This is a genomic window from Halomonas sp. AOP27-A1-41, assembly GCF_052378605.1.
GTDB classification, from domain to species: domain Bacteria; phylum Pseudomonadota; class Gammaproteobacteria; order Pseudomonadales; family Halomonadaceae; genus Vreelandella; species Vreelandella citrativorans.
In genome coordinates this window covers 1-115343 of record NZ_JBQSXT010000005.1, presented here as the reverse complement: position 1 = coordinate 115343, position 115343 = coordinate 1, and the positions used below count along the sequence as shown (strand labels likewise).

Genomic DNA, 115343 nt, shown 5'->3' with positions numbered 1-115343 from the left:
AACGCTGCATCGCGGGCTTCTCGATGCGCTGCTTCCTGCTCGGCCCAGGCAATAAAATGCTCACACTGGGTGGTAAAGAACGTCTCAAGCTCGTCTGCACGCACTTTTTGGCTAAGCAGTGTCTCTTTTTCAGTGGCGATATCCAGATACACCAGCGTGAGCGTGACCTCCTCCAACTCGCGCGCTTTGCATAACAGGGCGCCATAAATTTTCACCTGCGCCCAATGCAGCGCGCGCTGGTTGTCGGCCATGCGCTCAAGGCTACCGCGGTAGGTCTTGACCTCCTCCAAACGGTTTTCGGCAGGATCGTACCCGTCAGCGCGTCCGGTGACGGCCAGGCTTTTGTAGGTACCGGAAAGCGGCATTTCAGCAATATAGTCATCGCCTCGGCGGCTGGCCACCAGGCGATGCCCGGCCATGCCTTCCTGGGCGCTGGGCGATGGGGTAAAGCGGTGGTCCAGATCGCCCTCACGGGCGGTAAAATCACACAGTGCGCGAACGGCTATCCGATACTCCGTGGCGCTACTCATAACGTACCTGGCGAGCCAGCCAACCACTGCACGTAACACACCGCAACCGGAATACGATGCTGATGAAAAAACGCCAGCCAGCGGCGCTGATTATCCTGAAGCCGGTCACCAGGGCCTTTCACTTCGATAAGCCGATAGCGAGGCTCATCTGGCGGCGCGTTTGGCAGAAACTGGATCAAGTCAGGCAGCCCTGCCCGATTAGCTTTAATGTCTTGTAAAAGCCGTTCAAAACAGGCTTTCAAGTGGGCGGCGGGCAGGCACTCAAGCGCCAGCGCTAAAAGCGTTTCATCCAGCAATGGCCAGTGCACAAAGGGGGATGCCAGGCCGTGTTTTTGCTGCCAGGTTGTGTGAATCGTCTGGTGGTAGCTGCCATCCTCTAGCTGTGCCAGGCATTCATCAAATAAACCACGCCGCCGAGCGACGAAATCTTCACGATAAAGATCCGCAGGCCCGCTATGAAACGGATGAAAAAACGCCCCTGGCAGAGGAGCAAAGATAGCGGGCCAGCAGAGCAGGCCAAACAAGCCGGTGATTAGCATGTTTTCCGCATAGTACACCGGCGCTTCAGGTGTGCCGACGTGCTGCCCAACGGCGCGCTCTACCGGCTGAGGGCCGGGAAGCGTTAACTCCCAGCGCGTGTAGGCGGGCTCATGCACCGGCGGCTGCGCCTCCATTTTCAACTTTTTACGCAGCCGAGGCAGCAACCGTGCGAGTGCCTGAGCTTCGGTTTCATTGGGCGTAAGTCGCTGGGCATCCATTGCCAGCTCAAATGCCTCCTGATACCTACCCAACCGCTCCAATACGCGCAGCTGGCGAACGCGGGCTTCGCTGCTATCCGCTTGTGCATAAAGTAAAATGGCCTGCTCGGTTTGGCCACTGCGCTCCGCTTCGCGGCCCATCTGCAACACCACGCGGGCATGCCGAGTCGCTAACCAGGCGTTAGCGGGTTTGGGCGGTAGCTCATGCTGTAGATGTTCAAGTGGCTCGCCCTCTTCAAGGCGCTGCCTAAGCCTATGCAAGTCGAAGTAAGCATTCACTTCTTCGCGTTTCTGGAAGGCACGCGAGGCGGCGGTGAACGGTACCTTTTCAAACCGCTGAAGCCCCAGCTCCGTTAGCACGAACTCGGCCCAGTCCTGGCGAAGGTTGCCAAAGAACATCAGCCGTAACCGGTCGCACACGTCCATTACGTTAAGACGCACGATGCTGTCCGACGCTTTTGGCCACCACTCAGTTAACGGTTTTATCTCAGTGAGCTGGAGCGTTAGCGTGGCCTGGAGTACCGCTTTGCCAGCAGACGCGGGAAGCCCCGCATCGCGTATAGGCGTTGCCAAGGCTGAGCGCAGCTCGGCCAAGCGCAGTTGATGAAACAGCTCATTCACACTCAGCGCCGGGGCAGTATCCACCCAACCAAGCGAGGCCAAAGGTGCGAGGGCATCTGCCGTGTCGCCTATTTCCGGGTAGTTGAGTTTGTAAAGCCGGAACAGCTCGCCCTTGCGCATTACCATACGGGTAAGCAACGCCTGGGAAGAGCGCGGCAGCGTATCAAAGCGGCTTATAAAGGTGAGTTCGTCGGTATCTAGAAGGTCAGCGTGGCGCTCACCCACCCACCCCAGCACGAAGCGAAAGTTCGTCAGGTAGTAGAAGGGGTCATCGAGCGAAGCAGTAACGGAAGTGGCAGAAGCACTGTTCATGCATCCATTGTATCAGCGCGATTTGCCCCGCGTCATGGGCTATTTCAGCCCACGCGGTGCTGCATTAATACCTCAAGTGCGTCATCCACTTCGTCATGGGAAGCGCTGGAAGACACGGGGGATTGGCGGGTGGTGCGAGGCTTCGCACTATCACCTACCAGTACGTACCATTCGGCTTCGGTGAGGTAGTGCTGACACCAACGACCCAGGCCGTCGGCGACTACGTCACGGCTCTGCTCGCCACCGCGAAAGCCGTGGGCCAAGTAAAGCAGGTCCTGCCGGGCGGTGCGCGCACGGGCATTGCCGCCATGCACCTTGGAAAGCGGGCAGCGCCGGTCGTAGGCCGCGTTGGTTAACGCATTAAGCCAACGCTCCAATTCATGTCCCTGAATACCGCCGTAAACTGCCACGCCTGCGCTCCCTGCCCGTTAGTGGGGGCGTTAGCCTGCCCTAATAAAGGCCAGCTGTCATCTATCTCGCGAGTTTATCTGCTCAAACCCTTGTAGCACATTGACGACGTTGACACCTATTTCTTCAACCGCATAGCCTCCCTCCATTAAAAAGGTAGTGGGTAGACCGGCTTCTGCCAAACGCTTGCCCAAGGCAATAAAGTCATCGCGCTTGAAAGTGAACGCGCTAATAGGGTCGCCTTCGAAGATATCCACGCCAAGCGATACGATCAACAGCTCACACTCATGGGTTTTGATGGCAATAAGCGCCTGCTCCAGCGTTTGCATCCAGGTGGCTACGCTGGTGCCAGGCGCCATCGGGTAGTTGAGGTTGAAGCCCTGCCCTTCGCCCGTACCGGTTTCATCGGCGTAGCCTAGATAGTAGGGAAAGGTCACATCAGGGTCGCCATGTAGCGAAGCAAATAGAACGTCGTTACGCGCATAGAAAATCTGTTGGGTGCCGTTGCCATGGTGGAAGTCGACATCCAGCACCGCCACGCGACGTCGGCCTGCATCCAGCGCGTGCTGGGCAGCTATCGCGGCATTGTTAAAAAAGCAGTAGCCACCAAACTGATCAAATGCAGCGTGGTGCCCCGGCGGACGGCACAACCCAAAACTGGGCTCTCCCGTGGCCAAGGTATGTTCCACAGCACCCAACGCGGCGTCCTTACTCGCCATGGCCGCTTCAAAGGTGCCTTCACAAATAGAGGTTTCCGCCGCAAGTGCATAGTAGCCAAGCTGACCACTCACCGAGTGCGGAATTTTATCCTGGCGCAGGGTGCGCGCTGGCCAGATATTGGGGATCGCCTCACCGCTATGCCCGGCTGCTTGCCATGCCTGCCAGCAGGTTTTAAGGAAGCTGACGTAACTGGCATCGTGAACCGCACATACCGGCTCCAGGCCATAGGCGTCAGGAGCGCGCACTTCGAAACCGGCCTGGCGCAGTTGTTCGAGCACCAGGTCAACACGCTCGGGGCACTCAAAGGGGCTGACAAGTGCCCCGTCATGAAGCTCCGTTCGCGCCTGGCGCAAACGACTATCCTCAGAGAAAAACGTCAGCATGTTGGCTCCTGAATAACCGGGAAAGGCGGGCAGGCTCGTATAAAAACGAGCGCTTTAGCTTTACGTTAGCTTAATCCACTTCTATCGAAAGCGGCCAGCGCGTTGCCCAATGACGTTTTTGAACAGAGGTTTGCTGTTTCAACTGATACTCCGCCCGGCTGGCGGCGGCCCTATCTTCAAACGGCTGGGCGCCCAGCAGAGCAACCGGTGGGTTAGCACGAGTATAACGCGCCCCTTTGCCCGCACAGTGGGCGCGATAGCGTTTGGCGATATTGTTGGTGATGCCCACATAAGTCCCGCGTCGGCACTCTAATAAGTAAACATACCAAGGGGTTGAGGGTAACGACATCCCGGCTCCTTAGGGGGATAAATGGGCAATAAAGGCTTGCAGGGCTTCCACTGGCATCGGCTTGGCCTGTAGATAGCCCTGGAAAATATCACACTGATAGCCCAGCAGGCGCTGATACTGCTCTTCAGTCTCCACTCCTTCAGCCACGACCTTGAGCCCCAAATGGTGAGCCATGGAAATAATCCCCTGCACAATCGCCGCGTCATCGTAGCTATTGGTGAGTTCATTAATAAAGCTGCGGTCGATTTTCACCGTGCTAATAGGCAGGTCCTTAAGATAACTAAGGCTTGAATAACCCGTACCAAAATCATCAATCGACACGCCAATGTGCATACTGCGCAGGGCATGCAGCGTATCGATCGCGCCTTCGGCGTTATCCGTCAAAATACCTTCGGTCAGTTCCAGACTCAGCTGTTCCGCCGGCAGGCCGGTGGTTAGTAGAGTTTGGCGCAGCGTGGCGAGAAAATTGGAGCGCTGAAACTGAAGCGGTGAAAGGTTAACCGCCACACGTATTTTACCCAGCCCTTGTTGCGTCAGTGACTGCATATCCTGGCAAGCACGTTGGAGCACCCACTCGCTGATCGGAATAATTTGCCCGGTGGTTTCTGCCAGCGGAATAAACCGTGCGGGAGAGATAAAGCCTTTTTCCGGATGCTCCCAACGCAATAGCGCTTCCACACCAACAAGCTTTCCTTCCCGATTCATTAACGGCTGGTAATGCAGCGCGAACTCTCCGCGCTCAATGGCTTCCTGGAGATCATTACGCAGCACCATGCGCTCGCTCACCGTATCGGTAAACGCGTGGGCAAACCACTCGTAGGCATTACGCCCTTGCTGCTTGGCCTTGTACATCGCCATATCGGCTTGTTGGATCAGCGTTTGTGGCTGCAGTGTATCTGGCTGGCTCATCGCGATACCGATACTCGCGGTCAGGTAAAGCTCTTGGGATTCAATACGGTAAGGGCGCGCCAACATAGGCAGCAACCGCTCCACCAAATCAACAACGTCAGACTCGTCGTTGATCGCCGTTTGCAGAATAACGAACTCATCCCCGCCCATACGGGCAACCGTATCCTCAGGCCTGACCGCATTGATAAGCCTACGGGCGACTTCAACCAACACCTGATCACCCACTGCATGCCCCAAATTGTCGTTAATGGGCTTGAAATCATCCAGATCCACAAACAGCACGGCCAAGCGCTTTTTATCCTTACCCAGCCTGGAAAACTGCTTTAACAGCATTTCCTCAAAGAATGTACGGTTAGGCAGGCGGGTCAGGTCATCATGTGAAGCATTGTGAGCCAAACGCGCCTCGTACGCTTTATGCTCGGAAATATCTTGCTGCACGCCGACAAAGTGCGTTACCTGATCGTCCTGGTCGCGTACCGGCGCTATATACAGATCATTCCAGAATAGCGTGCCATCTTTGCGGTAATTGCAGATAGTGACGTTGACGTCTTTCTGCTCATTAATACAAGCACGAATGCGTTGGATAACCGCCGGGTCACTGCCAGGCCCCTGAAGCAGGCGACAGTTTTTACCGATGATTTCCTCCTGGCGATATCCCGTTATTAACGTAAACGCTTTATTGGCATAAACAATGGGCAAATCAGGCTGTCCAGCATCGGCGATCACAATGCCGTTAACGCTGGCTTCCACACTGCGCTCCAGGATACGCAAGCGAGACTCCTGTTGACGAGCAGCCGTCACCTCCTGAGCAATGGCATGCACCCCTTGCACGGTGTTATGCACCACCATCGGCAGGTGAATAATATCCAATTGATGCAAACGACCCGCGCGGTCTTTCAGATTGAGTTCATATCGGTCAATCCCCCCTTGCAGGGCCGTTTCGATATAGGCCTCTACGCGCGTCACATCCTGTTCAGCAATAAAAAAGGTGAACGGCTTGCCGAGCATTTCCTCAACGGAGTAACCGGTCAGCGACGCGCAGGTGGCATTGGCCGTTACAAAGCAGCCCGCCTCATCCAGGGTAAATACCGCATCAGGATGATGGGTAAACAATGAGCGATAGCGCTGTTCGCTCTCCTCCAATGAGCTCCGCACCTGAAAACGCTCAACAGCCAGCGCCATCAAGCCCGCCGCTTTTTCAATTCGCACCGTATCGGCACTGCCTGGGGTGCTGGGCTTTGGGTAGTAAACCGCAATAGTGCCTACCAGTTGGCCCTCGCCACCGTAGACAGGGCTCGACCAACAGGAGGCAAGCCCGGCCTGTTTGGAAACGCCATGATAGCCCCGCCAGCGCTCATCCTCGGCAATATTAGCGCATATCACCGTTGCCCCCTGGTAGGCGGCACTACCACAAGCGCCATTATTCGCGCTGATCAAAATGCGTTGTATCGCGCTGCGGTAGGCGGCGGGCAGCCGGTCTCCCGCGATGAATTCCAGGTGAGTACCTGTATCGTTAGCCAACATGACAGAACAGAGTGCCGAAGGTAACTCGCGCTCCAACATAAGACACAGACTTTCCAGCGTTTCCTTTAGGGGCCGCTCTTGGGCAATCATGTGCTGAATCGCCTGCTGGTCTTCCAGTGACTGACGCGTCTGAACAAGCTCGCGGGCACGAGCAACACTGACGCTCACAACGCCAAGACTAAAAGCCAACAAACCACTAAGCAGCAAGCTACCTAACGCAACCGCAAACGACAGCAGGTTCAATTGATGCCAGTTGTGCTGGTTACCTGGGTAGGCATAAAGCACCAGGTTAATGCCGCCGGGCAAGCCGATATAGCGTGACGCCAGCGCAAGCTCTGGCGTTTCCATACGGTCGGCAGCAAAACCAGCGGGGTGTAGCTTCATCAGCGGCATGTCATCACGATTCACTCTCACCTGGAAAGGGCCCACCTCTAGGCGTAACTCGTTTTCCAACATGGTGGCCAAGTTAAAACTGGCGAACAGGTAACGATTGTTAGCGGGAACCGGGATAACAAATATCGCTTCGTGGGGTCGGCTGGTATCCGTCATCAACATCCTTGGGCGACCGAGCGGAATTTGCATCCAGGCGCGTGTTTGCTCTTCCGCCAACTGCTGACGTAGCCATCGTTCCATTTCAGCCGTCCGCCCCACTCCCCACTCCCAGGTCAACTGCTGCTGATCAACTATCGCAATGGCGCTAATACTGGGGATGTCCCGCAGATAGTGTTGTGCGTCACTGTCCAGCAGGTTCACATCCCAGTCTGTGCCCATGGCGTTCAGCCGCTCCGCCATTCGTTGCATTAATCGCAAGCGGTCTTGTGTTGCCCGCTCGATATTGAGTTGAACGTTATCCAATAGATAGGCGGCTTGCTGTTGCAGCGACGTTTGTTGATAGGCGTTTAACAATAGCCAGATAAAACAACTGATCGTAACGCCCCATAGCGAGGCGACGACGGTCACCTGGCCTGGATTTAGACGTTGCGGTTTACCCCGTAAGCCTGCTGCCAGCATGGCGGTACCTAAAAAGCAGGTAATGACCAATGCACCCATGGGCGACGATGAGAACAGAGGAGATGCACCGCTTAGCGTAAGCCATAGTTTTCCAACCACAAAAAGGGCAAGCCCCCACAGGCTTAGCCCACCGGCTATCCATAACCAGCGCCGCCATGCGCTAGAAAGCCCCACCCAAAAACACACCCCAATCATTAAAAAAAAGCCTGCCGACAAGCTGGTGATACGCGGCCCATTGCTGAGCCATGAGTCGCCTCGACCGCCTTCCAGGCTATTATGTACCAAGGTGTAAGTGACGACCAAAAACAGAGATAAGACACTGATAACTCTTGTTTTCCTCCACCCCTGGAGCGTCGCCAGTAGCGCAATACCGACCAGCAGAGTGACCAGTGCTCCATCCGGCACTAGCGTTGCAAAAAATGGCCGTGTCGGCACACTGAGACCGACCACTACCCCAACGACTCCCATGCAAACGAGGGTTGCCGATATCATCAGTAGCAGGGTTTCCAACGCCAATTGGCGCGTATTTATCCGCATGGTTCTACGCCCCATCAGGCCTTGGCATTGATATCTTTCACCGTCCCAAGTGTACCCGTTCTGTGAGTGATACCAGCTCATTAAATTGCTCATCCAAATAGTCGCGATAAGTGCTCAGCGACCGATAATCAATTAATGAGCCATACTCATGTGTAATCCGATGACGTAATGGCTCGCTGGCAAGCGCGTAAGCTAACGCATCGTTCAAAACGGCAAGCTCTTCCGGCGATGCTCCCGCAGGTGCAAAGTCTGCATGGGAAAACGAAGCGAGTCCCGCCAGGTACGAAAGATCAATCGTTTGATGACTGCCGAGCAACGTATAACCATCGGGCGAGGCATTTTTGACATACTGAGCGCCCCGCATGGCTTCACGACCGGGCATATTAACCACAAGCACAGGCTGGTCTAGATAAATTTGTGCCGTGTCAAAAATATCCCGAAACAGCACATCGGTCGCCCCTCCTAAACCAAAGGGAATGACAACGGTAATTTCTCTATCCGGGTACCGATTTTCAGCAAACGCGAACGTCGTTCCCCACAATAACAACCCACTGACAAACCCTAATGTGATGCAATAACGAGCGAGTCCCCTGCCACTATATGCCATGACATCAACCCCTCGTTTTTATTAGTTAACGCATAGCTACTCTTTGCAACATAGCTTTAATTTTCGGCCGCTACCACAAAAGCAGGGATCGTTACGCCGCGGCTTGAGACGCACGACCTCAGGCGTCCCATCCACGTACCACCACCGGCTCTGCTCAAACACGAAACGCGAGTTTTCTTCAAGCATGTGCCAGCGGCCACGCTCTTTGAAATAAGCGCGAAAATGAACATAACCTTTATCAGCATCAGGGGGCGTCTCTTCGGATGCTGCTTTAACAATGGTGAGAGCTTTCCACTCGGTGTTAAGGTCCGGTGATAGCGCTTCAGGGCGAGTGCTCACGTACCAAGTGGCAAGCACGTAGTCGCACAGATTCAGCGCAAAGGCACTGTAGCGAGAGCGCATTAACGCTTCCGGGGTAGGGGCTAGCGCACCATCGTGGTAACGGCCACAGCATACGTCAGTCGACAATCCTGTACCGCAAGGGCAACTTTTTTCAATTAGAGACATCATAGAAAGGCTCATATATCACGGTCACTTAAGCCTAACCGATAATCCTTAAAACCGTCCTACACATGACCTATGTTTTAGTTCGATTTTGGCCCCATGTTAAGCGTATAGTGGCTGAGCAAGATTTTTTTTTGACTTACGGAGTACGAAACACGACCCCAATATTCTTTCCAAATGCAGCGGAGGTTCTCATGAAGGTTTATAAACCCGAATGGCAGTGCACGTTTAGCGTAAACGAAGGCGCAGAAGAATCAGCCAACTGGAAAGAGCGAGTCGCCTGGCGACTGCGGGCGATAGCCGACCGTTTGGACGGTGTTGGTCGGACGCTGAAGGTTAATTGTCATGTTTCTCCTCAGGTCAGCCAAGAGGAAGTGGATACCTGCTTGGGCAAAGGGTTTGAAGTGACCCAACAGCTGTTAACCCAGTTGGCGCATCAGCAAGCGTGTGAAGATGTGATGCGCAATGCCAAAGCCGAGCTTTTCGAACAGAACCACCAGCATCATTAACGTGGAGGAAGCTCCCACCCGTTGAGCGGGTGGGTTGAAATGCGTCCATTCACATCGTTTTCAAACACGTTCTCAGATACCTTTCCCCACGACGTTTTCAAGTGCTTGTCTAATCAGCGCGATAGGGTTGGTGTAGCGCGTCTCCCAAACGGTCCATAAACGCCAGGCACGCTTCAAGTTCGCTTTTCTCAATATATTCATCCGGCTGATGCGCTTGAGCGATACTGCCCGGACCCAGAATAATCGTTTGTAACCCTTGGCCTTGAAATTGCCCCGCCTCGGTGGCGTAGGCTACTGCGTGGTTGCAGCACTCATTTGGCAGGTGGTCTTTAGCCAAGCGCAGTACGGCGTGGTTATCTCGGTCGGCAAGGCCTGGCACCGTTACATTCAGCAGTTCGGTCGTAATTTGGACGTCCTTGCCACGCGCCCTTAGCTCGGCACTTAACGCGTCGGCATACGCTTCAAAACGCGCAAACACCTCATCAAACGTCTCGGTGGGCAGGTGGCGTATTTCCCACTCAAACTGGCACTCACGCGCCATGATATTGATCGCCGTACCGCCCTTGATCTTGCCCACGTGGAGGCTGGTGTGGGGTACGTTAAAGGCGTCGTCTACCTTGCCCTCCTCCACCAACGCCGCCATGGTGTCTTCGATGAAGGAGACCAATCGCGCTGCCACATGAATGGCCGAAGTGCCCTGGTTCACCTGACTGCTGTGCGCTTCGCGCCCTACGACGGTGGTGCGCAGATTAGTGGCGCCCTTCTGGGCCACGACGGGCTGCATGCTGGTCGGCTCACCGACAATGACGTGCGCGGTGGTTGAGTAGTGCTCGTAGAACCGTTTGATCAGCGCAGGCGCACCGACACAGCCAACCTCCTCGTCATAGGAAAAACCAAAATAGATCGGCTGCTGCAAAGGCGTTTTCACCCACGAGGGCACCATGGCAAGAGCGCAGGCAATGAAGCCTTTCATATCACAGGTGCCACGGCCGTAAAGCTTACCGTCCTGGCCGTCATGCAGGGCGAAAGGATCTGTCGACCAGGGCTGGCCTTCCACCGGCACCACATCGGTATGGCCGGAGAGCATCACTCCACCCGGCGCATCAGGGCCTATACGGGCAATCAAGTTCGCCTTGGTGCCGCAGGGGCTCATCACCCGTTCGGAGGCGACGCCGTACTCTTCAAGATAACCTTCGACAAACTCGATCAGCGCCAGGTTAGAGCCACGGGAGGTAGTATCGAAAGAGACCAGTTTGGTTAATAGCGCTATTGCGTCACTCATACGACTCTCATAGTTATGCACATTGTCTCAACCCTACCATCGCCCTCGCAGAGCGCCTACTACCAATGCCCTTGGATAAAACCCAAAGCTTTTATAAGACCCTGGTCCAGTTAGCATTCATCAAAATGTCATCTACACTCATTATTGTTCAGTGCACCCACAAATCTTAAAAAACGCATTGTGCCACCTGGCTCGCGCCAGGCCCAAAAGGAGCTCACATGTCTCGTTTTATGTTACGCGCGTTATCTACCGGCATCACCGCGGCTACGCTGAGTGTGTCCGCCCACGCCGCTACCGAGATCACCTGGTGGCACTCCATGGGCGGCGAGCTGGGCGAGCGCTTGAGCGCGCTTGCCGAAGACTTCAATGCCACCCAAGATGAGTACCGTGTTACGCCCTCCTACCGGGGTGAATACGAACAAACCATGGTTAACACCATTGCCGCTTTCCGCGCAGGCGAGCAGCCCCACATCGTACAAATTTACGAAGTAGGCACCGGCACCATGATGGCCGCCCAGGGCGCTATCTATCCGGTGTTTGAGCTGATGGAAGAGCACGGCAACACCTTTGACCCAGCTGATTATCTGCCTGTGGTAACCGGTTACTACACCGACACCAACGGCAACATGCTCTCCATGCCGTTCAACTCGTCCACACCGATTCTTTACTACAATAAAGCCATTTTTGAAGCGGCTGGCCTCGACCCTGAATCACCGCCTACTACGTGGGCTGAGATGGGCGAGATGGGTCAGCAAATCGTCGATGAAGGCGCAGCCTCTTGCGGTTTCACCATGGCCTACGCGGCCAACTGGGTCGGCCTTGAGAACTTCTCAGCGCTGCACAATCAGTCCATCGGCACCCAGGAAAACGGCTTCGGCGGTCTGGACACCGAGTTTGCCTTTAACGGCGACGTACAGGCGCGCTTTTGGGATCAGTTGAAAGAGTGGTCGGATAGCGGCGTCTACAGCTACGCAGGCCCAGCAAACGGCCCGGACGCGGCACCTTCGTTCTATTCCAGCGACTGCGCGATGTACATGAACTCGTCAGCATCACGCGCCGATGTGTTGGCTAACTCCGACTTCGACGTAGGCTTTGGCATGCTGCCCTACTACGACGACGTAGACGGTGCACCGCAAAACTCAATCATCGGCGGCGCAACTCTGTGGGTGCTTTCCGGCCATGAAGACGACGAGTACACCGGCGTTGCTGAATTCCTTGAGTACCTCTCCTTGCCTGAAATTCAGGCCGAGTGGCACCAGGGCACCGGCTACCTACCGATTACCACCGCCGCTTATGAGCTGAGCCAAGAGCAGGGTTACTACGACGAAAACCCAGGCGCGGATATCGCCATCGAGCAGATCAACTTAAACGAGCCGACAGAGAACTCCAAAGGCCTGCGCTTTGGCAACTACCCCCAAGTGCGCATGGTTCTGGACGAAGAGTTCCAGGCCGTACTAGCCGGCGACAAGAGCGGCCAGCAAGCGCTGGATGATGCGGCAAGCCGCGGCAATCAGATCCTGCGCGACTTTGAGGCAGCCAATAACTAAGCGCTTCGCGTTACTTGTCAACAAACCCCGGCTTTTATAGCCGGGGTTTGTTATAGGAGCCATCCCATACGCCCAAGTCACCGGGGCCTATGGGATGGCTTACTTCCTGGCAGCTGAGCACAGCGGCCAGCCGCACCAACGCCCGTACGACAGGATGTGTCATGCAGACCAAACGTTCCACCTATCAAAACCGGTGGCTCCCTTTCTTACTGTTAGCGCCGCAGTTGGCGATTACGCTGGTGTTTTTTATCTGGCCGGCAAGCCAGGCGGTTAAGTCGAGCTTCGAGCGCACCGATGCGTTCGGCTTTAAAACAACGTTTGTCGGTCTGGAGAACTATGCACGCGTTCTGGCCGACCCCAGCTACCTGAACGCGCTGGGGCGCACCGCGATTTTTTCCATCTCGGTGACGGTGCTTTCCATGAGCCTTGCGCTCTTGCTGGCCGTTTGTGTCAACCGTGTGCTGAAGAGCGCCAAGTTCTATACCACGCTTCTGGTATGGCCTTACGCTGTTGCTCCGGTAGTAGCGGGTGTGCTGTGGTGGTTCCTGTTTAACCCTACCATCGGTCTTCTGCCGCATCTGCTCGACTGGTTCGGTATCAGCTGGAATCACCGCGTTTCGGGCTCTCAAGCCATGATTTTGATCACCATTGCCGCCGCTTGGAAGCAGATCTCCTATAACTTCCTGTTTTTCCTGGCAGGGCTGCAATCTGTGCCGCAGTCACTCATGGAGGCGGCGGCCATTGATGGTGCGGGGCCCTTCAAGCGCTTTTGGAGCATCGTGCTCCCGCTGCTATCGCCCACCACTTTCTTCCTGCTGATCATCAACATCAACTACGTGATGTTCGACACCTTCGGGGTGATCGATGCCACCACCGCTGGCGGGCCTGGCCAAGCCACCATGACATTGGTCTACAAGGTCTACACCGATGGCGTAGCGGGGCTGAATATAGGCTCCTCATCCGCCCAGTCGGTCATGCTGATGGGCATCGTGATTATCTTGACGTTTATCCAGTTCCGATACGTGGAACGCCGGGTCAACTACTAGTGCGTTAAGGAAGTAAACATGGTTGAAAACAGACCCTTTCTAAATATTCTGACCCACCTGGTGCTTATCGCAGGCGTATTGGTGGTGGCGTTCCCGGTATACGTGGCCTTTATCGCCTCGACCCACGAATCCAGCGCCTTCGTGCGTGGGGTGCTGCCGCTGCTTCCCGGCGACAACATGTTTGCATCCTACCGGCAGATGCTCAGTTCCGGTTGGCAGGTAGGCGGCACGCCGCCGGTCTGGCTGATGCTGGGTAACTCGCTGATCATGGCGCTAACCATTGCGATCGGTAAGATCGCTATTTCGATTCTCTCCGCCTTTGCGATTGTCTATTTCCGCTTTCCGTTTCGCATGCTGGCGTTCTGGATCATTTTTATCACGCTGATGCTGCCGGTCGAAGTTCGCATCATCCCCACCTACGCCGTTGTGGCAGATCTCGGCATGCTGAACTCCTATGCGGGCTTAACCCTGCCACTGATTGCCTCCGCTACCGCGACCTTCCTGTTCCGCCAGTTCTTCATGACCGTACCGGAAGAGCTGATGGAGGCCAGCCGAGTGGATGGCGCCGGGCCGATGAAGTTCTTCAAGGACATACTGCTGCCGGTATCGATCACCAATATCGCCGCTCTCTTTGTGATCATGTTTATTTACGGCTGGGTGCAGTACCTGTGGCCACTGCTGGTCACCACCGACGAAGACTTCTACACCATCGTGCTGGGCATCAAGCGCCTGATGGCCTCGTCCGACCGCGTACCCGCCTGGAACCTCATTATGGCGACCGTCACGCTTGCCATGCTGCCGCCGGTATTAGTGGTGCTGTTTATGCAAAAACTGTTCGTGAAAGGCCTGACCGAGACGGAGAAATAAGATGGCCAGTATTACCCTGGAAGGGCTTAGAAAAACCTACGCAGGCGACGTCCATGCCGTTAAAGGCATTGACCTGGCGATTGAAGACGGTGAGTTCGTGGTGCTGGTAGGCCCTTCAGGCTGCGGTAAATCCACGCTGTTACGCATGGTGGCCGGGCTTGAAACGATTACCGACGGCACGCTCAAAATTGGTGATCAGGTAGTCAACAGTCTCGAACCCGCCGAGCGCGATATCGCCATGGTATTCCAAAACTACGCGCTCTATCCGCACATGACGGTGTACAACAACCTCGCTTACGGGTTGAAAAACCGCGGCTTTAAAAAACCCGAGATCGAAGAGCGGGTACGTAAAGCGGCCAAAATGCTTGAAATCGAAGAGTATCTGGAGCGCAAGCCGCGCAAGCTCTCCGGCGGTCAGCGCCAGCGCGTGGCCATGGGCCGGGCATTGGTGCGCGAGCCCGCGGCCTTCTTGTTCGACGAACCGCTCTCCAACCTGGATGCCAAGCTGCGTGTGCAGATGCGTGTGGAGATCAAGCAGCTTCAGCGGCGCCTGAAGACTACCAGCCTCTACGTCACCCACGACCAGTTAGAAGCGATGACGCTGGGCGATCGCTTAGTGGTGCTTAGCGCTGGCAAAATCGAGCAGGTAGGCACGCCCATGGAGATCTACGCGCGCCCTGCGTCGATGTTTGTAGCAGGCTTTATTGGCTCGCCTGCGATGAACATGGTGCCGCTTGAGTACCTGCAAACGCGCGGCACCCATGACCTGCTAAACGATCTTCCCGCCGAGACCGACACAGTCGGCATTCGCCCGGACGATATGCGCCTTTCGCCACCCGATACACCGCACCTCGTGGTCGACTCCACGCTTGAGCTGTTTGAAGCCGCCGGTGCCGAAAGCCACCTTTATGTACGACTCGCCGACAGCGACCAGCCCACTGTGATTCGGGTGAGTGGCCAGCCGCCGGTCAACGAAGGCGAAACACTACGTTTCTATGTCACCCGCAAAGCGCTGCACCCGTTTAATAGCGTGACAGGTCTGCGCACGGGGGACTAACTCGATTTCTTACGCAAAAAGTTGGCAAGCAAACGGTCAATAAAAAACAGACAGTAAAAAAATAATCAGTCAAAAAAGGCGCCATGGGCTAGGTTTGAGAAAGCATCATTGACGCTTACCTACTGCGGCGCCCTTTACATAGGGGCAAATGGGTCTTCTACCATGCGTGCTCCCCCCTCATTACTCGACACCCTTTATCGTACTCATGCCAGACGTGTTCAGGCGACCCTGATTCGTCTGCTGGGCGATTTCGAGCTTGCTGAGGAAGCCATGCAAGATGCCTTTGTCGCCGCGGCTCAACAGTGGCCTGCCAAAGGCTCCCCCGATAACCCTCAGGCGTGGCTGATTCGCACCGGCTATTACTGCGGAATCGATCAAATTCGTCGACGCAGTACAGCACGCCGCCGGGCACATTTGCTATTACCGATGGAAGAAACCTGGGAATTCGACGATGTCGCTATCGCAGATGACTCACTGCGGCTGCTGTTTACCTGCTGCCACCCAAGCTTGAGCATAGAAGCACGCCTTGCGCTAACACTGCGTGAGATGTGTGGGCTAACCACTGAGCAAGTCGCCCGTGCCCTTCTGATGAAACCTTCCACCGTGGCACAGCGCATCGTACGGGCAAAACGCAAGATTCGCGATGCGCATATTCCCTATGCGGTACCTGCGCCGGAGGCATTGCCCGAGCGTTTGCCGGACGTACTCCAGATTATTTACCTGGTTTTCAATGAAGGTTATTCAAGCAGTAGCGGCACGGCGGTGGTCGATATCAGCCTGACCCGCGAGGCGCTACGTCTTGGCGAGGAACTGGCAGCGTTGCTACCCCAGGGTGAAGTGTTTGGGCTACTGGCACTCATGCTGCTTACTAACGCCCGCCGGGATGCCCGCCAGGATAAACAAGGCGGCCTGGTCACACTGGAAGCGCAAAACAGGCGCTTATGGCACCAGAAGGAAATTCACACAGGTATTGAGTGGCTCGAACAGGCACTCGCCCTTACCCCTGTTGGTTTTTATACCCTCCAAGCCTCAATTGCCGCTGTACACGCCCAAGCCCATGACCCTGGGCAAACCGACTGGGCACGGGTTGTCCGGCTGTATGACGCTTTATGCCGCCATTACCCATCGCCTGTCCTGACCTTGAATCGCGCGGTGGCCGTTGCCATGCATGATTCTCCAGCAACCGGATTGAGCCTGCTTGATGAGCTATCTCACCATCCTCAACTCTCTCGCTACTATTTATTGTATGCGGCACAGGCGGATTTGCTACGTCGACAGGGCAACAATGACGCCGCGCGCGATGCCTACCAAAAGGCGCTGACACTAACCACTCAGGGACCAGAAAAACGCTTTTTGCTCGACAGATTGACCGAGCTTTAAGCATCGCTATAAAAACATCGTTATAAAAAAATAATCTACAGGCCTGTCGATTTGCGAACACGCCAGACGTCTAGAGAGTATCCACCACAATAAAAGAGACTCTCAATGAAATTCATGCTGATACGGCGTGCCGATGCGGCCACCGAAAATGGCGTTATGCCATCTCAGGAAATGCTTGCCGCCATGGCTGATTACAACGAGCGCATGATGCAGGCAGGCGTACTCGTAAGCGGCAACGGCTTACATCCAACAAGCGATGGCTGCCTGATCCAGTTCAATAACGGCACTCCCACTATCCTCCCCGGCCCTCTGGCTCCTGCCAGTGAGCGTATCGCTGGTTATAGCGTGCTGGAGACACCTTCACTTGACGTCGCTTTGGAGTGGGCACAACAGTGGCCAACGCTGGATGCCGACGGCAACGTACTCCTTGAGCTAAGGCGCTACTTTACACTTGAGGAGTTTGAGCCCGGCGCAGGCTTGGATAAGCATCACGACCATGCTCGCGTACCGGATGCCATGAATGTGTATGTCGCCTTTCCTGGCACCTGCCGGGAAGCCATGCAGTTCTATGCCGACGTGCTCGGCGGCCACATAGAGTGCTTGCTGACTTACGTAGAAACCCCAGCGGCGGAACATGCGCCTCCCTCACTGCATGACCGCATCATCCACGCCTCGCTGAACCTACGCGGTCGTCGCTTGATGGGCGCCGACATGGCGCCTGAACAGTACATGCCACCACAAGGCGTGCAGATTCAGCTGGAGTATCAGGAGATCGAGCAAGCCTCCCTAACCTTTGCACGACTTTCCGAAGGCGGAGAGGTGATCATGCCTTTTGAACCAACATTCTGGTCTGCAGGGTTTGGCATGGCCACTGACCGCTTTGGCGTGCAGTGGATGATCAATGTGTCGGCGGATAGTTGCCTTTCTACTGAAGGAGAAACGCCATGAAATATGCGGCCTTAGTGTATTACCAGGAACAACTTATTAGTGCCATGAGCGACCAGGCGTGGCATGACCTTAATCAGGAGTGCATCGCGGGGGTAGAGCGACTGAGCGCTCAAGGAAGTTACCTGGCCGGTGAAGCGCTGCAGCCAATAGACACTGCTACCACGGTGCGTGTACGCAATGGCGAGACAGTGATTACCGACGGTCCGTTTGCGGAAACCAAAGAACAGCTTGCCGGTTTTTACCTGCTCGAAGCGCGTGATTTAAACGAGGCGCTACAGCTAGCCAGCCGCATTCCACCCGCGAGACTCGGCAGCATTGAAGTACGCCCCATTCGAGAACTCCCGCCCAAAGCCCAGACTGGAGAAGCATCATGAGCACCACCACTCAACGCTATATTGATGGTTTCGTCGCGGCCGTGCCCACGGCTAATAAAGAAATATTCATCGAGCACGCCCGTGTTGCTGCCGAAGTTTTCAAAGAGCATGGCGCGCTGCGGGTAGTCGAGTGCTGGGGCGAGGATGTCCCCGAAGGGGAAATCACCTCTTACTCCATGGCTGTTCAGCGCAAGGATAATGAAACCATTATCTTCTCGTGGATCGAATGGCCATCCCGCGCCGTGCATGATGAGGCGATGCCCAAGGTCATGAAGGACCCACGCTTACAGCCGGATATCAATCCAATGCCGTTTGATGGCAAGCGGGCGATATTCGGTAGTTTTGCCACGCTTATCGATGAGTGACCAAGCTTCTGCCTGGCTTTCATGACTCTGAATAAGGACCGCCTCTACGTAACGTCCAGGCGGCCCGTCATCCGCGTTTAATGCTGGCGAGCCTGGTCCGTGATGCGCCCTTCAACCTGATAATCCACGTCACCTAACGAAACTATATGGTCACGCAACATTTCCCAGTCGGTATTGCCGACAATGGTGCTGCGCTCATCCTCATAGGCGGCTTCTAACGCGGTATGGCTGTCGCCACCAGCTGCGGTAAAATGGTTGGTGGCGATGGTGTAGGTACTTTCAGGGTCTACCGGCTGCAACGTGCCATTGTGCGTCACCTTCAAGCTTACAACGCGCTCACCGACGGGTTGGCGGCTGTCATATACCAACTCGGTACCGTTCGACACCTGCAGAAAACCGCCGTTTTCATCCGGGGCGTTTGCCAGCCCGATCTCGAACGTTTCCAAAAGCTCCGCGCCCGTCACGCTCACCAGCGCCAGGCGATTGCCAAACGGCTGCACGGCAACCAGCTCACCCACACTCACATCACCCTGGGCGATGGGCTCACGAATACCGCCGCTATTTTGAATGGCCAGCACGGTTTCCAGGTTCACCCGGCGGGCGGCAGCAAGCTGACCATCGGCAATTAGATTGCCCAGCGCCGTTTCATCGGCACGCACGCTCTGTTCATCACCCTTGCTGTGGCGGGGGTTAGGCAGGGCTGAAACCACCCGAGCGCCCACCAGCGTATCGCGCACCTCCTCAATTTTCGCGGTATACGGCGCCAAGAGGGCGGCAGCTTCGGCGTCTGGCTCGCGCTCTGCGGCGGCAAGCAGCTCCCCGTTAGCCTCCAGTACGTTGCCATTATCATCGAACGTTACCTGCATGACGCCCAGATGCTGACCGTACTCGCCTGCCTGACCAATCACGGTGGGCGCTATCGGCTCGCCCCGGTCGTTTTCGGTTAGCATAACAGGGGCTTGCAAGTGAGTATGGCTGTGCCCGCCGATGATCACGTCCACCCCCTCCACGTGCTGGGCAAGTAACAGGTCGTTGCCCATACTCGGGTCGCTGTCGTAACCCAGGTGAGTAAGCGCGACGATCTTGTTGACCCCTTGGGCTTCAAACGCTGCCACCATCGCTTCAGCGGCCGCCCTATAATCGTCAATGGTTACCTTACCAAGGCTGGAGACGGTCTCGCTGCTTTGCGTGCTTAGCCCGAAGATGCCGATTCGCTCGCCACCTTGCTCTACCACAATGCCATCGTAAAGGTGGCCAGGCTTAGGCTTATGTTCGGGCTCGGCACTGATCGAATCACCGAGTAGATCGGCAAACTCCGGCGAGGTAGAGAAATCCAGATTCGCGCCCACAACAGGAAAGTCTGCGGCAGCAAAGAAAGCCGCAAGAGCCTGATGCCCCTCTTCCGGATCGCCCAGGTCGAACTCATGGTTACCGGGCACGAACGCGTCATAGCCCATCAGGTTCATGAACTCGACGGCGTCCTGCCCTTGGTATTCAGTGAAATAGAGCGTACCCGAAAAGATATCCCCAGCGTCCAGCAGCAATCCGTCGCCGAACTGCTCGCGCGCCTCGCCCAGCGTGGTGATGAGCTGAGGGTAGTGGTCGGTGCGTCCGTGCAGGTCATTGGTATGAAAAATGGTCAGCGTATAGGGCGCAGCATACGCCGAGGTAGTCAGCAGCCCCGCCGCTATCCCTAGCGCAATACTGTGAGGAATAAGACGCATCAGTATGGTTCCTTTTATATAAGCGTTATAGCAAAACGATAGCGTGCCCTAAAAGCCTGACAAATTGGTGACGGTCCTTATGCATGTCATTTCAGCGCACTCATTTACCTTAGCTTAAGTGATACAAAAATAGCCTTTTACCTCATTTCACTCACGGCAACAGGCAGACTAAATAGCCCTCACTGTTCAAACCACCATGTCATGAGATAGAGATAAGACCGTCATCTTCGCTACACCAAAGTGTCATCAACAGCTGCCACTCTATGGAGCCATCACTCCATGCTAGGCAAGCTACAGCTGCGTCGCCTCTGATATCTCCTCTCTTGGGAAGCTCACAATGCACAAGTCACTCCTCGCGCTTGCACTCTCCACCGCCGCAACGCTGGCAACAACTGCCACCACCCATGCCAATGAAGATTTAAGCGGCATTTGCCCTAACCCACTGCGCATGGCCGATACGGGTATTGAAGGCATGGGGCCACTGGCAGAAGCGTTTGGCCCCTTCGCTGAGACGTTTGAGGAAACGACCGGACTTGAGCTTAAGATGTTTAGCCTAAGCAACCGTACAGCGGCAGGCACAGCGCTTCAATATGACGATGTGGACCTGGTATTTGCCGGTCCTTCGGAGTTCGTGCTGTTCGATCGCGAAAGCGATATTGAAATTCTGTTCGCCATCGAGCGCCCACACTATGGCAGCAGCTTCTATGTGCCCGCCGATAGCGATATCGAATCTCTTGAAGATTTAGCAGGCAATCGCGTAGCGCTGAAGGATGTTGGCTCTACCAGTGGACATATTTTCCCAAGCCAAATGCTGGTGGATGCCGGGCTGGATATTAACCGGGACCTGGAAATTATCATGGCTGGCGACGCGCGTATTGCTGCCTTGGTCAATGGCGATGTCGATGCCATGGGCGGCGGCAATCGCGACATTGATGAGATTCAAGCCATGGATCCTAACGGCGAATACCGTGTTATCGCCAATAGCGACGTACTGCCTGGCGACCCGGTGGTTATGCGGGGCTCTTTAGATGATGCCTGTAAAACAGCACTGCGTGACACGCTAAATGCCAATGCCGATACGCTGTGGAGTGCACTGATTGCCACAGAGCGCAACGAAGGCAAATTCTTAAACCGAGACTCATCACTGGGCTTTGACCGCACCAATGAAGATTACGACGTAGTCCGTCAAGCGTACGAAGCCGCGGGCATTCCCCTTTAACGGTTAGGTACCCAACATGCACAGGGACGTGCCGTTTAAAGGTTTCAACATGATGGCCTATAACCTCCCCCTCCTGGCAGCAACGCAGGAGGTTTTTGTATGAATGCGATCACGATTACTGACTTGCATAAATACTACGCAAAGCTTCATGTGTTGCGCGGCTTGAATCTCAGCGTTAGCCAAGGCGAATGCGTTATTTTGCTGGGCGCCAATGGATGCGGAAAATCGACACTGATGCGCTGTCTCAACGGCTTGGCCCCCCACGACCAAGGCAGTATCCACATCCTGGGTGAGCCGCTAACGCGCCTGTCGACAGCCCAAATGCGCAGGCTGCGCCAGAAAATAGGCGTTGTGTTCCAGCAGTTCAATCTGGTGCAAAACGTGAGTGTTTTTCAAAACGTTTTATACGGTGCACTTGGCCAGCAGCGTTTAGGACTTCTCACCAGCCTTGCCTGTTTCGCCAGTGATGAGCTGCGCGAGCGGGCGATGGCGGCGCTTGAGCGAGTAGGGTTGGCGCATAAAGCACAGGCTGAATGTCGGGCACTTTCAGGCGGCCAGCAGCAGCGCGTGGCCATCGCCAGAACGCTTATGCAGGATGCCAAAATTATTATTGCAGATGAGCCTGTTGCCAGCCTCGACCCTAAAGCCGGCCGTGAAATCATGGACTTATTGCTGGATGTCGTGACAGAGCGAGGCATGACGGTGCTCTGCACGCTGCATCAGCTAGAGCTCGCCCAGCAATACGGCGACCGTATTGTGGGGATGAAAGCAGGAAGAATTGTTCTGGACTCGCCACGCCAACAGGTCGAATTAGACGATATGCAGCAACTGTATCAAGGCGAGACCCGTGTCGATCAACCACTGCTTTCGACCCCTACTCGTTTAACGCCCGTTACCCACTAACTGCCGAGAGCAGCCCATGCCTACTAATCGTCCGCTTGCGACGGCGTTGCCGCCCCGATTTAAACGACCGTCACTGTTTACCTGGGGTATTGCGCTGGCGTTTTTAGCCCTGTTTATTCAAGGCACCATGGCGACCAACGTCACGCTTGAGCGCTTGCTACGCGGAATCGTGAATCTGAGCCATTTCCTGGGCCGCGCTTTCCCTCCCGATCTCAGCAATCTGGATGTATTGGCATGGTCGATGTTTGAAACGCTAAACATTGCCATTGTGGGCGTGACGATTGGGGTAATACTTAGCCTACCGTTTGCCTTGCTGTCGGCACGTAATACCACCCCCGCCTCCTGGGTTCGCACCCTAACGCGGCTTATTGTTTCGACGATGCGCACCATTCCGGACCTGATTTGGGCGCTTATTTTCGTGGTGGCCGTTGGCTTGGGCCCCATGGCTGGCGTGCTGGCAATCATCATGGATACTATCGGTTTCGCAGCACGCTTTTTCTCGGAACGTATCGAAGAAGTCCACCCGGGGCCTTCTGAAGCGCTTAGCGCTACCGGTGCGGGTAAGCTTTCAGTGATCGGCGGCGCAATTTTGCCGGAAACGTTGGCTTCCATGACCGCGACTAGCCTATATAGCGTCGAAAAGGCCCTGCGCTCAGCGGTTACGTTAGGCCTGGTCGGGGCTGGCGGCATCGGTGTTGAGTTAGCTGCTGCCATGCGGCTTTTCAATTTTGATCGCGCACTGACTATTATTTTATTCATTCTGGTGGTCGTGATTGCCTTTGAGCAATTGTCCTCACAAATCCGGAAACGAGTGATTTAGCGAACAATCAAATATAAGCGCTTACTTATCTAAAATCGCCGTTGGCTGTCACTATAAATGCGCTAATACAGAAGGCCGCGGCGTCTCCGGAATACTCATTCATGCCACTTTTATTCCCCTTTCACGCTTTAACTTAAGTTCAATCCCGGGCCGCCCGCTTTTACAACCCTCCCCCCTTGACTACCTTTTGACCAATACATCTGCGCATTAAAGAGGATTGATACGAGGATAAAAACAAGGGATCCATGGCGGAATGCCCACATGAACCGACCGTGCACGATTACGTTTGATGATAGAACATTAACCGGCAACGCCGGTGAACCGCTAATCGACTTTCTAAAAGCCCAAGGCATTAGCGTACCCAGCGTCTGCTATCACCCCTCCCTGGGGCCTATCGAAACCTGCGATACGTGCTGGGTCCATGTTAACGGCGAGATAAAACGAGGCTGTACGCTGCGTACCAAAGAGGGTCTTAACGTTTCCAGCCAAGACAGAGAGGCCGAAGCCGCTCGCCATGAAGGCATGGATCGTCTATTAGCCAAGCACGAGCTTTACTGCACCGTGTGCGAGAACAACAATGGCGACTGCACGGTGCACAACGCACTGGTAGAAATGCAAATCCCCATCCAGCGCTACGAATTCACGTCCAAGCCTCATGAAAAGGATACTTCAAGCCCTTTCTGCACTTACGACCCGGACCAGTGCATTCTGTGCGGCCAATGCGTGGAAGCGTGCCAAAACGTCGAAGTTAATGAGACGCTGAGCATCGACTTTTCCAGCGAAGACCCGCGCGTACTCTGGGACGGTGGCGAAAAGATCAACGACTCAAGCTGCGTACATTGCGGCCACTGTGTAACGGTCTGTCCGTGTAATGCGCTGCAGGAAAACAGCATGTACGGCCAGACAGGCCCGCTGACCGCACTGCCCTGGTCGCTTAAGCGGCCGATGATTGAAATAGTCAAGGAAGTCGAAAACACCACCAGCGCTACACTCATCACCGGTGTTTCAGAACTGGATGCCGCTTTGCGCGAGCCGGGCATCAAACGTACAAAAACGGTATGCACCTACTGCGGTGTAGGCTGCGCGTTTGAGATGTGGACCCGTGATCGCAACATTCTTAAGGTTCAGCCCACGCCAGATGCCCCGGCTAACGGTATCTCCACCTGCATCAAGGGCAAATTTGCCTGGGACTTTGTAAACAGTGAAAAACGCCTCACGACACCGCTGATTCGGGAAAAGGGTCAGTTCCGTGAAGCCAGTTGGGACGAAGCGCTGGACCTGGTGGCGAGCCAACTGATAAGCGTGCGCGACACCCACGGCCCACAGAGCGTGGGCTTTATTGGCTCCAGTAAAGCCAGCAACGAAGAGGCCTATCTAACGCAGAAAATTGCCCGGCTGATCATTGGCACCAACAGCGTGGATAATTCATCCCGCTACAGCCAAAACCCGGCGACTAAAGGGCTTTTCCGCACCGTGGGTTACGGTGGCGATGCCGGTACTATCAAGGACATAGAGCAGGCTGAAGTAGTGGTGCTGGTAGGCAGCAATACCGCCGAAAACCACCCAGTGATTGCCTCGCGCATCAAGTCCTCACAGAAGCTGCACGGCCAAAAGCTGGTGGTGTTCGACCCGCGCAAACATGAAATGGCCGAGCGGGCGAATCTTTTCATGCGCCCCAATGCCAGCACCGATTTAATCTGGGCGTCGGCGCTATCACGCTATATGTTCGATAACGGCCTGGCCGACCATGAATTCCTTGAGCGCTGGGTCAATAACGTCGATGAGTATCGTGAATCGCTGGCGCCGTTTACACTTGATTTTGCGGAACAGAAAACCGGCATTCCCAAGCAACAGTTGATTGAGGCCGCTGAATTAATCGGCCGGGCAAAACGTGTCTGCCTGCTATGGGCCATGGGAATTACTCAACATAGCCACGGTTCGGATACCAGCACCGCGCTTTCCAACTTGCTGCTGGTCACTGGTAACTACGGCAAGCCAGGTACCGGCGGTTACCCCATGCGCGGTCATAATAACGTGCAAGGCGCCAGCGACTTTGGCTGCTTGCGCAACATGTACCCAGGCTATGAAAAGGTCACCGACGAAGATGCCCGAAAGCGGTGGGCCAAAGGTTGGGGCGTTAAGCCTGAACAGCTCTCCAGTGAAATCGGTTATGGCAACTTCCTGATGGTGCAAGCCGCCGCCGAGGACAAGCTTAAAGCCATGTACATTATTGGCGAGGAAACGGCCTTCTCCGACTCCAATACCCATAACGTCCATTCCGCATTTGAAAGCCTCGACTTTATGGTCGTGCAGGACATGTTTTTAAGCCGTACCGCAGAGTTTGCCGATGTCGTGCTGCCCGCCTGCCCCAGCGTCGAGAAAGACGGCTCCTTTGTTAATACCGAGCGGCGTATTCAGCGCTTCTATCAGGTGCTCGAACCGCTGGGCGACAGCCGCCCGGATTGGCGTATTTTAACGGACCTTGCCGCGCGAATGGGCCACGATTGGGGCTATAACCATCCCGCCGAAATCATGGCAGAGTGTGCATCTATATCCCCCATGTTCGCGGGGGTCAGCTACGAGCGCCTGGAAGGCTGGAAGTCGTTGCTCTGGCCGGTTGCCGAGGACGGCACCGATACGCCACTGCTGTATACCGATGGATTTCCGACGGAGGATGGCAAAGCTAGCCTGTTTCCACTGGAGTGGAAAGAGCCTTCAGAGGCCTCGGATAAAGAGTACGACCTTATGTTGAACAACGGTCGTCTGTTGGAACAGTTTCAGGGAACCAATCAGACTGGCCGCTCACCGGGTATTTGTGACCAGGTAGCCCATGGGTTTGTTGAAGTTAGCCCCGAGCTTGCCGCCGAGCGCGGGATCGAAGACGGTACGTGGGTCAAGATAGCTTCACGTCGGGATAGCATTGAGTTTCCAGCTGTTGTCACCGAGCGTGCCGCAGGAAAAACTCTTTTTATGCCCATTCACTTCGGCAAACCGGGGGTTAACTCGCTGACCGGCGAACATAATGACCCCGATGTGCAAACACCTGCTTATAAGGAAGTTGCCGTAAAGCTTGAAGTGCTCGACAAACACACCGCCCTCCCGCTCCCCAGTAACAACTACCGCTACGGCCACCGTACGCCCAATAAGGGCGTTGCGGTCGAGGTCAAATGGGCAAAGGATGACTACCAGCTTCCGCCTGCCCAGCAAACCAATCCGAGGAAAATGTGATGGCCGAACGAATTTCCTACGACGTGCCGCCGCCTACTATCGGCCCGGATGCTCAGGAGGAACTTGATAAGCTGGTGCAAACGCTCCATGAGCACGGTCTGCTGCGGTTTGCCAATGACATGGTTGCCTCTAATCATGAGCTAATGCGTATTGCGGTAGACGGGTTAAATAAACCTGGCTCGCTTAACACTATTCAAAACTTATCGGTCATCGTGATGACGCTTTCAACGCTACCGCCAGATCGATTTTACCAAGTGATGTTTGCGCTTAAAGAGGGAATTGAGCAGGTTGGTAACCATCGCCATGAGGACAAGGCCAAGCACAAGGAGCAAGCACGAAGCCAAGACAAAGAGAAAGAAGAAAAAGACAGCGCCCCCGGCATCACCGGGGTGTATCACATGCTCAAAGATGACGAGCTGTGGTATGCCCTTAAACCGATTCTGGCAGGCCTGCGGGCTTTTTCCGAGCGGCTGGACCAGCCCATAGATAAACCGGTGACGGATTTCACCGGCAAGCCTACCGAAGGGCCTTAAACATATTGCTTAAGGCTGTGTATGGTTATTAACGGCGGCGTGAGTTTAATCCTTCTCAAGATAGACAGTCCGAGAGGGGAAGGCAAAATCAGCGTCATGACCATGCACGATAGTGATGATATTAAGGTAGATATCTTGCTGGATCGCCAGCCATTCAGCCCATTTCGTGGTTCTGGTAAAACCATAGACCATAATATTTAGTGAGGAATCCGCAAATTCGTTGAAGTAGACGAGGAGGGTCTGCGTGAAATCAATGCCGTCGTGCTTCTGAAGCATCGCGCGAATATCGTTGACGACGGCGGCAACCTTGTCGGCATCCTCGTACCTGAGGCCGACCGTAGTACTGATGCGCCTATTACGCATCTGCCCCGGATTTTCGACGCTGATCGTTGAGAAAACGGAGTTAGGGACGAAGAGCGGGCGGTTATCGAAGGTGATGATCTTCGTCATCCTCCAACCGATTTCCTCGACGGTACCCTCAATATTACGGTCCGGAGACCGAATCCAGTCGCCAAACTTGAAGGGGCGGTCGAAATAGAGCATCACGCCGGAGAAAACATTGCTTAGAACATCCCGTCCGGCAATACCGATGGCGATACCGCCGAAGCCGCCAAAGGCCAAGAGGCCCGAAAAGCTCAGGCCCAGATGTTCACCGAACAAAAGCAGTAACACCAGCACCATTGCAAGTTTAAGGATGCGGGCGATGCTTGTGGCCGAGGTTTTATCGCTTCCCTTCGTTACCTGATCGGCCGTCAGGCGGTTAATCAGCAGGAAGGTTTGCTGCATGGCGGTCAGACCAATAGCCACCAAGGTCAGGTCGTCAATGATATCCGGCTTTATGGCGGAGACCTTTCTGTCGACCAGTATCTGATTGATGGTCTTGTTCAGAGTCAGCAGGAAACCCGCATTCGCGGCGAACAAAACAACGTGAACGGAGATGCTGTGGGACCAGCTCTTTCTTTTCCGCATGATAAAACCGGAGGCCAGCGCGACCGTCAGAAAAGCTATCAAGAGCCCCGCATTTATCCAGTCGTTGATCATCATGTTTCCGTTCCTTGTTCCAGGCGCCGCCAATTTCGCCCAGCTTCATCGCCATGTAAACCCGTGTTCATTCATGAATACCCATCCGGGCATGGCAAATCTTCTTTATTAAAACGTTATTAGAGCCTAATTAAACATATCACTTCTTAGCAACGCACTACTAATATGCTCAAGCAAAATCACAAAACGTAGTGGCATGCGCCATGGCTCTTTTTAGTTGTCCATGAAACCCTATTGTCCTAATAACACTGCGGCTCACCCAGCGGTAAAAAAATAACCAACGAATCTTTTATTATAAAATTCCTCTTTCAGTCGCTTTTATCAGGTTGTAATCTCTTAATAATAACGTCGTTTAAAGCAGGCCTATCAATAATTAAATAAACGGCGATTGATATTTATGTCACTAGTTTTTCACTGTCCTGACTTGGCAATGTCATCGTTACCGACCACACTAAGTTAAAATATGATTAAGGGGCGTATCGTTTATGCGGCTATGTATTGTGAGTGAAACGTGGTCACCCGATATCAATGGCGTTGCGCACACGCTAAGCCGCATTAACCACGAACTGCACCAGCAGGGCGTAACGGTCGATGTGATTCGCCCACGCCCCAAAGTACCCGGAAGCGCTACGCATATTGCCCAGGAAATGCAGGTTAAATCTGTCGCTTTACCTGGCTATGCGGAAGTACAGGTAGGCTTGGTAACACCCGCTAAGCTGCGCCGCTTCTGGCGTAAGTACCGTCCTGATACGATCTATCTTGCTACCCAAGGCCCGCTTGGCTGGGCGGCACGACATGCGGCGAGGCAACTCAATATTCCTCTGGTGGCGGGCTGGCATACCAACTTTGACCACTACTGCCACGATTACGGCGTGTCGTGGTTATCCTCCGCCACGCGGCGCTATTTGCGCTACTTTCATAATGGCTGTACCACCACGCTGGTCCCCACCCATTTACAAGCCGAGACGCTACGCCGCCAAGGCATCCACGGCGTTCAAGTGCTGTCGCGCGGAATCGACGGAGAGCGCTTTTCACCCACTTTTCGAGATAGCGCGTTACGCCGTCAATGGGGAGTGAGTGACCATCAGCCCGTGGCCATTTATGTCGGTCGTTTAGCCGCTGAGAAAAACCTCACGCTACTCCAGGAAACACTGCAAGCCATGCGTGAAGTGCGCCCGGATATGGCCCAGGTCATTGTGGGCGACGGCCCAGCGCGTGCGCAGCTTGAAAAGGCGCTACCTGATGCACACTTCACCGGGTTCGTCGATAAACATGAATTAGCCCGCCACTATGCCAGCGCCGATATTTTTGTCTTCCCTTCGCTGTCAGAAACCTGGGGCAATGTGATTACGGAAGCCATGGCCAGTGGTCTGGCTGTTGTGGCCTATCGATACGCAGCAAGCGCTGAACTGATCGAAAATGATCAAAACGGAATGACGATAGCGCTTGATGATGGCGACGCATTTCAGCAAGCAGCGGTCGAGCTTTGCCAGCACCCCGCCGACTATGCACGGCTAGGGCGTGTTGCGCGCCTTCGCGCACTTGAGCAAAGCTGGTCGGGCATTGCAGACCAGTTTATGCAGTACCTTCAGCAAGCCCAGGAGAATTACCATGCGTCCGCGCCCGCTTGTCGTATTCGATCGTCTTGATTTACTGGAGTGGCGCCTCTGCCAGCGGGTGACACGACTCAACCTGTTTCGCCCGTGGCGAATTCTCTTGCAAGCCGCCAGTCGAATAGGTGACTGGCCTATCTGGGTACTGCTGATAGCCGCTCAGCCTTGGCTACAGCCGGATGGAATCTGGCGTATGGTGCAATACACCAGCATCGCACTGCTGGCGATGGCGGCTTATCGCTTAATCAAAACGCGCCTGTGCCGCGAGCGGCCCTTTATTACCTACCTGGGTGGCGTGCATTGCGGTGAGCCTGCGCGTGACCGTTACAGTTTTCCCAGTGGCCACACCATGCACGCCGTAATGTTTAGCGTACTGGTGGCGGCTCATACGCCGTGGCTACTTCCTTTGGTGGTGCCACTGGCCCTGCTGATTGCCGTTTCCCGTGTTGGTCTCGGACTCCACTACATTAGCGATGTTCTTGCAGGCGCCGCTATGGGTTATGGCTTTGCTCTACTTAGCCTCTATTGGGCAGGCTAAGCATTAACTATTCGCCAATTTAACCACGACGCACTACGTTAAAACCAACCCTGTCATTTACTTGGTCTTGTGAAGACGGCATACGCCCTCTCGCATTCATTAAGGAGTGATGTGATGACCATGACGGTTGGTGAACTTTTTATCGCACTGGTGATTATCTCTCTCGCGCTCGTCGCAAGTAATGCGCTGCGGCTTCGGATTGGTTGGCTACGCAGGCTGTTCTTACCCAGCTCCGTCATTGCTGGTCTTGTGCTTTTATTGATGGGCCCGGACGTTATCGGACGCTTGCTGCCTACTTTTTTTGAAGAGAGCCCCGGTCTTTTCCCCGCGTATGTACAAGAGAGCTGGTCTGCGCTACCTGGCCTTTTGATCAACGTGGTATTTGCTGCCCTCTTTATCGGTAAAACGATTCCTGGCATTCGTACTATTTGGCTGCGCGCAGGCCCTCAGGTCGTTGTTGGACAAACAATGGCGTGGGGCCAATACGTGGTGGGGTTGACGCTGGCGCTATTGATACTTGCCCCCTTGTTTAATATGAACCCCATGGCGGGCGCCCTTATTGAAATTGGCTTTGAAGGCGGCCATGGTACGGCCGCTGGCATGGCCGATACGTTCGCTGACCTGGGGTTTGAAGAAGGCGCTGACCTTGCACTTGGTCTCGCCACCGTGGGCATTGTTTCCGGTGTACTCATTGGCACGCTCATGATTAATATTGCCGCGCGCCGCAACATCATTACGCCCAGCAACGAGAACGATGAACCTGATGACATGATCCGTGAGGACAGTCGCCCTTCTACTGAAGAGTTTAGCGAATTTAAAAAAGACCTCATGCATGAAGCAGGAACCACTGACCCGCTTAGCCTGCATATTGGGTTGGTGGGCATTGCCATTTTAATAGGTTGGCTGCTGCTCTCTGGCCTGCAGTGGATTGAGCAAGTCACCTGGGCAAGCAATGGAGGTCTTGAGATATTAGCGCATGTGCCGCTATTTCCTATCGCGATGATTGGCGGCGTCATCGTCCAGTTAGTGATCACGCGCTTTGGCCTGGAGCACCATGTTTCCACACGTACCATGGCGCGAATTGCTGGCACCGCGCTTGATTTCACCATTGTCGCTGCACTTGCCACGCTGTCACTCACCACCCTGGGGGAATACTTCCTGCCCTTTTTACTGCTTGCCGTCGCAGGCATTGCCTGGGGGTTATTCGTTCTTATCGTGATTGCCCCCCGAGTAATTCCAGAAGGCTGGTTTGAGCGGGGCATTGGAGACTTTGGACAATCCATGGGGGTCACGGTGACGGGCTTATTGCTGATGAGAATGGCTGACCCCAGCAATAAATCCGGCGCGCTTGAGAGCTTTGGCTATAAGCAGCTTATGTTTGAACCGGTGGTAGGTGGTGGGTTATTTACCGCCGCTGCTTTGCCCTTGATAGGCGAGTTTGGTGCGCTCGCCATACTGGGCTTTTCGGCTATTTTAACCGTCAGCTGGTTAGTCTTTGGCCTGCTGTACTTCGGACGCATGGTGCCCGACAGAGGCCGTGGCCGCTGGCAGAAAAAGTAGCCCGCCGCGTTATGTTCACCCCAAACGATCATGCCCACTTTCGTGGGCATGATCGTTTAGTGTACGTATTCTTTTTAGAACGCGCCGTTGGGCGGTAACCATCAAATATCGGGCGGTATGTCTTCGTGGTTGTCTGTTGTGACCATAAAAGAACTTTTAAACATCATGTATAACCCGATGGCGGAAAACACCAAGAACAGCACAAACATGCATAACATCAATCCCATCGCCATAACGCTTGTTCCTGAAATGCGCGGCTACTGCATTGGCATGTTCTAACCGCTTAGATTTAGTGTGCTGCAAGGATAGACTAAATCGGCGGCGTCATCTGTACAAATCTTTTGCAAATTATAGCTAAGAATCAACAATTTTATAATTTTCAACAGCTTAAAAAAAACACATACAACGCAAAAAAACCACAACGCTTACGCGAAATGGTCATTTTGCATCTCAGCCAATCCCTGGCCTCGACGATTAGCATATCCTTATGCTAATACAAATGAGCGGGTGAATGTCCTTTAACGTCCTGTTCTTCTACTTGGCTCCTGCCTTCCCTTGCTTCCTATCAATCCGCTCATGTTGTTCCTACTCATGATATTGCAGGCTTTAGGCCAACTGCCAACATAAAAACAAAAAAACAAGTAAAATCAAAAACTTGAAATAAAAAACACTTTCCTAAAAACAACGAAAAACCCTCTTTAGCCGTGTGTAAAAAAGGCACATGCGACAAAAATACCTGCTCATCGAATGGTCACCGTGACACTAAGCACCACTTGGGAAGCTGAACGTTTGGCTATTGCTCACTTTATTTCGGCAAAAACGTACTACTTCTTACCCTAACGTGTTATTGCTGGCTAATATAAAGAGAAGGCAAGATACTTCGAAGGCACGCTTGGTATGGGCTACTGCGTTGCTGATGGCAGCCTTACTGTTTTATGCAAGAATGGTTTTACGCAGGACTGTTTCTACTCACGACTATTTCTGATCAACAAGAAGGGATCATTCAATGAAACGCACATGGGCGATGGGTGTAGTGCTATTAACCACACTGCTGGCGATCAGCGGTTGTAATACGATTCATGGCGCGGGAGAGGATATCTCGGAAGGCGGCCAGGCGATTGAAAGAGCAGCGGAATAACCATAATGATGACCGTCTATCTTTCACACGGCCTGGAAAGCGGGCCCGGTGCCTTGAAAATTCAGGCACTCAAAGGGATCGCCGAAACGCTCGATGATTGTGAGCCGGTCGTTATGGATTACCGTGGCATGGCAGAGCCCCCCAGGCGGCTGGATCACCTGTTGGATACTCTGTCAAAACGCAATGATAATCCCGCAGCGTGTGTGCTAGCGGGTTCTAGCCTGGGAGGATGGCTGAGCGCTGCGGTTAGCACTCAGCATCCCCTTTTAGGTTGTTTTTTACTTGCCCCTGCGCTTGGCTTACCGGCATACCCTGAAACCTCGCCGATGATTCAGGCTCAGCTTACCCATATCATCCACGGCTGGCAGGATGATGTCGTGCTGCCCGGCCCCGTTATTGAACGCGCCCGATTACAGCAACTCTCGTTACGGATGGTCGATGACGACCATCGTCTTCACGCTAGCCTGGACACCATACTGAGCGACTTTGAGCGTTTTCTAACGCAGTGCCAAGCGCTTACCAAGCAATCAATGCTCGTTTAGCGCGAACAGTGGCAGCGTTCTTCGTCTGCCAGGGCGGGTAGCAACGTCTTTAATTTACGCGTTAGTGTATTGCGCCCCCAGCCTAACAACTCCGCTGCTTCTCCTTTACGCCCACCGGTATGTTTTAACGCCGTCTCAATCAGAATTTTCTCAACGTCGGGTACGGCCTCTTCCAACAGATGTGTATGCCCTTCGGCCAGAGCACGGTCGGCCCATTCCCGAAAGGCGCTGCGCCATTCGCCATGACCGCCGCTTTCAGTTGCCTGGGGGGAGCGTAGCTCTGGCGGTAAATCCTCCACCAGAATTTCACGCCCAGACGCCATTACCGTTAACCAGCGACAGATATTTTCCAGGTGGCGCACGTTACCCGGCCACGCCAGGCGCGTCAGGTGCTCCTCGGTTTCGGCCGTGAGTACCTTGATGTCGGTGGCAAGTTCTTTGGCGGCTTCAGCAAGAAAATGCCGTGTGAGGCGTGGGATATCCTCACGGCGTTCGGCAAGGCGCGGCAAGTGAATGCGGATAACGTTCAGGCGATGGAAAAGGTCCTCACGAAAGCGCCCGTCATCCACCAGCGACTCAAGGTTCTGGTGCGTCGCGGCGATAATCCGCACGTCAACCTTGACCGGGGTGTGCCCGCCCACTCGGTAGAACTCACCGTCGGCCAATACGCGCAGCAAGCGAGTTTGGGTTTCAGCCGGCATATCGCCGATCTCATCCAGAAACAGCGTGCCGCCGTTGGCCTGCTCAAAGCGCCCCTGGCGCTGGGCAGCGGCCCCGGTAAACGCACCTTTCTCGTGGCCAAACAGTTCAGACTCAATCAGATCACGCGGGATGGCCGCCATGTTCAGGGCAATAAACGGCTTGCCCGCCCGGGGGCTGTGCTGGTGGAGTGCCTGGGCTACACGCTCTTTACCGGTGCCCGACTCGCCATTGATGAGCACAGTAATATGCGAATGAGAGAGTCGCCCAATGGCCCGAAACACCTCCTGCATGGCCGGCGCTTCACCAATGATTTCTGCGTTCAAACCTTCGGGAACGCTGATCGGCCGTTGGCGCTCGCGCGCATGAGCCACCGCCCGGCGCACAAGCGCCAGCGCTTCATCCACATCAAACGGCTTGGGCAGGTACTCAAACGCACCGCCTTGATAAGAGGCCACTGCGCTGTCGAGATCCGAATGAGCGGTCATGATGATGACCGGCAAATCCGGGTGCGCCTCACGGATGTGCGACATAAGATCCAGCCCATCAATGCCCGGCATGCGAATGTCAGTCACCAGCACATCCGGTGGGGTTGTCAGCAGTCGTTCCAGTACTGTATCGGCGCGTTCTATGCACTCTACATCAAGATCCGGCTGTGCCAATGCACGTTCAAGCACCCAGCGGATAGCGCGATCGTCATCCACAACGACCACCCGTGCAACCTCGTTACGTGTCGCCTCTATCATGATGCTTCTCCGGTACAATTAATAACCAATGGAATCAGTAAGCGGAACTCGGTGTGCCCGGGACGTGAGTCACATTCAATCAACCCTTGATGCTGATGCAGGATCGACTGAGCGATGGACAACCCCAATCCGCTGCCTTCAGCACGCCCTGACACCATAGGGTAGAAGAGCGTTTCTTTAAGTCCTTCCGGGATACCAGGGCCGTTATCGATCACACCCACCTCGCTCACTAACCGGTGGCGCTCAGCACCCAGGGTGAACTGACGCCGGGCACGGGTGCGCAGCATCAATTCGGGCACAGGGGTCTCGGCATCGCTCATGGCCTGCACGGCGTTCCTGGCCACGTTAAGCACGGCCTGGATCATCTGCGCCTCATCCCCGGAAAGGTCCGGCAGGCTAGGGTCGTAATCGCGGTGGATGGTGATATTCGGATGTTCAGCCACCAGCAGCGTTCTTACCCGCTCCAGCACTTTGTGGATGTTCACCGGCGCGTGCTTAACAATGCGATTCGGGCCAAGCATCGAATCCACCAGATCACGCAAGCGGTCAACCTCCTCCACGATGATATGGGTAAACTCACGCAATTCAGGCTTATCCAGGTCACGCTCTAATAGCTGAGCCGCCCCGCGGATGCCGCCCAGCGGATTTTTCACTTCATGGGCCAAGCCCCGGGCCAGCACTTTGATGGTTTCCTGGCGCGTGGTGAGCGCTTCCTCGCGGGAAATTTGCATCAAGCGGTCACGAGGTTCTACTTCCAGCAGAAGCTCGTCTTCCGACAGGGGCGTCACGGTGTAATCTACGGTCAGCGCTTCACCGTTAACCGGGGTAATGCGCGCCTCGCGCTGGGTGTAGGGATGAAAGGCATCCCGCGCCTTGGCCAACACCTGATCAATACTTTCATCCCCGCCCAGCAGGGTATCCAGGCGGCTCCCCTGCACACGGCTAAAGCTTACTGCCAACAGCGCTTCGGCGGCAGGGTTCATCCAGCGTACGCGGAGCTCACCGTCCAGCAGCAGCACTGCCATGGAGAGATGTTCTAGTAAACGCTGATACATGACGTGTCCTGAATATCGCTGATAAAAACGTTCAATGCTTAAGAGAAACTGCAAAAAGCGCGCCAGGCCTTGATTCAACGAGCGTTAAGCGCACAGCCTGCCATGGTCGATCCATCACATGCACCATCTTAGTGCATGGAGCACCGTTAAGGCGCGCCCCTTTCACTGGTTAAGTGCAATAAAAAACCCCGCCGAAGCGGGGTTTCAAAGCTATCGCGTTACACCGCTATTAGCAGCTGTAGTACATATCAAACTCGATGGGGTGCGTGGTCATGCGAATACGCTCCACTTCTTCCATCTTGAGTTCGATGTAGGCATCAATCATATCGTCGGTGAACACGCCACCTTCGGTCAGGAACGCACGGTCAGCGTCGAGCGCTTCCAGAGCCTGGTCCAGGCTGTTGGCAACGGTCGGTACCAACTTGCCTTCTTCTGGCGGCAGGTCGTACAGGTTCTTGTCCATGGCATCGCCAGGATGAATCTTGTTCTTGATGCCGTCGATACCTGCCATTAGCAGGGCAGCAAACGACAGGTACGGGTTAGCGGTCGGGTCAGGGAAGCGGGTTTCAACGCGCTTGCCTTTGGGGCTGACCGTATAGGGAATCCGGATAGAGGCGGAACGGTTACGGGCGCTGTAAGCCAGCATAACCGGCGCTTCAAACCCCGGCACCAAACGCTTGTACGAGTTGGTAGAGGCGTTGGTGAAGGCGTTCAGAGCGCGTGCGTGCTTGATCACACCGCCGATGTAATACAGCGCCATTTCCGACAGGCCTGCGTATTCATCACCGGCAAACTGGTTCTGACCATCTTTCCAGAACGACTGGTGAATATGCATACCAGAACCGTTGTCGCCAACCAGCGGCTTGGGCATGAAGGTCGCGGTTTTGCCGTACGCGTGGGCCACGTTGTGGATCACGTACTTCATTTCCTGAACTTCGTCCGCCTTCTTCACCAGCGTATTGAATTTAACGCCGATCTCGTTCTGCCCCGCATTCGCCACTTCGTGGTGGTGAACTTCAACGGTCTGACCAATCGCTTCCAGGGTGTTACACATAGCGCCACGGATATCGTGGAAGCTGTCGACCGGAGGAACCGGGAAGTAACCGCCTTTAACGCGCGGACGGTGCCCCAGGTTGCCGCCCTCTACCTGATTACTGGTCGCCCAGGCGCCCTCGTCGGAAGAAATCTTGTACATGGAACCCTGAATATCAGACTTCCAATGTACTTCGTCAAAAATAAAGAACTCAGGCTCCGGACCGAAGAAAGCAGTATCGCCCAGGCCGGTGGACTCCAGGTACGCCTCAGCGCGCTTAGCAATAGAACGCGGGTCACGGTCATAGCCCTGCATCGTGGCTGGCTCAATGATATCGCAACGCAAAATCAGAGTAGCGTCTTCGGTGAAGGGGTCGAGGAAAGCAGTGCCATCTTCCGGGCGCAGGATCATGTCGGATTCGTTAATGCCTTTCCAGCCCTCGATTGAGGAGCCATCGAACATTTGACCATTTTCGAAGAACTCTTCGTCTACATCGCGGGCAGGCACGGTAACGTGCTGCTCTTTACCACGAGTATCGGTGAAACGCAGGTCCACCCACTTAACATCATGTTCTTCAATTAGCGCGAGAGTCTTGGCTGACATTGTGCCTCCGATATGGGCGTGGCTTAAAGCATGTAACAGTAAGCTATCGATAAAAGTGTTATTAGACAAACCCCGTCATTCAATAAAGTACGTGCCTGACAGGCCTATCCTTTTTGTTCGCTTAACATTTGCCTGAAATTGAATCACACATCGCCTAGCGATCATTTCAAACCGGCTATTGTTGTAGCACGCCGAGAGGCATCTGCCTACGGTGGCTAGCCGCTGACAAATATAATGCAGAGAACATGCCAATCCTGCACCAACATGACCGAAACAATTACTAACCTGTTGTTTTAAGGCATATAAAAGCTGCGTCTGCATGCCTCTCTATGACGCATAAGTATTTCCCGAGGCTTTTAAACACACACGGACCTGTTTTTTTGACCCAAAATAGATCAAACACAAGCATAACCGCACCTAATTGGTGCATGAAAGACATAGAGCGCCCCTCTCGGCTTCCAACCCACCGCACAGCGCGTCAACGCCCTACACTTTTAGCCGCTTGCCAAACATCATGGCCCCGGCTTTTGTGGTGTTCGCCATTTTACTGAGCAGGATAGAGCCCGTGGCGCCCGTCACTATCAGCAGCAGCACGTAAACCGTTATAGGCAACGCCAACGGCATCACCAACGCATCGGTAATGGCAAAAAACATGGGGTGCGCCAGGTAAATACCAAACGAATACTGGTTGATATAGCGCACCCAGCGAGGCGCTGTGATGTCTTTTAAATAACGCATCGCTACAAGCGTTGAGAGCATGAACAGCGGTATCACCCACACTTCCTTGGATGAGAACTGCAGCCACCCCGCCACGCTGGCCGCGACCAGCAGGCAAACCAACACGACCAACCACAAAGGCCACGACAGGTACTGCATCCATAAAGGCCGCAGCGGTACCTGGGCTCCACTATCAAAGGGGTAGTAACGCACCAGCACCAGGGCCAGAAAGAACAGATATATCCAGCCCAGAGGTGCCACCCAGAGCAGATACCCCGGCAGCGCCACACCCAACCAATATGCCACTCCCCAGTACGCCATACTCACCCAACAGCTCACCCACAGCCACGGCACCGGGTTAAAGCGCCACAGCTGCCAGCGGGTAAACAGCCAATACGCGATATAAAACTGCATGGCGATAATCAAGAAATAACCGTGCCACCCGGCGAAAACAAAGTACTCCAGCGCATTGGCGACAAAGCCTACCGGCTCCCCTGCCACATACAGCCGAACCCACTCGGCCGTCGAGTAGATAAAGCCATATACCAGATAAGGCAGCATGACGTACTTTACCCGTTGGGCCAAAAAGCCAGGCGGCACTGCCTTGTCATAGCGCATGGCAAACACAAACACTGAAATGAACAAAAAGATCGGCGTGCCCAATACCAGCGGCAGGCGCATCAGGTCGGTGGCCAGGTTATCCACACGCTGATTAACGTGGTCCAGCAAATGAAATAAAAACACGGCCACGCAGCCGTACGCACGCAACCAGTAAATTTCCTCTATCCTTTTATGCATACCTGCTCCGTGTATGCCTGACATTCGCCTGCGCTGAACAGTCTCGGCGGGTACGGTGTACGACGCTATAACCCTGCGATAATTCCCGGAGGCTGTTTGTCACTCCTCTCATTTTCAAGTGTATTTCATGGGTTGTTACGTTCCTTGTTGACCAGCCTGACAGCCCTGGCGGGCCTATGGAGCCTGTTTAACACCGCCGTTGCTGGCGAGGTGCACTACGCCACCTTTGACTCGCCCACGCTGGGCCACGCCTACCCTTACACCGTGTATCTACCCGACCATTATGACGCCACTGCCGCCGAGCCTTACCCAGTGGTTTATCTGCTCCATGGCTCTTTTGGCAACGAACGAGACTGGCTAGCCAAGGGCAACCTTGCCCAAACCGCTGATCGTTTGATTCGCGCTGGGCACATTCCGCCTGCCGTATTCATCATGCCCGGTAGTCGCAGCTGGTGGGTAGACGGCCATAATGAGGCCGCCCGTAGCGCCTTTTTTAACGACTTGATGCCGCATGTTGAAAACCAGTACCGAGTGGGCGCCACGCGAGCGCTTCGCGGTGTAGGCGGACTATCCGCCGGAGGGTTTGGCGCGCTTAATTTTGCCCTGGAAAAGCCCGAGATGTTTGCCGCTGCCGCAGCGCTAAGCCCGGCAAGCTATCTTCCGTATCCGCCGAGCAACTCCTCAGCACATCGTCATCCCGCGTTTTTGGATGAACAAGGCCATTTTGATACGGCTTTATGGGACCAGCTCAACTACCCCGCTTACCTTGAAGCGTATCGCATTAACGTAACGCCCCGGCCCAGCGCAGAAGAGAGCGACATCCCGATCGTGCCACTTTACATTAGCGCAGGGCGCAGCGATGTGTACGACGCCGAGTTTCACGCCCGTAAGCTACGCCAAGCCATGGAACGCATTCAACCTAATGATGTACGCTTGGACCTCTACCCCGGCGGGCACACCTGGCGCGTTTGGCGTGCCAGCCTACCTGCGGCCTTAACCTTTATGTTTCAGCATATTGGCAAAGGTCCCATTAACCCATAACTAGCAAAACTAATAAAAACCAAACTACACTTGTGTTTTTCGGCCCACTTACAAGGAAACCACGATGCATCGACATATCGAATGGGAAGACCCCGGCAAAGACAGCGTATCCAAACTGTTTGCTAACGACCACCATGAACACGCCCGCATTGGCACCGGCGATATTTTATCCGCTCGCTACCAAGGCCACATCGTTCACGTAAAAGTGGAAGCCTACCGAGAAGAAGACGCCGTGAGTATTGGCAGCGTTGCCGCCATCATGGACACCAAAGGCCACCATCTTAAAGGCCTTCCTGATCTCAACATCGGTGACATTGTCCGGCTCCCCGATGACAAGCGCGCCTTTGAACACTGGGACAAGGATAAATAAGCAGTTTCAACACCGTTATTTCAAAGAGCCTCCATTGAGGCTCTTTTGCTTAAAGCTGAACGCTAGCGTTAATCCCAAGACAGCGCTACAACCTCGCCAACTTTCAAGTATTAACCCATTCAAGCAGCGCGGCAGTAACCGTTAGCGCACCCGCGATGGAGGGATGGTCATCTAAATACCCCAACTCATTATCGCTCGCGCAGGGATCAACTTTTCCATTATCGCTCATATCGACCACTGACGGTTCATCCCCGCCTGTGCGGGAATCGCCTTTAAGCGCCATTGACCTTAGTCATACTTAACGTCAGGCTTCCGCGAAAATCCCCTTCCAGTACATGCTACGCTTAATGCCATCCTCCTTTGACGACAGGACTTTCCCGATGCGTTTACACTCTCTTTTAGGCGTACTACTGTGCGTTGTGGCACTGCCAGCCTTGGCGCAAACAACCGATGAATGGGCGGGTTACGACGACGTATTTGAGCGCGGTGCGCGGCAGGCCAATGTGTGGGAGTGGGGTTGGACAGGTATTTATGGCGCAAGCCTTGTGGTGGATGCTTACCAGGCCAGCGAAGCAAGCGACCGCGATGACCGTTTTGATGCGTGGATCGGTGTGGTGAAATCAGCCTTGGCGCTTGGCGGGGTGTTGCTGGATAGCCAGCCACACCAGGCGGCGTTGGCGCAGTACGAGCGTTTAAAAGCCCGTGGCGAGCTAAGCGGTGTGCAAGCGCTGGGGTTGGAACTTGCCCAGGCCGAGCGGGCACGCCGTGGCTGGGGTGAGCGAGTGAACTCACTGGTGATCAACAGCATTGCGGGCGGTATTATTGCGGCCGATGGCCGCGAGCGCGACGGGGCGATGAACTTTGCCATGGGCATGCTGGTCAATGAACTTCAGATTTGGACCCAGCCCAACCAGGCGTCTTCCGCTATTAACCGCTTTCAGCCCGCCCGCGTTTCGCTTGGCCCAGTGACGATGGACGGCGAGTATGCGCTGCTGGTCTCTCCCCAGCAGATTAGCGCTACATGGCGTTACTAAAACGCCCTGTGGATAAGTTACTTTGGGATGAGTGAGTAACCGCGTTTGTCATTGTCACGACGCAGTAAGCACGTAAAATATTCAGCAATTTTTTTGGCTTCGCCAATTGTTATGTTATAACTTATTCTATTATTAAGAGGGTACTCTGTGAGTCATCGCACGCACCGCCATAACCGGGAGGGGCCTTGCCACTTCTCTTTAATGTCATTGTCGGCCACGAAACGGCTGCTACTGGTGACGATACCGCTTGTGGCGCTGTGGGCGCTGGTGGTGTGGGCTGGTGGGTGGCCTAAATGAGTCAGCGCACAACATCACGCTTACAGCTTAAGAATTTGCACTTGGTCCAAGGGCATCGCACCGTGCTTGAGCATGTGGATGGCGATATCAGGCCGGGGGCTATTACGGCGTTAGTGGGTGCCAATGGGGCCGGTAAAAGCACTCTGATCCAGGCCATTATGGGCGAACTTCGCCCGGCAGGCGGCAACGTAATATGCAGCGTTCCTTCTGAACGCCGTGCCTGGCTGCCCCAGCAGTTGGCGCTGGACTTAACCTTTCCCATGAGCGTGGAGGAGTTGGTCATGACCGGCAGTTGGCCAAGCCATGGGGCACTAAAAGGCTACTGTGCGGCGCACTACCGTAAAGGTCGCGACATCATGGCGCGCTTGGGTATTTCGCACTTGGCTCACCGCCCGTTAGGCGAGCTTTCCGGTGGCCAGCGCCAGCGGGCCTTGATTGGGCGTACGTTAATGCAGGAAGCCGAGCTGCTACTGCTGGATGAGCCTTTTGCCAACGTGGACAGCGACACGGTCGATATTTTAATCCGTATCCTGCGCCAGATGGCCGATGACGGTACGACGATTATTATTGTTCTGCACGATATGGACCATTTACGCCGCTTGGCCGATGAAATATTGATGTTAAACGGCGGCCATGCCCGCTGGGTGGCACCCAGTGAACTACATCATCAGCCACTGCCCGCCCAGGCAGTACCTTTTACACTGGGGGAGCACCATGCTGGAACTGCTTAATACGTGGCTGATTGCGCCGTTTGATTACGGCTTTATGCGCCGCGCGGTGGTCGGCGGGTTAGCGCTGTCCATTGCGGCCCCGCCCTTGGGCGTTTTTCTGGTGCTACGCGGCATGAGTCTGATCGGCGATGCCTTGGCGCACGCCATTATGCCGGGCGTGGCTATCGGCTTTCTACTGGCCGGGTTCTCGCTGCCCATTATGAGTATTGGCGGCGTATTGTGCGGGTTAATGGTGGCGCTACTTGCCGGGGCAGTATCGAAGATAGGCGGCCAGCGTGAAGATGCGGCCATGGCGAGCTTTTTTATTATCTCTCTAGCGGCGGGGGTCATGCTGATCTCGATGGGGGGCAGCAGCGTTGACTTAACCCACGTTCTGTTTGGGTCGATTTTGGCCGTTAACGCCACCGCATTACTACTGATTGCAGGCATCAGCACGCTGATTCTGGTGACCCTGGCGATCATCTTCCGCGCGCTGGTGGTGGAGTGTTTGGACCCGCTTTTTTTACGCGGCCAAAACCGCCGCAACGGCTGGGTGCATAGCGTGTTTTTAGCCTTGCTGGTGCTCAACATGACGGCGGGCTTTCAAACGCTGGGCACGATGATGGCGGTAGGTTTAATGATGCTGCCCGCCACCGCCGCGCGTTTTTGGAGCAGGCGCCTTGAGGGGCTAATGGCGATTGCCGTCGTGATTGCCATGGTCGCCAGTACCGGTGGCTTGCTGCTCTCTTTTCATCTGGATATTCCTTCGGGGCCGAGCATTATTCTGCTGGCCGGCGTGGGCTATCTTTTCTCGGCGATGTTTGGGCGCTACCACAGTCTGGCTGCCCGGCTAAGGCGTAAAACAGCCCCGCTCAGTGCTGAGGCATCTACGTAACATCATTCAACAGGAGTCGGTATGTCTTTACGGTTATCTTCGCGCTTATTGGTTGGCGTATCCGCCATGTTGGCACTGCCCGCGGCCATCGCAGCAGACCGCGTTCAGGTGGTGACAAGCTTCTCCATCCTGGCCGATATGGTCGAGAACGTGGGCGGTGAGCACGTTGAAGTAACATCACTGGTGGGGCCTGACGGTGATTCGCACGTCTACTCCCCTCGCCCAGGCGATGCACGCGCACTGACAGAAGCGGATCTTGTGGTGTTCAATGGCCTACTGTTCGAAGGCTGGATGGAGCGGCTCATTGAATCCAGCGGCTACAACGGCGCATTGATAACGGCCACTGATGGCATTAACAAGCTCGACTACCATGGTCATGGGCATGACCACGATCATGACCATAATCACGACCACGACCATGATCACGGACACGACCATGCGCATGGTGAATTTGATCCTCATGCCTGGCAGGATATGGCCCAAGCGCGGATTTACGTTGCCAATATTCGTGACGGGTTGATTGAGGCCGATGAAACTAACGCCGATGAGTACCAGGCTAACGCCGATAATTACCTGGCCAGCATGGCAGAAGTCGATGCTGAAATTCGTGAGCTCATCAGCGAGATCCCGGCCTCAACCAGCGTGATTACTGGCCACGACTCCTTTGGCTACTTCTCGAATGCTTACGGCGTTAACTTTTTGGCTCCTACCGGCTTATCGACCGAAGTAGAACCCAGCGGCGCCAGCATGGCCGAGCTGGTGGATGTGATCAACGATCAAAACGTACAAGCCCTGTTCCATGAAAACATGACCAATCCTGCCGTCATTCAGCAGCTTTCTGAAGAGACGAGCCTGCCGATTGCCGGAACGCTGTATGCCGATGCGCTCTCTTCCGAGGGCGAAGCGAGCACCTACCTTGGCATGATGCGCCACAATGCGGTAGTGCTGCACGAAGCACTGGCCCAGCCGGGCCATGATGACCATGCGCATGACGGCCACGACCATGCACATGACGATCATGACCACGGTCATGATCACAGCGAGCATAGCCATAGCCACTAGGCATTGGTTGCCATGGTCAGCCACTCTCTAAAACAGGCCATGGCCTGGGTTTCTGGCCGCGATTGTAAGCGCGTCAGCCAGTACCCGCCTAAACTCACCGCGGTGCTGAACGGTTGTACCAAAGCACCGCTGGTGAGCGGGCGTGAGAACATTGAAGGCGGCGCCAGGGCAATGCCTACACCCTGCTGTGCGGCTTCTATCATGGCAATAGAAGAGTCAAACACGATACTTCTTGGCACAGAAACACTGCCTGATAACCCCGCCGCCAGTAGCCACTGCGTCCACTCATCGGTGCGATAAGAGCGTAGCCATGTTTCACCCACGACATCGGCCGGCGTCTTTAGCCGGGTGGCGATGTCAGGCGTGCACATGACCGACAGCGAGGCTGGCAACAAAGGCTGGGCCGCAATACCGTGCCAGGCGCCTGTTCCAAAACGAATAGCAAAGTCGAACCCTTCCGCGGCCATATCCGTACGGTTGTTATGGGTCGAAAGGCGCAGATCAATAAACGGATAGCGCTCCTGAAAGTCAGCAAGCCTGGGCAGCAACCAGCCGACGGCGAACGTGCCCACCGCGCCCACATTCAATACCTCCCGGTAGTTCTGCTCGCCTAATTGATCCAGCGTGTGCGTAATCTGATCAAACGACGCCTTGAGGACCGGCAGTAGCATTTCGCCCTCTTGCGTTAACATCAGTCCGCGCGGCAGGCGGGTGAACAGTGCTACCTTCAACTGACCTTCCAGCAATTTTACGTGATGACTAACGGCCGCTTGCGTCACGCATAGCTCGGCAGCCGCTCGGGTAAAACTCAAGTGCCTGGCCGACGCTTCAAAGGCGCGCAGGGCTTTTAGTGGTAAGTAGGGACGCACGACACAGACCCCCAAATTTTTCTAATGGCTTATGCAAAATATCGCTGTTTGTCACCTTGTACGGTTCGCCGTAACGTAAGCAATGAATCAGCGGGGCCAACGCCCGATGTTAATCAACAACACGTAACGGGTTTTCTGATGAACAAGATGTTAACAGCAAAGAATGCGCTTATTGTGGCAGGTTCGTTTCTTATCAGCGCTTTTGGCTATGCGAATGATGATCCACGCAGTCTGCTGGTGGCGTCGGTGGTCAACGACACTATCGTAGTCTTGATGGACGCGCACAGTATCCCGGGCATGGCCGTAGCGGTAAGCGTTAAGGGCACGCCCTATTACTTTAATTATGGGGTCGCCGATCAAGAGGCTGGCGTGCCGGTAACTACCGATACGCTGTTTGAGCTGGGCTCCGTCAGCAAGACGTTTACGGCGACGCTGGCGGCTTACGCTCAGGCCAGCGGTGCTCTGTCACTTTCTGACCCCGCCAGCCAGTACCTGCCAGCCCTTGAAGGGAGCGCCTTTGATAACATCAGCCTGTTGGAACTGGGCACCTACACGGCGGGCGGGCTGCCGTTGCAGTTTCCAGATAGCGTCAACAACGAAGACGACATGGTCGCCTACTACCGCCAGTGGGCACCGACGTATGCGCCCGGCACCCATCGACTCTATTCAAATCCGAGCATTGGATTACTCGGTTACCTGACCGCCCAGCGGCTTGGAAAACCTTACGCCCAGTTGATGGAAGCGCACGTGTTTTCAGCACTCGGCCTTGAGCACAGCTACCTGCAGGTACCTGAAGACGCCCAAGCGAACTACGCCTTCGGGTACTCAAAAGAGGATGAGCCGATTCGGGTAAACCCCGGCGTACTGGATGCAGAGGCCTACGGGGTAAAGTCGAATAGCGCCGATATGCTGGCGTTCATTAACGCCAACATGGACAGCTCAGCGGTGGATGAACCGCTGCGCGAAGCACTGCAAGCAACCCGGATGGGCTACGTCAACATGGGCGATATGACCCAAGGCCTCGGTTGGGAGCGCTATGCCTACCCTGTGTCGCTTGACCAGCTACAAGCAGGCAATTCAATGGAGATGGTGCTGGAGGCTAACAAGGCCGAGCAGCTTCAGACACCGCTACCGGCAGATGACGATGTGTGGTTTAACAAGACGGGCTCAACCAATGGCTTTGGCGCTTATGTCGCCTTTGTACCCAGCCAGCAAATAGGCATCGTGATGCTCGCCAACCGCAATTATCCCAACCAGGCACGTATTGAGGCCGCCCACCATATTCTGACGACACTTGCGGCGACGCCCTGAAAAAAACCGCCTTTATGCCACGAGCCTTCCTAAAGGCTCGTCATTAAAGCGCTCTTTTATGCATTGCATTTTGGGTGGTGGATAAGGAGACTTGCACTACCGCGATCCCCCCACTGCAAAGAGCCAACACCATGCGCCTTAACGCCGACTTTAGCCACTTTGCCTGCGTAACGCCGGACCAATATCAATGGGTCGATTCGCCCAGTGCAGGCGTCACACGCATGATGCTTGATCGCATCGGCGAGGAAGTCGCCAGAGCGACCAGCCTGGTACGCTACGCGCCCAACAGCCAGTTCACCGCACATACCCACGACGGCGGGGAAGAGATTCTTGTACTAGAGGGCGTGTTCGGTGATGAGCACGGCCGCTACCCCGCGGGCACCTATCTGCGCAATCCTATCGGTACGGGCCACACCCCGCACATAGGCGATGAGGGCGCGCTCATCCTGGTGAAGCTTCACCAGTTTGCAGCCAATGACATTCTTCAACTGGCCGTACCTGCCCACCGTTTACCTTGGCAGCCGGACCGCCGCCCAGGCATTACCTATAAAATGCTGCATACCTTTCACCAGGAGCGCGCCAGCCTGGAGCGGTGGGAGGCGGGCGTGACGATTGCCTACCCGACGCTGGGTGGTGGCCTGGAGGCGTTTGTTCTGGAAGGCACCTTGTGCGACGGCGATACCGAATACCCGACGGGCAGCTGGTGTCGCTACCCTCCCGGCGCCGCTCCCCAACTTAGCGCGGGCAGCGCAGGGGTCAAGCTCTACTTAAAACGCGGGCACCTGCGGCTTGATTAACGAGTCAGGCCAAGAAATGGCAGCAGCGTAAGCAGTGCCACCATAACGACCGCCACCATTACCAGGGTGACCTGAAAGGGATGCGCCGCCAAGCGGCGCCATAAGGTAGGTGCATCGCCTTGGCTCACGGCATCGGCGTGCGCTTGCCGAGCCTTGGTGAAGCGCTCGGCTTGATACACCGCCAGTGCTGCTTCGGCCGCCTCACGCTGGGTTTCATCACGCAGCCAGATCGCGTCCACCCCTAAGCGGAAAAAACCGGCCTGCGTTTCATAGGTATCAAAACCATGTTCTGCCAGTAGTGAGCGGACTTCCATGGCTTCTTCATCGGTAACGTAGCGCAGCCGAAACAGCAAGTGTGCCATATCAGTCGCCCATCGCCGCCATTAGGTCGGCCTGGATAACTTCGATCCAATAGCCGTCCGGGTCTTTCACAAAAATGACGCCCTGCATTTTGCCTTGATCCGCCCGCTTTATGAACGTCACATCGTGCTCATCAAACCACGCCTGGGCCGCTTCCAAGTCCGGCACGCTAAAGCAGATATGTCCAAAGCCCTGCGGTTCGGCATTGCCATCGTGGTAGGCAAAATCGTCCTGGTCTTCTGTGCCCCAGTTATGGGTAAGTTCTAACAACCCCTTTTGGCTGAAGGTCCAGGCCGTACGCGCCTGGGTATCTTCCGGCACCTGGTCGTTGGCTTCCAGGTTCGCCAGAAAGTAGAGCGAAAACTGCATCTCTTCGAAATCCAGCCGACGCAGTACCTGCATGCCAAATACCTGGGAGTAAAAGGCCAATGAGCGCTCGGGGTCTTTCGCCCGCAGCATCGTATGGTTTAAGCGAAACCCTTGGGTTTGCGCAGGGGCCGGACGAACGCCTTTATGCTGTTCACCTTGCAAAGTCATCTTGGGCTCCTTGTGGGAATTATGCTGTTAAATGAATTGATTGAGGGGCTATCTTTGACAAAAACCATACCGTGTACAGGCCTATCGCTAACCGTTTCACACCGCATGATGCCGTTGTGATGACATACCATGAGGGCAGAGCAGCCATTATTCCAGCCCCGCTTACCCTACCGGCCTCCCCTTACACATCGCCTGCGCTTTACAGCACCGCCCAAGGCAAGGATAGTAGCCTGACGACAGGGGCGCTTGAGACGCTCAAGCTGAGATGCACCCTTAGAACCTGAACCGGATAATACCGGCGTAGGAAGTCGCGGTGTCATCACACCCGATCTACGCTGTGAGGTGGCCATGACATCACTCCCGCTGAGCGACGCGCTTTCCGCTGTACAACGCACCACGCCGTTAGTGCACTGTATTACCAATTTTGTAGCGATGAACAGCACAGCTAACTGCCTGCTGGCTGTCGGCGCTTCCCCTGCCATGCTGCATTCAACTGAGGAAGTCGCTGAGTTTACTCGCTTGGCCGGGGCACTTTCGATCAATATCGGTACACCTTCACCACACTGGGCAGAAGGTATGCAACTTGCCGCCAGAACGGCCAACGAGCGCAATACCCCCTGGGTATTGGACCCGGTTGCGGTGGGCGCCACTTACTACCGTCAAACGCTTTCACAAACGCTATTGGCTTTTAAGCCCAGCGTGATCCGTGGCAATACCTCAGAAATCATGACGCTTTCCGGCTTGACCCACGCGGGCCGAGGAGTGGATGCCACGGCCTCTACGGATGAAGCGCGTGAGGCCGCCATTAACCTCGCCAAGCAGCAGCGCTGTATTGTCGCGATGACCGGCGTGCAGGACTTTATTACCGATGGCACTCAGCACTGGCGCTTGAACGGCGGGCACGCGCTTATGCCGCGTGTCACTACGCTTGGCTGCGCGTTAAGTGCCACCGTTGCCGCCTTTGTAGCGGCCAGCCCCGGAGCTCCCTTGAACGCCACGTTAGCCGCACTTACAAGCTTTGCTATCGCGGGTAGCCGCGCTGGACAACAGGCGGCAGGCCCGGGTAGTTTTCAGGTAGCCCTGTTGGACGCCTTGTATCAGCTAACACCTACAGACGTCCGTCAGTTTACCGGGCTGGAGGAAGGCTAATGCGTTTTGATCTTTCGCTTTATCTGGTCACTGACGCTCAACTCTGTCAAGCCGCAGGGCTAGAGCGCACCGTTATTGAGGCCGTCAAAGGGGGCGTCAGTTTTGTTCAACTGCGCGATAAACACGCAAGCGATACCGACATGATTGAACAGGCCAAGCGCTTGAAAGCCGCCCTGGCGGGTAGCGGGGTACCACTGGTGATTAATGACCGCTTGAACGTTGCCTTGCAAAGCGGCGCCGATGGGCTGCATGTCGGCCAAAGCGATACAGCGGTTCAAGAGGCACGGGCGGCCATGGGGCCAGAGGCAATTATCGGGCTTTCGATTAATACGCTTGAGCAGCTTCATGCAGCCCCCGTGGCCCTGCTCGACTACGTGGGCCTGGGCCCGGTGTTTACCACCCAAAGCAAGCAGGACCATGCTAAACCGTTGGGGTTTGAAGGCCTGGCTCAGTTAGCCGCGGCCTGCACCTTGCCAAGCGTGGCCATTGGCGGGCTCAAGGCTGAACACGTCCAGCAGGTCGTTACAGCCGGTGCCAATGGCCTGGCGGTTATCTCCGCCATTTGTGGCCAGCCTGATCCTTACCAGGCCGCACGGGCGTTGGCTCGGCCATGAACCAGCTCGACCATATTGCCGCTTTTGTCAAAGTTGCCGAGCTTGGCAGCTACACGCGGGCCGCTGAAGCATTGGATCTTTCCCGCACGCGGGTATCACGTATTGTCATGGCCCTTGAAGAGACGCTCGGGGTGCGGCTTATTCAGCGCACCACGCGGCGCCTGCATTTAACCGCCGAGGGCGAGCGCTACCTTGCGCATGCCCAAGCGATTTTACAGGCGCTTGATGAGGCTGCCGCCGACGTAGGCAGCGGTGTTTCTGAAATACGCGGCCGTTTACGTATCAACGGCCCCATGAGTTTTGGCATGCGCCACCTCTCCCCGCTGGTGGCACGCTTTATGGTGGCGTATCCTGGCCTGGATGTACGCCTGGACTTAGGTGACCGCCGCGTGGATCTTCTCGAAGAGGGCTACGATGTGGCCATTCGTATTGGCAACCTGCCCGACTCAAGCCTGATCGCCAGGCGTCTGACGCGCTGTCAAATGCTGTTTTGCGCATCCCCGGCGTACCTTGAAACCCATGGCGTGCCGGCAAATGCTGAGGCGCTTGCGCACCACCGCTGCCTGCGTTACCGCAGCGATTTAGCCAATAGCAACTGGCGTTTTGAAAATATGACGCTGACACCCCAAGGCCCGCTTGAAAGCAACAATGGCGATGTTTTAACCCATGCCGCCGAGGCAGGTATCGGTATCGCTCATCAACCCAGCTTTTTGGTAACGGAGAGCATTATCGCTGGGCGCCTGGTTCAGGTACTGCCGCACATCCCCCCCAAGATGCTGGATATTCATGCCATTTACCCTGCGCGACGCTTTTTACCTGCCAAGGTAGAGCGGTTTATTGAGCTGTTAACGGACGCTTGGGGTAGCCCGCCTTACTGGGAGCAGGAGATGGGATTGTCGCCTATTTCGCAACAGTGATGTTTGGTACGCGTGGATTATCTCTGCCGTCAATGAACGTAAAGTGTCCCCATTGAACTTTCATCACTGCCCAATGGAGATACCCCATGAATGCATCTTCTTCCACCATGAGCACAAACCTTCAACCCCACGCCATCGCACTGCTGCGACTATCACTTGGCGTGATGGCACTCGCCCATGGCCTGACCAAGGTGTTTGTGTTTACCCTGCCGGGCACGGTCGCCTACTTTGAGTCAATGGGCCTGCCAAGCGTTATAGCCTACTTAACGATTCTGGGCGAAGTTGGCGGCGGCCTGGCCTTGATTCTGGGTATTTATACGCGCTGGATTAGCCTTGCAATGATCCCTCTGCTACTGGGTGCTACGTCCGTGCATCTTGGCAACGGCTGGGCGTTTACCAACGCTGGCGGTGGTTGGGAGTTCCCGGCATTCTGGACCGTTGCCCTGCTCGTGCAGGCAGGTTTAGGCGGCGGCAGCTTTACACTGAACCGCCGCATTAGCTAATCGCGTTAGGCGCACCAAAACGAGTTTATCTATCACCTTTTCTCCGCCATGCCTTTGCTCGCGCCCTGGTCACTGCCAGGGACTTCTGCCAGGAGACGTTGTTATGCTACCCAGTCTTTTTATATCCCACGGCTCTCCCATGCTGATCCTCACCCCTACGCCTGCCCACCACTTTTTACGTTCGCTGGGCAAGCAACTGACGCCCAAGGCGATCATTGTGGTTTCAGCGCACTGGGAAAGTCAGACGCTGAAAGTCAGTAACAGCCCTTGGCCAGAAACCCTTCATGACTTCGGCGGCTTTCCCCGCGAACTGTTCGAGCAGCAGTACCCGGCACCTGGCGAGCCTGCACTGGCCAACCGCTTGGCCAAATTACTGGGGGCCTCAGAAGTGGAACGAGGGTTTGACCACGGCACCTGGGCACCTCTTTCGCTGATGTTTCCCAAGGCGGATATTCCTGTCGTTACGCTATCGCTGCCTGTGCGTTGGTCTAACGACAAGCTGGTTGAGCTGGGTAAGCGCCTGGCGCCACTGCGTGAAGAAGGTATTCTGATGATCGGGTCGGGCAGCCTGACCCATAACCTTTACGAAACCATGCCGCTTGATAACCCGATGCCCAACTGGGTCGGCGCTTTTGCAGAGTGGGTCGATACTCAGCTTGTGAACAATGACCGTGAGGCGTTGCTTGCCTGGCAAACGGCCCCCGAAGCGAGCAGGAACCATCCAACGCCCGAGCATTTTCAGCCGTTACTGGTAGCCATGGGCGCAGGCGGTGATGTCACACCGCTCCACCGCAGCGTTGAGCATGGCGTGCTGGCAATGAACGCGTACGCCTTTGCCTAGCCTAAGCGATTGCGCGCGTACACGTGCACTGGTGAAAAGCCGTAGTGGATCGTGACATCAACCATAAAAAAACCCCACCAGCTCATAAAAGCTGGTGGGGTTTTTTGACATTTAAAACAAGGCTTAAAGGCTTGCGTTGACCACCATGCACTCCATACCTTGCAGTTGTAGTTCACGGCAGGCTTCACGGGCGCGATGCTCATCCAAAGCCACCAGGCGAGCACGGTATACCGGCGTTTGGCCTTCAAGCGTATCCACCTCCACGCGCCCGGCCAAGTTTTGCGTTAAGCGTTGGGCCGCTTGTTGGGCCAGCTGTTGAGCCTGCCCTTGCTGGCTAAATGCACCCACCTGGATACCCCAGGCGCCGGTCGGGGGAGCTTCCACCAAGCGCTCACTTTGAATAAAGTCCTGCAAAGGGTCAGCGTTAGACGCGCGGGACGCCTCGGCCGGGCCTTCAACGGTGATCGTGGCCAGTTGCTCGTCTACGCTGGTATTGGGGGCAGGTGACAGCGTGGTCGTTTCAATACTGGCAAGCATTTGGCTTGGCGCAGGTGTTGGCGCCTTGGGAGGTGCCACGGGAGGTGTAGAACCACCAAACCCCATAAACTCCTGAGAAAAACTGGTATTGGCGACCCATGTACGCTGATCACGCAGCTCAGCGCGCATAAAGCTTCGGTCGAGTAAATCGGCCATATGAGTATCACGCGATGAAGAGCTAAACCCTCCCATCACAATGGCAACCAGCCGCCGGCCATCATGCACGGCAGTCGTCGCGACGTTAAAGCCAGAGGCACGAATAAAGCCAGTTTTTAAGCCATCAGCGCCAGGGTAGTCACGCACCAGCCGATTATGACTGGTGTGGCGCTTGTCGCGATAAGTAAATTCCTGAAGACCGAAGTAATGGTAATACTGTGGAAAATCCTGCATGACACGCACCGAGAGCGTGAGCATGTCCCGCGCGGAGGTGATTTGCTGGTCATCAGGAAGCCCGGAGGCGTTGCGGAAGGTCGTGGCCGTCATACCTAACTCTCGCGCCTTTTCGGTCATAAGCCGCGCAAAGCGCTGCTCGCTACCGCCCAACGCCTCAGCCACCACAACGGCGACATCATTCGCCGAACGCACAGCCAGGGCGCGGATAGCGGTATCGACAGGAATCGTACTGCCCGCAGAAAGCCATAATTTGGTAGCGGGCATGGCCGCGGCCTGGGCAGAAACAGCGAGGGGCTCATTGAGCGTTAAAGTGCCACTTTCCAGCGCTTCAAAGGTCATGTACAGCGTCATCATTTTGGTCAGCGAAGCAGGATAACGCGGTGCATCCACATTTTCTGCGTATAAAACTTCACCGTTATCAAGGTCGACCACAATACCTGCGTAACGTGGATTCGCCTGCACGGTCGAGGTGGTGATGATCAATAGCAGTAACATCGTTACCGCTAGCCATGCCCTCGACGCCTTGTTATCGTTTACTCCCCTCGTCACCATGTCTGCCCCTTGATGATTCATTTACGCTGGAAACGAGACGCACACTTCTTCCTCGGCCTGCACGCGTACACCCCCGCATTGAATAATGCGCCATGAATCAGTTCCCAAGGGTAAACAACTGCAGCGCCAATGGCCCCGTCAATTCACTCTAGACTAGCACGCTCGTCGGACAATTTAACGTTTATAGCGGCATTACTCGATACGCCAGGCATAAAAAAAACCGACCCAGCTGGGTCGGTTTTCATTCTGCTTTAAAGAGGCAGCAACTAAAGATTTACTCTTCAGCAGCGGCTTCTTCAGCAACCGGACGGTCTACTAGCTCAACGTACGCCATAGGCGCGTTGTCGCCGGTGCGGAAACCGCACTTGAGAATACGGATGTAGCCACCCGGACGCTCGGCGTAACGCGGACCCAGCTCATTGAACAGCTTGCCAACGGCTTCTTTGGAACGTGTGCGAGAGAACGCCAAACGACGGTTCGCAACGCTATCCTGCTTGGCTAAGGTGATCAGCGGCTCGATAACGCGACGCAGTTCCTTGGCCTTGGGCAGGGTTGTCTTGATGACTTCATGTTCGACCAGCGAGACAGACATGTTCTTGAACATGGCCTGACGATGCGAGCTGGTGCGATTCAGATGACGACCACTCTTACGATGACGCATGGTTGTAATTCCTTACCAAACTGGGACTCAAGTCGACACTCACGCGGTGGCCTTGTCGTCCTTCAGGCTAGCGGGCGGCCAATTTTCCAACCGCATGCCGAGGGACAAGCCGCGCGCCGCCAAAACGTCCTTGATTTCATTCAAGGATTTTTTACCGAGGTTCGGTGTCTTCAACAGCTCAACTTCTGTGCGCTGGATAAGATCACCGATATAGTAAATATTCTCGGCTTTTAGGCAGTTCGCGCTGCGAACGGTCAACTCAAGATCGTCTACGGGGCGCAATAGGATTGGATCAACGTGATCTTCTTCCTCTTCGACTTCCTGCTCTTTATCAGCTTCAAGGTCGACGAAGGCGGCCAGCTGCTCTTGCAGAATGGTCGCACTGCGACGGATAGCCTCTTCCGGATCCAAAGTACCGTCGGTTTCCAGATCGATAATCAGCTTATCGAGGTCGGTGCGCTGCTCAACACGAGCGGCTTCAACCGAGTAGGAAACGCGGCGGACAGGGCTGAAGGTGGCATCCAGCTGCAGGCGGCCAATAGCACGGGTCTCTTCATCAGAGCCACGGGCGTCAGCCGGTTCGTAGCCACGACCCAGCGCTACCTTAAGCTGAATTTTCAGCTCGGCACCTTCATTGACGTGTGCAATGACGTGGTCCGGGTTGACGATTTCGACGCTATGATCAAGCGCAATGTCGCCAGCAGTGACGACGGCTGGGCCCTGCTTGTTCAGCGAGAGCACCGCCTCATCGCGGCTGTGCATCTTGATCGCAACATCTTTCAAGTTCAGGAGGATTTCGATGACATCTTCCTGCACCCCTTCGAGCGCACTGTACTCGTGCTCTACACCCGCAATTTCAGCCTCTACCACGGCAGCGCCGGGCATAGACGAAAGCAGAATGCGACGCAGTGCATTCCCCAGGGTGTGACCAAAACCACGCTCGAACGGTTCGAGAACGATTTTGGCATGATGTGCGCTGATTTCTTCGACCTTGATGTCGCGAGGACGAAGAAACTCTGTCACTGAACGCTGCATATGAACACCTTTCAGGCTGCCAAACGGATACTGAGTTCTTAAGAACCGTACTCAAGAGCATCTGGGCGGTTAGCTTTGCTATCCCGCCCAGGCTTCAAGAAGCAGATTAATTAACGCCGCTTACTTGGAGTACAGCTCGACGATCAGGTTTTCGTTGATGTCGGCAGTCAGGTCACCGCGTTCAGGCAGAGCCTTGAAAGTGCCTTCCATCTTCTTGGCGTCGATTTCAATCCAGAGGATATCGCCACGGTTGGCCGCAATGGTCAACGCGTTTTGAATACGTGCCTGGTTCTTCGCCTTTTCGCGAATAGCAACAACGTCACCCGGCTTCACTTGGTAGGAAGCAACGTTAACGGTGCGGCCGTTCACGGAAATCGCCTTGTGGCTAACGAGCTGACGCGCTTCAGAGCGAGTCGAGCCGAAACCCATACGGTAGACGACGTTATCCAGTCGGGATTCAAGCAACTGCAACAATACTTCACCGGTCGCACCTTTCAGGCGAGCAGCTTCTTTGTAGTAGTTACGGAACTGTTTTTCGAGTACGCCATACATGCGACGTACTTTTTGCTTCTCACGAAGCTGCAAGCCGTAGTCTGAAAGACGCTGACGACGCTGGCCGTGTACACCCGGGATTTGCTCGGATTTACACTTTTTCTCGAAGGGAGTCACGCCACTCTTCAAAAAGAGATCGGTGCCTTCACGACGAGACAGTTTGCACTTCGGTCCAATATAACGAGCCATGAATCTGTCTCCTTAAACGCGGCGTTTCTTAGGCGGACGGCAGCCATTATGGGGAATGGGCGTCGCGTCTACGATGCTTTGCACGCGGAAGCCTGCGGCATTGAGTGCGCGCACGGCGGATTCACGACCGGGACCTGGGCCTTTAACCAGTACGTCTACGTTTTTCACACCATACTCGGCTGCAGCAGTCGCTGCACGCTCGCTTGCTACTTGAGCAGCGAACGGGGTGCTCTTGCGAGAACCACGAAAACCCGAACCACCGGCAGTTGCCCAAGAAAGAGCATTGCCCTGGCGGTCTGTGATCGTCACGATCGTGTTGTTAAAAGAGGCATGGATATGCGCAACGGCGTCCACTACCTGCTTTTTAACCTTTTTACGGTTACTACGCGGGTTAGCCATGTTGATGTCTATTCCTGTCTTTACGCCAGAACGTGCGTGTTATTTGCGGATCGGCTTACGCGGGCCCTTACGGGTGCGCGCGTTAGTCTTGGTCCGCTGACCACGCAGCGGAAGACTACGACGATGACGCAGACCACGGTAGCAGCCTAAGTCCATGAGACGCTTAATGTTCAGCGTAACATCACGACGAAGGTCGCCTTCTACGGTGTACTTACCAACTTCAGAACGCAGGGTATCCAGCTCTTCGCCAGATAGGTCCTGGATCTTGGTAGTCAGCGCGATACCGGCAGCAGCACAGATATGCTGCGCGCGAGTACGGCCAATCCCGAAGATATAGGTCAGCGAGATCGCCGCATGCTTGTTGTCCGGGATATTGACGCCTGCAATACGGGCCATCAGCTTACTCCGAAATTTGAGCGGCTTGCTCGTTTATTCATCTACAAAAGGCGCAACAGCATACCCCTTTAAATGCCCTAAGGCAAGGGGTATGCCGAACACCCACTTAAAACAACGCAGGAATTAACCCTGACGCTGCTTGTGCCGTGGTTCGATGCAGATGACGCGAACAGCGCCATTGCGACGAATAATCTTACAGTTACGGCACATTTTCTTTACGGAAGCTCGAACTTTCATCGTTCTTTCTCCAAAAACGGCTCGCGGCGCGCCAATCGTAAGGCGGCGCCTCAGCGCATGATGCCGCCGCTACCGTAGCCTTTCAGGTTGGACTTCTTCATCACCGAGTCATACTGATGCGACATGAGGTGTGACTGCACCTGAGCCATGAAGTCCATGATGACCACCACCACGATCAGGAGCGAGGTGCCGCCAAAAAAGAATGGCACATTCCACGCAACGATCAGGAACTGGGGCATCAAGGAAACCGCAGTGATATACAGGGCACCGAACAAAGTCAGACGCGTCATGACTTTGTCGATATAGCGAGCGGTCTGCTCGCCGGGGCGAATGCCCGGCAGGAACGCACCTGACTTTTTCAAATTGTCAGCTACATCCTTCGGATTGAAGACCAGCGCTGTGTAAAAGAAGCAGAAGAATACCACTGCCGCCGCGAAAAGCAAGATGTAAAGCGGTTGCCCAGGGGCTAATGCTTGTGATGCACGCTGTAACCACTCCATACCTTCACCTGCACCTACCCACTGACCAATAGAAGCCGGGAAGAGTAGAATACTGGACGCGAAGATCGCAGGAATAACACCCGCCATATTCACTTTCAAAGGCAGGTAGCTGCTTTGGCCTGCATACATCTTGTTGCCAACCTGGCGACGTGGGTAGTTCACTTTCAAGCGGCGTTGACCGCGCTCAATGAACACCACAAACGCGACGGTGGCAATACCTAGCACTGACAGCGCTAACAGCGGAAGGACATTCCAGGCCCCTTCGTTACGAGCAAGTTCAAACGCTTGCCCCACGGCACTGGGCAGCCCAGCGACGATACCAGCGAAGATCAGCAACGAAATACCGTTGCCGATGCCCTTCTCGGTAATCTGCTCACCTAGCCACATCATAAACACCGCGCCTGACACAAACGTAATCACGGCGGTGAAATAGAAGCTGAAGTCAGCGCTGTAAGCGATGCCTTGGCTAGCCAGACCGACCGACATACCGGTAGCCTGGACAAGAGCCAGTATCACCGTGCCGTAGCGGGTGTACTGGCTAATCTTGCGGCGGCCGGACTCACCTTCCTTCTTGAGCTGTTCAAGATGGGGTGAGACCGCAGTCATCAGCTGCATGATAATCGACGCAGAAATATAAGGCATTATGCCCAAAGCGAGGACGCTCATGCGCTCCAGGGCGCCACCCGAGAACATGTTAAACATGCCCAGGATGGTGCCCTGTTGCTCCCTAAACAAGGCAGCAAGCTGGTCAGGATTGATACCGGGAACGGGAATGTGGGCACCGATACGGTACACCACGATGGCGAGGAGCACGAAGCGCAAACGCGCCCACAGTTCACTCAGACCGCTGCCCATCGCCGGCATATTTCCTGACTTGGCCATTTAGTCCTCTACCTTTCCGCCAGCAGCTTCGATCGCTTCACGGGCACCTTTGGTGACCTTGATTCCACGAACGGTAACTGCCTTGTTCAGTTCGCCTGAAAGGATGATTTTCGCGTGTAGCGTTGCATCCTTCAGCACGTTGGCTTGCTTCAGCGTTTCCATAGTGACTTCGTCACCGGAAACCTTGGCAAGTTCAGCCAGGCGTACTTCTTCAGAGACCAATGATTTAGCAGACGTAAAACCGAATTTCGGCAAACGACGCTGCATGGGCATCTGACCGCCTTCGAAACCAGGCTTGACGCTACCGCCACTGCGTGATTTCTGACCTTTGTGGCCACGGCCGCCGGTCTTACCAAGACCGGAACCGATACCACGACCAACGCGCTTTTCAGCGGGTTTGGAGCCCGGGGCCGGGCTTAAGGTATTAAGTTTCATGGATTACTCTCCCTCAACACGCACAAGGTAATTTACCTTGTGGATCATGCCGCGAACGGCAGGGGTGTCTTCCAGTTCAACCGAGTGACCGATGCGACGCAGGCCCAGGCCTTTCATAGTAGCCTTGTGCTTGGGCAAAACGCCGATGGTGCTGCGGATCTGGGTAACCTTGATCGTTGCTGCCATGGTGCCTTACCCCGTGATCGCGTCGACAGACAGACCGCGCTTGGCGGCGATGTCTTCCGGTGCATGCATAGCAGAGAGACCTTTAACAGTCGCTCGTACCACGTTAACCGGGTTGGTGGAACCGTAGCACTTGGCCAGTACATCGTGGACGCCAGCAAGCTCTAATACAGAGCGCATAGCACCACCGGCGATGATACCGGTACCTTCGGAGGCTGGCTGCATGTAGACCTTGGAAGCACCGTGACGGGCTTTCACAGGGTACTGCAGCGTGTTGCCTGCAAGGTTAACCTTGACCATGTTGCGACGAGCCTGGTCCATTGCTTTCTGAATTGCGACCGGCACTTCACGCGCCTTGCCACGACCGAAACCAACACGACCTTTACCATCACCTACGACGGTCAGCGCGGTGAAGCCGAAAATACGACCACCTTTGACCACCTTGGCGACGCGGTTAACCTGCACTAACTTCTCTTGCAGATCACCGTTTTGCTGTTCGTTCTTCGCCATCGTAAAACCCTTTAGAATTCCAGGCCGCCTTCACGAGCGGCGTCGGCCAGAGCCTTGACGCGACCGTGATACTTAAAGCCAGCACGGTCGAAGGCCACCTGGGTGATGCCTGCTTCTTTAGCGCGTTCAGCAATCAGAGCACCGACCTTGGAGGCCGCATCTGAGTTACCGGTCGCACCCTCGCGCAGTGCTTTGTCCAGCGTTGAAGCGCTGGCCAACACTTTGCCACCATCCGGCGAGATAATCTGCGCGTAGATGTGACGCGGGGTACGGTTGACGCACAGGCGATACACGCCCAGCTCGCGGATCTTGGCGCGAGCACGGCGGGCACGACGGAGACGAGATTCTTTCTTCGCGTTCATAACCCTGCCTTACTTCTTCTTGGCTTCTTTGCGACGCACCTGCTCGTCGGCGTACCGAACACCCTTGCCTTTATACGGCTCAGGCGGACGGAAAGCGCGGATTTCCGCGGCGCACTGACCGAGCATCTGCTTATCCGCGCTTTTCAGCACGATCACGGTGTTTTTCGGCGTTTCCGCTGTGACACCTTTCGGCAGTTCGTAGTCGACCGGGTGCGAGAAGCCCAGTGAAAGATTGAGCGTCTGGCCCTTAGCTTGGGCACGATAACCGACGCCAACAATTTCGAGAGTTTTTGTGAAACCCTCGGATACGCCCGTTACCAGGTTCTGAACCAAGGCGCGGGTAGTACCGGCCATTGCCCAGCTCTTGGCAGATTCGCTCGGGGCGAAGGTCAGCTGGCCATCTTCTTGACCAATCACCACGTCCTGGTGAATGGGCAGTGACAGCGTGCCTTGGCCGCCTTTGGCGGTCAGCTGGCTAGCATCGATTTTGATCTCGACACCAGCAGGCACTTTAACCGGATATTTCGCTATGCGGGACATTCCAGCCTCCTAGAATACGGTGCAGATGACTTCGCCACCTACACCCGCCTGGCGTGCGGCACGATCGGTCATGACACCATTAGAGGTGGTGACAATCGCGATGCCCAGACCATCGGCAACCTTGGGCAGGTTGTCCTTGCCCTTGTACTGACGCAAAGACGGCTTGGAAACCCGCTGAATGTGCTCAATGACCGGCTTACCCTCAAAGTACTTGAGAGTGACGGTTAGTGCAGGCTTAGCGCCTTCAGCAACCGCAAAGTCGGTAATGTAGCCTTCTTCCTTTAGCACGCGGGCCACTTCCACTTTCAACTTGGAAGACGGCATGACTGCCGTCTCCTTGGTGGCCATCTGCGCATTGCGGATACGGGTAAACATATCCGCCAGAGTGTCTTGCATGCTCATTTAATGTGCGCTCCTGATGATTCTACGTGGCGTTACCAGCTGGACTTTTTCAGACCAGGGACGTCGCCACGCATGGCGGCTTCACGCAGCTTGTTGCGGCCAAGGCCGAACTTGTTGTAAAAACCGTGCGGACGACCCGTGATACGGCAGCGGTTACGCTGACGTACCGGGCTTGAGTCGCGCGGCAGTTGCTGCAGCTTCAGCGTCGCCTCGAAGCGCTCTTCCTCAGACGTATTCACGCTTGAGATGATTGCCTTGAGCTCAGTACGCTTGGCCGCATACTTCTCGACCAGCTGCGTACGCTTGAGCTCACGCTCTACCATACTTTTCTTAGCCATGATCCAACCCTTATTTCTTAAACGGGAAGTTCAGTGACGCTAGCAGCGCACGACCTTCCTCGTCGGTGTTGGCAGTAGTAGTGATAGTGACGTCCAGCCCCCGAATGCGATCGATTTTATCATACTCGATCTCCGGGAAGATGATCTGCTCACGCACACCCATGGAGTAGTTGCCGCGACCGTCAAAAGACTTCGGGTTAAGACCACGGAAGTCACGCACGCGAGGAATCGCAATGTTAACCAGACGGTTCAAAAAGTCCCACATACGCTCACCGCGCAGCGTTACCTTGACACCAATCGGCCAACCTTCGCGCACCTTGAAGCCCGCGATGGACTTACGTGCTTTGGTCACCAGCGGCTTTTGACCGGACAATTTCTCCAGGTCACCGACGGCATTGTCGATCAGCTTTTTATCACTAACCGCTTCACCGATACCCATGTTCAGAGTCACTTTCGTGATCCGGGGTATCTGCATAACGTTGTTGTAGCTGAACTGCTCTTTGAGTTGAGCTACGACCTCGTTTTGATAACGTTCTTTCAAGTTCGCCATTTTGCTACCCGACTCGCGTTAGGCGTCGATCTGCGTCTGCGTCGACTTGTAGATACGTACCTTGGTACCGTCTTCCTTAACTTGGAAGCCGACGCGATCCGCCTTACCGGTCTCCGAATTGAAGATGGCTACGTTGGACGCGTGAATCGGAGCCTCACGCTCGACGATACCGCCCTGATTTCCCGCCATGGGATTCGGCTTGGTGTGACGTTTAATCATGTTCACACCCGATACCACGAAGCGGTTTTCTAATACCCGCTTAACGGTACCACGTTTGCCTTTATCCTTCCCGGCGATGACGATGACTTCATCGTCACGTTTGATCTTTTGCATATCCGCCTCGCTCCTTACAGCACTTCAGGCGCTAGGGAAATGATCTTCATGAACTTCTCATTACGAAGCTCACGAGTAACCGGCCCGAAGATGCGCGTGCCGATCGGCTGTTCGTTGGTGTTATTCAACAAAACCGCCGCATTTCCATCGAAACGGATCAGCGAACCGTCACTACGACGGACGCCACTACGGGTGCGAACCACTACCGCTTTCATGACTTGGCCTTTTTTGACCTTGCCACGCGGAATAGCTTCTTTCACCGTTACCTTAATGACGTCACCAACGCGGGCGTAGCGACGGTGTGAACCGCCTAGCACCTTGATGCACTGCACCCGGCGCGCTCCGCTGTTGTCGGCGACATCCAGCATTGTCTGAGTCTGAATCATCGGTTTTCTCCAAACCTAATCTGACTGCACTGATCGGCAGACTTTAGGTAATTAACCCTTAGCCTGCTCAACCACCTCGACCAGCGTCCAGGCTTTCTTTTTGGAAAGCGGACGGCACTCCTGAATGGAAACCGTATCGCCTGCCTTAGCCTGGTTCGCCTCATCATGGGCGTGCAGCTTGGTGGAGCGCTTAACGTATTTTCCGTAGATCGGGTGACGTTCACGACGCTCGATCATAACGACGATGGATTTATCCATCTTGTCGCTCACCACCTTACCGGTGAGCGTACGGGTTTTTTTCTCTTCGGCCATCTCAATCACCTGCCTTCTCGTTGAGCACAGTCTTAACGCGGGCGATATCCCGACGGACCTGCTTGAGCAGATGAGTCTGGCTCAGTTGGCCAGTGGCCTTCTGCATGCGCAGGTTAAACTGCTCGCGGAGTAGCTCGAGGAGCTGCTCTTTGAGCTCTCCTGCTGACTTTTCACGAATTTCCTGGGCTTTCATCACATCACCGTCCGTTTCGCAAAGGTGGTGGATAAGGGCATCTTCTGTGCGGCCAGTTCAAACGCTTCACGGGCCAGCTCTTCGGATACGCCTTCAATTTCGTACAGGACCCGACCCGGTTGGATCTGGGCTACCCAGTACTCAACAGAACCTTTACCTTTACCCATACGAACTTCGAGCGGCTTCTTGGAAATCGGCTTATCAGGGAAAACGCGGATCCAGATTTTACCGCCACGCTTAACGTGACGTGTGATCGCACGACGGCCGGCTTCGATCTGACGCGCAGTGATGCGGCCGCGACCAGTAGCTTTCAGACCGTACTCCCCGAAGCTGATCTTGCTTCCGCGATGCGCCAGGCCACGGTTGCGGCCTTTCATCATCTTGCGGAATTTCATACGCTTGGGCTGTAACATCGACTCGCTCTCCCCTTACCTGGAACCTTTCTTCTTGGGCGCGTTGCCGGCAGGCTGCTGTTGCTTAGCCTTGGCACGTACTTCCTCGATACCGCCGAGGATTTCGCCCTTGAAGATCCACACTTTAACGCCGATGACGCCATAGGTGGTGTGAGCTTCGTAAGTGGCGTAGTCGATGTCCGCACGCAGAGTGTGCAGCGGAACGCGACCTTCGCGGTACCATTCGGTACGTGCGATTTCGGCACCACCAAGACGACCTGACAGCTGAATCTTGATGCCGCCAGCGCCAAGACGCATTGCGTTCTGTACCGCGCGCTTCATGGCACGACGGAACATGACGCGACGCTCAAGCTGACCCGCTACGTTAGCAGCGACTAGCTTGGCATCCAGCTCTGGCTTGCGAACTTCTTCGATGTTCACATGAACCGCAACGCCCATCATTTCGGTAAGATCGCGACGCAGACGGTCGACATCTTCACCTTTTTTACCAATCACGATACCCGGACGGGCAGTGTGAATGGTGATGCGGGCATTGTTAGCCGGACGCTCGATGTGAATGCGGCTTACGGAAGCGCTTTTAAGACGCTCTTCCAGGAAGCTGCGCACTTCGAGATCGTTATTGAGCTTATCGGCATAGGCGCCGCGCTCGGCATACCAGACAGAAGCATGGTCTTTGACGATGCCCAGTCGAATGCCTGTTGGATTGACTTTCTGACCCATCTGGTCGACTCCTACTTCTCGGCTACCTTGACGGTGATGTGGCAGGTGCGCTTCAAGATACGATCCGCACGGCCTTTGGCGCGCGGCTTGATACGCTTGAGCGTCATGCCCTCATCGACGCAGATGGTCGAGACACGCAGCTCGTCGATGTCCATGCCGTTATTTTCTTCCGCATTCGCGATGGCGGACTGAAGCACTTTCTTGACCAGTTTGGCAGCCTTCTTCGGTGAGAAGGTCAGCAGGTCAATAGCTTCGGCGACCGGTTTACCGCGCACCTGGTCAGCCACCAAACGGGCCTTCTGTGCGGATAAAGCAGCGCCACTCAGCTTAGCTGTGACTTCCATCTCTAAATCCTCTCTGGCTTACCGTTTGGCTTTCTTGTCCGCCACATGCCCGCGATATGTGCGAGTAGCAGCGAATTCGCCAAGTTTATGACCCACCATTTCCTCGGAGACGTGCACCGGGACATGCTGGCGTCCGTTATGGACCGCAATAGTCAGACCTACCATATTGGGCAGGATCATCGAACGACGCGACCAGGTCTTGATCGGTTTACGGTCGTTCTTCTCCACTGCAGCCTCTACCTTCTTCAAAAGATGAAGGTCAATGAAGGGACCTTTCTTTAGTGAACGTGGCACAGCCGTTACCTCTTAAGTTCTTGGCAATTTCGATTAACGCGTCTTGTTACGACGACGGATAATCAGCTTGTCGGTGCGCTTGTTCTTACGCGTCTTGTGACCCTTAGTCGGCATGCCCCACGGGGATACCGGGTGACGACCACCGCTAGAGCGGCCTTCACCACCACCGTGCGGGTGGTCTACCGGGTTCATCGCGACACCGCGAACAGTCGGACGCACGCCTCTCCAGCGCTTCGCACCGGCCTTGCCAAGTTGACGCAGGCTGTGCTCGGAGTTGCTCACTTCACCCAGCGTTGCGCGGCACTCAGCCAGGATCTTACGCATTTCGCCAGAGCGAAGACGCAAGGTGGCGTAGTTACCTTCACGAGCAACCAGCTGAGCGCTAGTACCGGCACTGCGAGCAATCTGCGCGCCTTTACCCGGCTTCAGTTCGATACCGTGAACGGTAGAACCAAGCGGAATGTTGCGCAGCGGCAAGGCATTGCCTTTTTTGATGGGCGCGTTGACACCAGATTCCAGCACGTCACCCGCGCTGACACCTTTCGGTGCAATGATGTAACGACGCTCACCATCTGCATATTTCAATAGTGCAATATGCGCGCTACGGTTCGGATCGTGCTCAAGACGCTCAACAGTGGCTGGGATGCCATCCTTGGTGCGTTTGAAGTCGATCAAACGGTAGTGCTGACGGTGACCACCGCCCACGTGGCGGGTGGTGATGCGACCGTTATTATTACGGCCACCGGACTTGGACTGTTTTTCCAAAAGCGGTGCATACGCACGGCCCTTGTACAGCCCCTCACCAACGATCTTGACGACGTGGCGACGACCGGCGGATGTGGGTTTGGTCTTGACGATTGCCATTATCCGTACTCCTGCCCTTATTCGGCGCCAGAGAAGTCTTCGAGCGTTTCACCCGCAGCCAGGGTCACATACGCTTTGCGGTAACCCTTACGCAGGCCAACGCCGTGTGCAGTACGTTTGGTTTTACCCTTAACGTTCAACACTTGAACGCTGCCGACCTGTTTGCCGAACAGTATTTCAACGGCTTTCTTGATCTCGGGCTTGGTAGCATCAGATGCCACCTTGAAAACGTACTGGTTGCGCTCTGCAGCCATCGCGGCCTTTTCGGTCACGTGCGGTCCAAGCAGAACCTTGAATACGCGTTCCTGGTTCATGCCAGCTTCTCCTCGAATTTACGCAGGGCGGAGACGGTGACCAGGACCTTATCAAAGGCAACCAGGCTCACCGGGTCAGCTGCCGCGACATCCACCACGTCAACGTGGGGAAGGTTGCGTGCGGCTAGATAGAGCGTTTCGTCCATTTCTTCAGTGACGATCAACACTTTCTCAAGGTTGAGCTCTTTCAGCTTGGCAGCTACCTGCTTGGTCTTGGGCGCTTCGACGCTGAACTCTTCAATTGCGACTAAACGCTCTTGACGGACAAGTTCAGACAGGATGGAGCGCATCGCCGCGCGGTACATTTTGCGGTTAACCTTCTGGGTATAGTCTTGCGGACGTGCCGCGAAGGTTACGCCGCCACTGCGCCACAGCGGAGAACGGATGGTACCAGCACGTGCACGGCCGGTACCTTTCTGACGCCACGGTTTTTTACCACCACCGCGAACATCGGAACGGCTCTTTTGAGCGCTAGTACCTTGACGGCCACCAGCCAAATAGGCGGTAACAACCTGGTGAACTAGCGCTTCGTTGAATTCTTTGCCAAAAGTGGCGTCGGCTACTTCAACGGTACCCGTGCCTGCAGCAAGATTCAGATTCATTGGTAATTATCCCCTTCAGCCAGCTTTCACGGCGCTGCGAACGATAACGTCGCTGCCGGGTGCTCCCGGTACGGCGCCCTTGATCAGCAGCAGGTTACGCTCGGCGTCAACACGGACGATCTCAAGGCTCTGTACGGTGCAACGGGCGTTACCCATTTGACCGGCCATTTTCTTGCCTTTAAATACGCGACCAGGTGTTTGACACATGCCGATAGAACCCGGCGCGCGGTGCGACAGGGAGTTACCATGGCTGTTGTCTTGGGTACGGAAGTTCCAGCGCTTAACAGCACCCTGGAAGCCTTTACCCTTAGAGGTGCCGGTCACGTCGATCATTTGACCAGCTTCGAAGAGGGATACGGTGAGTTCGCCACCCACTTCTGGAGCTTCTTCGCCTTCTGCAAGGCGGAATTCCATCAGTGAACGACCAGCCTCAACACCCGCTTTGGCAAACTGACCAGCCTGCGCTTTGGTGAGGTGTTTGGCTTTACGAGAACCTGTAGTGATCTGAACCGCTGCGTAGCCGTCAGACTCAATGGTCTTAACGCGCGTCACACGATTAGGATCAACTTCAATAACGGTCACGGGCACGGATGCGCCATCTTCGGTAAAGACACGGGTCATCCCGGCCTTTGTACCGACTAAACCGATAGTCATACTCAGTCTCCTATAGTGTACGGGGCTATCACCCGCTATGGCTGCCCTTTCCAGAGCATTCCACTAGCACATTGTGTGGCGCCTCACGGCGCGGCGGCTGCTGTTCATGCGATAAATGATGAACGCTGGGCCGCAAGTGTCTAGTGTAATTAGTTGAGCTTGATTTGCACGTCTACGCCAGCGGCGAGATCAAGCTTCATCAACGCATCAACTGTTTTTTCAGTTGGCTCAACGATGTCGAGCACACGCTTGTGCGTACGAATCTCATACTGATCACGCGCATCCTTATTGACGTGCGGTGAAACCAGGATGGTGTAACGCTCGCGGTTGGTCGGCAGCGGGATCGGCCCACGAACCTGAGCACCAGTACGCTTAGCGGTTTCAACAATCTCCGCTGTGGACTGGTCGATCAGGCGATGGTCGAACGCTTTCAACCGAATGCGAATCTTTTGGTTCTGCATTTGCCCTAAACTCCAATGGATGTCGACGGCGCGAGCCGTCTACCCACGCATTCAAAGGATGCGCATTATAGGCACGCCAAAAGCCCATGTCAAACATTTGCTATTGGTGCGCAGAAAAGGGGGCTCGCGAGAGCCCCCTTCATCGATCAAGTAAATCGATTACTTAACGATTTTTGCCACAACGCCAGCACCAACGGTACGACCACCTTCGCGAATAGCGAAGCGCAGACCGTCGTCCATAGCGATCGGAGCAATCAAGGTAACAACCATCTGAACGTTGTCACCCGGCATTACCATTTCAACACCTTCCGGCAGTTCACAGGTACCGGTGATGTCAGTGGTACGGAAGTAGAACTGCGGACGGTAGCCCTTGAAGAAAGGCGTGTGACGACCACCTTCTTCTTTGGACAGTACGTAAACTTCGGCTTCAAACTCGGTGTGCGGGTTGATAGTACCCGGCTTGGCCAGAACCTGACCACGCTCAACGTCATCACGCTTGGTACCACGCAGCAACGCACCAACGTTCTCACCTGCACGACCTTCGTCGAGCAGCTTACGGAACATTTCAACACCGGTAACGATGGTTTTGGTGGTCTCGCGGATACCCACGATCTCAACTTCGCTACCCGGATTGATAATACCGCGCTCTACACGACCGGTAACAACAGTACCACGGCCAGAGATAGAGAATACGTCTTCAATCGGCATCAGGAACGGCTGGTCGACAGCACGCTCCGGCTCAGGAATGTAAGCATCCAGAGCTTTGATCAGATTAGCAACGGCGGTAGTACCCATGCCGTTCTCATCTTCACCGTTCAGAGCCATCAGCGCTGAACCAGTGATGATCGGCGTGTCATCGCCCGGGAAGTCGTACTCGTCGAGGAGCTCACGAACTTCCATCTCAACCAGCTCAAGCAGCTCTTCGTCATCGACCATGTCCGCTTTATTCAGGAACACAACGATGTACGGAACGCCAACCTGGCGAGACAGCAGGATGTGCTCGCGCGTCTGCGGCATCGGGCCGTCAGCAGCAGAACATACCAGGATCGCGCCGTCCATCTGCGCAGCACCGGTGATCATGTTCTTGACGTAGTCAGCGTGCCCCGGGCAGTCAACGTGCGCGTAGTGACGCTCTTCAGACTGATATTCCACGTGGGAAGTCGCGATAGTGATACCACGCTCGCGCTCTTCAGGAGCGTTATCGATAGTATCAAATTCACGCCAATCGCCGCCGAAAACCTCAGCAGATACGCGGGTTAGGGCCGCAGTCAGAGTCGTTTTACCGTGGTCGACGTGACCGATGGTGCCGACGTTGACGTGCGGTTTGGAACGTTCGAATTTTTCCTTAGCCACTGCTATAACCTCTTTACGTTAGCTAACGGTTAACCGTTTTGATTGATGACGGCTTCAACGACGCTGGAGGGCGCCTCGTCGTACTTCGAGAACTCCATAGAGTAGCTCGCACGGCCCTGGGTTTGTGAGCGCAGGTCGGTTGCGTAACCGAACATCTCACCCAGCGGCACCGTCGCACGAATGACTTTACCAGAAGAAGAGTCATCCATACCCTGCACCAGACCGCGACGACGGCTCAGGTCGCCCATGACGTCGCCCATAAATTCCTCGGGAGTCACGACTTCGACCTTCATCACCGGCTCCAGCAGCACGGCCTTGGCCTTCCTGGCACCTTCCTTCACTGCCATAGAAGAAGCAATCTTGAACGCAGTCTCGTTAGAGTCTACGTCGTGGAAGGAGCCGTCGAACAGCGTCACTTTAACGTCGATCATCGGGTAACCCGCGATGACACCGTTTTTAAGCTGCTCGTAAGCGCCTTTCTCAACCGCAGGGACGTATTCCTTGGGAACCGTACCACCTACGATCTCAGAGTTGAATTTGAAGAAAATCTCTTCTTCGCCTTCACCCTTCTCTTCAGCAGTCAGCGGCTCAATACGCAGCAAAACGTGACCGTACTGACCACGACCACCGGACTGACGTACAAACTTGCCTTCCTGCTCAATGCTGCCACGAATAGTTTCGCGGTATGCTACCTGCGGCTTACCGATATTGGCTTCCACCTTAAACTCGCGACGCATACGGTCAACGAGAATATCCAGGTGAAGCTCACCCATACCAGAAATAATCGTCTGGCCGGTCTCTTCGTCGGTTTTAACCTGGAAAGAAGGATCTTCCTGGGCCAATTTACCCAGTGCAATACCCATTTTTTCCTGGTCAGCCTTGGACTTCGGCTCAACGGCAACCGAGATAACCGGATCCGGGAACTCCATGCGCTCAAGAACGATCTTGTTATCAATATCACACAGGGTATCACCCGTGGTGACATCTTTCAGACCGATACATGCTGCAATATCGCCAGCGAGTACTTCTTTGATCTCTTCGCGCGAGTTGGCGTGCATCTGTACGATACGACCAACGCGCTCTTTCTTCTGCTTAACGGAGTTATATACACCGTCACCAGACTTCAGAACGCCCGAGTAAACGCGGATAAAGGTCAGCGTACCAACGAAGGGGTCGGTAGCGATCTTGAATGCCAACGCTGCAAACGGCGCACTGTCATCGGCTTCACGCTTAGCGATGGTGCCATCTTTATCGTCCAGCTCACCTTCGATCGCCTTAACTTCAGTTGGCGAAGGCATGTACTCGATAACACCGTCCAGCACTGCCTGAACACCTTTATTCTTAAAGGCAGAACCGCAGGTAACCAGAACAATCTCATTGGCCAGAGTACGCGTACGAAGACCTGCCTTGATCTCTTCGATCGACAGCTCGACGCCTTCCAGGTACTTGTCCATTAGCTCGTCAGAGCCTTCGGCAGCCGCTTCGACCATCTGCTCGCGATACTTCTCGGCAGTCTCTTGCAGCTCAGCCGGAATATCCACGAGTTCGAAATTCATACCCAGGCTAGCCTCATCCCACAGGATAGCCTTCATCTGAATCAGGTCGATAACGCCCTTAAAGTCCTCTTCCGTACCCCAGTTGATCTGGATCGGCACGGCATTCGCACCCAAGCGCTCTTTCAACTGGTCAACAACCATGAAGAAATCAGCGCCAGTACGGTCCATCTTGTTAACAAAGACCATACGCGGTACTTCGTACTTATCGGCCTGACGCCATACTGTTTCGGTCTGCGGCTGAACGCCGGAAGACCCACACAGTACAACAACCGCACCATCAAGAACGCGCAATGAACGCTCAACTTCGATAGTGAAGTCAACGTGCCCAGGCGTATCGATGATGTTGATACGGTGCTCATCAAACTGCTTGGCCATACCTTGCCAGAAGGTGGTGACAGCGGCAGAGGTGATCGTAATACCACGCTCCTGCTCCTGCTCCATCCAGTCAGTCGTTGAGGCACCCTCGTGTGTTTCACCCAACTTGTGATTCAAGCCGGTATAGAACAGTACCCGCTCGGTCGTTGTGGTTTTACCCGCATCAACGTGCGCTACGATACCAATATTGCGATAACGATTAAGTGGTGTCTTGCGTGCCACGGTGAAACTCCCGTTAGTTGGCGATGCTCGTTAACTTAGCAGTGGCAAAAGTGAGCCTTACGCTACCGCCGCTATCACAGAATGATAACGGCGGGGTGTTGCAACAAAGCGACTCGACCTACCACTTCCAACGACGCCCTGCTGAAACAACGTGCATATATAAACGCGAACTTTATAAACACTGCGCTTACAAACGCCGTACTTAAAAACGTCACTCTTGAAAGGGACGCTCTTAGAAACGATAGTGCGAGAAAGCCTTGTTGGCTTCGGCCATACGATGCACGTCTTCGCGCTTCTTAACAGCAGAACCTTTACCTTCTGCGGCATCCAGCATTTCGCCTGCCAGACGCTGAACCATCGTTTTTTCACCGCGGCGACGCGCCGCGTCTACCAACCAGCGCATAGCGAGCGCTTGGCGGCGAGACGGACGAACTTCAACCGGAACCTGATAGGTCGCACCACCCACGCGGCGCGACTTCACTTCGACCATCGGCTGGATGGTTTCCAGCGCTTTGTCGAAGATTTCCAGCGGCTCTTCACTACTACGCTCGGCAACCTTGTCCAACGCACCGTAAACAATGCGCTCAGCTATGGACTTCTTGCCGCTGACCATCAGGTGGTTCATGAACTTCGCCAGACGCTCACTTCCGAACTTGGGATCCGGCAGGATTTCGCGTTTAGCTACAACTCTTCTTCTAGGCATGATAAGCCCTCAATTAAGGATCCTTCAGGTAAACCCGGAACTCGCGCTTAGTATCGACTACCCTGCACTGCCCGACCTTACTCTTATCAGACCATCATATTCGTGTTGGACATTACGTTACATACGCTGCAAACACAGCGTGACGGCAAGCTGTCTTAAGACTTCGGACGCTTAGTACCGTACTTGGAACGGCCCTGCTTACGATTCTGTACGCCAGAGGTGTCAAGGGCGCCACGAACGGTGTGATAACGCACACCTGGCAAATCCTTTACACGACCGCCGCGAATCAGAACAACAGAGTGCTCCTGCAGGTTGTGACCTTCACCACCAATGTAAGAAGAAACTTCGAAACCGTTGGTCAGGCGCACACGGCAAACCTTACGCAGGGCCGAGTTCGGCTTCTTGGGAGTAGTGGTGTATACGCGCGTACATACGCCGCGCTTTTGCGGACAAGCCTGAAGCGCGGGCACGTCACTTTTAGTAACGGGGCGCTTGCGCGGCTTACGCACTAGCTGATTAATCGTTGCCATGGTGTTTAGCTGACTCCAATGGTTGCCTAGCCTTTAACAAATACGGGCAGCGGATGCGGGCGCACCCACCCCACTGTTAAAGGCTGCGCATTCTAAAGGCTGACCCTAGTCGACGTCAAGTCTTGCCGGCGGTTTTACCGGCAAGATAGCGCTTCCAGGGTCAGATGCTCATTTTTTACTACTCGTTTTTAGAGCTCGTCGTCAGAATCAAGTGCTGTCAACTGTGCTCCAAGCTCCTGCTCTACCTCAGTCGCTGAGGGATTGAACAGGCGCTCAACGTCTTCGCGTTTGCGGCGACGTTCAGCGTGGTGAGTCAGACCGGTACCTGCCGGAATCAGACGTCCAACTACCACGTTTTCTTTCAGGCCGCGCAGATAATCGCGCTTGCCGGTAACGGCCGCTTCGGTCAGTACGCGGGTTGTCTCCTGGAAGGAGGCCGCAGAGATGAACGATTCGGTCGCTAGGCTGGCCTTGGTGATACCCAGCAACAAGCGCTGATACTTCGCCGGGAATTTACCTTCTTTTTCGAGACGAGCATTCTGCTCCAGCACGCGCACAAGCTCAGCCTGGTCGCCGGTGATGAAGTCAGAATCGCCTGAATCGGCAATTTCGACCTTACGTAGCATCTGACGCACAATAACTTCGATGTGCTTATCGTTGATGCCTACGCCCTGCAGACGGTAAACATCTTGCACTTCGGCCGTAATGTACTTGGCAAGCTCCGCTACGCCGAGCAAACGCAGAATATCGTGCGGATTGCTCGGGCCATCGGAGATGACCTCACCCTTCTCAACACTTTCGCCTTCAAAAACGGCGATTTGACGCCATTTCGGGATCAGCGCTTCAAACGGATCGCCAGACCCTGGCGTAATCGTCAAACGACGCTTGCCTTTGGTCTCTTTACCGAAGCTCACCACACCGCTGATTTCGGCAAGGATCGCCGGTTCTTTCGGCTTACGTGCTTCGAATAGGTCAGCAACGCGTGGCAGACCACCGGTGATATCCTTGTTACCTGATGCTTCAACCGGAATACGGGCAACCACCTCCCCCACACCGATGGTGGAACCATCATCAACGGAGATAATGGAATTGCCTGGCAGCAGATATTGCACTGGCGTGTTCGAGCCGGAAACCGACACGTATTCACCGGCCGCATCTTGCAGCATGACCATCGGACGCTTGTCGCGACCAGCCATCGGGCGAGCGGCGGACTCAATGACTTCGATAGAGGAGAGACCGGTCATCTCGTCGACTGAGCGGTGCATGGTGACACCTTCGTCGAGATCGATGAACTGCGCCTTACCCTCTACTTCAGCAATGATCGGATGGGTGTGCGGATCCCACTTGGCAACCATCGCACCGGCATCAACCACGTCGCCGTCGCGCACGGAAAGCTCAGCACCGTAGGGCAGCTTGTAGTACTCACGCTCACGACCGTGATCGTCAGCCACCGCCAGGGCGCTAGAACGCGATACCACGACCAATTTGCCGTCGGCACGCTCTACGTGCTTGATGTTGTGCAGACGAACCTTACCGCCGTGCTTGACCTGTACGCTATCGACGGCCGATGAACGCGATGCCGCGCCACCGATGTGGAACGTACGCATGGTCAGCTGGGTACCCGGCTCACCGATTGACTGAGCGGCGATAACACCGACAGATTCACCGATGTTAACCTGGTGACCGCGGGCAAGATCACGTCCATAACAGGACGAACATACGCCGTGCGGTGTGTCACAGGTAATGGTTGAGCGTACGATAATCTCATCCACACCCATGGTGTCGAGTTCAGCACACCACTTCTCGTCAAGCAGCGTGTTACGCGGGATCAGGACCTCTTCAGTACCCGGGTCAACCACATCCAGCGCAACCACACGACCCAATACGCGCTGTGATAGCGGTACGATGATGTCGCCACCCTCGATAATCGGGTGCAGGGTCAGACCGTTTTCAGTACCACAGTCAACCTCGGTGATCACCAGATCCTGGGCCACGTCCACCAGACGACGCGTCAAGTAACCGGAGTTAGCCGTTTTCAGAGCCGTATCCGCCAGACCTTTACGTGCACCGTGGGTCGAGATGAAGTACTGAAGTACGTTCAGGCCTTCACGGAAGTTGGCCACGATCGGCGTCTCGATGATCGAGCCATCCGGCTTGGCCATCAGGCCACGCATACCCGCCAACTGACGGATCTGAGCGGCACTACCCCGTGCACCGGAGTCGGCCATGATGAAGACGCTGTTGAACGATTCCTGCTCAACTTCGTTACCATCGCGGTCAATAACGGTCTCTTTGGAGATACCGGTCATCATCGCCTTGGCCACTTTATCGTTGGCCTTGGACCAGATATCGATAACCTTGTTGTACTTCTCACCCGCAGTTACCAGGCCAGAAGAGAACTGGTCTTCGATCTCTTTAACTTCAGCTTCGGCCGCGTCGACGATCTCGGTTTTGGCATCCGGGATGACGAAGTCGTTAACGCCGATAGAGGCGCCGGACCAGGTCGCCAGACGGAAACCGGTGTACATCAGTTGGTCAGCGAAGATGACCGTCGGCTTGAGGCCGGAGCGGCGATATACTTCGTTGATCAGGCCCGAAATCGCCTTCTTCTTCATCGGCTGGTCAATCAGCGCAAACGGCACGCCTTCAGGCAGAATGCGGAACAGCAGCGCACGGCCAACCGTGGTTTCGTACAGACGACGATGGAAGGACTTCTCGCCGGTCTCTTCTTCAATATCGATCTCGTCCAGGCGCACCTTGACGCGGGCATGCAGCGATACTGACTGGGTGCCGAAAGCGCGCTCTACCTCGTTGAGGTCAGAGAACACCATGCCTTCGCCCTTGGCGTTGATCTTCTCACGGGTCATGTAGTAAAGACCCAGAACAACGTCCTGCGACGGCACGATGATCGGCTCGCCGTTGGCGGGCGACAGCACGTTGTTGGTCGCCATCATCAGCGCACGGGCTTCGAGCTGGGCTTCCAGGGTCAGCGGTACGTGTACCGCCATCTGGTCACCGTCGAAGTCGGCGTTGTAGGCCGCACATACCAGCGGGTGCAGCTGGATCGCTTTACCTTCAATCAGCAGCGGTTCAAACGCCTGGATACCCAAACGGTGAAGCGTCGGTGCACGGTTAAGCAGTACCGGGTGTTCGCGGATAACATCAGCAAGGATGTCCCACACTTCCGGCAGCTCGCGCTCAACCATTTTCTTCGCAGCTTTAATCGTTGAGGCGAAGCCTAGCGACTGAAGCTTGGAGTAGATAAACGGCTTGAACAGCTCCAGTGCCATTTTCTTCGGCAGACCACACTGATGCAGACGCAGAGTAGGACCCACGGTAATTACCGAACGGCCCGAGTAATCGACGCGCTTACCCAACAAGTTCTGACGGAAACGACCCTGCTTACCTTTGATCATGTCGGCGAGCGACTTCAGCGGGCGCTTGTTGGAGCCCGTGATCGCGCGGCCACGACGACCGTTGTCAAGCAAAGCATCGACCGCTTCCTGAAGCATACGCTTCTCGTTGCGCACGATGATATCCGGCGCATTAAGGTCGAGCAGACGCTTCAGGCGGTTGTTACGGTTGATCACACGACGGTAAAGGTCGTTGAGATCCGAGGTCGCGAAGCGGCCGCCGTCCAACGGTACCAGCGGACGTAGATCCGGCGGCAGAACGGGCAGCACTTCCATGACCATCCACGCCGGCGCATTGCCGGAGTGGTAAAACGCTTCAAGCAGTTTCAGACGCTTGGAAAGCTTCTTGATCTTGGTTTCAGAGTTGGTCTGCGGAATCTCTTCACGCAGCGTGTTGATCTCTTCTTCAAGGTCGATATCTTTGAGCAGTTCCTGCACCGCCTCGGCACCCATGCGGGCATCGAAGTCATCGCCGAACTCTTCAAGGGCTTCAAAGTACTGCTCATCGTTCATCAGCTGACCACGCTCAAGCGTGGTCATGCCTGGATCGATAACAACGAAGGACTCAAAGTACAGCACGCGCTCGATATCACGCAGGGTCATATCGAGGAACATGCCGATACGCGACGGCAATGATTTCAAAAACCAGATGTGAGCAACCGGCGAGGCCAGCTCAATGTGCCCCATGCGCTCACGGCGCACGGCTGCCTTGGTGACTTCAACGCCACACTTTTCACAAATGATGCCGCGGTGCTTCATGCGCTTGTACTTACCGCACAAGCACTCGTAATCCTTTACCGGGCCAAAAATCTTGGCGCAGAACAGACCGTCCCGCTCCGGTTTAAAGGTACGGTAGTTAATGGTCTCAGGCTTCTTCACCTCGCCAAACGACCAGGAGCGAATCATGTCCGGCGACGCCAGAGTAATCTTGATCGCGTCAAACTCTTCGGACTGAGACTGCGATTTGAGTACTTTCACCAAATCTTTCATAGCACGGCTCCTAGCTCTCTAACTCAATATCGATGCCCAGCGAGCGGATTTCCTTCACGAGTACATTGAAGGATTCCGGCATGCCTGCCTGCATGGTGTGGTCGCCATCCACGATGTTTTTGTACATCTTGGTGCGGCCTTCGACGTCGTCCGATTTGACGGTGAGCATCTCTTGCAGGGTGTAGGCCGCGCCATAGGCTTCCAGCGCCCACACTTCCATCTCACCAAAGCGCTGACCACCGAACTGTGCTTTACCACCCAAGGGCTGCTGGGTAACCAGCGAGTAAGAGCCGGTAGAACGAGCGTGCATCTTGTCGTCTACCAAGTGGTTCAGCTTCAGCATGTACATGTAGCCGACGGTGACCGGGCGATCAAACGCATCACCGGTACGGCCATCGTGCAGCACCATTTGGCCAGACTCAGGAATGTCAGCAAGCTTCAGCAAGTGTTTGATTTCGTGCTCTTCGGCACCATCAAATACCGGCGTGGCCATGGGGACACCGCCTTTCAGGTTTTTCGCCAGCGCGATAACTTCGTCATCACTGAGCGAACCCAGATCTTCAAGGCGCGCACCCGGCGTGTTGTATACCTGACCAAGGAAGTCACGGATCTCGGCAACCTGCTGGCCGCGCGCATCACGTAGCATAGCGTCGATTTTGACACCCAAACCACGCGCTGCCATTCCCAGGTGCGTTTCAAGAATCTGACCCACGTTCATACGCGACGGTACACCCAAGGGGTTAAGTACCACATCGACCGGCTCGCCCTTCTCATCGAACGGCATGTCTTCGATCGGCATAATCGCGGAGATAACACCCTTGTTACCGTGGCGACCCGCCATCTTGTCGCCTGGCTGGACACGGCGCTTGACCGCCATGTAAACCTTGACGATTTTGAGCACGCCAGGCGCCAGATCATCGCCCTGAGTCAGCTTGCGTTTCTTGTCTTCAAAACGCTCGTCCATCTCTTTACGACGGTTTTCCAACTGCTCGTCGGCCTGGGCCAGAAGCTCGTTGTAAGCCTCATCCTGCATGCGCAGCTTGAACCACTGCTGACGCGGCAGCTCGTCGAGGTAAGCCTCGTCCAGCACGTCGCCTTTCTTGAGGTTCGGACCGCCGTTAACCGCTTGGCCATCCAGCGTACGCTGCAGACGCTCAAACGTTGCGTCTTCAGCAATACGGTAGGTTTCCTGCAGGTCCTTACGCACTTCATCCAGCTGCATTTGCTCGATGGAGAGCGCACGTGAATCTTTTTCAACGCCGTCGCGAGTGAACACCTGAACGTCGATAACCGTACCTTTCATGCCCGTAGGAGCACGCAGGGAGGTATCTTTTACGTCAGACGCTTTCTCACCGAAGATCGCACGCAGTAGCTTCTCTTCTGGCGTCAGCTGGGTTTCACCCTTCGGCGTTACCTTACCGACCAGAATGTCGCCCGGGCCAACTTCAGCACCGATGTACACGACGCCCGCCTCATCCAATTTACCCAGCGCGGACTCACCGACATTGGGAATATCAGAGGTGATCTCTTCCGGCCCTAGCTTGGTGTCGCGAGACACACAGGTCAGTTCCTGAATGTGGATCGTGGTGAAACGGTCTTCTTGAACGACCCGCTCAGAGAGCAGAATGGAGTCCTCGAAGTTGTAGCCGTTCCAGGGCATGAACGCGATGCGCATGTTCTGACCCAGTGCCAGGTCACCCATGTCAACAGACGGGCCGTCAGCCAGAATATCGCCACGTGCAACGCTGTCGCCAGGACGCACAATGGGGCGCTGGTTCATACAGGTGTTCTGGTTCGAGCGGGTGTACTTGGTCAGATTGTAGATATCAACGCCGGCTTCACCACCGATGATCTCATCTTCGCTAACCCGTACTACCACACGACGCGCATCTACCGAGTCGATAACGCCGCCACGACGCGCTACGGCACATACGCCAGAGTCACGCGCAACGAAACGCTCCATGCCGGTACCCACCAGCGGCTTGTCAGCACGCAGAGTAGGAACGGCCTGACGCTGCATGTTCGCACCCATCAAGGCGCGGTTAGCATCATCGTGCTCCAGGAACGGAATCAGGGCAGCCGCCACCGACACGACCTGGCGAGGAGAAACGTCCATCAGCGTCACTTGCTCAGGACGCATAAAGGTGGTTTCACCACGGTGACGCACCTGAACCAGGTCGTCAGAAAGCTTATTGGACTCATCTACCGCTGCAGAAGCCTGAGCGATGATGTAGTCGCCCTCTTCAATAGCAGAGAGGTGCACAATATCGTCAGTTACCTGACCCGCATTCACCTTACGGTACGGCGTTTCGAGGAAGCCGTAGCTGTTGGTGTGGCTGTAGGTGGCCAGCGAGTTGATCAGACCGATGTTCGGTCCTTCAGGTGTTTCGATCGGGCATAAACGGCCGTAGTGCGTGGCGTGTACGTCACGTACTTCAAAGCCAGCGCGCTCACGGGTCAAACCACCCGGGCCGAGTGCAGACACACGACGCTTGTGGGTAACTTCCGAAAGTGGGTTGTTCTGGTCCATGAACTGGGACAGCTGGCTTGAACCGAAGAACTCTTTCACCGCCGCTGCAACTGGCTTGGCGTTGATCAAGTCCTGGGGCATCAGGCCTTCGCTTTCCGCCATGGAAAGACGCTCTTTTACCGCACGCTCAACGCGTACCAGGCCGACACGGAACTGGTTCTCGGCCATTTCGCCCACACAGCGAATACGACGGTTACCCAGGTGATCGATATCATCAACGTCACCAAAGCCGTTACGGATATTGATCAGCTCGCGCAGCACATCGAGGATGTCCTTGCGATCCAGTACGCCGGAACCCGTGTCGGATTCACGACGCAGGCGACGGTTGAACTTCATGCGGCCTACGCCCGACAGGTCGTAGCGGTCCTCAGAGAAGAACAGGTTGTTAAACAACGTCTCGGCAGACTCTTTTGTGGGCGGCTCGCCGGGACGCATCATGCGATAAATTTCAACGAGCGCTTCAAGTGCGGAGCCAGTCGTATCCAACTTTAAGGTGTCGGAAATGAACGAGCCGCAGTCGAGGTCGTTGGTGTAAAGCGTTTCAATGCGCTTGATGCTGCCTTGCGCCATGCGCTCAAGCACTTCAGGGGTAATTTCGGTGTTGCACGGGCAGATCAGCTCACCGGTTTTGGTGTCAATCTGATCCTTGGCCAGCGTTTTACCGAACAGGTATTCCATCGGTACTTCCAGACGCTCAAGGCCGGCTTTTTCAAGCTGACGAATGTGCTTCTGAGTAATCCGACGACCTTCTTCAACAATGATGTCGCCGTTGCCATCCTTGATATCAAAGGTGGCGGTTTCGCCGCGCAGACGCGAGGGTACCAGCTCCACGGAGAAGCCAGACTTCTCGATGTGGAAAACGCTGGTTTCGAAGAACTCACCAAGGATTTCTTCAGTACTCATGCCTAACGCACGCATCAGCACCGAGGCCGGCAGTTTACGGCGACGGTCAATACGTACAAACACGTTGTCTTTGGGGTCGAACTCGAAGTCCAACCAGGAACCACGGTAAGGAATTACGCGAGCAGAGTAGAGCAACTTACCAGAAGAGTGGCTCTTGCCTTTGTCGTGATCGAAGAACACACCGGGAGAGCGGTGGAGCTGGGAAACGATAACCCGCTCAGTACCATTGATAACAAAGGTACCGTTCTCAGTCATCAGGGGGATTTCCCCCATGTAGACTTCTTGCTCTTTAATATCCTTGATTGCCTTGTTCGAGGAATCGCGATCATAAATGATCAAGCGAACCTTGACGCGCAGCGGGGCGGAATAGGTCACGCCACGCAGCTGACACTCCTTAACATCGAACGCCGGCGTACCAAAGCGATAGCTAACGTACTCAAGTGCCGCGTTGCCCGAGAAACTCTCGATCGGGAAAACGGACTTGAACGCCGCATGCAGGCCAACTTCGTGACGCTCATCAGGCGAACGATCTTGCTGGAGAAAGTCGTAATAGGAATCAAGCTGGATGGCCAGCAAGTAAGGCACATCCATCACTTGGGGCAGTTTGCCGAAATCCTTGCGGATGCGTTTTTTCTCAGTATATGAGTAAGCCATCTGTATTCCCCAGCTTGTTCACCATGGGTGACCGATGCGTGGTCATCGCTGCCCTGCGCGGGCGTGTCAGACGCAGACAGCAAGCTCCTAAACCGGTAGCTCGCCGTCGAAAATCTTGATCGATAACAGTATTACAACAACGGTATTACTGTGTTTCTGGTGCAACCTTAACGTTGCAACAGAAAAAGGCCGGCAGCGGGAAAACCCGCCGCCAGCCGTGGAAGCTTACGCAGCGCGTAAAGCCGTCAGCACAAGAATTACTTGAGCTCGACGCTTGCGCCCGCTTCTTCCAGCTTCGCTTTTGCTGCTTCTGCGTCGTCTTTGGACATGGCTTCTTTGATCGTTGCCGGAGCGCCGTCAACAGCGCCTTTAGCTTCTTTCAGGCCAAGACCAGTGATTTCGCGAACTGCTTTGATGACGTTAACTTTCTTGTCACCAGCAGCGGTCAGAACCAGGTCAAACTCAGTTTGCTCTTCTGCAGCAGCTTCGCCGCCAGCAGCCGGGCCAGCCATAACAGCTGCAGCAGCTGATACGCCGAATTTCTCTTCCATTGCTTCGATCAGCTCAACAACTTCCATTACGGACATGTCGGCTACAGCATTGATGATATCGTCTTTAGACAGTGCCATTTTTCATTCCTAACTTTGCGGGAGTCTCGGTCGGCCGAGAACTCGGGATTCATTGCTCGGTTCAGGCAACGCAACCGACATAGCGTTCACGCTGCCTGCAAAAAGGTCTGCTTACGCAGCTTCTTCTTGCTTCTGATCGCGCAGAGCGGCCAGAGTACGAACCAGCTTGCCAGCGGAGGCTTCTTTCATTACCGACATCAACTTGGCAATTGCTTCGTTGTAAGTCGGTAGGGTTGCCAGACGGTCGATGTCAGCAGCCGGGATCAGTTCGCCTTCGTAGGCCAACGCCTTCACTTCGAAGTTCTGCTCAGTTTTAGCAAAATCCTTGAACAAACGAGCGGCAGCGCCCGGATGATCAGTAGAGAAAGCCAACAGAGTCGGACCAACAAAGCTCTCGTTCAGACACTCCCACTGAGTGCCCTCGAGGGCGCGGCGAGCCAGCGTGTTACGAACAACACGCAGCTCTACACCATTCTCACGTGCCTGCTTGCGCAGATCGGTCATTTTACCGACCGTTACACCGCGAGAATCGGCAACTACGACGGAGAGTGCGCCCTTGGCCGCTTCACTGACCTCGGCAACAATCGCTTTCTTGCCTTCAAGTGCTAGTGGCACAGTGATCACTCCTTCGTGCCGGAGCCTTTTTAAGGCGCCGGAGGTTACCATCTCTTCCAGACCTACTCTAACCAGCACTGGAAGCCTTAGGGGATGGTGCTCACCAGAAAGCAATGTCGCTAAAAAGCTTCAACCAACTGGCGGCCACACCATCTGCGCAGGCGCTTTAGGCAATTAAGCCGCGCTGAGATGAAAACATCCAACGCGGCACCTGCGGTCTTTGACGGTGCTCCAGTAGGCTTACCTAACTAGAGGACCGCAAAGTTCTTGCTCGGTTCTTACTTAAACCTGTCGACGGTCTGCTTATACAAACGCAGAGTGGTCGATAGTCAGACCTGGGCCCATGGTAGTGGACAGGGTGACTTTCTTAAAGTAAATACCTTTAGAAGAGCTCGGCTTGAGCCTCTTAAGGTCAGCAACCAGCGCTTCCAGGTTGCCTTGAACAGACGCAGCATCAAACGTCACTTTACCCAGTGTCGTGTGAATAATACCGTTTTTGTCAGTACGGAAACGTACCTGACCGGCCTTGGCGTTCTTAACTGCGGTTGCAACGTCAGGCGTTACGGTGCCGACTTTCGGGTTCGGCATCAGGCCGCGCGGACCAAGAATCTGGCCCAGCTGACCAACAACGCGCATAGCGTCCGGAGAAGCGATAACGACGTCAAAATCCATCACGCCTTTCTTCACTTGCTCAGCCAGCTCATCCATACCCACAATGTCAGCGCCTGCTTCTTTAGCAGCATCAGCGTTAGCACCTTGAGTGAAGACCGCTACGCGTACATCTTTACCAGTACCGTTAGGCATGACGGTTGCGCCACGAACGACCTGGTCAGATTTACGCGGATCAACACCCAGGTTGATCGCGACATCAACAGACTCATTGAACTTAACAGTAGACAGCTCAGAAAGCAGTGCAACCGCGTCTTCCAGAGAGTACGTCTTGTTGGCATCTACTTTCTCGCGAATGACCTTCGCGCGCTTAGACAGTTTAGCCATGATCAGAGACCCTCCACGTTAAGGCCCATGCTACGAGCGCTGCCTGCGATAGTACGTACGGCGGCATCGAGATCAGAAGCCGTCAGATCAGGCTCCTTGGTTTTGGCGATCTCTTCAATCTGCTCGCGCGTCACGGTACCGACCTTCTTCTTGTTCGGCTCACCAGAACCCGACTTGATACCAGCGGCTTTTTTCAGCAGCACGGCAGCAGGCGGTGTTTTGGTAACGAACGTGAAGCTACGGTCAGAGTAGACAGTGATCACGACAGGCGTCGGCAGACCCGGCTCAATCTCTTGAGTCGCTGCGTTAAACGCCTTACAAAATTCCATGATGTTCACACCGTGCTGACCCAGTGCTGGGCCTACGGGCGGACTTGGATTGGCTTTACCTGCAGCTACCTGCAGTTTGATATAAGCCTGGACTTTCTTGGCCATGGTAAACACTCCAATTGGGTAATAGCGCCTTGCGGCTCCCCGGGACTAGCGAGACAGCCAACGGCTGCCTCTTACGAATTTACGACGTTTTCTTAACCTGCATCCTACTCTTTCTCGACCTGAGAAAATTCAAGCTCGACAGGTGTTGCACGCCCAAAGATCAATACACTGACCTGCAAACGGCTCTTGTCGTAGTTGACTTCTTCAACCAAACCGTTGAAGTCGGCAAAAGGACCATCGATAACACGTACCGACTGGCCCGGCTCAAACATTGTCTTGGGCCGCGGCTTATCGGTTCCGTCTTTAACGCGACGCAAAATAGCGTCCGCTTCACGGGTCGTGATCGCAGCCGGTTTCTCTTTCGTTCCGCCGATGAAGCCCATAACGCGCGGAGTCTCATTAACGAGATGCCATGTCTCATCGACCATCTCCATCTCGACTAATACATAGCCGGGATAGAATTTACGCTCACTCTTGCGGCGTTTGCCGTCGCGCATTTCCACGACTTCTTCCGTCGGCACCAGAATTTCGCCAAAACGATCTTCCATACCGTACATTTTTACGCGCTCAATCAGTGAGCGCATAACATGCTTCTCAAAACCGGAATAGGCGTGGACGACGTACCAACGTTTGGACATGAAAACTCCTAACCAATGACGCCGGACATTGCCCAGCCAAGAAGAGTGTCAATCAACCACAGCATCAACCCCACCACGAGAACCGCCACCAGAACAATCGCAGTGGTTTGAATAGTCTCGGGACGGGTCGGCCATACAACGCGCTGAATCTCTTTCTTGGCGCTTACGGCAAGCTCTGTTAAGTCGCGACCTTTAGTAGTGGTAAGTGCGATAAAACCTGCAAGCGCACACAACACCACCACACCTAATACGCGGTAGAGCAAGCCAATATCGGCGAAATAGGTATTACCAACGACAGCAACGACAAGCAGCGCTGCAACCACAGCCCACTTAAGCCCGTCATGGCGCGCCTGCTGCACCTCGGTACCGTGCTTTACAGAACCAGGCTTCATAAAACGAGACTCCTTGGGATGCGGCTACAATAAAGGAATTCTGAAAAAACATGCCAACCTGGGGAAGGTTGGCAGGCCAGGAGGGACTCGAACCCCCAACCTGCGGTTTTGGAGACCGCTGCTCTGCCAATTGAGCCACTGGCCTATCATCGCTGCATAGGAAAAGAAAAGCCTACACAACAGCGGGCGCCATGATAGCGGAGAAATAACCACCTGACAACCCCACTCTGCATCGAACACTCAAAATATGCAGCGCCCTACGACAGAGACGAACTCAGAAACAAAAAAAGCGAGCTTCGCTCGCTTTTCTCGAAATATGGAGCTCATGGACGGAATTGAACCGTCGACCTCACCCTTACCAAGGGTGTGCTCTACCCCTGAGCTACATGAGCCAAATCACATCAACTGGAGCGGGCGGCGGGAATCGAACCCGCACCATCAGCTTGGAAGGCTGAGGTTCTACCGTTGAACTACGCCCGCGTAACTGCTGCATGGATTACAAGCCGCTGCACGCCGAACGATAGACAATGCCCTCTACCGGCTTTCATCCCACAACACCGAAAAACGTCGCTGCTGCTTAAATCTGGTGGAGAGAGAAGGATTCGAACCTTCGAAGCTTTCGCGGCAGATTTACAGTCTGCTCCCTTTGGCCACTCGGGAATCTCTCCAGCGTTGGCGGCACATTATGCCAGCCTCCAAAACACTGTCAAGCTAGATATTTACTTAATTTATCGTAGCTTGCGATGCTAGCGCATCTGTTAGCTGCCTTGGAACGCGCTGCATTTTGTCAAAGCAGCATAGAGAATGCAAGCCCTGCGCGAATTTTTTCTAACGATACAGGCTCAGGCACCCGCGGCGCACCGGCCATTTTTCCTGCTCGTTCAGTGAAGGTAAGCGGAAAACTGGCCTCAAGCCCCCCATACACCATATCAGGCCATACCGCGTGAGGCACCTGCACGCCTCGAGAAACCACGCGTGCATCGCCGCCTGTTAACAGCACGGGTAGCGCAATGCCCTGCTGATCGCACACTTCGCTATAAATACGGTTAATCGCGCTAACAGCCGCCATATAAATCCCGTGATTAACCGCATCGACGGTGCGACGCCCAGGCTCCAGCAAAGCGTCCGCCTCGCTTTCAGGATCAATCGCGACATTGCGGGTACCCAGCTTTAAGCTCTCTTTCATTAGCCGCAGCCCCGGGATAATAAAGCCCCCCAGGTGCATACCGCCAGGCAGCACAAAATCAATAGTGATTGCACTACCACAGTCGACCGCACAGCAGCCTCCGGCCAGTTGGTATCCGGCAAGCGCTCCCATCCATCGGTCGACCCCCAACCGAGAGGGCTCCTCATAGCCGTTAACAACGCCCAACGCTTCAGGTGTTGAGTGCGCCACATAGACATGGCGCACCTTGTGGCGCAGCAGCGTCACCGTCTCCTCCAATACAGCGGCCCGGGCAACGCTTGAAATACGTACGGCCTCAACCACATCAAGGTCTGGAATATCCGCCCCTGGGCGCCACTCTTCGCGCGTCCAGACAGCACCGCGCGAGCGTATTTCACTACTTTCGGCATCCTTGAGCCGCCATTTCGACAAGGTATTACCGATATCCAAATCCAGAATCATAAGCGCCTGCGTACGCTGATCTCACCGCCTGCCAAGCGCCGCGAGTGACCGTTTTCAGTAACCCATAAGTTACCGCTGTTATCGACGTCGCCTGCGATCGCATCGCTGACGCGCTCCCCTTGAATGATGCGTACCGGCGCGCCTACATACGCATGGCGCGCATTCCACTCATCGCGCCATGCGGCAAAACCGACGTGTTCAAAATCTGCCAGCATGCTCAGAAGCCCCGCCACAACATCTGACGCCAACTGATTTCGCGTATGCCCGGCATGCACATCAAACAGCGCAGCTACCGGCTGGTCAATGGCGGCGCGCTGAGACTCGGTTAACGACAGGTTCATGCCCATGCCAATCACAACCTCGCAAGGCCCCGCCGCATCGCCCGTCACCTCAATCAATATGCCGGCCAGCTTGCCTAGCTCGTCGCCTGCATCCACCATCAGAATATCATTGGGCCATTTTAGCTTAGGCGCAGCGCCCAGTTGCTCAAGCACCTGAGACACAACCACGCCTACCGCAAGGCTTAACCCTTCAAGCGAGGCTACCCCCGCGTCAAAGCGCCAGCCCAACGAGAGCATCAAACTTTGTCCCCACGGGGTTGTCCATACGCGCCCACGGCGACCACGACCGGCGGTTTGGAGTTCAACCAGGCACACTTCGCCATGCCCCGCACCCTGGTTAAATCGCTGACGCAGATACTCATTGCTTGAAGGCAACTGGTCTTCGACAAATAATCGTGTCAACAAATGGCGTGCCTGAGCAGGCAGGTGCTCAACAATTCGAGCACCTTCCAATGGCTCAAGGCGGTGGGCTAATCGATAGCCCCTCCCTTTGACCGCCACCAACTCCACGCCCAAGGCTTCCAATTTTTTTAGCTGTTTCCATACAGCAGCCCGCGAAACGCCCAACGTTTCGCCTAATTGTTCACCAGAGTGAACATTGCCATCGCTCAACAAACGCACCAGGTTACCGATGGTCATGTGCTTGCCCCAACTGGGAAAACGCCTATCTTAACGGATGCACGCAGGAGGCGAAAACTGCCGCGTTTGGGTTATTGACTTAACGCTTTATTTGAGACAAGGCTGGTAGTCGACCATACCGAGACCCTATAATGCCGCCCTATTTTCCCAGCAGGATCGCGTCGTGATCGAGAATCTTCGTAACATTGCCATCATCGCCCACGTTGACCACGGCAAAACTACCTTGGTAGACAAGCTGTTAAGTCAATCGGGCACACTAGACCGCAAGGCCGAAGCCCAAGAGCGGGTTATGGACTCCAATGACCAGGAGAAAGAGCGCGGCATTACGATCCTGGCCAAAAACACAGCCATTCAGTGGCAAGATGGCAATGGTACGGGCTACCACATCAACATCGTTGACACCCCTGGGCACGCTGACTTCGGTGGTGAAGTAGAGCGCGTTATGTCCATGGTGGATTCAGTGCTACTGCTGGTTGACGCAGTTGATGGCCCGATGCCGCAAACCCGCTTTGTGACTCAAAAAGCGTTCTCTCAAGGCCTCCAGCCGATCGTCGTGGTGAACAAGATTGACCGCCCTGGCGCACGCCCTGACTGGGTTATCGACCAGATTTTCGATCTGTTTGACAACTTGGGTGCCACCGACGAGCAGCTCGACTTCCCAATCATCTACTGCTCAGCACTCAACGGCATTGCCGGCATGGAGCCTGACGCACTTGCCGAGAACATGGACCCCATGTTCCAGGCGATTGTAGATATCGTTAAGCCGCCGCAAGTTGAAGTCGACGGTCCCTTCCAGATGCAAATTTCCGCACTGGATTACAACAGCTACGTGGGTGTTATCGGTCTTGGCCGCATCAAGCGCGGCAGTGTCAAGCCGGGCCAACAGATCACCGTCATCACCAAGGAAGGCGCTACCCGCAAAGGTAAAGTCGGCCAGGTCATGACGCACATGGGTCTGGAGCGTGTACAAACGACCGAAGCGACCGCAGGTGACATCGTTTGTATCACCGGCATCGAAGATCTGGCGATTTCCGATACGCTGTGCGACAACAGTGCCGTTGAAGCCCTGCCGCCGCTTTCCGTTGATGAGCCAACCGTGTCCATGACCTTCCAGGTCAATGACTCGCCGTTCGCCGGTAAAGAAGGCAAGTACGTCACCAGCCGTAATATCAAGGATCGTCTTGATCAAGAGCTGATTCACAACGTGGCACTGCGCGTTGAACAGGGCGACACCCCTGAAAAATTCAAGGTTTCCGGGCGCGGCGAGCTTCACTTGTCGGTACTGATCGAAACCATGCGTCGTGAAGGCTTTGAGCTGGCCGTTGGCCGCCCCGAAGTTATCATCAAAGAGATCGACGGCATTAAGCAGGAGCCCTACGAAGAAGTCATCATTGACTGTGAAGAGCAGCACCAGGGCTCGATCATGGAAGAGCTTGGCTATCGTAAGGGTGAACTGACTAACATGAATCCTGATGGTAAAGGCCGTGTTCGCTTGGACTTCATCATTCCTGCACGTGGTTTGATCGGTTTCCGTGGTCAGTTCCTGACCCTGACATCCGGCACCGGCATCTTGACCAGCCGCTTTGACCACTACGGTCCGCTGAAGCCCGATGCGTCTATCGAACGTCGTAACGGCGTTCTGGTCTCTATGGTGGGCGGTAAAGCGCTGGCCTATGCCCTTTACGCGCTGCAAGAGCGTGGCAAGCTGATCATCGATCACGCTACCGAAGTCTACGAAGGCATGCTGATCGGTATTAACAACCGTGCCAACGACATGGTGGTTAACCCGACCAAGGGTAAAAAGCTCGATAACATGCGCTCCACCGGTAACGATGAAAACATCGTACTGACGCCGCCGATCAAGTTCACGCTGGAACAGGCCATTGAATTCTTGGATTCCGATGAGCTGGTGGAAGTCACGCCGACGCACATCCGCCTGCGCAAGAAGCACCTGACAGAGAACGAGCGTAAGCGCGCTGGCAAGAAATAAGTCAGCTGAGCAAACGCTCAACGCGCTCTAGCAAGACCGAAAGCCCGCCACCGTGCGGGCTTCCTTGTATCTGGGGAGCGCTCTTTGCAAACGTTTGCGCCATTCATTGCCCCGCAGCTACCTCCGCTACTCTTTTTTAAAGCCTCGCCAAGTGCACCAATAAACGCAGCCTAAACGCCAAGGCGCTGGAAAGCGCACGCATTCTACCGCACAGTAGCTTACAACTGGCGACGCCAAAGCTTTCTGCCAAACTGCAATACATACAGGCATTTGGATACCGATCTTTGCCTATCACTTGCACAGGAACACTCTGTACATGAGTGGACACAACGTCTGGACGCACAAGGGTACTTTTTTACTGGCGGCGGTAGGCTCTGCCGTGGGCTTGGGCAATCTTTGGCGTTTCCCGTATTTAACCGGTGAAAACGGTGGCGGGGCGTTTATCCTGGTGTATGCCGTCACCATTTTGGCCGTCGGCACTCCTATCCTGATCGCCGAGACCATGCTGGGCCGCACCAGCCGTCAGAGCCCTATTATGGGCATGCGGCACTTAACCAAAACGCACAAAGCCTCGCGCGCCTGGGAGTTAATCGGCTGGCTGGGCGCGGCTTCGGCTTTTTTGATTTTAAGCTTTTACTCGGTCATCGCTGGCTGGGCACTGCACTACACCGGGCTCATGCTGACCGGCTCGCTTGTGGGTGCCGACGCGCAAACGATGGCGGCGAGTTTTGACGCACTGCTGGCGTCACCTTCCCTTATGACGCTGTATCACACGCTGTTCATTGCGGCGTCTGCACTCATCGTCAGCATGGGCGTTCACCGAGGAATTGAGACGGGCCTGCGCATTATGATGCCAGCGCTGTGCATTATTCTGACAGTAGTGCTTGTTTACAGTGTGATGAATGGCGATATACGTGCGGCGGCGCGCTTTCTGTTGACCTTTAACATCGCGGACCTGAGCCTTGAGGGCTGGCTACAAGCCGTGGGGCAGTCCTTCTTTACGCTAAGCCTGGGGATGGGCGCTATTATGGCTTACGGCGCCTATATGCCCGGCGATGCCTCTCTTACGCGCACCGCCATTGGCGTGGCCATAGTGGATACGGCGATTGCCATGGTAGCAGGGCTAGCGATTTTCGCGCTGGTATTTGGGGCAGGACTTGAAACAGGCCAGGGTCCAGGACTGATGTTTGTGACGTTGCCCCTTGCCTTCGCTGAAATGCCGCTGGGCGCGCTAATCGGCGGCGTCTTCTTTATTTTAGTGCTAGGGGCTGCGATCAGCTCCTCCATCTCACTTATCGAGCCCGTGGCCGCTTTTCTGGTCGAGCGCTTCAACCTTACCCGGCCCCAGGCAGTCATCATCGTGGTGGTGGCGGCTTGGGCAATGGGACTGCTCACCGTCGCAAGCTTTAACATCGGCGCAGAAGACAGTCTTTTCCACCATCTATTTGGCCGCAGCGCCTTTGATGTTATCGAACTATTGACCAATATCTTTATGCCGCTGGGTGGCCTGATGATTGCGCTATTCGCGGGCTGGGTGCTCACCCAAAGCGAAGTGATGAAAGAGCTGGATACTACCCATGGCTGGTTTATTAGCTGGCGGTTTCTAGTGCGTTTTGTTGCCCCTACCGCGGTCGCGTTTGTCTTTTTACGCACTATTCCTCAGGTTGAGGGCTATATGATTCCTGCGCTTGGCGCCCTGCTACTGGTCGGCCTCTTTGCGCTTAGCCAACGACGCCAAAAACCGCGCTGATCAGCGCCCTACAATAACAATACAGACGACCCAATGGTCGCCTACATCACGAGGGCACTATGTATGCATCCTCTTATTGAAGTACAGCAGGTGAACAAGGCGTTTGGTGGATTACAGGTGATTAACAACTGCTCCATTCGCGTCGAGAAAGGCTCAATTACCGGCATGATCGGCCCTAATGGGGCAGGTAAATCGACCCTGTTTAATCTGATCGCTGGCTCCCTGACGCCGGATAGCGGCCATGTATTTCTCGACGGTGACGATATTACCGCGCTCAGCGCCAACCAACGCTTCCACAAGGGGCTTTTACGCACCTTCCAGATTGCCCATGAATTTAGCCAAATGAGTGCGCTGGAAAATCTGATGATGGTGCCGCCTCATCAGGCGGGAGAAAGCTTATTCAACACGTGGTTTAAACCGGCACGGGTGCGTGAAGAGGAAGCGGCGGTCCAAAAACGTGCGCTTGAGGTTATCGAGTTTGTCGGCCTGCACCATGTCCGCAATGAGCTGGCGGGCAACCTGTCTGGCGGGCAAAAAAAGCTGTTAGAGCTTGGCCGCACCATGATGACGAATGCCAAGGTCGTGCTGCTTGATGAAATTGCCGCAGGCGTTAACCGTACCCTGCTGGGCGACTTGATCAGCAATATTGAGCGTTTGAATCGCGAGTTGGGTTACACCTTTTTAGTGATCGAACACGACATGGACATGATTGCCCGGCTATGCGACCCGGTGATTGTCCTGGCTCAAGGGAGCGTGATGGTCGAGGGGCATATTCAAGATATTCAAAATAACCCAGAGGTGATTGAAGCTTACTTTGGCACCGACGCTGCCTGATCAAACGCTCCCTATAAACGACAACAAGCCGCTTAAAAGCGATGCAGCGAGATACTTTTGCCATGTCATTAACAACATCAACGACGCCACTGCTTGAGGCACGCAATGTGCACGGTGGTTATGGCGCCATGAACATCCTTAACGGGGTGAACATGTCACTTTATGCCCATGAAGTGGGCGTTATTGTCGGGCCCAACGGCGCTGGCAAGTCGACCATGCTCAAAGCCGTATTTGGACTGTTAAACGTTAGTCAGGGCGACATTCTGCTCAACGGCGAGCCCATTCATAACCTGGCCTCCAATAAACTTGTTGAGCGCGGAATGGGCTTTGTCCCCCAGGAGAAAAACGTTTTCCCAACCCTTACCGTTAAGGAAAACCTGGAGATGGGCGCCTATCTCAAGCCCCACAACGTCAAGCGCATGCTGGAGCAGGTATACGCATTTTTCCCGCCATTGGTAGAGAAGCGCCATCAGCCCGCCGGTGAGCTATCAGGCGGCCAGCGTCAGATGGTCGCCATGGGCCGCGCCCTGATGGCAGAGCCAAGCCTGCTGCTGCTTGATGAGCCCACGGCCGGGCTTTCGCCCCTCTACATGAACGAGATTTTCGACCGGGTTAAGCAGATCAATGCGGCAGGCGTAGGCATTTTAATGGTCGAGCAGAACGCCAGGCAGGCGCTTGCCATTGCCGACAAGGGCTTTGTCCTGGCTGCCGGCCAAAACCGCTTTACTGACACCGGGGCAGCCCTGCTTGCCGACCCAGACGTGGCCAAGAGCTTTTTGGGCGGCTAGCCCGAGGGAATATGATGAACGAACTGATCTTTTTTATTAATAACGTGGTGATCGCCGGTAGTGTTACCGGCTCGATTTACGCGATTGGCGCGATTGGCGTAACGCTGATTTTTAGCATCATGCGCTTTGCCCACTTCGCGCATGCCGACATGATGACCTTTGGTGCCTTTATGGTGCTTTTGCTGACCACGCTATTTCCTGCCGCAGGCGCCAGCATGGGCATCCCTACCGCACTTTTGATGCTACCTGTTGCCATGCTGCTGACGGCGCTACTGGCGGTAAGCATCGATAAGGTATTTTACAAGCCACTGCGCGCGCATGGCGTTAAACCCATCGTGTTGGTCATTGGCTCTCTTGGCGTCACGCTGATGCTTCAGGGGCTTATTCGCCTGTTTGCAGGCACCGGCGGCCAGAGTTTGTACGTGGATGATCGCAAGGAAATTTTCCGCATCGCCGTGCCGTTTGAAGGAGTGCGCGCGCCGATTGTGATCACCGAGCCGCAAATCTACCTGTTTGTCATTACCCTGGTGGCCGTCGTTGCCCTGCATCTGTTTTTAAACCGCTCGCGGCTGGGTAAAGCGATGCGCGCAATGTCGGATAACCCGGAGCTTGCCCAAGCCTCGGGTATCAATACCAATACGATTGTGGCCGTCACTTGGGTCATTGCAGGCAGCCTGGCGGCGATTGCCGGCACCCTGCTTGCCCTGGATGTGACGTTCAAGCCCGATTTAAGCTTTTTCCTGCTGCTGCCTATCTTCGCCGCCGCCATTGTCGGTGGGGTCGGCCACCCTTACGGGGCGATTGCTGGCGGTTTTGTGGTCGGTTTTGCTGAAACCCTGGCCGTGTTTAACTGGAACGTGCTGCTGCGCCCCTTCCAGGACAGCTTCCCTGCCTGGCTGGAACTTCCCTCTAACCTGGCGTTTGTGGGTACCGAGTACAAAATTGTGGTGCCGTTTTTCATTCTGGTGGCCATTCTGGTGTGGCGTCCTACCGGCCTCTTTAAAGGCAAGGTGATCTAATGAGCGATTCAAGCAACACCCGCAACCCCGCTTATACACCTAAAGACGCGACACCTGAACGGCGCTTTCCTGTCCGCGAAGTAGTGCTGTTTGGCACGCTCCTCATCGCCATTTTGGCGGTTTATGGCTTAATGGGCGCCGCCTACAGTACGCGCATGCTGGTTGAGGCAGCCTGTTACGCCATTATTGCCCTGGGCCTGACCATTCAGTGGGGCTATGCCGGGCAATTCAATGCCGGGGTGATGGGCTTTGTGGCGCTGGGCGGTTTCTGCGCCATGCTGTTTAGCGTGCCCGTCAACGATGCCTTTTGGGGCACCGAACTGCCAGGCGAGCTGGGCCGTGTGCTGCTCTATGGCCTGACAGCCACACTGGTGGTGGTAGGTGCCACCCGGCTTGACCGGCTGGGCGTTCCCAAAAAGCTGCGTACCTTGATTGCCGTGGTGCTCGCGGTTGTGCTGTATCTGGTGGTGATTAGCCTGCTGCGCGACGTGACCAGCCAAATTCAAGCACAGGCAGGGTTTGTGGGCGGTTTTGGCCTGCCTGCCTGGACCGGCTGGATCGTAGGTGGCGCCTTGGCAGGCGGCGTAGGCTACCTGATTGGGCATATCTGCTTAGGGCTTCGCAGCGACTACCTGGCGATTGCCACACTGGGCATTGCGGAAATTATTAAAGCATTTTTGAAAAACTCCGATTGGCTGACACGCGGCACCGCCACGGTATCACCGCTCCCCTGGCCAACGCCCGGACCGGCAGAGCTTGGCTTTACGCTCTCAAGGGCGTTGTATCTGTCGATCACGGCCGTGGTGATTGCGGTGATTTTCTTTCTACTTCACCGGGCCTATCACGCGCCTTGGGGGCGCATGATTCGAGCGATACGCGATAACGAAGTCTCGGCGGCCGCCATGGGCAAGGACATCAACAAGCGCCGCCTGGAGATCTTTGTACTGGGGTGCATTTTGATGGGCCTTGGCGGTGGCATACTGGGGACGTTTAACAGCCTGTTTGATCCTCAAGGCTATCTGCCGCTTAACCACACATTTTTGGTGTTGGTGATGGTGATACTGGGCGGGCCGGGTAATAACCTGGGCACTATTTTCGGTGCCGTCGCGGTGTATATTATCTGGATTATGTCGGAGCCGTTGGCGCTCTTTTTGATGCAGTTGATCGTCAGCGTAGGTGAAAGCACGTTTGGCTGGGATGCACCGAACAATATGGATAGCCGCGCCCTGCAGGCACGGGTGTTGGTAATCGGCATGTTGATAACGCTGGTGCTGCGCTTTGCACCCAAAGGATTGCTGCCCGAAAAAATCACCCATCACGGTTGATGGCGAACGGTCCAAAGGGCTGTTTCAAGGTCAGTCTCAAGGACTATCTCAAGGACCTTCTTAAAAACCTGCCTACGAAAAAGCCCCGGTGCAAAACACCGGGGCTTAAACGACTTATCGATTCTGATCAAACGGCCTCGCTAACACGCTTATAAATCTACCTGCCCTTTGCTGGTAAATTGGCCATCTTCAATCACCATTTCTACGACAACGCCAGGCACATCACCGTATTCATCAAAATCGTGGGCGCCTGAGGCACCTTCGTAATTGATCTCGGTGCCCGCTGCGATTAGCTCGACGGCCTTCTCCCACTCACCCGGTAGAATCACTTCGCCCGGCGCACTGGAAACACTGCGCAGCGCCTCGGAAAGCCCTTCGCGCTCGGCGCTGCCGTTTTGCTCAATGGCCAGCGCCAGCAAGAAAGCGGCATCATACGCTTGGGCGGCAAACACCGCGCTGGGGTCAAAGCCTGCGGCTTCAGCGGCCTCGTTGAAAATAGGCGTACCGGGCAGGTCCGGGCTGCCTGGCCGCGTGGCAATCATGCCGTCCAGCACGTCTGCACCAATCGCCTCGACCAGGCTATCGCCGACCATACCGTCAGCGCCCACATACTGGGTAAACATGCCGCTTTCATACGCCTGGCGAAGCACGGTTTGACCAGAAGTGTCGGCATAGGCCAGCACCACCAGCGTATCGGCGCCACCAACAGAGAGCGAGCCCAATTCAGAACGGTAATCAGCGCGGTTATCTTCATGGGCAAGGTTTTCGGCAATCTCGCCGCCACCGGCTTCAAACGCTACGCTGAACGCATCAGAAAGCCCGCGCCCGTAGTCGTTATTGACATAGGTCACCGCCACGTAGTCGATACCTTTATCAAGCAGCAGCTTGGCCAGGATCTCGCCCTGGAACGCGTCAGAAGGCACCGTACGGAAGACCAAATCGTTGTCATCCAGCTCAGAGACCGCAGGCGCCGTCGAGGCAGGCGAGACCATCACCACCCCACCCGGGATCGCCGCGTTATTGGCTGCGGCAATCGTCGCCCCCGTGCAAAGTGCCCCCACAATCGCGGTGACCTGCTCAGAGTTGACCATGCGGTCAGCCGCGTTCGAGGCTGCCGAGGCATCGGCGCAGGTGGTATCGCCCGAAGGCATTACCAACGTTTGGCCATCCAGAATGCCGCCCTGGTCGTTAACCTGCTGGACGGCAAGCTTTGCCCCTTCAAAGATAGGCGGCGTAAGACTTTCAATTCCCCCGGTAAAACCACCAAGGAAGCCAATTTTCACTTCTGCCTGGGCCACCCCCGTTATGGCAAATGCAGAGGCCGCAACGGCAGTGGCTAATGCGCGCTTATTGATCATATTATTTGTCGCTCCCAGTGAGATAACCCGTCCTGCGCTAGCGCGCAGAAACTTCCTCTAATCTGGAACCACAACGTTAAAAACACAAGCAACGCTTTCTAACGCTGCTTTGATGTTTATCGACGACGCGCTGCATCTATAACCAGCGTTACAGGCGTTAAAGCACCACCATCTGTAAGAGCAGTACGCACAGCATTAGCCAACCCAGCCACCGCCTGCATCCTTTACTCATGGCGGCTATTACCCGCCCGCTGGTCTTGTTGTTTACGCTGTCGATTCCGGCGGTACACGCGCACCAGTGCAATACTTAGCGCCGCTGCTAACATGAAGCCCAAGGTGAGTCCTTGCCAGGGCCGTGCCGCACTTTCCAATAGCGTCTCCAGCGTGATGATAACGATCAGGCCCAACGCCTGAGAACCAATAGCCAGCGCGCGCAGCACGTCAAAGGCGGGTTGTGACATAGTCAGTCTCCGTAATTTTCAGCTCACGTGGTATGGTCTCGTAGTGTACCTGCTTATCGGAAAGACCATGAATGCCATTGCCCTTGGGCCGCTATTGATTTCATTACCCAGGTTATACGCCATCGGCTGTGCGCTGCTGGTGTTACTGTCGGCGCGTTACTTACTGCGCTTACCACCGCCACTGTTAAATCGCTGGTTCACCGGGCTAATCCTTGCCTGGTTAGTCGGGGCGCGTATCGCGCACATTACGCTTCACCTGGAGAGCTATAGTGCCAATCCGCTTGATGCACTTAAAGTCTGGCAACCGGGGTACCACGGCATCGGCGGATTATTGACCGGCTTGCTATGGACCGCCTGGACGCTTCGCAAGCGGCTTTCAGCGTTACTCGGGGGCACCGTCATTCTGCTCTGCGCCTCGGGTCTATGGCTTATGCTGGTATCCCTGTCGCCCTTGGGTAGCGCATCTGCCGTCAGCCAATTACCCGAGATCCGCTTGGAAAACGTAGACGGCGCCGACGTGTACCTGCCCGACCTAGCAGACGGCAGCGACCGGGTGATTGTTAACCTTTGGGCCACCTGGTGCCCACCCTGCCGACGCGAAATGCCATTACTCGAAGAGGCTGCCCAGCGCGAAGGCGTAAGCGTCGCGGTCGTTAACCAGGGGGAAGATTTGTTGCCTATCGTGCGTTATTTGGACGCAGAAGGGTTGGATTTTACCCATGCACTGCGCGACCCAGGCCAAACGCTGATGGCCCTGTTTGAAGCGCCCGGGCTACCCACTACGGTGCTTTTTGATGGCCAGGGCACTACCCTGGATATCCACGTTGGCGAGCTTACCCGTGCCCATCTTGAACACTGGTTGGAAGATTGACGCCGATACACCTTAATCCCCCGGCGCCTTTGCGTTAGAATCCCCCGCCCTACCGCTGCTGATGGCGTGCCCTCGGCAGCGTATGACCCGTTTTTGTAGACTTCCCCGAGGCATCATGAGCGATTTTTCACCCGGCCAGCGCTGGATTAGCGACGGCGAAGCCGAGCTTGGGCTTGGCACCGTGCTTAACTGCGACTTCCGTAGCGTTACCATCTTGTTCAGTGCCAGCCAGGAAACCCGAACCTATAACACGCGCCAGGCGCCGTTGACCCGCGTGATGTTCGGCAGCGGCGATCGGGTACTGTCGGCCGATGGCTGGCAGATGATCGTTGATGACAGCAAAGAGTCTCACGGCCTGATTACCTATATCGGTGAGGACAGCGAAGGCACGCCGCGCGAACTTCCCGAAGCCAAGCTGGCTGACACCATGCAGTTTGATCAGGCACGTGATCGCCTGCTGACAGGCCAGGTAGACCGCAACGACTGGTTTGATCTGCGCTTTCGGACGCTGCACCATCACCAGCGCATTGAGCAGCACAACGCCCTGGGCTTTGCCGGGCCGCGCATCGATTTGATTCCGCACCAGCTGTATATCGCCGACGAAGTTGCTCGCCGTCATGCACCGCGCGTGCTTCTGGCGGATGAAGTAGGCCTGGGGAAAACCATTGAAGCCGGGCTGATTCTGCACCGCCTGCTGCTGACCGGCCGTATTGAGCGGGCGCTTATATTGGTGCCCGACAGCCTGACCCACCAGTGGCTGGTGGAGCTTCTGCGCCGCTTCTCGCTGAATGTCAGCCTGCTTGATGAGCATCAAAGCCAGGCCCATGGCAGCGCCAACCCGTTTGAGAGCGCCCAGCTAGTGCTGGCAAGCCAGGGCTGGCTGTTTGCCAACATTCATCGCCAGGACCAGGCGCTGGCCAGCCGTTTTGACCTGCTGATTGTCGATGAAGCTCACCACCTAGACTGGAGCGCCGAGGGTAGCGACCCAGGTTATCAATGTGTTGAGCAGCTCGCTGCTGAAATTCCTGGCCTGCTGCTGTTAACGGCCACACCTGAGCAAATGGGTATTGAAAGCCACTTTGCCCGCCTACGTCTGCTGGACGCCGAACGCTATCACGACCTGGAGCGCTTCAAAGACGAAGAGCGCCACTACACCGCTGTCGCCAGCGCCATTGACGCTTTAGATGAACTGCCTGCCACGCCGGATGCCCGTGCCCGAATAGATGCCGTCGCCGACGACCGCGACAGCCAGGCGCTGCTGGCAACGCTGTGTAACGCGGAAGCCAGAACAGAGCAGCACGATGCGGCCCGCCATCAACTGCGTGACGCCTTGCTTGACCGCCATGGCACGGGGCGGGTGATGTTCCGCAATAGCCGCCGTCATGTTGGCGGCTTTCCCGAGCGTCGCCTGCACCTCTCCTCGCTTGAGCTACCCTCCGCGTATCGCCGCGTGCTGCGCCGCCTGGAGCGTGATGACGACTACCTGGACGAGCTGCTGATCGAAACCGGCATGGATCATCCGGATGTCTTGATCTATCCGGATGCCATGTACCGTGAGCTCAGCAACGACCCGCTCAACGGTGAAGCCTGGTGGCATATCGACCCACGGGTTAACTGGCTGCTGGATAAGCTCAGCGACGATAGCGAAACAGGCTTTGCCAACGACAAAGTACTGGTCATTGCCCACCATCGTGAAACCGCCGAGGGGCTGGCCGAAGGGCTGCGCGTGCTGGGCGGCTATCAGGCGCCGGTCTTCCATGAAGGGCTTTCGCTGGTTGAGCGTGACCGCGCCGCCGCCGCGTTTGCCGATGAAGAAGAAGGCGTACAAGTCCTCGTTTGCTCGGAAATTGGCTCAGAGGGGCGCAACTTCCAGTTCTGCCGCCACCTGGTCATGTTCGATATGCCCCAGCATCCTGACCAACTGGAGCAGCGCATTGGCCGTCTGGACCGTATCGGCCAGAAGCACGCCATTGAGCTACACGTGCCCAGCTTTATCGGCAGCCCCGGCGAGCGCCTGCTGCGCTGGTATAACGAAGGCATGGACGCGTTCAGCGCGCCCCACGGCATCGGTAGCGACCTGTACGAGGCCTTTGGCGATGCACTTGCCGATGCGCTTCTCGACGATGAAACGCTGGACGAAATCATCGTTGAAACACGGGAAATGTTTACCGCCAAGCTGGCCGAACGCGATGCCGGGCGCAACCGCCTGCTGGAACTTAACGCCTGTCGGCCAGCACGCGCCCAAGAAGTGATTAGCGCTGTACGTGAGTTGGATGAAGATACCGCACTCCCACGTTATGTAGAGCGCGCGCTGGACGTATTTGGCGTGGACAGCCAGGAGATCGGCAAAGGACTTCTTCACTTGCAGCCCAGCCAGCATATGCTGGACGGATTGCCCGGCCTGGTGAAAGGCGAAGAGGGCTTTACTGCGACCTATAGCCGTTCCCAAGCGCTTGCGCGGGATGATGTTCAACGCCTTTCGTGGGAGCATCCGCTGCTGCGCGAAATGATGGAGCGCATTCTGGACGGCACCATGGGCAACACGGCCCTGGCGCTGCTGCGTCACACGGCCATCCCCAGTGGGCGGCTAATGGCGGAGCTTGTCTTCCGCACCCACTGCCCGGCGCCGACGTCACTGCACCTTAACCGCTTCTTGCCGCCCACCGCCGTACGCGTTCTGCTGGATGAATCAGGTGCCAACCTGACCAGCAAAATCTCGTTCACAGGGCTTGGCAAAAACCTGCAAAAGGTCAATAAATCGCTAGCGCGGGATTTAATTAAAAGCCGCCACGATCAGTTACGTGAGCTGCTTATTCAGGGTGAAGGCGAGGCAGAACGTGAGCTGCCCAGTATTGTAGAGGCCGCTGAAACGCGCATGCGCGCCCAACTGGATGCTGAGCTTGCCCGCCTAACAGCACTAGCCGAGCATAACCCCTCGGTACGCGCTGAAGAGCTGGATGCCCTGAAGCAGGAGCGCCAGGCGCTGAGCGAGGCGATAGAAAATACTCGCCTGCGGCTGGACTCCGTTCGGGTCGTGATTACCGTTGACCCCAACGGCTAAGCGCTCAAGCTCGCCTTAATATCTCTGCCAGCGCCTTATCGAGTGTCGGGTACTGAAACTCAAACCCCGCCTCGATAAGGCGCGCCGGGCGCATGTCAGCCCCGGTTAGCAGCAGCCGAGACATTTCCCCCAAGCCTGCTTTTAACACAAAGGCAGGCACGGGGAGTATGGCCGGGCGGTTAAGCCGTTTGGCTAGCGTTTTGGAAAATTCGGCATTAGTGGCGGGATGCGGTGCACTGCCGTTAAAGGCGCCATTAAGGTCCTCTTTTTCCAGCAGGAACACAATCGCGTCCACCAGATCCTCGCGATGAATCCAGGGCATATACTGCTCACCGCTGCCAAAACGTCCGCCTAGCCCCAGCTTAAACGGCGGCAGCATTTTCTGAAGTGCTCCACCTCCTGCATCCAGCACCAGCCCCGTTCGTAGAAGCGCCAAACGTACGCCGAGCGCTTCAACAGGCTTTGCAGCCGCCTCCCACTTAACGCATAGCCGGTGGGCAAATTCATCGTGCGCGGCGGTGTCTTCGGTAACAACGCGCTGACCCTGATCACCGTAGTACCCCATGGCCGAGCCACTTACCATCACCTTGGGCACGGGCTGCCCACTGGCCTGGAGCTCTTCACATAGCGTAACGAGCTGGTGAGTCATATGGGTGCGTGACTGAATAAGCGTCTCTTTTTGCGCGTCACTCCACCGTTTAGCAGCAATCGGCTCACCGGCCAAGTTAACGATTGCCTCGGGCGGTGCCGCTAAAAAATCAAGCACGCTGGCGCGAATATCGCACTCGCGAGGCAACCGCTTACGCGCTTTCTGCGGGTCTCTTGATACCACTTGTACGGCATGTCCTTGGCCTTGCAGCTTTTCGCAAAGGCGTTTTCCGACAAAACCGCTGCCTCCGGTGACTAATATACGCATGGTGTTGCTCCTGTTGTGACGCCGCGCAAATACGCGCTAGCCACGCGCTTGCTTCTTCCCCAGGCATAGCAGGCCATTCCCAGCACGGCAAACACTCAGGTTGGCTTACTACTCACTAATGTAGCGTTAAGTACACTACCTATACACTAACCGCACCTAAACATTCCCAAGGATAGCTTTGGTAGTATCTATGTAGAAGTTGATAGCAATATAACCCTTGGCTATAGAAGCATAACAAGTCAGCCAGTCCAGTAACATCATGCACTTAGTCCCGACGTGACGTTTCACCAAGACCTCCTGTACAGACAAAGGTTGTACCTGATAGCGACAAGTTGTACAAAGAGAGCTACGATAGCGCGTTATTTCTTATGTTTATTCAAACGACACAACATGGATTGTGAATCATTTCTGCCCCAGAGAACGCAAATAGCCTTTTGTATCCTGCGGCTTCAGACAACCAAGAGGCACAGGCGCCCATGAGCATCAAGGCGACCCACCCGCCCGACACCCCGCTCTATCCGATCCGGGAAGTCTCCCGTTTAACGGGTGTGAATTCGGTCACCCTGCGCGCCTGGGAGCGTCGCTACGGTTTGATTCGCCCTAAACGTACACCTAAAGGGCATCGCTTATACGCCCAGGATGATATCACCCGCATTGAACGTATTTTGCAGTGGCTCAACCGTGGTGTTCCCGTTAGCCAAGTCGTTGACCTGCTTGACCAGCCAGAAACGGTAGAAGCCCCCGCGCCCAACGCCGGCGATTGGATTAGCCAGCGTCAGCAACTGCAGGTGGCAATAGAAGCGCTCGACTTACCCAGGCTTGAGACGCTTTATTATCAGAGCCTGGCCCTGTACCCGCTAAGCACAGCAGTAAGCGAGCTCTGGCAGCCGGTCATCCTGGCACTGGAAGCCAAGTGGACGATTCAGCCAGACATTTTGGCACGACGAACACTTGAAGCCTTTTTACGTAGTCAAGTGGGCACACGCCTTCATTACGCGAACCAGGCCACGCGTGGGCCTTTACTGCTGCTGGCTGCCATGCCCGACGATCAAGGTCCTCTATGGGTATTGATCGTCGCCTTAATGGCCAGCGAGCAGGGTTACCGTATACAGATGTTTGATCACACGCTGCCTCTTGAAGCATTGCCCCAAGCGGTGACTCGGCTACATGCCTCAATGGTGCTGCTAACGAGCGGCCAGCGAGAAAGCGATAGCTATATTCATACGGTACTACCCAATGCAGCCGAGGCGCTTAGCGTTCCACTGGGTATCTGCGGTGAAGTCGCCCGGCTGCGTGATAGCGAGCTGCGTGATAGCCCCGTGCATACGCTAGGTGATGAGCTCCCCCAAGCCATTGCACGCCTGCGCCCACTGCTACGTGAGTCTGGCGTTTTATAGACCATTTAACCCCTCGTGCCAGCGATGGACTTTAAATGTCGTTAGATGAATGGCCGCACGGAGATGGTTTTTGAAATAGTTTTTCACCGCGCCGGAGGCAACATGGACGTTCAATTAGTTTGGCTACGTAGCGATCTGCGCATTCATGACAACACAGCCTTGGCTGCTGCAGCGACTAAAGGCCCGGTGATTGCCGTCTTTCTTCGCAGCGTGGCCCAGTGGCAATCCCACGATCATGGTGTTAACAAGATCGACTTTTGGGCGCGCGGTGTAGCGGCCGTTAAAGATGCCCTTAACGGGCTTAACATTCCTCTCTTGCACCGCGACATCGGGCACTATCGAGAGGCGCCCAAGGCGCTCCTCGACATTGCCCGCGAGCATTCGGTTAAACAGCTGCACTTTAACTACCAATACCCGTTAAACGAACAGCAGCGCGATAACGCGGTATTGGGCGCCTTTAAAGAAGCCGGTATTACCGCTCATGGATATCATGACAGCGTGGCGTTCGCGCCCGGCACGCTGCTAACCGGCAAAGGCGACTATTACGGTGTTTTTACGCCTTTTTCCAAGGCGTGGCATAAGCAGATCAGTGCTGAACAGCTGGCTTTACGCGATACGCCAGAACCTCAACAGCGTTTACCGATTAAAAGCGATACATTACCAGGTCTCCCCAGGCTCGATGACACACCGATCGATCATCAACAATGGCCTGCTGGAGCGGAAATAGCAGGCGATTACCTGGCACGGTTTTTACGTTTTCGTGGCCGCCACTACCGCCAGCAACGCGACATTCCAAGTGTATGCGGCACCAGCGAGCTTTCACCCTACCTCGCACTGGGGATGATATCGCACCGCCAGTGCATGCAAGCGGTGATGAGCGAGAACAGCGGACACTTGGCCGATGGCGATGCCGAGCTTACCACATGGGTCAACGAGCTTATCTGGCGCGAGTTTTATCAGCACGTTGCGGTAGGCTTTCCTGAGGTATGCCGCCATCATCCGTTCCAGAAGCATACCCAACAGCTTGCCTGGCGCGATGATGACACAGGTTTTAACGCCTGGAGCGAAGGGCGCACAGGCTACCCGCTGGTGGATGCCGCGATGCGCCAGTTGGTCGCCACGGGGTGGATGCATAACCGACTACGCATGGTGACAGCGATGTTTTTGAGCAAGCATTTGCTGATCGATTGGCGACGCGGCGAGGCGTTTTTTATGCGCCACCTGGTAGACGGTGAGTTTTGCGCTAATAACGGTGGCTGGCAATGGGCGGCGTCAACAGGCACCGACTCAGCACCTTATTTTCGAATCTTTAACCCTACCACCCAATCCAAACGCTTTGACCCAGACGGGGAGTTTATTGCTCGCTGGCTCCCTGAGCTTGGCACATTGCCGGCCAAGGCACGTCATGCGCCGCCGCACGATATGCTTACCCAATTGGATTACCCTGAGCCCATCGTTGAGCATAAGGCAGCTCGTCAGCGGGCGTTAGATGCCTTTAAAGCCCTTTCCAAATCGCCAGACGGCTAGACCGCGGCCGCTGCAAGGAGTGGCGGTTCCCAGCGCTGTTCCAGGGTTTCGACCCCTTCGGCGACGACGTCAAGCCCCATACCTTCGGCCATCGCGAGCACCGCCTTGACGATAGCGACGTCCGCTTTGCTATTGGGCAGCTCTCGGATAAACGCACGATCCAGCTTGATGTTATCGACCGGCAGCCCAAACCAACGGTCGATTAAGAGAAATTGGTAGCCACATGGCGGTTCGCTATATCCTGTCACTAAAAACTAACACTAATTAAATAAACATAATTTTCTAGCAGCATACCTGTCCTGGAGCAAAGGCTTGAATAACGCATATAACGTTAATAAGCCGTTTATCCAGGCCAACTTACTGATGCCGACGGGGCGTAAAAGCTTACCTTAAAACCTCTATTACTTAATAAAAAAACGTTCGATGTACGCGATAGGTAGTGACTTACGTGCATTCGTCTGTTTCGGGAAGTAGACTAGCTAGACCTTGCGGGCCGTGTCTCGACACTGCATTTCCGTGCTATGCTCCGGTGCTACACCTCAGCTATAGGTGCCGCACGCGGCCAACAATCATTTTGAAACTCGGAACGATTCAGTGACCAAGCAACATTCCTTTGATCGCGAAGAACTGCTGGCCTGCTCACGCGGCGAGCTATTTGGACCCGGTAACGCGCAGCTTCCGGCTCCCAACATGTTAATGCTCGACCGTATCGCACACATTCATGAAGAAGGCGGTGAGCACGGCAAAGGCGAGCTGATCGCCGAGCTGGATATCTCTCCTGACCTGTGGTTTTTTGACTGCCACTTTCCAGGTGATCCGGTGATGCCCGGCTGCCTGGGTCTCGATGCCATGTGGCAGTTAGTGGGTTTCTACCTGGGTTGGCTGGGTCACCCGGGGCGCGGACGCGCACTTGGCTGTGGCGAGGTAAAATTCAGTGGCCAGATCATGCCAGATGCGAAAAAAGTAACTTACCGCATTAATATAAAGCGTATTATTACCCGTCGACTTATTTTGGGCATTGCTGACGGCACCGTTTCCGTCGACGAACGCGATATATACCAGGCTAATGATTTACGCGTTGGCCTATTCACCTCTACTGCGAATTTCTAACAGGAGGCTCCCATGCGACGAGTGGTAGTCACCGGCCTTGGCATTGTGTCGTGCTTAGGCAACGACCAGCAACAGGTCTTGGACGCTCTCCAAAACGGGCGCAGCGGTATTCGTTTTAAGGAAGAGTACGCTGAACGTGGCTTTCGTAGCCATGTCGCGGGCAGTGTCGATATCGATCTGGATACCCTTATCGACCGTAAACTGCGCCGCTTTATGGGCGATGCTGCAGCGTATGCCTATGTATCCATGGCTCAGGCCATTGAAGACTCAGGGCTTTCCGAAGAACAGGTTTCCAACGAACGTACCGGCCTTATTGCAGGCTCCGGCGGCGCTTCTAGTGCTAATCAGGTCGAAGCGGCTGACGCCATGCGTGAGAAAGGCTTGCGCCGCGTTGGCCCTTACCGCGTTACCCGCACAATGGGCAGCACGGTCTCAGCCTGTTTAGCAACTCCGTTTAAAATCAAAGGCGTAAACTACTCAATCTCATCTGCCTGTGCCACCTCGGCACACTGTATCGGCAGCGCGATGGAGCAGATTCAGCTCGGCAAGCAGGACGTGGTTTTTGCCGGCGGCGGTGAAGAGGAGCACTGGACCCTCTCGTGCCTGTTTGATGCCATGGGAGCGCTCTCTACCCATTACAACGATACGCCTGAAAAAGCCTCGCGCCCCTACGACCAAGCGCGCGATGGCTTTGTTATCGCTGGCGGCGGCGGCATGCTGGTATTAGAAGAGCTGGAGCATGCCAAGGCCCGCGGCGCTAAAATATATGGCGAGCTGGTAGGCTATGGCGCCACCTCTGACGGCCATGACATGGTCGCTCCTTCCGGCGAAGGCGCGGTGCGCTGCATGCATCAGGCAATGGCGACCGTGGAAGGCGATATTGACTACATCAATACTCACGGCACCTCAACGCCTGTTGGCGATGTAGCTGAGCTAAAAGCGGTACGTGCCGTGTTTGGCAACTCCACGCCTGCGATGAGCTCAACCAAGTCGCTGACGGGCCACTCTCTGGGCGCTACCGGTGTTCAGGAAGCCATCTACTCACTGCTGATGATGCAACACAACTTTGTTGCCGCCTCTGCCAATGTTGAACACCTCGACGAGCAGGCAGACGGCTTTGATATTGTGACAACACGGCGTGACGATGTGGCGCTTGAACGCATCCTGTCGAATAGTTTTGGTTTTGGCGGCACTAATGCCTGCCTGGTCTTCCAGCGCTATAACGGCTGAGCAATGCCTTAATGGCTGACGAGTTGTTGCAGTAATAAAACGGCGCCTTATCAAGGCGCCGTTTTTGCTGTTAGCGTTTGTCGCTATTCATGCCGAGCTACCCGCCCTCAAGGTCTTTGGCTAGTCGATGGGCGCGGCACCTCTGAAATCTCCTGCAACTGCGCCTCTATCCAGGCTTCAACGTCGGCCAGCACCTCATCAGGTGTGCGCCCTTCGGTCTCAATTGGCGGACCAATGCGTACCCGCAGCACCCCAGGCTGCTTCACCCAGTGGCGCCCAGGCCAACGTTCGCCTGCGTTATGTGCAATCGGTAGCACCGGCACACCCGCGCGGCAAGCCACCACGCTGCCGCTCTTGTTATAGCGCTTACGCACACCGGGGTCGACTCGCGTTCCTTCCGGGAAAATCAGCACTGAAAGACCCGTTCCTAGCCGCTCCACACCTTGCGTCAGCACCTGTTTCAAGGCACGCGCGGGCTTGGAGCGGTCCAGGCTAATCGGTTTTAGCAGGCGCAATCCCCAGCCAAAAATCGGGATATGCAGAAGCTCCTGCTTAAGCACCGTGCATACCGGCGGTTTCATGACTTGAAGAAAAACCGTTTCCCACTCGCACTGATGGTTCGCCTGAATCACACAAGGCCCATCCGGAATACGCTCGCGCCCCTGAATATCGTAGCGAACCCCACAGGCTAGTTGAAACCAGGCCACTAAAAAGTGGTTATACAGGTTCAACAGCCGGTAACGGCCTGCCAACGGTAAAAAAGGGGCGATGGGTAGAAACAGCACGCCAATAATCAGCATGGCAAGAAAGTACCCGGCATAAAACACCAGGCTACGAACCACATTGGTCAAACGGACTCTCCTGTACTAGCGTCTTGCTGGCCATCACGCGTTAAACACCAGGCATCCAGCATACGCCCCACCTCTAGCCGCCACGGCTTTTGATGCACGCCAAAGACATCCAGTACCCGGCGACAATTTAAAACACGCCGCAGTTTTGCATCGTGATGATGATTAAGGGCCGTGACTTCGCCAAGCTCAATTTGCTCACCACGGCCTTCCAGATGCGTTGCCAACTGAGTACGCACCATGGAGCTAAACGTAAACACACTGACAGGTTCAGTGCCTGCCAAATGGTAGGCTCCCCACGCGTTGGCGCCACACGCCTGCTGCTGAAGCATGCCTACCAGTGCCATAGCGACCGCATCGGCTGACGTTGGGCAACACACGACATCCTCTGCGGCCCGCACACTTTGCCCTGTCACCAGGCTATCCAGCATTTCATTCAACCAGGCGTGGCTACCTTCAAGCGCAAACAAGGGCCCCAGACGAATGATCAGATGGTGATGGTGCTCTGCCCGAATACGGTCCCCCGTGGCAACCAGGCGCCGCAAGCACTCATCACGCGGAGTCGGTACTACGTGCTCGTCGATAGGCTCATCAAAACCATCCTCATAGAGCTGGTCTGAAACACACCACACCAGCGGCACCGACTGCGCAAGACATGCCTCCAGGCAGCGGTCAACCGCGTCGGCATGTGCGCCTACCTCGGCGGGTGTCATGTTCAGCGGCTGTGCCAACGCTGGAACAACCACCGCATCCGGGGCAATCTCGTGTAACTGCGCCGCCGTTATGGTGGTGTCCTGCTCAATCACCAGCTCCATATCCGCACGACGGTTTACTTCCCGGGCCAGTGCCAAACTTAAGCAGTGCCCGGAATTCAGTATTAGCAGTTTCAAGACAGACCCCTTCTATCAACGAACATAGCGTAATGGCTTGATCAGCCGCTTTAGAACGGGATTTCGTCGTCGAAATCGTCAAAGCTGCCCGGATCAGGCGCGCCATAGTTGCTGTTCTGTTGGCCTTGCTGAGGGGCAGCATTTCCCTGGCGAGCGGGCTGGGCCTGCTGGGGCGCAGGTTGGGGGCGAGGAGCCTGCTGACCACCCTGCTGAGGATTGCCCTGCCCCAGGTTGCCCGGGTTGTTATTGCCATACCCTTGGCCGCCAAAGTTATTGCCCTGTGGAGCACCACCTTGCTGGGGATATCCCCCTTGAGGCGCTGCGCCTTGAGCCATACCGCCCTGGTTGCCAGGGTAATTATTCTGCGGTGCACCGCCACCCTGGAAGTCACCGGAACGGCCATCCAGCATCTGCATATCGTTGGCAACGATTTCAGTGCTGTAACGATCCTGGCCGTTTTGATCCTGCCATTTACGGGTTTGCAAGCGCCCTTCGATATAGACCTTGGAGCCTTTTTTCAAATACTGCTGGGCAATTTCAGCCGTCTTATTAAACAGCACGATCCGGTGCCACTCAGTACGCTCCTGGCGCTGGCCGCTTTGGCGGTCCATCCACGTATCAGAGGTGGCCAGATTCAAGTTGGCCACTGCCGTACCGCTGGGCGTAAAGCGCACCTCAGGATCTTGCCCGAGGTTACCGATCAGAATCACTTTGTTGATACCGCGAGCCATAAGGCGCTCCTTCCATTGTGTTACGTATAGATAAACATCGACGCGATCATGCCTACACTGCCGATACCACTGATTATTGCCTGCGGCTGGCAGCCAGCCGCATTAAGATTTGGGGGGAATCAGCCTGGCCAGTGCCGCCCTATCAAGCTGCTGACGATTCACTTTTAAATAGACCAGATGTTCTTCGGGCACCAGCATGACATCTTCGACGCCCACAACTTCTGCCAGCCGCTCCATCAATACATCCAGCGTATCTGGCAGCGCATCATTTAAGTCCACCACCTCGCTGGAGAGCGGCGGTGGTGAGGGCATTTTCCACATCGCAAGCCACCATAGCAGAGCCAGTGCCGCACAGCCGATAAAAACGGCATCAAGGCCCCACACATTCGCCAATAGTCCTCCCAGCGTACCGCCCAGAAAAGCCCCTAAAAACTGGCTTGTAGAGTACACGCCCATGGCGGTGCCTTTAGCGCCAGCGGGAGCAAGCTTACTGAGCATTGATGGCAGCGTCGCTTCCAGCAGATTAAAACCGGTAAAGAAAATAAACAGCCCAACAAACAGCCAGTTCCCATGAGAGAACGACGACCCAAGCCCGCCCAGGCTTACCGTAATGGCGCCAATAGCCAACAGGCATACGACTTTAATCTGCTGCTTTTTCTCGGCCACTATCATGAGCGGCACCATGGCAACAAATGAAAGCCCCATAATACCCAGGTACGCCAAACCGTGATGCGCCAGCGGTATGCCGGCTTCCTGCAACCGAAAGGGCACCGCGACAAAAATAGCCATCAGCACCAGATGTAGTGTAAAAATCGACAGGTCCAGACGCCACAGGTCAGGGCGCATAATCACACTTTTAACCTGCTGACGATCCATCCCCACATCACGGTGGCGCAGCCGCCGAGGAGCGGGCGGCACCCAGCGCCACAGAACGACTAGCCCTAAAAGCGTTAGCAGCGCGGTAAACCAGAACACGCCGGAAAGCCCCGCCCATGAGGCAAGCCAAGGGCCCACGACCATGGCAATACCAAACGAGACGCCAATTGACAGCCCGATGATTGCCATTGCCGCCGTACGCACCTGTTCGCGCGTTTGGTCGGCAAGCAGTGCCATGATGGCCGCCGCTACCGCGCCACCACCCTGCAAGGCTCGCCCAATAATAACCCCACCGATGGAGTCGGCCATCGCGGCCACCACACTGCCTATGGCGAAAACAAGCAGCCCAAAGGCGATAACCCGTTTACGCCCAATGCGGTCTGACAGCCAACCAAAGGGGATTTGCAGTATGGCCTGGGTAAGCCCATAAACACCTAATGCAAAGCCCACCAGCAAGGGTGTCGCCCCTTCAAGCGCGTCGGCATACAGCGCCAGCACCGGCAACACCATGAAAAGCCCCAACATACGAGACGCATAAAGCCCAGCCAAGCCGCTGATTGCACGACGCTCAGAGGCCATTAGCAGTGCGGAAACCTTGCGCATAATGCCCTTGTGTATGGTGGATAAGGTAATTTTCTCGGAGAACCCCCCATTCTAGCGGTTTGCAACCACGCTGGAAACGCCGTCCTGCGTTAACGGATAACAAAGCGTTTTTGCCGAGAGGGGGTGGCAAACGTATAATTACTTTTTTGCCGCGCGAGTCGAGGTGTTGATGGACAGCATTCTGGTCAGGGGTGCACGCACCCACAACCTCAAGCAGATCGATGTGGAACTGCCCCGCGACAAGCTGATTGTGATTACCGGCCTATCCGGTTCGGGAAAATCGTCGCTGGCGTTCGATACGCTGTATGCCGAAGGGCAGCGACGCTACGTAGAGTCACTCTCTACCTATGCGCGCCAGTTCCTGTCGATGATGGAGAAGCCCGATGTGGACCACATCGCGGGACTTTCGCCTGCAATCTCCATTGAGCAGAAATCCACCTCTCACAACCCGCGCTCAACCGTGGGCACCATCACCGAAATATACGACTATCTGCGCTTGCTGTTTGCCCGTGCGGGCACCCCACGCTGCCCAGAACACGGCGAAGAGCTTGAAGCCCAAACCATTTCACAGATGGTCGACCAGGTAATGAATCTGGCCGAAGGCACCAAGCTAATGCTGTTGGCACCTGTGGTTAAAGGCCGCAAGGGAGAACACTTACAGCTGCTTGCCGAGCTTCGCGCTCAAGGGTTTGTGCGTGCGTTAATCGACGGCCAAGTGCTGGAGCTTGACGATATCGCACCGCTGGATAAACGTAAAAAGCACGATATCAGCGTTGTGGTTGATCGTTTCAAAGTGCGCGACGATATCGCCCAGCGCCTGGCAGAATCTTTTGAGACGGCCATCAATCTCGCCGATGGCACCGCCATGATTCATTTTATGGACGGCGAGCAGGAAGACATGGCGTTTTCATCACGCTTTGCCTGCCCGGTCTGCGGCTATTCGCTGTCAGAACTTGAACCTCGCATGTTCTCGTTCAACAACCCTGCGGGTGCCTGCCCGACCTGTGATGGTTTGGGCATACAGCAGTATTTCGACCCTGAAAAGCTGATTAGCCATCCTGAGCTCTCGTTAGCAGAAGGCGTCATTAAAGGCTGGGATCGGCGCAATATTTATTATTTCACTCAGTTACAAGCGCTCGCCAAGCACTATCAGTTTGAGCTGGAAACGCCCTGGAAAGATTTGGCGCGTCACGAACGTGACATCATTCTTAGCGGCAGCGGTGATGAACAGATTCCCTTTGCCTATGTAGGCGACCGGGGGCGCAAGGTCACTCGCGAGCATGCCTTTGAGGGTGTGCTGCCCAATATGCAGCGCCGTTATCGGGAAACCGAGTCCAACATGGTGCGCGAAGACTTGGCCAAGTACATCGCCCTGCAGCCCTGCGCCACGTGTCACGGTACGCGCCTGCGCAAAGAGTCACGTCATGTGTTTGTGGATGACCGTAATATCGCCGACGTAGTGCGCACACCGATTGGCGAGGCGCAGCGCTACTTTGCAACGCTTAGGCTGCCTGGCCGCAAAGGCGAAATTGCCGACAAAATTGTTCACGAGATCCAGGCCCGCCTGGAGTTTCTGGTAAACGTAGGGCTTGATTACCTGAATCTTGAGCGTAGCGCCGACACCCTTTCCGGCGGCGAAGCCCAGCGGATTCGCCTGGCAAGCCAGATTGGCGCGGGGTTGGTGGGCGTCATGTACATTCTTGATGAACCCTCCATTGGCTTGCACCAGCGTGACAACGACCGGCTATTGAAAACCCTGGAGCGCCTGCGCGACTTGGGCAACACCGTGATTGTGGTAGAGCATGACGAAGATGCCATTCGCGCCGCTGACCACGTATTGGACATTGGCCCAGGCGCCGGTGTGCACGGTGGCGAGATTGTCGCCCAGGGCACGCCTCAGGACGTTATGGACAACCCCAACTCGCTGACCGGCCAGTACTTAACCGGCACCCGCGAGATCAGCGTGCCGCCCTACCGCATTCCCGGCAACCCCGAAAAACAGCTGGTGCTACGCGGTGCCACTGGCAATAACCTGCAGGATGTAACGCTCAGCCTGCCACTGGGGCTGTTCATTGCAATTACCGGCGTATCCGGGTCGGGTAAATCCACACTGATCAACGGCACGCTAATGCCGATTGCCGCGCGGGAGCTTAATCGCGCAACAACCTTGACGGCGGCGCCTTACGAGAAAATCGAAGGGCTCGATCAGCTTGATAAAGTGATCGATATTGATCAAAGCCCAATTGGCCGCACACCACGCTCCAACCCCGCCACCTATACCGGCATTTTCACACCTATCCGTGAGCTGTTTGCCGGTACCCAGGAAGCTCGCTCGCGTGGCTACAAGCCAGGCCGCTTTAGCTTCAACGTTAAGGGTGGCCGCTGCGAGGCGTGCCAGGGCGAAGGCATGATCAAGGTCGAGATGCACTTTTTGCCGGATATCTACGTTCCCTGCGACGTTTGTAAAGGCAAGCGCTATAACCGCGAGACGCTGGATATCCACTATAAGGGTAAAACGATCCACGAAGTGTTGGAGATGACGGTTGAGGATGCGCTTGAGTTCTTTAGCCCGGTACCGGCGATCGCGCGCCGCCTGCAAACGTTACTGGATGTAGGGCTTTCCTACATCCGCTTGGGCCAGAGCGCCACCACACTGTCAGGTGGCGAGGCGCAGCGGGTCAAGCTTGCTCGTGAGCTTGCCAAACGTGACACCGGCAAGACGCTGTATATCCTGGATGAACCTACAACCGGGCTTCATTTTGAAGATATTCGTCAGCTACTGACCGTATTGCATCGTTTGCGCGACCACGGCAATACCATCGTGGTCATCGAGCACAACCTGGATGTGATCAAGACGGCTGACTGGATTGTCGACCTGGGCCCGGAAGGCGGTTCCGGCGGCGGGCAAATCATCGCCGAAGGCACGCCGGAACAGATCGTCAAGCAGCACGTTTCACATACCGGACGCTTTCTCTCTCCGCTACTTGAACGCGGCAACCGCGCCGCTTCGTAATCGGGCGTTTCAGGGTGGGCATGCGCCCACCCTGAACGTGATTTTATGCCATAATTTAGCCGATTCGCCCCTGTATCAAGGTCATCGGGCAGTGCAGTGCGCGATTAATTGCTTATCGTCATTCGCCAAATAACTTGATATTTGTTAGGCAACACTCATGGAGATCAAGCTGTGAGCGAAGATCAAAGCTGCATTCTTCACCACTTCAGCCACTACTGCTCATTAAGCACGGCAGATAAAGCCCTGTTAGCGTCCCTGGAAGAGAGCCCTGTACATGTTAGCCGCACTTTTAGCTTGCTGAGCGAAGAAGGTCTGGTATTTCGTGATCGTCACAACGTTACGATTCCTGACCTTCAAGCACTGGCGGCAGTCGGCGAGTTTGATGACTGTTATCTTAATGGCGACGTTAGGCCATTATTCGAACTTTCTGCCTAGTGGCCATTACCACTACCATTACCACGTGCTGCCACGGGCGGTAGTGGTTTATAGAAAGCACCCGGCGCCTTTGCTGCGGGCAAACCCGTCATAAACGCTGGGCTTTTCTTACCCAACCTTGATGTGCTGACATGACACCCTATTCAACAGCCTTGGCAAGCGCCACCCTTCTACTTATTGCACCGTTAACACAGGCGGCGAACTTTAATATGGAGGACATACAGTCGCACGGTCAGTGGCAATCAATGGCGTTAACGCTGGGTAATGAGCACCACTTTCGCGCCGTTGAAACCCATAGTTATTCCGACGCGACACTCAGCCTGAATGCCACCCAAAACGTGTGTGATTTACCTTGGCTTGAAGTGCGTGTCACGCTGGAGGAGCAGCAAGGCGAAAGTAAAACCGTCAACCTGGTGCCGACCCGGCTGCGTATTGATGAGCAGCCCGCGGTCGATACCATGGCAGAATTCATCACCGAACGAGGCGATAACGGCTTTTACGTACACTTTTATCTTGCTGATATGCAGACGCTAATGCATCAGATGGAACAAGGCGAGCAACTTTTCCTGGGGTTTGATCGAGGCGAACAGCCCCCCTGGTACATGACATTTCAGCTTGAAGGCGCCCATCAAGCGATTGAGCGCATGCAAACGCTATGTGAAACCGCGTCGCCCTGACTGACGATATCGACAATTTTTGAATATTAGACAGGGAAGTCTTATTAAGTATTGAGCGTCCTATGATTTTCTTTCACACAGAACCCAGCCATCGGCTGGCGTTCCGGAGTTCTCGCTGGGAGATACTCTCCCGCACTTTTCTAGCGCACACAAAAAACCCAGCCGATTGGCTGGGTTCTTCGTTA

General features: G+C 55.2%; 117 protein-coding genes, 4 tRNA genes and 1 riboswitch (1 of these 122 running past the window's edge). Of the genes, 47 read left to right on the top strand and 74 right to left on the bottom strand.

The genetic code is table 11. The features are described from left to right. From ACT3TC_RS05560 to ACT3TC_RS05525, 8 genes are all read right to left on the bottom strand, one after another. A protein-coding gene (locus ACT3TC_RS05560; protein ID WP_444639419.1) for a helicase C-terminal domain-containing protein crosses the window boundary here: on the bottom strand, positions 1-530 show its beginning. The gene continues 1783 nt to the left of window position 1, outside the view; only the first 530 of its 2313 coding nucleotides appear in the window; the start codon lies at positions 528-530; its stop codon lies off the left edge, out of view. Next, positions 527-2221 (bottom strand): VRR-NUC domain-containing protein, encoded by a 1695-nt coding sequence (locus tag ACT3TC_RS05555; protein ID WP_444639418.1) that lies wholly within the window; start codon positions 2219-2221, stop codon positions 527-529. Before ACT3TC_RS05555 ends, ACT3TC_RS05560 begins: the two co-directional genes overlap by 4 nt. 44 nt (positions 2222-2265) lie before the next feature. Then, positions 2266-2631 carry a hypothetical protein gene (locus ACT3TC_RS05550; protein ID WP_444639417.1) on the bottom strand — a complete coding sequence of 122 codons (366 nt, stop codon included), beginning with the start codon at positions 2629-2631 and terminating at the stop codon, positions 2266-2268. Between the two features lie 57 nt (positions 2632-2688). Further along, positions 2689-3732 (bottom strand): histone deacetylase family protein, encoded by a 1044-nt coding sequence (locus ACT3TC_RS05545; RefSeq protein WP_444639416.1) that lies wholly within the window; start codon positions 3730-3732, stop codon positions 2689-2691. A gap of 70 nt (positions 3733-3802) precedes the next feature. Then, the gene (locus ACT3TC_RS05540) at positions 3803-4081 is read right to left on the bottom strand and encodes a GIY-YIG nuclease family protein (protein ID WP_087108829.1); all 279 of its coding nucleotides are present in this window, start codon (positions 4079-4081) and stop codon (positions 3803-3805) included. A 9-nt stretch (positions 4082-4090) separates the two neighbouring features. Beyond that, positions 4091-8062, bottom strand: a complete 3972-nt coding sequence (locus tag ACT3TC_RS05535; RefSeq protein WP_444639415.1) for an EAL domain-containing protein — start codon at positions 8060-8062, stop codon at positions 4091-4093. 37 nt (positions 8063-8099) lie between these two features. After that, positions 8100-8669, bottom strand: a complete 570-nt coding sequence (locus ACT3TC_RS05530; protein WP_444639414.1) for a hypothetical protein — start codon at positions 8667-8669, stop codon at positions 8100-8102. Positions 8670-8705: 36 nt separating this feature from the next. Beyond that, positions 8706-9179 carry a YchJ family protein gene (locus ACT3TC_RS05525; RefSeq protein ID WP_444639413.1) on the bottom strand — a complete coding sequence of 158 codons (474 nt, stop codon included), beginning with the start codon at positions 9177-9179 and terminating at the stop codon, positions 8706-8708. Positions 9180-9367: 188 nt separating this feature from the next. Here ACT3TC_RS05525 and ACT3TC_RS05520 point away from each other — a divergent pair, with 188 nt between their 5' ends. Then, positions 9368-9682 (top strand): hypothetical protein, encoded by a 315-nt coding sequence (locus ACT3TC_RS05520; protein WP_444639412.1) that lies wholly within the window; start codon positions 9368-9370, stop codon positions 9680-9682. Positions 9683-9791: 109 nt separating this feature from the next. Here ACT3TC_RS05520 and argE read toward each other — a convergent pair whose 3' ends face one another. Continuing rightward, positions 9792-10964, bottom strand: coding sequence for an acetylornithine deacetylase (gene argE, locus ACT3TC_RS05515; RefSeq protein WP_444639411.1), 1173 nt, complete (start codon positions 10962-10964; stop codon positions 9792-9794). Positions 10965-11182: 218 nt separating this feature from the next. Between argE and ugpB the strand changes: the two genes are divergently transcribed. The 8 genes from ugpB (at position 11183) to ACT3TC_RS05475 (ending at position 18548) form a co-directional block, all read left to right on the top strand. Then, positions 11183-12511: a sn-glycerol-3-phosphate ABC transporter substrate-binding protein UgpB gene (ugpB, locus tag ACT3TC_RS05510; RefSeq protein ID WP_172117663.1), complete on the top strand. Its 1329-nt coding sequence runs from the start codon at positions 11183-11185 to the stop codon at positions 12509-12511. A 161-nt stretch (positions 12512-12672) separates the two neighbouring features. Next, complete coding sequence (ugpA, locus tag ACT3TC_RS05505; protein ID WP_444639410.1) at positions 12673-13557, top strand: sn-glycerol-3-phosphate ABC transporter permease UgpA; 885 nt, start codon at positions 12673-12675, stop codon at positions 13555-13557. Between the two features lie 18 nt (positions 13558-13575). Then, positions 13576-14424, top strand: a complete 849-nt coding sequence (ugpE, locus tag ACT3TC_RS05500) for a sn-glycerol-3-phosphate ABC transporter permease UgpE (RefSeq protein WP_193053613.1) — start codon at positions 13576-13578, stop codon at positions 14422-14424. Between the two features lies 1 nt (position 14425). Beyond that, positions 14426-15481: a sn-glycerol-3-phosphate import ATP-binding protein UgpC gene (locus ACT3TC_RS05495; protein WP_444639409.1), complete on the top strand. Its 1056-nt coding sequence runs from the start codon at positions 14426-14428 to the stop codon at positions 15479-15481. A gap of 162 nt (positions 15482-15643) precedes the next feature. Continuing rightward, positions 15644-16861, top strand: coding sequence for an RNA polymerase sigma factor (locus ACT3TC_RS05490; protein WP_444639408.1), 1218 nt, complete (start codon positions 15644-15646; stop codon positions 16859-16861). A 105-nt stretch (positions 16862-16966) separates the two neighbouring features. Next, positions 16967-17809, top strand: coding sequence for a YciI family protein (locus ACT3TC_RS05485; RefSeq protein WP_444639407.1), 843 nt, complete (start codon positions 16967-16969; stop codon positions 17807-17809). Then, on the top strand, positions 17806-18183 hold the full coding sequence (locus ACT3TC_RS05480; protein WP_172117669.1) for a YciI family protein: 378 nt from the start codon (positions 17806-17808) through the stop codon (positions 18181-18183). The genes ACT3TC_RS05485 and ACT3TC_RS05480 overlap by 4 nt, the downstream gene beginning before the upstream one ends. Beyond that, positions 18180-18548, top strand: a complete 369-nt coding sequence (locus tag ACT3TC_RS05475; RefSeq protein WP_193053616.1) for a DUF1428 domain-containing protein — start codon at positions 18180-18182, stop codon at positions 18546-18548. Before ACT3TC_RS05480 ends, ACT3TC_RS05475 begins: the two co-directional genes overlap by 4 nt. 77 nt (positions 18549-18625) lie before the next feature. On the opposite strand, the gene ACT3TC_RS05470 is transcribed toward ACT3TC_RS05475, so the two are convergent. Then, positions 18626-20272, bottom strand: coding sequence for a bifunctional metallophosphatase/5'-nucleotidase (locus ACT3TC_RS05470; RefSeq protein ID WP_444639406.1), 1647 nt, complete (start codon positions 20270-20272; stop codon positions 18626-18628). 337 nt (positions 20273-20609) lie between these two features. Here ACT3TC_RS05470 and phnD point away from each other — a divergent pair, with 337 nt between their 5' ends. The 5 genes from phnD (at position 20610) to ACT3TC_RS05445 (ending at position 26975) form a co-directional block, all read left to right on the top strand. Beyond that, positions 20610-21491, top strand: coding sequence for a phosphate/phosphite/phosphonate ABC transporter substrate-binding protein (gene phnD / locus ACT3TC_RS05465; RefSeq protein ID WP_444639405.1), 882 nt, complete (start codon positions 20610-20612; stop codon positions 21489-21491). Positions 21492-21590: 99 nt separating this feature from the next. Beyond that, positions 21591-22394 carry a phosphonate ABC transporter ATP-binding protein gene (gene phnC / locus ACT3TC_RS05460; RefSeq protein WP_444639404.1) on the top strand — a complete coding sequence of 268 codons (804 nt, stop codon included), beginning with the start codon at positions 21591-21593 and terminating at the stop codon, positions 22392-22394. 16 nt (positions 22395-22410) lie between these two features. Next, complete coding sequence (gene phnE, locus ACT3TC_RS05455; RefSeq protein WP_444639403.1) at positions 22411-23214, top strand: phosphonate ABC transporter, permease protein PhnE; 804 nt, start codon at positions 22411-22413, stop codon at positions 23212-23214. Positions 23215-23475: 261 nt separating this feature from the next. Continuing rightward, a complete protein-coding gene (fdhF, locus tag ACT3TC_RS05450; protein ID WP_444639401.1) occupies positions 23476-26442 on the top strand; it encodes a formate dehydrogenase subunit alpha in 2967 nt (988 codons plus the stop codon). Further along, on the top strand, positions 26442-26975 hold the full coding sequence (locus ACT3TC_RS05445; protein WP_444639400.1) for a DUF1641 domain-containing protein: 534 nt from the start codon (positions 26442-26444) through the stop codon (positions 26973-26975). The genes fdhF and ACT3TC_RS05445 overlap by 1 nt, the downstream gene beginning before the upstream one ends. Positions 26976-27020: 45 nt before the next feature. Here the strand turns inward: ACT3TC_RS05445 and ACT3TC_RS05440 are convergent, their stop codons facing one another. Then, on the bottom strand, positions 27021-28019 hold the full coding sequence (locus ACT3TC_RS05440) for a mechanosensitive ion channel family protein (RefSeq protein ID WP_193053623.1): 999 nt from the start codon (positions 28017-28019) through the stop codon (positions 27021-27023). A 482-nt stretch (positions 28020-28501) separates the two neighbouring features. Here ACT3TC_RS05440 and ACT3TC_RS05435 point away from each other — a divergent pair, with 482 nt between their 5' ends. The 5 genes from ACT3TC_RS05435 to ACT3TC_RS05415 all read left to right on the top strand — a co-directional run bounded on the left by ACT3TC_RS05435 (position 28502) and on the right by ACT3TC_RS05415 (position 33407). After that, the gene (locus tag ACT3TC_RS05435) at positions 28502-29665 is read left to right on the top strand and encodes a glycosyltransferase family 4 protein (RefSeq protein WP_444639399.1); all 1164 of its coding nucleotides are present in this window, start codon (positions 28502-28504) and stop codon (positions 29663-29665) included. After that, the gene (locus ACT3TC_RS05430) at positions 29628-30167 is read left to right on the top strand and encodes a phosphatase PAP2 family protein (RefSeq protein WP_172117678.1); all 540 of its coding nucleotides are present in this window, start codon (positions 29628-29630) and stop codon (positions 30165-30167) included. Before ACT3TC_RS05435 ends, ACT3TC_RS05430 begins: the two co-directional genes overlap by 38 nt. A 114-nt stretch (positions 30168-30281) precedes the next feature. Further along, positions 30282-31727 carry a sodium/glutamate symporter gene (locus ACT3TC_RS05425; protein WP_444639398.1) on the top strand — a complete coding sequence of 482 codons (1446 nt, stop codon included), beginning with the start codon at positions 30282-30284 and terminating at the stop codon, positions 31725-31727. Between the two features lie 1006 nt (positions 31728-32733). Beyond that, entirely contained in the window at positions 32734-32865 is a 132-nt protein-coding gene (locus ACT3TC_RS05420) for an entericidin A/B family lipoprotein (RefSeq protein WP_087108872.1), read from the top strand. A gap of 5 nt (positions 32866-32870) precedes the next feature. After that, positions 32871-33407: a YqiA/YcfP family alpha/beta fold hydrolase gene (locus ACT3TC_RS05415; protein WP_444639397.1), complete on the top strand. Its 537-nt coding sequence runs from the start codon at positions 32871-32873 to the stop codon at positions 33405-33407. On the opposite strand, the gene ntrC is transcribed toward ACT3TC_RS05415, so the two are convergent. From ntrC to ACT3TC_RS05395, 4 genes are all read right to left on the bottom strand, one after another. After that, positions 33404-34852 (bottom strand): nitrogen regulation protein NR(I), encoded by a 1449-nt coding sequence (gene ntrC, locus ACT3TC_RS05410; RefSeq protein ID WP_444639396.1) that lies wholly within the window; start codon positions 34850-34852, stop codon positions 33404-33406. The two genes, ACT3TC_RS05415 and ntrC, sit on opposite strands and share 4 nt — an antisense overlap. Beyond that, a complete protein-coding gene (glnL, locus tag ACT3TC_RS05405; protein ID WP_444639394.1) occupies positions 34849-35907 on the bottom strand; it encodes a nitrogen regulation protein NR(II) in 1059 nt (352 codons plus the stop codon). The genes ntrC and glnL overlap by 4 nt, the downstream gene beginning before the upstream one ends. Before the next feature lie 229 nt (positions 35908-36136). Further along, positions 36137-37543 carry a glutamate--ammonia ligase gene (gene glnA, locus ACT3TC_RS05400; RefSeq protein ID WP_172117682.1) on the bottom strand — a complete coding sequence of 469 codons (1407 nt, stop codon included), beginning with the start codon at positions 37541-37543 and terminating at the stop codon, positions 36137-36139. A gap of 486 nt (positions 37544-38029) precedes the next feature. After that, a complete protein-coding gene (locus ACT3TC_RS05395; protein ID WP_444639392.1) occupies positions 38030-39058 on the bottom strand; it encodes an acyltransferase family protein in 1029 nt (342 codons plus the stop codon). A gap of 165 nt (positions 39059-39223) precedes the next feature. Between ACT3TC_RS05395 and ACT3TC_RS05390 the strand changes: the two genes are divergently transcribed. Together ACT3TC_RS05390 and ACT3TC_RS05385 are read left to right on the top strand one after the other, a co-directional pair. Next, on the top strand, positions 39224-40099 hold the full coding sequence (locus ACT3TC_RS05390; protein WP_444639446.1) for an alpha/beta hydrolase: 876 nt from the start codon (positions 39224-39226) through the stop codon (positions 40097-40099). Positions 40100-40163: 64 nt separating this feature from the next. Beyond that, the gene (locus ACT3TC_RS05385; RefSeq protein WP_193053628.1) at positions 40164-40469 is read left to right on the top strand and encodes a hypothetical protein; all 306 of its coding nucleotides are present in this window, start codon (positions 40164-40166) and stop codon (positions 40467-40469) included. 103 nt (positions 40470-40572) lie between these two features. Here ACT3TC_RS05385 and ACT3TC_RS05380 read toward each other — a convergent pair whose 3' ends face one another. Then, positions 40573-40752, bottom strand: coding sequence for a hypothetical protein (locus tag ACT3TC_RS05380; RefSeq protein ID WP_193053629.1), 180 nt, complete (start codon positions 40750-40752; stop codon positions 40573-40575). A gap of 97 nt (positions 40753-40849) precedes the next feature. Between ACT3TC_RS05380 and ACT3TC_RS05375 the strand changes: the two genes are divergently transcribed. The 4 genes from ACT3TC_RS05375 (at position 40850) to ACT3TC_RS05360 (ending at position 44467) form a co-directional block, all read left to right on the top strand. Then, complete coding sequence (locus ACT3TC_RS05375) at positions 40850-41503, top strand: hypothetical protein (RefSeq protein WP_444639391.1); 654 nt, start codon at positions 40850-40852, stop codon at positions 41501-41503. A 293-nt stretch (positions 41504-41796) separates the two neighbouring features. Next, complete coding sequence (locus ACT3TC_RS05370; RefSeq protein WP_444639390.1) at positions 41797-42531, top strand: metal ABC transporter ATP-binding protein; 735 nt, start codon at positions 41797-41799, stop codon at positions 42529-42531. Continuing rightward, positions 42515-43405: a metal ABC transporter permease gene (locus ACT3TC_RS05365; protein ID WP_172117693.1), complete on the top strand. Its 891-nt coding sequence runs from the start codon at positions 42515-42517 to the stop codon at positions 43403-43405. The genes ACT3TC_RS05370 and ACT3TC_RS05365 overlap by 17 nt, the downstream gene beginning before the upstream one ends. A 21-nt stretch (positions 43406-43426) precedes the next feature. After that, on the top strand, positions 43427-44467 hold the full coding sequence (locus tag ACT3TC_RS05360; RefSeq protein WP_444639389.1) for a metal ABC transporter substrate-binding protein: 1041 nt from the start codon (positions 43427-43429) through the stop codon (positions 44465-44467). Here the strand turns inward: ACT3TC_RS05360 and ACT3TC_RS05355 are convergent. Then, positions 44464-45336, bottom strand: coding sequence for a LysR family transcriptional regulator (locus tag ACT3TC_RS05355; RefSeq protein WP_444639388.1), 873 nt, complete (start codon positions 45334-45336; stop codon positions 44464-44466). The two genes, ACT3TC_RS05360 and ACT3TC_RS05355, sit on opposite strands and share 4 nt — an antisense overlap. Before the next feature lie 147 nt (positions 45337-45483). Here ACT3TC_RS05355 and ampC point away from each other — a divergent pair, with 147 nt between their 5' ends. Together ampC and ACT3TC_RS05345 are read left to right on the top strand one after the other, a co-directional pair. Further along, positions 45484-46647, top strand: coding sequence for a class C beta-lactamase (ampC, locus tag ACT3TC_RS05350; RefSeq protein ID WP_444639445.1), 1164 nt, complete (start codon positions 45484-45486; stop codon positions 46645-46647). Positions 46648-46778: 131 nt separating this feature from the next. Next, positions 46779-47444, top strand: coding sequence for a cupin domain-containing protein (locus ACT3TC_RS05345; protein WP_444639387.1), 666 nt, complete (start codon positions 46779-46781; stop codon positions 47442-47444). On the opposite strand, the gene ACT3TC_RS05340 is transcribed toward ACT3TC_RS05345, so the two are convergent. Both ACT3TC_RS05340 and gloA read right to left on the bottom strand, forming a co-directional pair. Continuing rightward, entirely contained in the window at positions 47441-47806 is a 366-nt protein-coding gene (locus ACT3TC_RS05340; RefSeq protein WP_444639386.1) for a DUF6164 family protein, read from the bottom strand. The genes ACT3TC_RS05345 and ACT3TC_RS05340 overlap by 4 nt on opposite strands. 1 nt (position 47807) lies before the next feature. Next, on the bottom strand, positions 47808-48341 hold the full coding sequence (gene gloA / locus ACT3TC_RS05335; protein ID WP_172117697.1) for a lactoylglutathione lyase: 534 nt from the start codon (positions 48339-48341) through the stop codon (positions 47808-47810). Positions 48342-48569: 228 nt separating this feature from the next. Further along, positions 48570-48665: riboswitch (TPP riboswitch) on the top strand. Positions 48666-48689: 24 nt separating this feature from the next. Between gloA and thiM the strand changes: the two genes are divergently transcribed. From thiM to ACT3TC_RS05310, 5 genes are all read left to right on the top strand, one after another. Further along, the gene (gene thiM, locus ACT3TC_RS05330; RefSeq protein ID WP_444639385.1) at positions 48690-49490 is read left to right on the top strand and encodes a hydroxyethylthiazole kinase; all 801 of its coding nucleotides are present in this window, start codon (positions 48690-48692) and stop codon (positions 49488-49490) included. After that, positions 49490-50104 carry a thiamine phosphate synthase gene (thiE, locus tag ACT3TC_RS05325; protein WP_444631130.1) on the top strand — a complete coding sequence of 205 codons (615 nt, stop codon included), beginning with the start codon at positions 49490-49492 and terminating at the stop codon, positions 50102-50104. Before thiM ends, thiE begins: the two co-directional genes overlap by 1 nt. Beyond that, positions 50101-51021: a LysR family transcriptional regulator gene (locus tag ACT3TC_RS05320; protein WP_444631131.1), complete on the top strand. Its 921-nt coding sequence runs from the start codon at positions 50101-50103 to the stop codon at positions 51019-51021. The genes thiE and ACT3TC_RS05320 overlap by 4 nt, the downstream gene beginning before the upstream one ends. 86 nt (positions 51022-51107) lie before the next feature. Further along, on the top strand, positions 51108-51524 hold the full coding sequence (locus tag ACT3TC_RS05315) for a DoxX family protein (protein ID WP_444639384.1): 417 nt from the start codon (positions 51108-51110) through the stop codon (positions 51522-51524). Positions 51525-51627: 103 nt separating this feature from the next. After that, positions 51628-52365, top strand: coding sequence for a DODA-type extradiol aromatic ring-opening family dioxygenase (locus ACT3TC_RS05310; protein WP_444631133.1), 738 nt, complete (start codon positions 51628-51630; stop codon positions 52363-52365). Positions 52366-52488: 123 nt separating this feature from the next. On the opposite strand, the gene ACT3TC_RS05305 is transcribed toward ACT3TC_RS05310, so the two are convergent. From ACT3TC_RS05305 to ACT3TC_RS05075, 47 genes are all read right to left on the bottom strand, one after another. Then, entirely contained in the window at positions 52489-53847 is a 1359-nt protein-coding gene (locus ACT3TC_RS05305; protein ID WP_444631134.1) for a D-alanyl-D-alanine carboxypeptidase family protein, read from the bottom strand. 274 nt (positions 53848-54121) lie between these two features. Then, positions 54122-54508, bottom strand: a complete 387-nt coding sequence (rplQ, locus tag ACT3TC_RS05300) for a 50S ribosomal protein L17 (RefSeq protein WP_018917717.1) — start codon at positions 54506-54508, stop codon at positions 54122-54124. Positions 54509-54547: 39 nt separating this feature from the next. After that, positions 54548-55543 (bottom strand): DNA-directed RNA polymerase subunit alpha, encoded by a 996-nt coding sequence (locus ACT3TC_RS05295; protein WP_172117703.1) that lies wholly within the window; start codon positions 55541-55543, stop codon positions 54548-54550. A gap of 120 nt (positions 55544-55663) precedes the next feature. Further along, the gene (gene rpsD, locus ACT3TC_RS05290; RefSeq protein ID WP_087108925.1) at positions 55664-56284 is read right to left on the bottom strand and encodes a 30S ribosomal protein S4; all 621 of its coding nucleotides are present in this window, start codon (positions 56282-56284) and stop codon (positions 55664-55666) included. 12 nt (positions 56285-56296) lie between these two features. Beyond that, the gene (gene rpsK / locus ACT3TC_RS05285; protein ID WP_009099028.1) at positions 56297-56683 is read right to left on the bottom strand and encodes a 30S ribosomal protein S11; all 387 of its coding nucleotides are present in this window, start codon (positions 56681-56683) and stop codon (positions 56297-56299) included. 39 nt (positions 56684-56722) lie between these two features. Then, a complete protein-coding gene (rpsM, locus tag ACT3TC_RS05280) occupies positions 56723-57079 on the bottom strand; it encodes a 30S ribosomal protein S13 (RefSeq protein ID WP_192536496.1) in 357 nt (118 codons plus the stop codon). Between the two features lie 123 nt (positions 57080-57202). Beyond that, positions 57203-57316, bottom strand: a complete 114-nt coding sequence (gene rpmJ, locus ACT3TC_RS05275) for a 50S ribosomal protein L36 (RefSeq protein WP_009099023.1) — start codon at positions 57314-57316, stop codon at positions 57203-57205. A gap of 50 nt (positions 57317-57366) precedes the next feature. Beyond that, a complete protein-coding gene (gene secY / locus ACT3TC_RS05270; protein WP_087108929.1) occupies positions 57367-58698 on the bottom strand; it encodes a preprotein translocase subunit SecY in 1332 nt (443 codons plus the stop codon). Further along, on the bottom strand, positions 58699-59133 hold the full coding sequence (gene rplO / locus ACT3TC_RS05265) for a 50S ribosomal protein L15 (protein WP_444627775.1): 435 nt from the start codon (positions 59131-59133) through the stop codon (positions 58699-58701). Positions 59134-59136: 3 nt separating this feature from the next. Further along, entirely contained in the window at positions 59137-59319 is a 183-nt protein-coding gene (gene rpmD / locus ACT3TC_RS05260) for a 50S ribosomal protein L30 (RefSeq protein ID WP_087108933.1), read from the bottom strand. A 6-nt stretch (positions 59320-59325) separates the two neighbouring features. After that, a complete protein-coding gene (gene rpsE, locus ACT3TC_RS05255; RefSeq protein ID WP_172117708.1) occupies positions 59326-59826 on the bottom strand; it encodes a 30S ribosomal protein S5 in 501 nt (166 codons plus the stop codon). An 11-nt stretch (positions 59827-59837) separates the two neighbouring features. Further along, the gene (rplR, locus tag ACT3TC_RS05250) at positions 59838-60188 is read right to left on the bottom strand and encodes a 50S ribosomal protein L18 (RefSeq protein ID WP_008959159.1); all 351 of its coding nucleotides are present in this window, start codon (positions 60186-60188) and stop codon (positions 59838-59840) included. A 9-nt stretch (positions 60189-60197) separates the two neighbouring features. After that, positions 60198-60728 (bottom strand): 50S ribosomal protein L6, encoded by a 531-nt coding sequence (gene rplF / locus ACT3TC_RS05245; protein WP_193053641.1) that lies wholly within the window; start codon positions 60726-60728, stop codon positions 60198-60200. 9 nt (positions 60729-60737) lie between these two features. Further along, a complete protein-coding gene (rpsH, locus tag ACT3TC_RS05240) occupies positions 60738-61130 on the bottom strand; it encodes a 30S ribosomal protein S8 (RefSeq protein WP_444631135.1) in 393 nt (130 codons plus the stop codon). A gap of 32 nt (positions 61131-61162) precedes the next feature. Further along, positions 61163-61468 (bottom strand): 30S ribosomal protein S14, encoded by a 306-nt coding sequence (rpsN, locus tag ACT3TC_RS05235; protein WP_172117711.1) that lies wholly within the window; start codon positions 61466-61468, stop codon positions 61163-61165. 10 nt (positions 61469-61478) lie between these two features. After that, the gene (gene rplE / locus ACT3TC_RS05230; protein ID WP_193053642.1) at positions 61479-62018 is read right to left on the bottom strand and encodes a 50S ribosomal protein L5; all 540 of its coding nucleotides are present in this window, start codon (positions 62016-62018) and stop codon (positions 61479-61481) included. A gap of 18 nt (positions 62019-62036) precedes the next feature. Next, complete coding sequence (gene rplX, locus ACT3TC_RS05225; RefSeq protein ID WP_009723895.1) at positions 62037-62351, bottom strand: 50S ribosomal protein L24; 315 nt, start codon at positions 62349-62351, stop codon at positions 62037-62039. Positions 62352-62365: 14 nt separating this feature from the next. Further along, complete coding sequence (rplN, locus tag ACT3TC_RS05220) at positions 62366-62737, bottom strand: 50S ribosomal protein L14 (RefSeq protein WP_172117712.1); 372 nt, start codon at positions 62735-62737, stop codon at positions 62366-62368. A gap of 51 nt (positions 62738-62788) precedes the next feature. Next, complete coding sequence (rpsQ, locus tag ACT3TC_RS05215) at positions 62789-63049, bottom strand: 30S ribosomal protein S17 (RefSeq protein ID WP_009723897.1); 261 nt, start codon at positions 63047-63049, stop codon at positions 62789-62791. A gap of 1 nt (position 63050) precedes the next feature. Continuing rightward, positions 63051-63242, bottom strand: coding sequence for a 50S ribosomal protein L29 (gene rpmC / locus ACT3TC_RS05210; protein WP_027337514.1), 192 nt, complete (start codon positions 63240-63242; stop codon positions 63051-63053). Then, positions 63242-63655 carry a 50S ribosomal protein L16 gene (gene rplP / locus ACT3TC_RS05205; RefSeq protein WP_007112000.1) on the bottom strand — a complete coding sequence of 138 codons (414 nt, stop codon included), beginning with the start codon at positions 63653-63655 and terminating at the stop codon, positions 63242-63244. The genes rpmC and rplP overlap by 1 nt, the downstream gene beginning before the upstream one ends. 15 nt (positions 63656-63670) lie before the next feature. Continuing rightward, the gene (gene rpsC / locus ACT3TC_RS05200) at positions 63671-64375 is read right to left on the bottom strand and encodes a 30S ribosomal protein S3 (RefSeq protein ID WP_193053643.1); all 705 of its coding nucleotides are present in this window, start codon (positions 64373-64375) and stop codon (positions 63671-63673) included. An 11-nt stretch (positions 64376-64386) separates the two neighbouring features. Further along, positions 64387-64719, bottom strand: a complete 333-nt coding sequence (gene rplV / locus ACT3TC_RS05195) for a 50S ribosomal protein L22 (protein WP_009723900.1) — start codon at positions 64717-64719, stop codon at positions 64387-64389. Positions 64720-64737: 18 nt separating this feature from the next. After that, complete coding sequence (gene rpsS, locus ACT3TC_RS05190) at positions 64738-65013, bottom strand: 30S ribosomal protein S19 (protein WP_027337511.1); 276 nt, start codon at positions 65011-65013, stop codon at positions 64738-64740. Positions 65014-65046: 33 nt separating this feature from the next. Further along, positions 65047-65877, bottom strand: a complete 831-nt coding sequence (rplB, locus tag ACT3TC_RS05185) for a 50S ribosomal protein L2 (protein WP_193053644.1) — start codon at positions 65875-65877, stop codon at positions 65047-65049. Positions 65878-65894: 17 nt separating this feature from the next. Beyond that, positions 65895-66191 (bottom strand): 50S ribosomal protein L23, encoded by a 297-nt coding sequence (gene rplW, locus ACT3TC_RS05180; RefSeq protein WP_087108950.1) that lies wholly within the window; start codon positions 66189-66191, stop codon positions 65895-65897. Then, positions 66188-66793: a 50S ribosomal protein L4 gene (gene rplD, locus ACT3TC_RS05175; protein ID WP_193053645.1), complete on the bottom strand. Its 606-nt coding sequence runs from the start codon at positions 66791-66793 to the stop codon at positions 66188-66190. Before rplD ends, rplW begins: the two co-directional genes overlap by 4 nt. A 15-nt stretch (positions 66794-66808) precedes the next feature. Further along, positions 66809-67447, bottom strand: coding sequence for a 50S ribosomal protein L3 (rplC, locus tag ACT3TC_RS05170; RefSeq protein WP_193053646.1), 639 nt, complete (start codon positions 67445-67447; stop codon positions 66809-66811). 149 nt (positions 67448-67596) lie between these two features. Continuing rightward, positions 67597-67908 (bottom strand): 30S ribosomal protein S10, encoded by a 312-nt coding sequence (gene rpsJ, locus ACT3TC_RS05165; RefSeq protein ID WP_087108956.1) that lies wholly within the window; start codon positions 67906-67908, stop codon positions 67597-67599. Between the two features lie 159 nt (positions 67909-68067). Then, positions 68068-69261: an elongation factor Tu gene (tuf, locus tag ACT3TC_RS05160; protein ID WP_172117716.1), complete on the bottom strand. Its 1194-nt coding sequence runs from the start codon at positions 69259-69261 to the stop codon at positions 68068-68070. A 29-nt stretch (positions 69262-69290) separates the two neighbouring features. Continuing rightward, positions 69291-71414 carry an elongation factor G gene (fusA, locus tag ACT3TC_RS05155; protein WP_172117717.1) on the bottom strand — a complete coding sequence of 708 codons (2124 nt, stop codon included), beginning with the start codon at positions 71412-71414 and terminating at the stop codon, positions 69291-69293. A gap of 232 nt (positions 71415-71646) precedes the next feature. Further along, positions 71647-72117, bottom strand: coding sequence for a 30S ribosomal protein S7 (gene rpsG, locus ACT3TC_RS05150; protein WP_018917738.1), 471 nt, complete (start codon positions 72115-72117; stop codon positions 71647-71649). 155 nt (positions 72118-72272) lie between these two features. Next, the gene (gene rpsL / locus ACT3TC_RS05145) at positions 72273-72647 is read right to left on the bottom strand and encodes a 30S ribosomal protein S12 (RefSeq protein ID WP_009098973.1); all 375 of its coding nucleotides are present in this window, start codon (positions 72645-72647) and stop codon (positions 72273-72275) included. 188 nt (positions 72648-72835) lie between these two features. After that, a complete protein-coding gene (gene rpoC, locus ACT3TC_RS05140; RefSeq protein ID WP_444621346.1) occupies positions 72836-77050 on the bottom strand; it encodes a DNA-directed RNA polymerase subunit beta' in 4215 nt (1404 codons plus the stop codon). A 10-nt stretch (positions 77051-77060) separates the two neighbouring features. Continuing rightward, a complete protein-coding gene (rpoB, locus tag ACT3TC_RS05135; protein ID WP_444639382.1) occupies positions 77061-81137 on the bottom strand; it encodes a DNA-directed RNA polymerase subunit beta in 4077 nt (1358 codons plus the stop codon). Between the two features lie 257 nt (positions 81138-81394). Continuing rightward, complete coding sequence (gene rplL, locus ACT3TC_RS05130; protein ID WP_087108966.1) at positions 81395-81766, bottom strand: 50S ribosomal protein L7/L12; 372 nt, start codon at positions 81764-81766, stop codon at positions 81395-81397. Between the two features lie 111 nt (positions 81767-81877). Next, a complete protein-coding gene (gene rplJ, locus ACT3TC_RS05125) occupies positions 81878-82381 on the bottom strand; it encodes a 50S ribosomal protein L10 (protein ID WP_106374976.1) in 504 nt (167 codons plus the stop codon). 303 nt (positions 82382-82684) lie between these two features. Continuing rightward, positions 82685-83377, bottom strand: coding sequence for a 50S ribosomal protein L1 (rplA, locus tag ACT3TC_RS05120; protein WP_193053650.1), 693 nt, complete (start codon positions 83375-83377; stop codon positions 82685-82687). A 2-nt stretch (positions 83378-83379) separates the two neighbouring features. After that, the gene (rplK, locus tag ACT3TC_RS05115; RefSeq protein ID WP_172117721.1) at positions 83380-83811 is read right to left on the bottom strand and encodes a 50S ribosomal protein L11; all 432 of its coding nucleotides are present in this window, start codon (positions 83809-83811) and stop codon (positions 83380-83382) included. Positions 83812-83915: 104 nt separating this feature from the next. Then, positions 83916-84449, bottom strand: coding sequence for a transcription termination/antitermination protein NusG (gene nusG, locus ACT3TC_RS05110; protein ID WP_193053651.1), 534 nt, complete (start codon positions 84447-84449; stop codon positions 83916-83918). A gap of 8 nt (positions 84450-84457) precedes the next feature. Beyond that, positions 84458-84841 (bottom strand): preprotein translocase subunit SecE, encoded by a 384-nt coding sequence (secE, locus tag ACT3TC_RS05105; protein ID WP_193053652.1) that lies wholly within the window; start codon positions 84839-84841, stop codon positions 84458-84460. A gap of 69 nt (positions 84842-84910) precedes the next feature. Further along, positions 84911-84986 (bottom strand) — tRNA-Trp (locus ACT3TC_RS05100). A 172-nt stretch (positions 84987-85158) separates the two neighbouring features. Then, positions 85159-85233, bottom strand: a tRNA-Thr gene (locus ACT3TC_RS05095). A 14-nt stretch (positions 85234-85247) separates the two neighbouring features. Beyond that, a tRNA-Gly gene (locus ACT3TC_RS05090) sits at positions 85248-85321 on the bottom strand. Between the two features lie 104 nt (positions 85322-85425). Continuing rightward, a tRNA-Tyr gene (locus tag ACT3TC_RS05085) sits at positions 85426-85509 on the bottom strand. A gap of 119 nt (positions 85510-85628) precedes the next feature. Then, complete coding sequence (locus ACT3TC_RS05080; protein ID WP_172117724.1) at positions 85629-86468, bottom strand: type III pantothenate kinase; 840 nt, start codon at positions 86466-86468, stop codon at positions 85629-85631. Further along, a complete protein-coding gene (locus tag ACT3TC_RS05075; protein WP_172117725.1) occupies positions 86465-87448 on the bottom strand; it encodes a biotin--[acetyl-CoA-carboxylase] ligase in 984 nt (327 codons plus the stop codon). Before ACT3TC_RS05075 ends, ACT3TC_RS05080 begins: the two co-directional genes overlap by 4 nt. Before the next feature lie 163 nt (positions 87449-87611). Between ACT3TC_RS05075 and typA the strand changes: the two genes are divergently transcribed. The 6 genes from typA to ACT3TC_RS05045 all read left to right on the top strand — a co-directional run bounded on the left by typA (position 87612) and on the right by ACT3TC_RS05045 (position 95154). Then, positions 87612-89438 carry a translational GTPase TypA gene (gene typA / locus ACT3TC_RS05070; protein ID WP_444631138.1) on the top strand — a complete coding sequence of 609 codons (1827 nt, stop codon included), beginning with the start codon at positions 87612-87614 and terminating at the stop codon, positions 89436-89438. 316 nt (positions 89439-89754) lie between these two features. After that, positions 89755-91188: a sodium-dependent transporter gene (locus tag ACT3TC_RS05065; RefSeq protein WP_444639381.1), complete on the top strand. Its 1434-nt coding sequence runs from the start codon at positions 89755-89757 to the stop codon at positions 91186-91188. Between the two features lie 63 nt (positions 91189-91251). Next, positions 91252-92022 carry an ABC transporter ATP-binding protein gene (locus ACT3TC_RS05060; RefSeq protein WP_444639380.1) on the top strand — a complete coding sequence of 257 codons (771 nt, stop codon included), beginning with the start codon at positions 91252-91254 and terminating at the stop codon, positions 92020-92022. Between the two features lie 62 nt (positions 92023-92084). After that, positions 92085-92810: an ABC transporter ATP-binding protein gene (locus tag ACT3TC_RS05055; RefSeq protein ID WP_444639379.1), complete on the top strand. Its 726-nt coding sequence runs from the start codon at positions 92085-92087 to the stop codon at positions 92808-92810. 14 nt (positions 92811-92824) lie between these two features. Continuing rightward, positions 92825-93829: a branched-chain amino acid ABC transporter permease gene (locus ACT3TC_RS05050; protein ID WP_444639377.1), complete on the top strand. Its 1005-nt coding sequence runs from the start codon at positions 92825-92827 to the stop codon at positions 93827-93829. Continuing rightward, positions 93829-95154, top strand: coding sequence for a branched-chain amino acid ABC transporter permease (locus ACT3TC_RS05045; protein WP_444639376.1), 1326 nt, complete (start codon positions 93829-93831; stop codon positions 95152-95154). Before ACT3TC_RS05050 ends, ACT3TC_RS05045 begins: the two co-directional genes overlap by 1 nt. A 149-nt stretch (positions 95155-95303) precedes the next feature. Here the strand turns inward: ACT3TC_RS05045 and ACT3TC_RS05040 are convergent, their stop codons facing one another. Beyond that, positions 95304-96512: an ABC transporter substrate-binding protein gene (locus tag ACT3TC_RS05040; protein ID WP_444639375.1), complete on the bottom strand. Its 1209-nt coding sequence runs from the start codon at positions 96510-96512 to the stop codon at positions 95304-95306. Between the two features lie 224 nt (positions 96513-96736). Next, positions 96737-96973, bottom strand: coding sequence for a hypothetical protein (locus ACT3TC_RS05035; protein ID WP_444639374.1), 237 nt, complete (start codon positions 96971-96973; stop codon positions 96737-96739). Positions 96974-97040: 67 nt separating this feature from the next. Between ACT3TC_RS05035 and ACT3TC_RS05030 the strand changes: the two genes are divergently transcribed. Together ACT3TC_RS05030 and rapA are read left to right on the top strand one after the other, a co-directional pair. After that, positions 97041-97844: a prolipoprotein diacylglyceryl transferase family protein gene (locus ACT3TC_RS05030; RefSeq protein WP_444639373.1), complete on the top strand. Its 804-nt coding sequence runs from the start codon at positions 97041-97043 to the stop codon at positions 97842-97844. A gap of 115 nt (positions 97845-97959) precedes the next feature. Further along, positions 97960-100905, top strand: a complete 2946-nt coding sequence (rapA, locus tag ACT3TC_RS05025; protein ID WP_444639372.1) for an RNA polymerase-associated protein RapA — start codon at positions 97960-97962, stop codon at positions 100903-100905. A gap of 4 nt (positions 100906-100909) precedes the next feature. Here the strand turns inward: rapA and ACT3TC_RS05020 are convergent, their stop codons facing one another. Continuing rightward, on the bottom strand, positions 100910-101821 hold the full coding sequence (locus ACT3TC_RS05020; protein ID WP_444621338.1) for a TIGR01777 family oxidoreductase: 912 nt from the start codon (positions 101819-101821) through the stop codon (positions 100910-100912). A gap of 476 nt (positions 101822-102297) precedes the next feature. Here ACT3TC_RS05020 and ACT3TC_RS05015 point away from each other — a divergent pair, with 476 nt between their 5' ends. After that, positions 102298-103218: a MerR family transcriptional regulator gene (locus ACT3TC_RS05015; protein ID WP_444621337.1), complete on the top strand. Its 921-nt coding sequence runs from the start codon at positions 102298-102300 to the stop codon at positions 103216-103218. 102 nt (positions 103219-103320) lie between these two features. Continuing rightward, positions 103321-104745 (top strand): deoxyribodipyrimidine photo-lyase, encoded by a 1425-nt coding sequence (gene phrB, locus ACT3TC_RS05010; RefSeq protein WP_444639371.1) that lies wholly within the window; start codon positions 103321-103323, stop codon positions 104743-104745. Here the strand turns inward: phrB and ACT3TC_RS05005 are convergent. Next, the gene (locus ACT3TC_RS05005) at positions 104742-104993 is read right to left on the bottom strand and encodes an EAL domain-containing protein (protein WP_444639370.1); all 252 of its coding nucleotides are present in this window, start codon (positions 104991-104993) and stop codon (positions 104742-104744) included. The two genes, phrB and ACT3TC_RS05005, sit on opposite strands and share 4 nt — an antisense overlap. A 346-nt stretch (positions 104994-105339) precedes the next feature. On the opposite strand from ACT3TC_RS05005, the gene fabA reads away from it, so the two are divergent. Then, entirely contained in the window at positions 105340-105855 is a 516-nt protein-coding gene (gene fabA, locus ACT3TC_RS05000) for a 3-hydroxyacyl-[acyl-carrier-protein] dehydratase FabA (protein ID WP_444639369.1), read from the top strand. A 12-nt stretch (positions 105856-105867) separates the two neighbouring features. Beyond that, the gene (fabB, locus tag ACT3TC_RS04995; protein ID WP_444631146.1) at positions 105868-107085 is read left to right on the top strand and encodes a beta-ketoacyl-ACP synthase I; all 1218 of its coding nucleotides are present in this window, start codon (positions 105868-105870) and stop codon (positions 107083-107085) included. A 107-nt stretch (positions 107086-107192) separates the two neighbouring features. On the opposite strand, the gene ACT3TC_RS04990 is transcribed toward fabB, so the two are convergent. The 4 genes from ACT3TC_RS04990 to ACT3TC_RS04975 form a co-directional block, all read right to left on the bottom strand. Next, entirely contained in the window at positions 107193-107936 is a 744-nt protein-coding gene (locus ACT3TC_RS04990) for a lysophospholipid acyltransferase family protein (protein WP_172117742.1), read from the bottom strand. After that, positions 107933-108823: a sugar nucleotide-binding protein gene (locus tag ACT3TC_RS04985; protein WP_444639368.1), complete on the bottom strand. Its 891-nt coding sequence runs from the start codon at positions 108821-108823 to the stop codon at positions 107933-107935. Before ACT3TC_RS04985 ends, ACT3TC_RS04990 begins: the two co-directional genes overlap by 4 nt. Positions 108824-108873: 50 nt before the next feature. Continuing rightward, positions 108874-109554: a single-stranded DNA-binding protein gene (locus ACT3TC_RS04980; RefSeq protein ID WP_444639367.1), complete on the bottom strand. Its 681-nt coding sequence runs from the start codon at positions 109552-109554 to the stop codon at positions 108874-108876. A gap of 102 nt (positions 109555-109656) precedes the next feature. Then, positions 109657-111033: an MFS transporter gene (locus tag ACT3TC_RS04975; protein WP_444639366.1), complete on the bottom strand. Its 1377-nt coding sequence runs from the start codon at positions 111031-111033 to the stop codon at positions 109657-109659. Positions 111034-111202: 169 nt separating this feature from the next. On the opposite strand from ACT3TC_RS04975, the gene uvrA reads away from it, so the two are divergent. The 3 genes from uvrA to ACT3TC_RS04960 all read left to right on the top strand — a co-directional run bounded on the left by uvrA (position 111203) and on the right by ACT3TC_RS04960 (position 115158). Beyond that, a complete protein-coding gene (uvrA, locus tag ACT3TC_RS04970; protein WP_444639365.1) occupies positions 111203-114046 on the top strand; it encodes an excinuclease ABC subunit UvrA in 2844 nt (947 codons plus the stop codon). 171 nt (positions 114047-114217) lie between these two features. Further along, positions 114218-114481, top strand: coding sequence for a helix-turn-helix domain-containing protein (locus ACT3TC_RS04965; protein ID WP_444639364.1), 264 nt, complete (start codon positions 114218-114220; stop codon positions 114479-114481). Between the two features lie 131 nt (positions 114482-114612). Beyond that, the gene (locus ACT3TC_RS04960; protein WP_444639363.1) at positions 114613-115158 is read left to right on the top strand and encodes a hypothetical protein; all 546 of its coding nucleotides are present in this window, start codon (positions 114613-114615) and stop codon (positions 115156-115158) included. Positions 115159-115343 lie beyond the last annotated feature (185 nt).

Coding starts and splice junctions, on each gene's coding strand:
- ACT3TC_RS05060 (WP_444639380.1), top strand. CDS start 91,252: ATGCATCCTCTTATTGAAGTACAGCAGGTGAACAAGGCGTTTGGTGGA.
- rpmC (WP_027337514.1), bottom strand. CDS start 63,242: ATGAAAGCCCAGGAAATTCGTGAAAAGTCAGCAGGAGAGCTCAAAGAG.
- rplN (WP_172117712.1), bottom strand. CDS start 62,737: ATGATTCAGACTCAGACAATGCTGGATGTCGCCGACAACAGCGGAGCG.
- rplX (WP_009723895.1), bottom strand. CDS start 62,351: ATGCAAAAGATCAAACGTGACGATGAAGTCATCGTCATCGCCGGGAAG.
- glnA (WP_172117682.1), bottom strand. CDS start 37,543: ATGTCAGCCAAGACTCTCGCGCTAATTGAAGAACATGATGTTAAGTGG.
- ACT3TC_RS05320 (WP_444631131.1), top strand. CDS start 50,101: ATGAACCAGCTCGACCATATTGCCGCTTTTGTCAAAGTTGCCGAGCTT.
- ACT3TC_RS05415 (WP_444639397.1), top strand. CDS start 32,871: ATGATGACCGTCTATCTTTCACACGGCCTGGAAAGCGGGCCCGGTGCC.
- ACT3TC_RS05530 (WP_444639414.1), bottom strand. CDS start 8,669: ATGGCATATAGTGGCAGGGGACTCGCTCGTTATTGCATCACATTAGGG.
- ugpE (WP_193053613.1), top strand. CDS start 13,576: ATGGTTGAAAACAGACCCTTTCTAAATATTCTGACCCACCTGGTGCTT.
- secE (WP_193053652.1), bottom strand. CDS start 84,841: ATGAAGCCTGGTTCTGTAAAGCACGGTACCGAGGTGCAGCAGGCGCGC.
- ACT3TC_RS05075 (WP_172117725.1), bottom strand. CDS start 87,448: ATGACCATCGGTAACCTGGTGCGTTTGTTGAGCGATGGCAATGTTCAC.
- ACT3TC_RS05015 (WP_444621337.1), top strand. CDS start 102,298: ATGAGCATCAAGGCGACCCACCCGCCCGACACCCCGCTCTATCCGATC.
- ACT3TC_RS05485 (WP_444639407.1), top strand. CDS start 16,967: ATGAAATTCATGCTGATACGGCGTGCCGATGCGGCCACCGAAAATGGC.
- rplA (WP_193053650.1), bottom strand. CDS start 83,377: ATGGCTAAACTGTCTAAGCGCGCGAAGGTCATTCGCGAGAAAGTAGAT.
- rplV (WP_009723900.1), bottom strand. CDS start 64,719: ATGGAAGTCACAGCTAAGCTGAGTGGCGCTGCTTTATCCGCACAGAAG.
- rpsJ (WP_087108956.1), bottom strand. CDS start 67,908: ATGCAGAACCAAAAGATTCGCATTCGGTTGAAAGCGTTCGACCATCGC.
- rpsM (WP_192536496.1), bottom strand. CDS start 57,079: ATGGCCCGTATTGCAGGCGTCAATATCCCGGACAACAAGCATGCGGCG.
- rpsG (WP_018917738.1), bottom strand. CDS start 72,117: ATGCCTAGAAGAAGAGTTGTAGCTAAACGCGAAATCCTGCCGGATCCC.
- ACT3TC_RS05345 (WP_444639387.1), top strand. CDS start 46,779: ATGCGCCTTAACGCCGACTTTAGCCACTTTGCCTGCGTAACGCCGGAC.
- ACT3TC_RS05555 (WP_444639418.1), bottom strand. CDS start 2,221: ATGAACAGTGCTTCTGCCACTTCCGTTACTGCTTCGCTCGATGACCCC.
- ACT3TC_RS05545 (WP_444639416.1), bottom strand. CDS start 3,732: ATGCTGACGTTTTTCTCTGAGGATAGTCGTTTGCGCCAGGCGCGAACG.
- ACT3TC_RS05495 (WP_444639409.1), top strand. CDS start 14,426: ATGGCCAGTATTACCCTGGAAGGGCTTAGAAAAACCTACGCAGGCGAC.
- ACT3TC_RS05340 (WP_444639386.1), bottom strand. CDS start 47,806: ATGGCACACTTGCTGTTTCGGCTGCGCTACGTTACCGATGAAGAAGCC.
- rpmD (WP_087108933.1), bottom strand. CDS start 59,319: ATGGCAGCAACGATCAAGGTTACCCAGATCCGCAGCACCATCGGCGTT.
- rpsK (WP_009099028.1), bottom strand. CDS start 56,683: ATGGCTAACCCGCGTAGTAACCGTAAAAAGGTTAAAAAGCAGGTAGTG.
- ACT3TC_RS05065 (WP_444639381.1), top strand. CDS start 89,755: ATGAGTGGACACAACGTCTGGACGCACAAGGGTACTTTTTTACTGGCG.
- ugpB (WP_172117663.1), top strand. CDS start 11,183: ATGTCTCGTTTTATGTTACGCGCGTTATCTACCGGCATCACCGCGGCT.
- ACT3TC_RS05035 (WP_444639374.1), bottom strand. CDS start 96,973: ATGTCACAACCCGCCTTTGACGTGCTGCGCGCGCTGGCTATTGGTTCT.
- rplL (WP_087108966.1), bottom strand. CDS start 81,766: ATGGCACTGTCTAAAGACGATATCATCAATGCTGTAGCCGACATGTCC.
- ACT3TC_RS05490 (WP_444639408.1), top strand. CDS start 15,644: ATGCGTGCTCCCCCCTCATTACTCGACACCCTTTATCGTACTCATGCC.
- ACT3TC_RS05375 (WP_444639391.1), top strand. CDS start 40,850: ATGCGTTTACACTCTCTTTTAGGCGTACTACTGTGCGTTGTGGCACTG.
- argE (WP_444639411.1), bottom strand. CDS start 10,964: ATGAGTGACGCAATAGCGCTATTAACCAAACTGGTCTCTTTCGATACT.
- ampC (WP_444639445.1), top strand. CDS start 45,484: ATGTTAACAGCAAAGAATGCGCTTATTGTGGCAGGTTCGTTTCTTATC.
- secY (WP_087108929.1), bottom strand. CDS start 58,698: ATGGCCAAGTCAGGAAATATGCCGGCGATGGGCAGCGGTCTGAGTGAA.
- phrB (WP_444639371.1), top strand. CDS start 103,321: ATGGACGTTCAATTAGTTTGGCTACGTAGCGATCTGCGCATTCATGAC.
- glnL (WP_444639394.1), bottom strand. CDS start 35,907: ATGTATCAGCGTTTACTAGAACATCTCTCCATGGCAGTGCTGCTGCTG.
- rpsC (WP_193053643.1), bottom strand. CDS start 64,375: ATGGGTCAGAAAGTCAATCCAACAGGCATTCGACTGGGCATCGTCAAA.
- rpsN (WP_172117711.1), bottom strand. CDS start 61,468: ATGGCTAAGAAAAGTATGGTAGAGCGTGAGCTCAAGCGTACGCAGCTG.
- phnD (WP_444639405.1), top strand. CDS start 20,610: ATGCACAAGTCACTCCTCGCGCTTGCACTCTCCACCGCCGCAACGCTG.
- rplW (WP_087108950.1), bottom strand. CDS start 66,191: ATGAACCAGGAACGCGTATTCAAGGTTCTGCTTGGACCGCACGTGACC.
- rplK (WP_172117721.1), bottom strand. CDS start 83,811: ATGGCCAAGAAAGTCCAGGCTTATATCAAACTGCAGGTAGCTGCAGGT.
- rpsL (WP_009098973.1), bottom strand. CDS start 72,647: ATGGCAACGATTAATCAGCTAGTGCGTAAGCCGCGCAAGCGCCCCGTT.
- rpoB (WP_444639382.1), bottom strand. CDS start 81,137: ATGGCTTACTCATATACTGAGAAAAAACGCATCCGCAAGGATTTCGGC.
- rpsQ (WP_009723897.1), bottom strand. CDS start 63,049: ATGGCCGAAGAGAAAAAAACCCGTACGCTCACCGGTAAGGTGGTGAGC.
- rpsD (WP_087108925.1), bottom strand. CDS start 56,284: ATGGCTCGTTATATTGGACCGAAGTGCAAACTGTCTCGTCGTGAAGGC.
- rplD (WP_193053645.1), bottom strand. CDS start 66,793: ATGAATCTGAATCTTGCTGCAGGCACGGGTACCGTTGAAGTAGCCGAC.
- rapA (WP_444639372.1), top strand. CDS start 97,960: ATGAGCGATTTTTCACCCGGCCAGCGCTGGATTAGCGACGGCGAAGCC.
- rplB (WP_193053644.1), bottom strand. CDS start 65,877: ATGGCAATCGTCAAGACCAAACCCACATCCGCCGGTCGTCGCCACGTC.
- ACT3TC_RS05040 (WP_444639375.1), bottom strand. CDS start 96,512: ATGATCAATAAGCGCGCATTAGCCACTGCCGTTGCGGCCTCTGCATTT.
- rplP (WP_007112000.1), bottom strand. CDS start 63,655: ATGTTACAGCCCAAGCGTATGAAATTCCGCAAGATGATGAAAGGCCGC.
- fdhF (WP_444639401.1), top strand. CDS start 23,476: ATGAACCGACCGTGCACGATTACGTTTGATGATAGAACATTAACCGGC.
- ACT3TC_RS05480 (WP_172117669.1), top strand. CDS start 17,806: ATGAAATATGCGGCCTTAGTGTATTACCAGGAACAACTTATTAGTGCC.
- rplR (WP_008959159.1), bottom strand. CDS start 60,188: ATGAACGCGAAGAAAGAATCTCGTCTCCGTCGTGCCCGCCGTGCTCGC.
- ACT3TC_RS04975 (WP_444639366.1), bottom strand. CDS start 111,033: ATGCGCAAGGTTTCCGCACTGCTAATGGCCTCTGAGCGTCGTGCAATC.
- ACT3TC_RS05445 (WP_444639400.1), top strand. CDS start 26,442: ATGGCCGAACGAATTTCCTACGACGTGCCGCCGCCTACTATCGGCCCG.
- phnE (WP_444639403.1), top strand. CDS start 22,411: ATGCCTACTAATCGTCCGCTTGCGACGGCGTTGCCGCCCCGATTTAAA.
- ACT3TC_RS05055 (WP_444639379.1), top strand. CDS start 92,085: ATGTCATTAACAACATCAACGACGCCACTGCTTGAGGCACGCAATGTG.
- ntrC (WP_444639396.1), bottom strand. CDS start 34,852: ATGATAGAGGCGACACGTAACGAGGTTGCACGGGTGGTCGTTGTGGAT.
- ACT3TC_RS05470 (WP_444639406.1), bottom strand. CDS start 20,272: ATGCGTCTTATTCCTCACAGTATTGCGCTAGGGATAGCGGCGGGGCTG.
- ACT3TC_RS05020 (WP_444621338.1), bottom strand. CDS start 101,821: ATGCGTATATTAGTCACCGGAGGCAGCGGTTTTGTCGGAAAACGCCTT.
- ACT3TC_RS05310 (WP_444631133.1), top strand. CDS start 51,628: ATGCTACCCAGTCTTTTTATATCCCACGGCTCTCCCATGCTGATCCTC.
- ACT3TC_RS05435 (WP_444639399.1), top strand. CDS start 28,502: ATGCGGCTATGTATTGTGAGTGAAACGTGGTCACCCGATATCAATGGC.
- ACT3TC_RS05475 (WP_193053616.1), top strand. CDS start 18,180: ATGAGCACCACCACTCAACGCTATATTGATGGTTTCGTCGCGGCCGTG.
- rpmJ (WP_009099023.1), bottom strand. CDS start 57,316: ATGAAAGTTCGAGCTTCCGTAAAGAAAATGTGCCGTAACTGTAAGATT.
- rpsH (WP_444631135.1), bottom strand. CDS start 61,130: ATGAGCATGCAAGACACTCTGGCGGATATGTTTACCCGTATCCGCAAT.
- ACT3TC_RS05535 (WP_444639415.1), bottom strand. CDS start 8,062: ATGCGGATAAATACGCGCCAATTGGCGTTGGAAACCCTGCTACTGATG.
- ACT3TC_RS05305 (WP_444631134.1), bottom strand. CDS start 53,847: ATGGTGACGAGGGGAGTAAACGATAACAAGGCGTCGAGGGCATGGCTA.
- thiM (WP_444639385.1), top strand. CDS start 48,690: ATGACATCACTCCCGCTGAGCGACGCGCTTTCCGCTGTACAACGCACC.
- ACT3TC_RS05080 (WP_172117724.1), bottom strand. CDS start 86,468: ATGATTCTGGATTTGGATATCGGTAATACCTTGTCGAAATGGCGGCTC.
- phnC (WP_444639404.1), top strand. CDS start 21,591: ATGAATGCGATCACGATTACTGACTTGCATAAATACTACGCAAAGCTT.
- ACT3TC_RS05395 (WP_444639392.1), bottom strand. CDS start 39,058: ATGCATAAAAGGATAGAGGAAATTTACTGGTTGCGTGCGTACGGCTGC.
- rplC (WP_193053646.1), bottom strand. CDS start 67,447: ATGACTATCGGTTTAGTCGGTACAAAGGCCGGGATGACCCGTGTCTTT.
- gloA (WP_172117697.1), bottom strand. CDS start 48,341: ATGACTTTGCAAGGTGAACAGCATAAAGGCGTTCGTCCGGCCCCTGCG.
- ACT3TC_RS05420 (WP_087108872.1), top strand. CDS start 32,734: ATGAAACGCACATGGGCGATGGGTGTAGTGCTATTAACCACACTGCTG.
- rplE (WP_193053642.1), bottom strand. CDS start 62,018: ATGGCGAACTTGAAAGAACGTTATCAAAACGAGGTCGTAGCTCAACTC.
- rplO (WP_444627775.1), bottom strand. CDS start 59,133: ATGAAACTTAATACCTTAAGCCCGGCCCCGGGCTCCAAACCCGCTGAA.
- fabB (WP_444631146.1), top strand. CDS start 105,868: ATGCGACGAGTGGTAGTCACCGGCCTTGGCATTGTGTCGTGCTTAGGC.
- ACT3TC_RS05385 (WP_193053628.1), top strand. CDS start 40,164: ATGCATCGACATATCGAATGGGAAGACCCCGGCAAAGACAGCGTATCC.
- ACT3TC_RS05525 (WP_444639413.1), bottom strand. CDS start 9,179: ATGATGTCTCTAATTGAAAAAAGTTGCCCTTGCGGTACAGGATTGTCG.
- ACT3TC_RS05430 (WP_172117678.1), top strand. CDS start 29,628: ATGCGTCCGCGCCCGCTTGTCGTATTCGATCGTCTTGATTTACTGGAG.
- uvrA (WP_444639365.1), top strand. CDS start 111,203: ATGGACAGCATTCTGGTCAGGGGTGCACGCACCCACAACCTCAAGCAG.
- ACT3TC_RS05360 (WP_444639389.1), top strand. CDS start 43,427: ATGTCTTTACGGTTATCTTCGCGCTTATTGGTTGGCGTATCCGCCATG.
- nusG (WP_193053651.1), bottom strand. CDS start 84,449: ATGTCCAAACGTTGGTACGTCGTCCACGCCTATTCCGGTTTTGAGAAG.
- ACT3TC_RS05045 (WP_444639376.1), top strand. CDS start 93,829: ATGAGCGATTCAAGCAACACCCGCAACCCCGCTTATACACCTAAAGAC.
- ACT3TC_RS04980 (WP_444639367.1), bottom strand. CDS start 109,554: ATGGCTCGCGGTATCAACAAAGTGATTCTGATCGGTAACCTCGGGCAA.
- ACT3TC_RS05380 (WP_193053629.1), bottom strand. CDS start 40,752: ATGGCGCTTAAAGGCGATTCCCGCACAGGCGGGGATGAACCGTCAGTG.
- ACT3TC_RS05520 (WP_444639412.1), top strand. CDS start 9,368: ATGAAGGTTTATAAACCCGAATGGCAGTGCACGTTTAGCGTAAACGAA.
- thiE (WP_444631130.1), top strand. CDS start 49,490: ATGCGTTTTGATCTTTCGCTTTATCTGGTCACTGACGCTCAACTCTGT.
- ACT3TC_RS05425 (WP_444639398.1), top strand. CDS start 30,282: ATGACCATGACGGTTGGTGAACTTTTTATCGCACTGGTGATTATCTCT.
- ACT3TC_RS05370 (WP_444639390.1), top strand. CDS start 41,797: ATGAGTCAGCGCACAACATCACGCTTACAGCTTAAGAATTTGCACTTG.
- ACT3TC_RS04960 (WP_444639363.1), top strand. CDS start 114,613: ATGACACCCTATTCAACAGCCTTGGCAAGCGCCACCCTTCTACTTATT.
- ACT3TC_RS05315 (WP_444639384.1), top strand. CDS start 51,108: ATGAATGCATCTTCTTCCACCATGAGCACAAACCTTCAACCCCACGCC.
- ACT3TC_RS05295 (WP_172117703.1), bottom strand. CDS start 55,543: ATGCAGCGTTCAGTGACAGAGTTTCTTCGTCCTCGCGACATCAAGGTC.
- rpoC (WP_444621346.1), bottom strand. CDS start 77,050: ATGAAAGATTTGGTGAAAGTACTCAAATCGCAGTCTCAGTCCGAAGAG.
- rpsE (WP_172117708.1), bottom strand. CDS start 59,826: ATGGCGAAGAACGAACAGCAAAACGGTGATCTGCAAGAGAAGTTAGTG.
- rplQ (WP_018917717.1), bottom strand. CDS start 54,508: ATGCGTCATCGTAAGAGTGGTCGTCATCTGAATCGCACCAGCTCGCAT.
- ugpA (WP_444639410.1), top strand. CDS start 12,673: ATGCAGACCAAACGTTCCACCTATCAAAACCGGTGGCTCCCTTTCTTA.
- ACT3TC_RS05030 (WP_444639373.1), top strand. CDS start 97,041: ATGAATGCCATTGCCCTTGGGCCGCTATTGATTTCATTACCCAGGTTA.
- ACT3TC_RS05540 (WP_087108829.1), bottom strand. CDS start 4,081: ATGTCGTTACCCTCAACCCCTTGGTATGTTTACTTATTAGAGTGCCGA.
- ACT3TC_RS05050 (WP_444639377.1), top strand. CDS start 92,825: ATGAACGAACTGATCTTTTTTATTAATAACGTGGTGATCGCCGGTAGT.
- ACT3TC_RS05440 (WP_193053623.1), bottom strand. CDS start 28,019: ATGATGATCAACGACTGGATAAATGCGGGGCTCTTGATAGCTTTTCTG.
- ACT3TC_RS05365 (WP_172117693.1), top strand. CDS start 42,515: ATGCTGGAACTGCTTAATACGTGGCTGATTGCGCCGTTTGATTACGGC.
- rplF (WP_193053641.1), bottom strand. CDS start 60,728: ATGTCCCGCATAGCGAAATATCCGGTTAAAGTGCCTGCTGGTGTCGAG.